At 59.9% G+C, this 114070-nt stretch carries 116 protein-coding genes, 1 tRNA gene and 1 pseudogene (1 of these 118 cut by a window edge); 49 read left to right on the forward strand and 69 right to left on the reverse strand.

Translation table 11 applies throughout. From position 1 onward, the window contains the following. A pseudogene (locus J7394_RS13950) lies at window positions 1-113 on the forward strand (IS5/IS1182 family transposase); the annotation flags it as partial. Window positions 114-144: 31 nt separating this feature from the next. Here J7394_RS13950 and J7394_RS13955 read toward each other — a convergent pair. Continuing rightward, window positions 145-777: a hypothetical protein gene (locus tag J7394_RS13955; RefSeq protein ID WP_209253847.1), complete on the reverse strand. Its 633-nt coding sequence runs from the start codon at window positions 775-777 to the stop codon at window positions 145-147. Between the two features lie 199 nt (window positions 778-976). On the opposite strand from J7394_RS13955, the gene J7394_RS13960 reads away from it, so the two are divergent. Together J7394_RS13960 and J7394_RS13965 are read left to right on the forward strand one after the other, a co-directional pair. Next, a complete protein-coding gene (locus J7394_RS13960; RefSeq protein WP_209253848.1) occupies window positions 977-1732 on the forward strand; it encodes a 3-hydroxyacyl-CoA dehydrogenase in 756 nt (251 codons plus the stop codon). Between the two features lie 10 nt (window positions 1733-1742). Next, on the forward strand, window positions 1743-2297 hold the full coding sequence (locus tag J7394_RS13965; RefSeq protein ID WP_209253849.1) for a sugar O-acetyltransferase: 555 nt from the start codon (window positions 1743-1745) through the stop codon (window positions 2295-2297). A gap of 43 nt (window positions 2298-2340) precedes the next feature. Here the strand turns inward: J7394_RS13965 and J7394_RS13970 are convergent, their stop codons facing one another. The 3 genes from J7394_RS13970 to J7394_RS13980 form a co-directional block, all read right to left on the reverse strand. Next, on the reverse strand, window positions 2341-4149 hold the full coding sequence (locus J7394_RS13970) for an ABC-F family ATP-binding cassette domain-containing protein (protein ID WP_247748228.1): 1809 nt from the start codon (window positions 4147-4149) through the stop codon (window positions 2341-2343). A gap of 68 nt (window positions 4150-4217) precedes the next feature. Beyond that, a complete protein-coding gene (locus tag J7394_RS13975; protein ID WP_209253850.1) occupies window positions 4218-4952 on the reverse strand; it encodes a GNAT family N-acetyltransferase in 735 nt (244 codons plus the stop codon). A gap of 100 nt (window positions 4953-5052) precedes the next feature. Next, entirely contained in the window at window positions 5053-5529 is a 477-nt protein-coding gene (locus J7394_RS13980) for an outer membrane protein assembly factor BamE (RefSeq protein ID WP_209253851.1), read from the reverse strand. 84 nt (window positions 5530-5613) lie between these two features. Between J7394_RS13980 and J7394_RS13985 the strand changes: the two genes are divergently transcribed. The 8 genes from J7394_RS13985 to J7394_RS14020 all read left to right on the forward strand — a co-directional run bounded on the left by J7394_RS13985 (window position 5614) and on the right by J7394_RS14020 (window position 10923). Next, window positions 5614-6150, forward strand: a complete 537-nt coding sequence (locus tag J7394_RS13985) for a DUF177 domain-containing protein (protein WP_209253852.1) — start codon at window positions 5614-5616, stop codon at window positions 6148-6150. A 204-nt stretch (window positions 6151-6354) separates the two neighbouring features. Continuing rightward, on the forward strand, window positions 6355-6561 hold the full coding sequence (gene rpmF / locus J7394_RS13990; protein ID WP_008756996.1) for a 50S ribosomal protein L32: 207 nt from the start codon (window positions 6355-6357) through the stop codon (window positions 6559-6561). A gap of 24 nt (window positions 6562-6585) precedes the next feature. Continuing rightward, on the forward strand, window positions 6586-7674 hold the full coding sequence (gene plsX, locus J7394_RS13995) for a phosphate acyltransferase PlsX (protein ID WP_209253853.1): 1089 nt from the start codon (window positions 6586-6588) through the stop codon (window positions 7672-7674). A gap of 21 nt (window positions 7675-7695) precedes the next feature. Next, window positions 7696-8667, forward strand: coding sequence for a beta-ketoacyl-ACP synthase III (locus J7394_RS14000; protein ID WP_209253854.1), 972 nt, complete (start codon window positions 7696-7698; stop codon window positions 8665-8667). 96 nt (window positions 8668-8763) lie between these two features. Beyond that, the gene (ihfA, locus tag J7394_RS14005; RefSeq protein ID WP_037316145.1) at window positions 8764-9066 is read left to right on the forward strand and encodes an integration host factor subunit alpha; all 303 of its coding nucleotides are present in this window, start codon (window positions 8764-8766) and stop codon (window positions 9064-9066) included. 18 nt (window positions 9067-9084) lie between these two features. Continuing rightward, window positions 9085-9645: a MerR family transcriptional regulator gene (locus J7394_RS14010; RefSeq protein ID WP_209253855.1), complete on the forward strand. Its 561-nt coding sequence runs from the start codon at window positions 9085-9087 to the stop codon at window positions 9643-9645. Window positions 9646-9705: 60 nt separating this feature from the next. Continuing rightward, window positions 9706-9782, forward strand: a tRNA-Pro gene (locus tag J7394_RS14015). Window positions 9783-9843: 61 nt separating this feature from the next. Then, window positions 9844-10923 (forward strand): 2'-deoxycytidine 5'-triphosphate deaminase, encoded by a 1080-nt coding sequence (locus J7394_RS14020; RefSeq protein WP_209253856.1) that lies wholly within the window; start codon window positions 9844-9846, stop codon window positions 10921-10923. On the opposite strand, the gene J7394_RS14025 is transcribed toward J7394_RS14020, so the two are convergent. From J7394_RS14025 to argS, 6 genes are all read right to left on the reverse strand, one after another. After that, window positions 10920-11138 (reverse strand): hypothetical protein, encoded by a 219-nt coding sequence (locus J7394_RS14025; RefSeq protein ID WP_209253857.1) that lies wholly within the window; start codon window positions 11136-11138, stop codon window positions 10920-10922. The genes J7394_RS14020 and J7394_RS14025 overlap by 4 nt on opposite strands. 64 nt (window positions 11139-11202) lie before the next feature. Then, window positions 11203-11853 carry an SMC-Scp complex subunit ScpB gene (gene scpB, locus J7394_RS14030; protein ID WP_209253858.1) on the reverse strand — a complete coding sequence of 217 codons (651 nt, stop codon included), beginning with the start codon at window positions 11851-11853 and terminating at the stop codon, window positions 11203-11205. After that, window positions 11846-12640 carry a ScpA family protein gene (locus tag J7394_RS14035; RefSeq protein WP_209253859.1) on the reverse strand — a complete coding sequence of 265 codons (795 nt, stop codon included), beginning with the start codon at window positions 12638-12640 and terminating at the stop codon, window positions 11846-11848. The genes scpB and J7394_RS14035 overlap by 8 nt, the downstream gene beginning before the upstream one ends. Beyond that, window positions 12630-13637 carry a beta-N-acetylhexosaminidase gene (nagZ, locus tag J7394_RS14040; RefSeq protein ID WP_209253860.1) on the reverse strand — a complete coding sequence of 336 codons (1008 nt, stop codon included), beginning with the start codon at window positions 13635-13637 and terminating at the stop codon, window positions 12630-12632. The genes J7394_RS14035 and nagZ overlap by 11 nt, the downstream gene beginning before the upstream one ends. Further along, window positions 13634-14689, reverse strand: a complete 1056-nt coding sequence (locus J7394_RS14045) for an SPOR domain-containing protein (protein ID WP_209253861.1) — start codon at window positions 14687-14689, stop codon at window positions 13634-13636. The genes nagZ and J7394_RS14045 overlap by 4 nt, the downstream gene beginning before the upstream one ends. Before the next feature lie 87 nt (window positions 14690-14776). Continuing rightward, window positions 14777-16522, reverse strand: coding sequence for an arginine--tRNA ligase (gene argS / locus J7394_RS14050; protein WP_209253862.1), 1746 nt, complete (start codon window positions 16520-16522; stop codon window positions 14777-14779). A gap of 131 nt (window positions 16523-16653) precedes the next feature. On the opposite strand from argS, the gene J7394_RS14055 reads away from it, so the two are divergent. Next, window positions 16654-17199 carry a hypothetical protein gene (locus J7394_RS14055; protein ID WP_209253863.1) on the forward strand — a complete coding sequence of 182 codons (546 nt, stop codon included), beginning with the start codon at window positions 16654-16656 and terminating at the stop codon, window positions 17197-17199. Here J7394_RS14055 and J7394_RS14060 read toward each other — a convergent pair whose 3' ends face one another. Continuing rightward, window positions 17200-18342 carry a deoxyguanosinetriphosphate triphosphohydrolase gene (locus J7394_RS14060; protein ID WP_209253864.1) on the reverse strand — a complete coding sequence of 381 codons (1143 nt, stop codon included), beginning with the start codon at window positions 18340-18342 and terminating at the stop codon, window positions 17200-17202. A 76-nt stretch (window positions 18343-18418) separates the two neighbouring features. Between J7394_RS14060 and J7394_RS14065 the strand changes: the two genes are divergently transcribed. Both J7394_RS14065 and xth read left to right on the forward strand, forming a co-directional pair. Then, the gene (locus J7394_RS14065) at window positions 18419-18742 is read left to right on the forward strand and encodes an iron-sulfur cluster assembly accessory protein (RefSeq protein ID WP_209253865.1); all 324 of its coding nucleotides are present in this window, start codon (window positions 18419-18421) and stop codon (window positions 18740-18742) included. A gap of 281 nt (window positions 18743-19023) precedes the next feature. Further along, a complete protein-coding gene (xth, locus tag J7394_RS14070) occupies window positions 19024-19803 on the forward strand; it encodes an exodeoxyribonuclease III (protein ID WP_209253866.1) in 780 nt (259 codons plus the stop codon). A gap of 2 nt (window positions 19804-19805) precedes the next feature. Here the strand turns inward: xth and J7394_RS14075 are convergent, their stop codons facing one another. After that, window positions 19806-20957: an FAD-dependent monooxygenase gene (locus tag J7394_RS14075; RefSeq protein WP_209253867.1), complete on the reverse strand. Its 1152-nt coding sequence runs from the start codon at window positions 20955-20957 to the stop codon at window positions 19806-19808. A gap of 71 nt (window positions 20958-21028) precedes the next feature. Further along, on the reverse strand, window positions 21029-21451 hold the full coding sequence (gene dksA / locus J7394_RS14080) for an RNA polymerase-binding protein DksA (RefSeq protein WP_170374347.1): 423 nt from the start codon (window positions 21449-21451) through the stop codon (window positions 21029-21031). Window positions 21452-21821: 370 nt separating this feature from the next. On the opposite strand from dksA, the gene J7394_RS14085 reads away from it, so the two are divergent. The 5 genes from J7394_RS14085 (at window position 21822) to J7394_RS14105 (ending at window position 25921) form a co-directional block, all read left to right on the forward strand. Further along, window positions 21822-22667 carry a MoxR family ATPase gene (locus J7394_RS14085; RefSeq protein ID WP_170466382.1) on the forward strand — a complete coding sequence of 282 codons (846 nt, stop codon included), beginning with the start codon at window positions 21822-21824 and terminating at the stop codon, window positions 22665-22667. A gap of 77 nt (window positions 22668-22744) precedes the next feature. Further along, window positions 22745-23194: a GNAT family N-acetyltransferase gene (locus J7394_RS14090; protein ID WP_209253868.1), complete on the forward strand. Its 450-nt coding sequence runs from the start codon at window positions 22745-22747 to the stop codon at window positions 23192-23194. Continuing rightward, window positions 23191-24555 carry a DUF2927 domain-containing protein gene (locus J7394_RS14095; protein WP_209253869.1) on the forward strand — a complete coding sequence of 455 codons (1365 nt, stop codon included), beginning with the start codon at window positions 23191-23193 and terminating at the stop codon, window positions 24553-24555. The genes J7394_RS14090 and J7394_RS14095 overlap by 4 nt, the downstream gene beginning before the upstream one ends. A gap of 7 nt (window positions 24556-24562) precedes the next feature. Continuing rightward, window positions 24563-24733 carry a hypothetical protein gene (locus J7394_RS14100; RefSeq protein WP_209253870.1) on the forward strand — a complete coding sequence of 57 codons (171 nt, stop codon included), beginning with the start codon at window positions 24563-24565 and terminating at the stop codon, window positions 24731-24733. 3 nt (window positions 24734-24736) lie between these two features. After that, window positions 24737-25921: a VWA domain-containing protein gene (locus J7394_RS14105; RefSeq protein ID WP_209253871.1), complete on the forward strand. Its 1185-nt coding sequence runs from the start codon at window positions 24737-24739 to the stop codon at window positions 25919-25921. 23 nt (window positions 25922-25944) lie between these two features. Here J7394_RS14105 and J7394_RS14110 read toward each other — a convergent pair whose 3' ends face one another. After that, complete coding sequence (locus tag J7394_RS14110; RefSeq protein WP_209253872.1) at window positions 25945-26748, reverse strand: methyltransferase domain-containing protein; 804 nt, start codon at window positions 26746-26748, stop codon at window positions 25945-25947. A 149-nt stretch (window positions 26749-26897) separates the two neighbouring features. Here J7394_RS14110 and J7394_RS14115 point away from each other — a divergent pair, with 149 nt between their 5' ends. After that, complete coding sequence (locus J7394_RS14115; protein WP_170458714.1) at window positions 26898-27584, forward strand: M48 family metallopeptidase; 687 nt, start codon at window positions 26898-26900, stop codon at window positions 27582-27584. Between the two features lie 70 nt (window positions 27585-27654). Here the strand turns inward: J7394_RS14115 and J7394_RS14120 are convergent, their stop codons facing one another. From J7394_RS14120 to J7394_RS14140, 5 genes are all read right to left on the reverse strand, one after another. Beyond that, window positions 27655-28197, reverse strand: a complete 543-nt coding sequence (locus J7394_RS14120) for an RSP_2648 family PIN domain-containing protein (protein WP_209253873.1) — start codon at window positions 28195-28197, stop codon at window positions 27655-27657. Continuing rightward, window positions 28194-29396: an RSP_2647 family RNA methyltransferase gene (locus J7394_RS14125; RefSeq protein ID WP_209253875.1), complete on the reverse strand. Its 1203-nt coding sequence runs from the start codon at window positions 29394-29396 to the stop codon at window positions 28194-28196. The genes J7394_RS14120 and J7394_RS14125 overlap by 4 nt, the downstream gene beginning before the upstream one ends. Window positions 29397-29699: 303 nt before the next feature. Beyond that, entirely contained in the window at window positions 29700-29972 is a 273-nt protein-coding gene (locus J7394_RS14130; RefSeq protein ID WP_209253877.1) for a hypothetical protein, read from the reverse strand. A 1-nt stretch (window position 29973) separates the two neighbouring features. After that, window positions 29974-32751 (reverse strand): glutamine-synthetase adenylyltransferase, encoded by a 2778-nt coding sequence (locus J7394_RS14135; RefSeq protein WP_209253879.1) that lies wholly within the window; start codon window positions 32749-32751, stop codon window positions 29974-29976. Between the two features lie 49 nt (window positions 32752-32800). Beyond that, window positions 32801-33187, reverse strand: a complete 387-nt coding sequence (locus J7394_RS14140; protein WP_371812017.1) for a DUF4440 domain-containing protein — start codon at window positions 33185-33187, stop codon at window positions 32801-32803. Between the two features lie 143 nt (window positions 33188-33330). Between J7394_RS14140 and J7394_RS14145 the strand changes: the two genes are divergently transcribed. The 3 genes from J7394_RS14145 to J7394_RS14155 all read left to right on the forward strand — a co-directional run bounded on the left by J7394_RS14145 (window position 33331) and on the right by J7394_RS14155 (window position 35151). Then, window positions 33331-33753 carry a DUF2852 domain-containing protein gene (locus tag J7394_RS14145; protein ID WP_170373967.1) on the forward strand — a complete coding sequence of 141 codons (423 nt, stop codon included), beginning with the start codon at window positions 33331-33333 and terminating at the stop codon, window positions 33751-33753. A gap of 66 nt (window positions 33754-33819) precedes the next feature. Then, entirely contained in the window at window positions 33820-34251 is a 432-nt protein-coding gene (locus tag J7394_RS14150) for an RDD family protein (protein ID WP_170482976.1), read from the forward strand. A gap of 75 nt (window positions 34252-34326) precedes the next feature. After that, entirely contained in the window at window positions 34327-35151 is an 825-nt protein-coding gene (locus tag J7394_RS14155; RefSeq protein ID WP_170707778.1) for an arginyltransferase, read from the forward strand. A gap of 139 nt (window positions 35152-35290) precedes the next feature. Here J7394_RS14155 and J7394_RS14160 read toward each other — a convergent pair whose 3' ends face one another. From J7394_RS14160 to J7394_RS14170, 3 genes are all read right to left on the reverse strand, one after another. Continuing rightward, window positions 35291-37645, reverse strand: coding sequence for a TRAP transporter large permease subunit (locus tag J7394_RS14160; protein WP_209253881.1), 2355 nt, complete (start codon window positions 37643-37645; stop codon window positions 35291-35293). Between the two features lie 17 nt (window positions 37646-37662). Beyond that, window positions 37663-38589 (reverse strand): TRAP transporter small permease subunit, encoded by a 927-nt coding sequence (locus J7394_RS14165; protein WP_209253883.1) that lies wholly within the window; start codon window positions 38587-38589, stop codon window positions 37663-37665. A 120-nt stretch (window positions 38590-38709) separates the two neighbouring features. Continuing rightward, the gene (locus J7394_RS14170) at window positions 38710-39792 is read right to left on the reverse strand and encodes a TRAP transporter substrate-binding protein (protein ID WP_209253885.1); all 1083 of its coding nucleotides are present in this window, start codon (window positions 39790-39792) and stop codon (window positions 38710-38712) included. 248 nt (window positions 39793-40040) lie between these two features. Between J7394_RS14170 and J7394_RS14175 the strand changes: the two genes are divergently transcribed. Together J7394_RS14175 and J7394_RS14180 are read left to right on the forward strand one after the other, a co-directional pair. Further along, window positions 40041-41474, forward strand: coding sequence for a cache domain-containing protein (locus J7394_RS14175; RefSeq protein WP_209253887.1), 1434 nt, complete (start codon window positions 40041-40043; stop codon window positions 41472-41474). Then, window positions 41471-42109, forward strand: coding sequence for a response regulator transcription factor (locus tag J7394_RS14180; protein WP_209253889.1), 639 nt, complete (start codon window positions 41471-41473; stop codon window positions 42107-42109). The genes J7394_RS14175 and J7394_RS14180 overlap by 4 nt, the downstream gene beginning before the upstream one ends. 343 nt (window positions 42110-42452) lie before the next feature. Here the strand turns inward: J7394_RS14180 and J7394_RS14185 are convergent, their stop codons facing one another. Both J7394_RS14185 and J7394_RS14190 read right to left on the reverse strand, forming a co-directional pair. Continuing rightward, entirely contained in the window at window positions 42453-42836 is a 384-nt protein-coding gene (locus tag J7394_RS14185; protein WP_209253891.1) for a VOC family protein, read from the reverse strand. Between the two features lie 46 nt (window positions 42837-42882). Further along, window positions 42883-43728 (reverse strand): hypothetical protein, encoded by an 846-nt coding sequence (locus J7394_RS14190; RefSeq protein WP_209253893.1) that lies wholly within the window; start codon window positions 43726-43728, stop codon window positions 42883-42885. Between the two features lie 425 nt (window positions 43729-44153). On the opposite strand from J7394_RS14190, the gene J7394_RS14195 reads away from it, so the two are divergent. From J7394_RS14195 to J7394_RS14205, 3 genes are all read left to right on the forward strand, one after another. Next, window positions 44154-45905, forward strand: a complete 1752-nt coding sequence (locus J7394_RS14195) for an acetolactate synthase 3 large subunit (RefSeq protein WP_209253895.1) — start codon at window positions 44154-44156, stop codon at window positions 45903-45905. Window positions 45906-45971: 66 nt separating this feature from the next. Next, complete coding sequence (ilvN, locus tag J7394_RS14200) at window positions 45972-46532, forward strand: acetolactate synthase small subunit (RefSeq protein ID WP_170373979.1); 561 nt, start codon at window positions 45972-45974, stop codon at window positions 46530-46532. 280 nt (window positions 46533-46812) lie between these two features. After that, window positions 46813-47514, forward strand: a complete 702-nt coding sequence (locus tag J7394_RS14205; RefSeq protein ID WP_247748229.1) for a helix-turn-helix domain-containing protein — start codon at window positions 46813-46815, stop codon at window positions 47512-47514. Here the strand turns inward: J7394_RS14205 and J7394_RS14210 are convergent. From J7394_RS14210 to J7394_RS14235, 6 genes are all read right to left on the reverse strand, one after another. After that, window positions 47511-48284, reverse strand: coding sequence for a DUF2189 domain-containing protein (locus tag J7394_RS14210; protein ID WP_209253897.1), 774 nt, complete (start codon window positions 48282-48284; stop codon window positions 47511-47513). The genes J7394_RS14205 and J7394_RS14210 overlap by 4 nt on opposite strands. Before the next feature lie 23 nt (window positions 48285-48307). After that, window positions 48308-49708 carry an amidase gene (locus J7394_RS14215; RefSeq protein WP_209254125.1) on the reverse strand — a complete coding sequence of 467 codons (1401 nt, stop codon included), beginning with the start codon at window positions 49706-49708 and terminating at the stop codon, window positions 48308-48310. A gap of 190 nt (window positions 49709-49898) precedes the next feature. Next, the gene (gene prfB / locus J7394_RS14220) at window positions 49899-51023 is read right to left on the reverse strand and encodes a peptide chain release factor 2 (RefSeq protein ID WP_170373982.1); all 1125 of its coding nucleotides are present in this window, start codon (window positions 51021-51023) and stop codon (window positions 49899-49901) included. A gap of 112 nt (window positions 51024-51135) precedes the next feature. Then, a complete protein-coding gene (locus J7394_RS14225) occupies window positions 51136-53625 on the reverse strand; it encodes a PBP1A family penicillin-binding protein (protein WP_209253899.1) in 2490 nt (829 codons plus the stop codon). 106 nt (window positions 53626-53731) lie between these two features. Next, complete coding sequence (locus tag J7394_RS14230) at window positions 53732-54952, reverse strand: N-acetylmuramoyl-L-alanine amidase (protein ID WP_209253901.1); 1221 nt, start codon at window positions 54950-54952, stop codon at window positions 53732-53734. Between the two features lie 66 nt (window positions 54953-55018). Continuing rightward, window positions 55019-56179, reverse strand: coding sequence for a pyridoxal phosphate-dependent aminotransferase (locus J7394_RS14235; RefSeq protein ID WP_209253903.1), 1161 nt, complete (start codon window positions 56177-56179; stop codon window positions 55019-55021). Here J7394_RS14235 and J7394_RS14240 point away from each other — a divergent pair. From J7394_RS14240 to J7394_RS14250, 3 genes are all read left to right on the forward strand, one after another. Continuing rightward, on the forward strand, window positions 56178-57560 hold the full coding sequence (locus J7394_RS14240) for a M48 family metalloprotease (RefSeq protein ID WP_209253905.1): 1383 nt from the start codon (window positions 56178-56180) through the stop codon (window positions 57558-57560). The genes J7394_RS14235 and J7394_RS14240 overlap by 2 nt on opposite strands. Beyond that, the gene (locus J7394_RS14245) at window positions 57557-58315 is read left to right on the forward strand and encodes a DsbA family protein (protein ID WP_209253907.1); all 759 of its coding nucleotides are present in this window, start codon (window positions 57557-57559) and stop codon (window positions 58313-58315) included. Before J7394_RS14240 ends, J7394_RS14245 begins: the two co-directional genes overlap by 4 nt. A 133-nt stretch (window positions 58316-58448) precedes the next feature. Then, the gene (locus J7394_RS14250) at window positions 58449-59105 is read left to right on the forward strand and encodes an HAD family phosphatase (RefSeq protein ID WP_209253908.1); all 657 of its coding nucleotides are present in this window, start codon (window positions 58449-58451) and stop codon (window positions 59103-59105) included. A 77-nt stretch (window positions 59106-59182) separates the two neighbouring features. On the opposite strand, the gene ispG is transcribed toward J7394_RS14250, so the two are convergent. From ispG to hemA, 3 genes are all read right to left on the reverse strand, one after another. Continuing rightward, window positions 59183-60292: a flavodoxin-dependent (E)-4-hydroxy-3-methylbut-2-enyl-diphosphate synthase gene (gene ispG, locus J7394_RS14255; protein ID WP_209253909.1), complete on the reverse strand. Its 1110-nt coding sequence runs from the start codon at window positions 60290-60292 to the stop codon at window positions 59183-59185. Between the two features lie 70 nt (window positions 60293-60362). After that, window positions 60363-61559, reverse strand: a complete 1197-nt coding sequence (locus J7394_RS14260; protein WP_209254127.1) for a helix-turn-helix domain-containing protein — start codon at window positions 61557-61559, stop codon at window positions 60363-60365. Between the two features lie 129 nt (window positions 61560-61688). Next, a complete protein-coding gene (gene hemA, locus J7394_RS14265; RefSeq protein WP_209253910.1) occupies window positions 61689-62912 on the reverse strand; it encodes a 5-aminolevulinate synthase in 1224 nt (407 codons plus the stop codon). Between the two features lie 327 nt (window positions 62913-63239). Between hemA and J7394_RS14270 the strand changes: the two genes are divergently transcribed. Continuing rightward, complete coding sequence (locus J7394_RS14270; RefSeq protein ID WP_209253911.1) at window positions 63240-64625, forward strand: dipeptidase; 1386 nt, start codon at window positions 63240-63242, stop codon at window positions 64623-64625. Between the two features lie 136 nt (window positions 64626-64761). Here the strand turns inward: J7394_RS14270 and lpdA are convergent, their stop codons facing one another. After that, window positions 64762-66156: a dihydrolipoyl dehydrogenase gene (gene lpdA, locus J7394_RS14275; RefSeq protein ID WP_170700396.1), complete on the reverse strand. Its 1395-nt coding sequence runs from the start codon at window positions 66154-66156 to the stop codon at window positions 64762-64764. A 216-nt stretch (window positions 66157-66372) separates the two neighbouring features. Between lpdA and J7394_RS14280 the strand changes: the two genes are divergently transcribed. Beyond that, window positions 66373-66843, forward strand: a complete 471-nt coding sequence (locus tag J7394_RS14280) for a hypothetical protein (protein ID WP_209253912.1) — start codon at window positions 66373-66375, stop codon at window positions 66841-66843. On the opposite strand, the gene J7394_RS14285 is transcribed toward J7394_RS14280, so the two are convergent. The 4 genes from J7394_RS14285 to J7394_RS14300 form a co-directional block, all read right to left on the reverse strand. After that, complete coding sequence (locus tag J7394_RS14285; protein ID WP_209253913.1) at window positions 66804-67382, reverse strand: DUF924 family protein; 579 nt, start codon at window positions 67380-67382, stop codon at window positions 66804-66806. The genes J7394_RS14280 and J7394_RS14285 overlap by 40 nt on opposite strands. A 100-nt stretch (window positions 67383-67482) precedes the next feature. Next, window positions 67483-68763 (reverse strand): MFS transporter, encoded by a 1281-nt coding sequence (locus J7394_RS14290; protein WP_209253914.1) that lies wholly within the window; start codon window positions 68761-68763, stop codon window positions 67483-67485. A 112-nt stretch (window positions 68764-68875) separates the two neighbouring features. Beyond that, on the reverse strand, window positions 68876-69922 hold the full coding sequence (queA, locus tag J7394_RS14295; RefSeq protein ID WP_209253916.1) for a tRNA preQ1(34) S-adenosylmethionine ribosyltransferase-isomerase QueA: 1047 nt from the start codon (window positions 69920-69922) through the stop codon (window positions 68876-68878). Window positions 69923-70067: 145 nt separating this feature from the next. Beyond that, window positions 70068-73451 (reverse strand): DUF3971 domain-containing protein, encoded by a 3384-nt coding sequence (locus tag J7394_RS14300; RefSeq protein WP_371812019.1) that lies wholly within the window; start codon window positions 73449-73451, stop codon window positions 70068-70070. 68 nt (window positions 73452-73519) lie between these two features. On the opposite strand from J7394_RS14300, the gene J7394_RS14305 reads away from it, so the two are divergent. From J7394_RS14305 to aqpZ, 6 genes are all read left to right on the forward strand, one after another. Then, window positions 73520-73981, forward strand: a complete 462-nt coding sequence (locus J7394_RS14305) for a peroxiredoxin (protein ID WP_170707823.1) — start codon at window positions 73520-73522, stop codon at window positions 73979-73981. Window positions 73982-74069: 88 nt separating this feature from the next. Beyond that, complete coding sequence (locus tag J7394_RS14310) at window positions 74070-74888, forward strand: ferritin-like domain-containing protein (RefSeq protein ID WP_247748239.1); 819 nt, start codon at window positions 74070-74072, stop codon at window positions 74886-74888. Between the two features lie 174 nt (window positions 74889-75062). Continuing rightward, window positions 75063-76391: a M23 family metallopeptidase gene (locus tag J7394_RS14315; RefSeq protein ID WP_209253922.1), complete on the forward strand. Its 1329-nt coding sequence runs from the start codon at window positions 75063-75065 to the stop codon at window positions 76389-76391. Further along, the gene (locus J7394_RS14320; protein ID WP_170676405.1) at window positions 76381-76881 is read left to right on the forward strand and encodes a polymer-forming cytoskeletal protein; all 501 of its coding nucleotides are present in this window, start codon (window positions 76381-76383) and stop codon (window positions 76879-76881) included. The genes J7394_RS14315 and J7394_RS14320 overlap by 11 nt, the downstream gene beginning before the upstream one ends. Window positions 76882-77006: 125 nt before the next feature. Continuing rightward, complete coding sequence (locus J7394_RS14325) at window positions 77007-77822, forward strand: zinc-dependent peptidase (protein ID WP_247748230.1); 816 nt, start codon at window positions 77007-77009, stop codon at window positions 77820-77822. A gap of 92 nt (window positions 77823-77914) precedes the next feature. Further along, window positions 77915-78601 (forward strand): aquaporin Z, encoded by a 687-nt coding sequence (gene aqpZ / locus J7394_RS14330; protein ID WP_170458789.1) that lies wholly within the window; start codon window positions 77915-77917, stop codon window positions 78599-78601. Between the two features lie 57 nt (window positions 78602-78658). Here the strand turns inward: aqpZ and J7394_RS14335 are convergent, their stop codons facing one another. Together J7394_RS14335 and J7394_RS14340 are read right to left on the reverse strand one after the other, a co-directional pair. Next, window positions 78659-79213 (reverse strand): peptidylprolyl isomerase, encoded by a 555-nt coding sequence (locus J7394_RS14335; RefSeq protein ID WP_209253926.1) that lies wholly within the window; start codon window positions 79211-79213, stop codon window positions 78659-78661. Then, entirely contained in the window at window positions 79206-79712 is a 507-nt protein-coding gene (locus J7394_RS14340; RefSeq protein ID WP_170374004.1) for a peptidylprolyl isomerase, read from the reverse strand. The genes J7394_RS14335 and J7394_RS14340 overlap by 8 nt, the downstream gene beginning before the upstream one ends. 132 nt (window positions 79713-79844) lie before the next feature. Here J7394_RS14340 and pgk point away from each other — a divergent pair, with 132 nt between their 5' ends. The 7 genes from pgk to J7394_RS14375 all read left to right on the forward strand — a co-directional run bounded on the left by pgk (window position 79845) and on the right by J7394_RS14375 (window position 85958). Then, window positions 79845-81035: a phosphoglycerate kinase gene (gene pgk, locus J7394_RS14345; protein WP_209253928.1), complete on the forward strand. Its 1191-nt coding sequence runs from the start codon at window positions 79845-79847 to the stop codon at window positions 81033-81035. Between the two features lie 161 nt (window positions 81036-81196). Beyond that, a complete protein-coding gene (locus J7394_RS14350; protein ID WP_170458795.1) occupies window positions 81197-81496 on the forward strand; it encodes a septum formation initiator family protein in 300 nt (99 codons plus the stop codon). A gap of 129 nt (window positions 81497-81625) precedes the next feature. Then, window positions 81626-82615 (forward strand): pyruvate dehydrogenase (acetyl-transferring) E1 component subunit alpha, encoded by a 990-nt coding sequence (pdhA, locus tag J7394_RS14355; protein ID WP_209253930.1) that lies wholly within the window; start codon window positions 81626-81628, stop codon window positions 82613-82615. Window positions 82616-82630: 15 nt separating this feature from the next. Next, window positions 82631-84004 carry a pyruvate dehydrogenase complex E1 component subunit beta gene (locus tag J7394_RS14360; RefSeq protein ID WP_209253933.1) on the forward strand — a complete coding sequence of 458 codons (1374 nt, stop codon included), beginning with the start codon at window positions 82631-82633 and terminating at the stop codon, window positions 84002-84004. Next, window positions 84004-84264, forward strand: a complete 261-nt coding sequence (locus J7394_RS14365) for a hypothetical protein (protein ID WP_170374009.1) — start codon at window positions 84004-84006, stop codon at window positions 84262-84264. The genes J7394_RS14360 and J7394_RS14365 overlap by 1 nt, the downstream gene beginning before the upstream one ends. 1 nt (window position 84265) lies before the next feature. Next, window positions 84266-85570 carry a pyruvate dehydrogenase complex dihydrolipoamide acetyltransferase gene (locus J7394_RS14370; protein WP_209253934.1) on the forward strand — a complete coding sequence of 435 codons (1305 nt, stop codon included), beginning with the start codon at window positions 84266-84268 and terminating at the stop codon, window positions 85568-85570. Window positions 85571-85718: 148 nt separating this feature from the next. Next, window positions 85719-85958 carry a hypothetical protein gene (locus J7394_RS14375; protein WP_209253936.1) on the forward strand — a complete coding sequence of 80 codons (240 nt, stop codon included), beginning with the start codon at window positions 85719-85721 and terminating at the stop codon, window positions 85956-85958. A 3-nt stretch (window positions 85959-85961) separates the two neighbouring features. Here the strand turns inward: J7394_RS14375 and cysE are convergent, their stop codons facing one another. The 20 genes from cysE to J7394_RS14475 all read right to left on the reverse strand — a co-directional run bounded on the left by cysE (window position 85962) and on the right by J7394_RS14475 (window position 101936). Next, window positions 85962-86771, reverse strand: coding sequence for a serine O-acetyltransferase (cysE, locus tag J7394_RS14380; RefSeq protein WP_209253938.1), 810 nt, complete (start codon window positions 86769-86771; stop codon window positions 85962-85964). 131 nt (window positions 86772-86902) lie between these two features. Further along, window positions 86903-87199 (reverse strand): hypothetical protein, encoded by a 297-nt coding sequence (locus J7394_RS14385; RefSeq protein WP_209253940.1) that lies wholly within the window; start codon window positions 87197-87199, stop codon window positions 86903-86905. A 5-nt stretch (window positions 87200-87204) separates the two neighbouring features. Continuing rightward, window positions 87205-91146, reverse strand: a complete 3942-nt coding sequence (locus J7394_RS14390; RefSeq protein WP_209253942.1) for a glycoside hydrolase TIM-barrel-like domain-containing protein — start codon at window positions 91144-91146, stop codon at window positions 87205-87207. Further along, window positions 91146-91592, reverse strand: coding sequence for an NlpC/P60 family protein (locus J7394_RS14395; RefSeq protein WP_209253944.1), 447 nt, complete (start codon window positions 91590-91592; stop codon window positions 91146-91148). Before J7394_RS14395 ends, J7394_RS14390 begins: the two co-directional genes overlap by 1 nt. Then, window positions 91589-92476 carry a DUF2163 domain-containing protein gene (locus J7394_RS14400; protein WP_209253946.1) on the reverse strand — a complete coding sequence of 296 codons (888 nt, stop codon included), beginning with the start codon at window positions 92474-92476 and terminating at the stop codon, window positions 91589-91591. Before J7394_RS14400 ends, J7394_RS14395 begins: the two co-directional genes overlap by 4 nt. Further along, window positions 92476-93108, reverse strand: coding sequence for a DUF2460 domain-containing protein (locus J7394_RS14405; RefSeq protein WP_209253948.1), 633 nt, complete (start codon window positions 93106-93108; stop codon window positions 92476-92478). The genes J7394_RS14400 and J7394_RS14405 overlap by 1 nt, the downstream gene beginning before the upstream one ends. Before the next feature lie 12 nt (window positions 93109-93120). Then, window positions 93121-93783, reverse strand: a complete 663-nt coding sequence (locus tag J7394_RS14410) for a phage tail tape measure protein (protein ID WP_170458816.1) — start codon at window positions 93781-93783, stop codon at window positions 93121-93123. Beyond that, window positions 93770-93979 (reverse strand): rcc01693 family protein, encoded by a 210-nt coding sequence (locus J7394_RS14415; RefSeq protein WP_209253950.1) that lies wholly within the window; start codon window positions 93977-93979, stop codon window positions 93770-93772. Before J7394_RS14415 ends, J7394_RS14410 begins: the two co-directional genes overlap by 14 nt. Further along, window positions 93976-94293, reverse strand: a complete 318-nt coding sequence (locus J7394_RS14420; protein WP_209253952.1) for a gene transfer agent family protein — start codon at window positions 94291-94293, stop codon at window positions 93976-93978. The genes J7394_RS14415 and J7394_RS14420 overlap by 4 nt, the downstream gene beginning before the upstream one ends. Beyond that, entirely contained in the window at window positions 94293-94706 is a 414-nt protein-coding gene (locus tag J7394_RS14425; protein ID WP_170374021.1) for a phage major tail protein, TP901-1 family, read from the reverse strand. The genes J7394_RS14420 and J7394_RS14425 overlap by 1 nt, the downstream gene beginning before the upstream one ends. A gap of 20 nt (window positions 94707-94726) precedes the next feature. Next, complete coding sequence (locus J7394_RS14430; RefSeq protein ID WP_170458824.1) at window positions 94727-95140, reverse strand: DUF3168 domain-containing protein; 414 nt, start codon at window positions 95138-95140, stop codon at window positions 94727-94729. After that, window positions 95137-95475 (reverse strand): phage head closure protein, encoded by a 339-nt coding sequence (locus tag J7394_RS14435; RefSeq protein ID WP_209253954.1) that lies wholly within the window; start codon window positions 95473-95475, stop codon window positions 95137-95139. Before J7394_RS14435 ends, J7394_RS14430 begins: the two co-directional genes overlap by 4 nt. Continuing rightward, entirely contained in the window at window positions 95472-96071 is a 600-nt protein-coding gene (locus J7394_RS14440) for a head-tail connector protein (protein ID WP_209253955.1), read from the reverse strand. The genes J7394_RS14435 and J7394_RS14440 overlap by 4 nt, the downstream gene beginning before the upstream one ends. A 171-nt stretch (window positions 96072-96242) precedes the next feature. Further along, entirely contained in the window at window positions 96243-97421 is a 1179-nt protein-coding gene (locus J7394_RS14445) for a phage major capsid protein (protein ID WP_209253956.1), read from the reverse strand. Window positions 97422-97455: 34 nt separating this feature from the next. Continuing rightward, the gene (locus J7394_RS14450; protein WP_209254129.1) at window positions 97456-98013 is read right to left on the reverse strand and encodes an HK97 family phage prohead protease; all 558 of its coding nucleotides are present in this window, start codon (window positions 98011-98013) and stop codon (window positions 97456-97458) included. A 14-nt stretch (window positions 98014-98027) separates the two neighbouring features. Continuing rightward, window positions 98028-98246: a hypothetical protein gene (locus J7394_RS14455; protein WP_170466169.1), complete on the reverse strand. Its 219-nt coding sequence runs from the start codon at window positions 98244-98246 to the stop codon at window positions 98028-98030. After that, a complete protein-coding gene (locus J7394_RS14460; RefSeq protein ID WP_209253957.1) occupies window positions 98239-99399 on the reverse strand; it encodes a phage portal protein in 1161 nt (386 codons plus the stop codon). Before J7394_RS14460 ends, J7394_RS14455 begins: the two co-directional genes overlap by 8 nt. A gap of 155 nt (window positions 99400-99554) precedes the next feature. Continuing rightward, entirely contained in the window at window positions 99555-100208 is a 654-nt protein-coding gene (locus J7394_RS14465; RefSeq protein WP_209253958.1) for a hypothetical protein, read from the reverse strand. Between the two features lie 104 nt (window positions 100209-100312). Then, the gene (locus tag J7394_RS14470; RefSeq protein ID WP_209254131.1) at window positions 100313-101539 is read right to left on the reverse strand and encodes a DNA-packaging protein; all 1227 of its coding nucleotides are present in this window, start codon (window positions 101537-101539) and stop codon (window positions 100313-100315) included. A 52-nt stretch (window positions 101540-101591) separates the two neighbouring features. Next, entirely contained in the window at window positions 101592-101936 is a 345-nt protein-coding gene (locus J7394_RS14475; RefSeq protein WP_209253959.1) for a hypothetical protein, read from the reverse strand. 416 nt (window positions 101937-102352) lie between these two features. Here J7394_RS14475 and J7394_RS14480 point away from each other — a divergent pair, with 416 nt between their 5' ends. Together J7394_RS14480 and J7394_RS14485 are read left to right on the forward strand one after the other, a co-directional pair. Beyond that, complete coding sequence (locus J7394_RS14480; RefSeq protein WP_209253960.1) at window positions 102353-103858, forward strand: peroxidase family protein; 1506 nt, start codon at window positions 102353-102355, stop codon at window positions 103856-103858. A 319-nt stretch (window positions 103859-104177) separates the two neighbouring features. Continuing rightward, window positions 104178-105434, forward strand: a complete 1257-nt coding sequence (locus tag J7394_RS14485; protein ID WP_209253962.1) for a DEAD/DEAH box helicase — start codon at window positions 104178-104180, stop codon at window positions 105432-105434. Between the two features lie 143 nt (window positions 105435-105577). Here J7394_RS14485 and mltG read toward each other — a convergent pair whose 3' ends face one another. The 7 genes from mltG to fabD all read right to left on the reverse strand — a co-directional run bounded on the left by mltG (window position 105578) and on the right by fabD (window position 111900). Continuing rightward, a complete protein-coding gene (mltG, locus tag J7394_RS14490) occupies window positions 105578-106735 on the reverse strand; it encodes an endolytic transglycosylase MltG (RefSeq protein ID WP_209253964.1) in 1158 nt (385 codons plus the stop codon). After that, complete coding sequence (fabF, locus tag J7394_RS14495) at window positions 106736-108001, reverse strand: beta-ketoacyl-ACP synthase II (protein WP_209253966.1); 1266 nt, start codon at window positions 107999-108001, stop codon at window positions 106736-106738. 190 nt (window positions 108002-108191) lie between these two features. Continuing rightward, on the reverse strand, window positions 108192-108935 hold the full coding sequence (locus J7394_RS14500) for a HisA/HisF-related TIM barrel protein (RefSeq protein WP_209253968.1): 744 nt from the start codon (window positions 108933-108935) through the stop codon (window positions 108192-108194). Window positions 108936-109059: 124 nt separating this feature from the next. After that, on the reverse strand, window positions 109060-109599 hold the full coding sequence (locus J7394_RS14505) for a GNAT family N-acetyltransferase (protein ID WP_209253970.1): 540 nt from the start codon (window positions 109597-109599) through the stop codon (window positions 109060-109062). Window positions 109600-109738: 139 nt separating this feature from the next. After that, window positions 109739-109972, reverse strand: a complete 234-nt coding sequence (locus J7394_RS14510) for an acyl carrier protein (RefSeq protein WP_008756330.1) — start codon at window positions 109970-109972, stop codon at window positions 109739-109741. A 209-nt stretch (window positions 109973-110181) separates the two neighbouring features. After that, window positions 110182-110919: a 3-oxoacyl-[acyl-carrier-protein] reductase gene (fabG, locus tag J7394_RS14515; protein WP_170374037.1), complete on the reverse strand. Its 738-nt coding sequence runs from the start codon at window positions 110917-110919 to the stop codon at window positions 110182-110184. 42 nt (window positions 110920-110961) lie between these two features. Then, a complete protein-coding gene (fabD, locus tag J7394_RS14520; RefSeq protein ID WP_209253972.1) occupies window positions 110962-111900 on the reverse strand; it encodes an ACP S-malonyltransferase in 939 nt (312 codons plus the stop codon). Window positions 111901-112074: 174 nt separating this feature from the next. Between fabD and J7394_RS14525 the strand changes: the two genes are divergently transcribed. After that, window positions 112075-113301: a cytochrome b/b6 domain-containing protein gene (locus tag J7394_RS14525; protein ID WP_209253974.1), complete on the forward strand. Its 1227-nt coding sequence runs from the start codon at window positions 112075-112077 to the stop codon at window positions 113299-113301. A 60-nt stretch (window positions 113302-113361) separates the two neighbouring features. Here J7394_RS14525 and J7394_RS14530 read toward each other — a convergent pair whose 3' ends face one another. Beyond that, window positions 113362-113934: a YceI family protein gene (locus tag J7394_RS14530; RefSeq protein ID WP_209253976.1), complete on the reverse strand. Its 573-nt coding sequence runs from the start codon at window positions 113932-113934 to the stop codon at window positions 113362-113364. Window positions 113935-114064: 130 nt separating this feature from the next. Then, window positions 114065-114070, reverse strand: the 3' end of a protein-coding gene (locus tag J7394_RS14535) for a hypothetical protein (RefSeq protein WP_209253978.1). The gene runs 513 nt beyond the window's last position; 6 of the gene's 519 nt are visible here — the last part of the coding sequence; its start codon lies beyond the right edge, outside the window; its stop codon occupies window positions 114065-114067.

The raw sequence follows: 114070 nt of genomic DNA on the forward strand, positions 1-114070 counted from the left end.
TCATGTTCGGCAGGCTCAAGGACTGGAGGCGCGTCGCGACCCGCTATGATCGATGCCCGAAGGTGTTCCTCTCAGCAATCGCCCTCGCTGCTCTCGTTATCTACTGGTTATGAATCCTGACCCTAGGGACTACGTCGCAACGGGCTACTTCTTGCCCTTGTCTCCGCCGTTCTTGCCGCCGCCTTTGCCGCCACCCTTACCGTCGCCGCCTTTGCCGCCACCGCCTTTACCGTCGCCGCCCTTGCCGCCACCGCCTTTGCCATCGCCGCCCTTGCCGCCACCTTTTCCACCGCCCTTACCAGGACCATCACCGCCCTTGCCAGGGCCGTCACCGCCGTCACCAGGACCATCACCGCCATCACCGGGGCCATCGCCGCCATCACCGGGGCCGTCACCGCCACCTGTGTCACCGCCTCCTGCCGAACCACCTCCGCCGCCGTTGCCCGGACCGTCAGACGATCTGTCTTGGCCTTGGTTGGATGCAATCTGCACGCTCGCCGTGGGCAAATCGGTCAGCAACGTGGCCAATCCCGGGCATTGCGCGCCTGTTACGCTGAGGGTGGTTTCGAAATCGGACCGCCTCTGCAGACGCTCCAGAAAGCTCGGCGTAACCTGCGCGCAATCGCACAAACCCGCGTAATCTCCGGCATTGGCGAGATCACGCGCTGTTTTCCAGTTGCAGGTTTCAGGCGCGGCTGCTGCGCTTCCGACCATGAACACCCCGACAAACGGCGCAATCGCAAGCGCGCCAAGTTTTTGCTTTGTACTCTTTACCATTTCAGCACCTCCTGACGAAAAAACACCCGACCGCGTCAGGTTGTTCATTCACGAGTTGGCGATCTTCCGTGAAGTCGATCTGAAGGGTTTCTGAGGATTTCTTCAGAACCCAACGCGGGGTCCAAAGCCAAACCTATAGACAGGACGCAACCAAACTGTTTATTGAACATATGTTCATTAACCCGCGAGGAGGCCCATCATGAACCTGTCCGACACCGCAGCCATCATCACCGGCGGCGCGTCCGGTTTGGGCGAAGCCACCGCCCGGCACTTTGCCGCGCAAGGCGCTCAGGTCACGCTGCTGGATCGCGATGCCGACCGAGGCGCGAAGGTCGCCGCCGAGATCGGAGGATACTTCGTAGAAACCGACGTGACCCAAGAAGCCTCGGTCGCAGCAGCGGTCAGGCTCGCCACGGAGAAAATGGGCAAGATCACCGCCGCCGTGAATTGCGCCGGTATTGCGGATGGTATCAAAACCGTCGGGCGCGACGGCCCGCATCCTTTGGACGCGTTCCAGCGTACCATCGACATCAATCTGGTGGGCAGTTTCAATGTCGCCCGTCTGGCCGCGGCCCAAATGGCCTTGAATGACCCCGATGCAGACGGGGCCCGTGGTGTCATCATCAACACCGCTTCAATCGCGGCGTTTGACGGGCAAAAGGGTCAGGCGGCCTACGCGGCCTCAAAAGGCGGCGTCGTCGGCATGACCCTACCCATGGCGCGCGATTTGGCCTCAACCGGTATCCGAGTGATGACCATCGCACCCGGCATCTTCATGACGCCCATGCTGGCCGGTCTGCCGGAAGAAGTGCAAGCCCAATTGGCTGCCGACGTTCCGAACCCACCCCGCTTGGGGGACCCGAAGGAATACGGACGCCTCGCCGGGTTTATTGTCGAGATGGGCTACCTGAACGGAGAGGTCATCCGCATCGACGGAGCTCTGAGAATGCGCTAACCCTAAGGACATGAGCGAGCGACAGAAAATGGCGGCAGGTGCGTGGTACACCTGCCTCGATCCGGAACTGGAAGACTTGCGCCAGACCGCCCGTCGCGCCGTTTACGCCCACAACACATGTCAACCCGATGATCGCGGCCCTATTGCGCCTGAGCTGCGCGCGCTTTTCGCCGAAACCGGGCACATGTGCTTCATCGAAGCCCCGTTTCATTGCGCCTATGGATTCAACCTCTCTCTGGGCGATCGTGTCTATTTTAATGCGGGCTGTACCATATTGGATACCGCGCCAGTCAGGATCGGTAGCGACACAATGCTGGGCCCTAACGTCCAGATCTACTGCGCCGAACACGCCAAGGACCCCGCCCTGCGCGCAGACGGTCTTGAAATCGCGCATCCGGTCACGATCGGAGAGAATGTTTGGATTGGCGGCGGCGCTATAATCCTGCCTGGTGTCTCAATCGGTGACCGGGCCATTATCGGCGCGGGCAGTGTCGTGACCAAACCGGTCGCACCCGATGAAACGGTCGTTGGCAACCCCGCACGCCCGATCCGGGGACGCGCATAAGACGACCTTGAAAGTCTGAGGAAACTTAGCTTCGGGTCTTTTGCTACCCGCCTTCGGCCTTTTCCTCCAACATCAGCCACTCTTCCTCGGCGGCCGACAGTTTCTCCTGCCTTTCGACCAGCGCTTCGGTGGCTTTTTGGAACTTGACCGGCTCGCGCGTGAACAAATCGGGGTCTGCCATCAGCTCTTCCAACTTGGCAATCTCGGCCTCCAACCGCGCAATCTCGGCCGGGAGCTTCTCTAGCCGGTGCTTTTCCGAGAAGGACAGGCCTGATTTCGGCTTGGCTTCCTGCTTCACCTTTGGCTTGGGAGCTTTTGTTTTCTCATCTTTCTTAGGGGCAAGATCACCTCGCTGAGCGATATAATCCGACCACCCGCCCGCATAGACGGTCGCGCGGCCATTGCCCTCCATCGCGATGGTTGTGGTGGCCACACGGTCCAGAAAGTCCCGGTCGTGGCTGACCAGCAGAACCGTGCCGTCATAGTCGTCCAACAGCTCTTGCAGCAGGTCCAGAGTTTCTACATCCAGATCGTTGGTCGGTTCGTCCAGCACCAGTAGATTCGACGGTTTCGCCATCAGCTTCGCCAACAGCAAACGCGCTTTTTCCCCGCCGGACAGGGACTTAACAGCCGCTCTTGCCTGCCGTTCATCGAACAGAAACTCTTTGAGGTAACCCACAACATGCTTGGGCTGCCCGCCAACCATGACCTGGTCGGCCTTGCCCGACACGCGCATCTCGGGGTCGCCGGTCAGGCTGTCCCACAGGCTCATCTCAGGGTCCAACTGCGCGCGGGTCTGGTCGAACACCGCGATTTCGAGATTGGTACCCAACGTCACGGAGCCTTCATCCGTGGCCTCCTGCCCCAGCAGCATCTTCAACAGAGTGGTTTTGCCCACGCCGTTCGGCCCAACAAAGGCAACCCGATCGCCGCGCTGCGCCAATAGATCAAAGCCGCGCACGATCTGCTTGTCGCCATAGGCTTTCGACAGAGCTTTGGCTTCGATCACCTTGCGCCCGGACTTTGGCCCGGCCTCAAGCGACATTGCCGCCGAGCCTTGACGTTTGATCTGCGCCGCTTTTTCAGCCCTCAAGGCCTGCAACGCGCGCACCCGCCCTTGGTTGCGTTTGCGTCGCGCGCTGATCCCTTCGACCGCCCATTTCGCCTCGGACTTGATCAGGCGATTCAATTTGTGACGCTGCTGATCTTCCTCTTCCCAGACCTTGTCGCGCCATGCCTCGAACACCTCAAACCCCTGCTCCTGCCGCCGCACCATGCCGCGATCAATCCACAGGGTCGCGCGGGTCAACGCCCGCAAGAACGCGCGGTCGTGTGAGATCAGCACATAGGCGGCCCGCGTCGCGCCCAATTCGCGCTCCAGCCAAGCGATGGCTTCGATGTCCAGATGGTTGGTAGGCTCGTCCAGCAACATCAGGTCCGGCGCTTCGGCCATCAGCTTGGCCAAAGCGGCCCGCCGCCGTTCCCCGCCCGAGGCGGTCTCAACGGGGCGTGAGGGATCGAATTTCAGCCCCTCTCCCGCACGCTCGACCTTGTACAGCTCGCCCGGTTCCAACCCGCTTGAGGCATAGTCGCCCAGCGTCGCGAACCCCTCCATCCCCGGGTCCTGCTCCATATAGCCAACGGATTTGCCCGGAGGCACAACGATCTCGCCCTGATCCGCCTCAACCAGCCCCGCCATCACCTTCATCAAGGTGGATTTACCCGAGCCATTGCGCCCCACCAGCGCAACGCGATCACCCGGCTGGACCACCAGATCCAAACCGGAAAACACCGGATCACCCCCGAACGTCAGGGAAATGCCGGACATCTGCAACAAAGGAATTCTCGCCATGCCCGCCAGCTAAACCGGCCAGCCTGATGCGTCAACGCCCCGGCTTCACCTTTTCAAAAATACTCAATTCACCCGGCCACCGCCCGCAGCAACCGTTTGCGGGCTGGGGGAATCGCCCCGATCTCTAACCCGGTGAACACGTGCAACGTGTTCATATGCCGGTCCACCACCGCGTGATCGCTGACCCAGCCACCCATCATCAGATAGGTGCGCAGCAATGGCGGCATCCGCAGCATCGCTTTCTTGACGTCCGGCCTGCGCCGCAGCTTGGACGCAAACCGAAACACATCCGGCGCCTTCACCCGCGGCAGCCAGCGTTTCGGGGCCAAATGACGGTGTTTGAGCATCGCGAACGCGTCCAGATACTCGGCCGTCTCGGTCCCTGCGAATGAGGAGCACCCAAACAGCATCTGGATCCCGTTCCGGTCCACATAGGCCGTCATCGCGCCCCATGCGACGCGCAGGATGTCCGGGTCTGTCCGGTCGGGGTGGATACAAAACCGCCCCATCTCGACCATGCGGCCCGAGAACCCTTCGAGGCTGGACAGATCATAAAACTGCGCCGAGTAGCTACGCCCGATCTCAGCGCCGCTATCCATAGTCAGCATGCGGAAACAACATACCAGAGCGCCCTCGTCCTGCAGGTCTTCGACCAGAACATGGGCGCAAACGGGATCGAACGCGTCCGCATCCAATGCGCCGGTGCCAAACGCCCGCGTTCGGAGCGCCTGCGCCGCCGCCAGATCTTCGTCACTCTGCGCCAGACGCGCCCGAAAGCGCCCTTTGCTCAACAACACAGCCATGACCGCATCCTCCGCCCTTGCCGACCGGAATTCAACCTTGTGGCTCTGCTAGCACAGCAGATGTGACTGCCTTGTGAAGGCGACGCGACAATCCTGTGACTCAGTTCGAAGCGCCCGGAATGTTGGCTGGGCTGAAGTTGCCGATATTACCCAGCAACTGACGCAGGAAGCCGTTGTTCTGGACACTGGATTCGGTCACGCGCCGTTCAAGGGTCACGACGACACCGTCTTCAAGGCCGAACTTCTCGATATTGCTGACGACGCCGCGCTGGTCAAAACTGATGGCAACCAACTCGCGCGAGACGACCTCGGGCCGTTTGGGACCATAAAAGCGCACGCGAGAGGCGACGTAGTAATAGCCCGAATCTTGCACAACGCCGGAAATACCGGGCGCGCCGATCGCTTCGGCCACGGTGTCGCGGGTATCGACGCCCACTTTGATCTCGGCCAGATCTTCGGCAGGCGGAATATAGCCGTGATTCTTGAAGGTCGGCGTACAGGCCGCAATCGCAGCCAGACAGGCAATTAAGACGAGCGATTTCGCTGCTCGTTTCACCTTGTTTGCACCCATCACCATATACACCCTCTTGCCTTGATCCGTAACGGCCCCTATCCGCTTACAGAAACCGATGCCCCGGTTCAACACAGGAAAGGGTCACGAATGAGCAACAAGACATCTCTGCGGGTGGCCGACCTGCCCCAAAACACGCCAACATCTTTTGAGTTGCGCCCAAACGCGACGGAACTGGACGCCATCAAAGCCGAGCTTGACCTGCTGGGTCTGCGCAAGCTCAGCTTTGTCGGCAAGGTTGAGGCCGAAGGGAAAAAGGATTGGATTCTGACCGCCAAACTGGGCGCAACTGTTGTGCAACCCTGCGTCGTGACGCTGGAGCCGGTGACCACACGCATCGACGTCCCCGTCACTCGCACCTTCCTGGCCGAATGGGCGGACCCAGAAGATGAAGAGTTCGAAATACCCGAAGGTGACGAAACCGAGGCCTTGGGCACTGAGATTGACCCCACCCAGGTGATGATCGAGGCGCTGTCACTGGCCCTCCCCCTTTATCCTCGCAAGGAGGGTGCGGAACTGGAGAAGGCCGACTATACAGAGCCGGGTAAACAGGCGATGACGGACGAAGATGCCAAACCCTTCGCCGGGCTGGCAGGTTTGCGCGATGCGCTGAAAAAAGACGAGTGACAGGGCAGAGATTTCCTGTCATAGCAAGCGGTCAGAAAAATCGCTTGAACATGTCGAGAATCGCAGTATTTTCGCGCGCTCATCGGATTTAGGGTTGGACAACGTGGGGCATGTACCCTAAACGCGCGTCAAACCACGATAAACGAAATATGAAACCCGGTCGGCGGCGATTCTGCTGACCCTCAGTAGACAAAGGTTGAGACCATGGCCGTCCAACAGAACAAAGTTTCCAAGTCGCGTCGCAACAACCGCCGCGCACACGACGCTCTGGTTGCTGCAAACCCGAACGAATGCCCGAACTGCGGCGAGCTGAAGCGCCCGCATCACGTTTGCGCATCCTGCGGCCACTATGACGACCGTGAAGTCGTCGCTCAGGCCGACGAAATCGACCTGGACGAAGACGCAGCCTAAGCCTGATCGAGCGCAAGCCTTCGCATGACGGAACAACCCACGCACGCCGGACGGATCATCATTTCCGTTGATGCAATGGGGGGGGACGATGGTCCTGTAACCGTTGTTGCTGGTTTGGCGCAATCGGCGAAGAAGAACCCCGATATCGGGTTTCTGCTGCACGGTCCGGAAGACAAGCTGCGCAAGCTCGTAGCGAAACGGCGCGTCCTTGATGGGCGCGTCGATTTTCGTGATTGTCCTGACGTCGTGACGATGGAGGACAAGCCAAGCCAGGTTGTGCGCAACGGCAAACAGACCTCGATGTGGTCCACGCTTGAGGCCGTGCGTCAGGGTGATGCCCATGGTGCGGTCTCCTGTGGCAACACCGGCGCGCTAATGGCGTTGTCGATGATGCGTCTGCGCAAACTGCCCGGTGTCAACCGCCCGGCGATTGCGATTCTGTGGCCCTCGCGCAACCCTCAGGGGTTCAACGTGATGTTGGATGTCGGTGCCGATGTGCGCGCCGACGCCAAGGATCTGCTACAATATGCGCTGATGGGCGCCTCTTACGCGCGCAACGGCATGGCACTGCAGCGCCCTCGTATCGGGCTTCTGAATGTCGGCACCGAGGAACATAAAGGTCGGGCAGAGCTGAAAGAAGCGCATGCTATGATCACCGACTTCGCCGAATCCGCGAATTTCGATTTCGTGGGCTTTGTCGAAGGCAGCGATATTCCCGGCGACAAGGCAGATGTCATTGTCACCGATGGGTTTACCGGCAATGTCGCGATCAAGACCGGCGAAGGCACGGCCAGCCTGATCGGCGATCTTCTGCGCGAAGCCTTCAAATACACACCCCTCTCACGGCTTGCATCGGTGCTGGCGATCACGTCGCTGAATCGTCTGAAAAAGCGCATCGATCCGCGCCGCGTGAACGGGGGCGTTTTCCTGGGGCTAAATGGAACCGTGGTGAAATCCCACGGCGGCGCGGACGCGACCGGAGTGTCAGCCGCAGTCAAGCTGGCCTTTACACTGGCCCAATCAGGTTTTGCCGAAAAATTGGCAGCACGGGTTGCATCAACGGCCCAGCTTGCACAAGATGCCGCGCATGCCGCGCCGCAGGCGGAAAAATAACAAAAAGGCAGTACCTCAAACATGGCAGGCCGTTCAGTCGTTGTAGGTGTCGGACATTATTTGCCCGAACGTGTTGTCCCGAATTCCGAGTTTGAACAGACTTTGGATACGACGGATGAATGGATCCGAACCCGGTCGGGCATCGAACGCCGCCACTTTGCTGCCGAAGGTGAAACTACCTCGGATTTGGCGACCAATGCCGCAAAAGCCGCCCTTGCAGACGCGGGGTTAGAGGCGGACGACATTGACGCCATCGTTCTTGCGACCTCGACCGCTGATCTGACCTTTCCTTCTGCAGCAACGATGGTTCAGGCCCGCCTTGGCATGACCCGCGGCTTTGCCTTCGATGTGCAGGCCGTCTGCGCCGGATTCGTTTTCGCGCTGAGCAATGCAAACGCGCTGATCCTCTCGGGTCAGGCCAAACGCGTTCTGGTGATCGGGGCCGAGACATTCTCGCGAATCATGGACTGGACCGACCGCTCGACCTGCGTGTTGTTCGGCGACGGCGCAGGTGCCCTGATCCTTGAGGAACAAGACAGCGCCGGTACTTCAAACGATCGGGGCATTCTGGCAACAGATCTGAACTCGGACGGGCGGTATCAGGAATTGCTGTACGTGGACGGTGGCGTGTCAACGCAATCAACCGGTCACTTGCGCATGCAAGGCAATCAGGTCTTCCGCCATGCCGTTGAAAAGCTTGCCAAAACTGCCAACACCGCGCTGGATCGCGCCGGGCTTGCGGCCTCGGACGTGGATTGGATCGTGCCGCATCAGGCCAATATCCGCATCATTCAGGGCACAGCCAAAAAGATGGGCCTGCCGATGGAGAATGTCGTGGTCACCGTACAGGATCACGGTAACACCTCGGCCGCGTCGATCCCTCTGGCCCTGTCGGTTGGCAAACAGCGCGGGCAAATCAAGCAAGGCGATCTGATCGTAACCGAAGCCATCGGCGGCGGGCTGGCTTGGGGCGCGGTTGTTCTGCGCTGGTAACCGGCGCAATTCAGCTTACGCCCCCACCTGCAATTCATTGATATTGACAGTGAATTTGCCCCCGCCCTATGCTTTGACAGCAACAGGGGAAAAGGTATGAGCGACAAAACACTGACCCGAATGGATCTAAGCGAAGCCGTCTTTCGTGAAGTTGGCCTATCACGCAACGAAAGCGCGCAGCTGGTGGAAAGCGTTCTGAACCACATGTCCGACGCGCTGGTGCGCGGTGAGCAGGTGAAGATTTCCTCATTCGGCACGTTCAGCGTTCGGGACAAAACCGCTCGTATCGGTCGCAACCCCAAAACCGGCGAAGAGGTTCCCATTCAACCCCGCCGCGTGCTGACTTTCCGTCCGTCGCACCTGATGAAGGATCGCGTCGCCGCCGGGAATCGCAAGTAACCGTAGGACCTCGCGGACATGAGCAAATCTCCCGACGCATTTCGCACCATAAGTGAAGTTGCGGATTGGCTCGGAGTACAAGCCCATGTCCTGCGCTTTTGGGAAAGCCGGTTTAGCCAGGTCAAGCCTGTGAAACGGGCCGGAGGGCGTAGGTACTACCGCCCTAATGACATGCGTCTGCTGGGCGGTATCAAAAAGCTGCTGCACGAGGATGGGATCACCATCAAGGGCGTACAGCGAATTTTGCGCGAACAGGGCGTTGCCCATGTCGCCGCGCTCTCGCCGTCTCTGGACGAGCCTGCGGTCGAGGAAACGGACAGCACCGTTGTCCCCTTTTCCGCCAAACCTGCCCCTCAGACCGAACAAATCCCGATGGACCTCGACGCACCGCAAGAGGCTGAGGCACCAGAGGAAAGCGCCGAACCAGCCGAGTTGGATGCCGCGCCTTTGGTTGGAGGCATCGCTTCACTGGCATGGAACAGGTCCGAATTCGACGATGAGCTACTCAGCCGTATCGCGCCCTTGGCCAAGGATTTGCGCGCATGGTTGAACCGGGTGGAAACACGGGCGGCAGGATAGAAAAAAGGCAATGTTTTCCTCTTGCCCCTGCCGGGAAAACCGTTATGAACACTCCAACGTCGGGCTATGGCGCAGCCTGGTAGCGCGTCCGTCTGGGGGACGGAAGGTCGCAGGTTCGAGTCCTGCTAGCCCGACCAAATCACACCGACGTTTATGGCAGACAGGCCAGATCCCGCTCTGGCATCAGGGGGGATCGAAATGACAGGTGTATGCCCAAACCAGCAGATCGAAGCGATGATCACACGCGGCGAGATCAGTGCCAGCCCGGATGTGATCCCGGCGCAGGTGCAACCCGCCAGCCTTGATCTTCGTTTGGGAACAGTGGCTTACCGCGTCCGCGCCTCGTTCTTGGCGGGCGAAGGGCGATCGGTCGCCGACCGTCTGGCCGAGTTCGAAATGCACCGGATCGATATCACTGACGGGGCCGTGTTGGAGAAAGGCTGCGTCTATCTCGTGCCGTTGATGGAATCACTCGCCCTACCAGCCGAGACCAGCGCGGTGGCGAATGCCAAAAGCTCAACCGGGCGATTGGACCTGCTGACGCGAACAATCACCGATGGCGGCACCGAGTTCGACCGGGTGCCCGCAGGCTACACCGGCCCGCTTTACGCTGAAATCTGCCCGCGCTCCTTCTCGGTACTTGTACGGCCCGGCATGCGGCTGAACCAGATTCGCTTCCGCCAGGGTCAGGCCGTTCTGACCGATGCGGAATTGACCGCCCTGCACACCGAATCCCCGCTGGTCGATGGGCCTGCCGTTATTCAGGACGGTTTGGGCTTTTCCGTTGACCTGCAATTGCCTGATACCGATCTGGTCGGCTACCGCGCAAAACCGCATACCGGCGTGATTGATCTGGACCGGATCGGCGCATACGACCCGCAGGACTATTGGGAAGAGGTGCGCACGAGCGATGGCTGCATCATCCTCGATCCCGGCGCGTTCTATATCCTCGTCAGCCGGGAGGCGGTGCATATCCCACCCATGTACGCGGCAGAAATGGCCCCCTATCTGGCCATGGTCGGTGAGTTCCGTGTTCACTATGCGGGCTTCTTCGACCCCGGCTTTGGCCACGCGGCCGCAGGGGGTGCTGGATCGCGCGGTGTCCTTGAGGTTCGCTGCCACGAAGCCCCGTTCGTGCTGGAACACGGTCAGGTCGTAGGGCGCTTGGTCTATGAGAAGATGTCCGAAATGCCCACGCAGCTATATGGCGCGGGCATTGCCTCGAACTATCAGGGACAGGGACTGAAACTGTCCAAACACTTCAAGGCGGCTACCTAAAACCGCATGAACCGCCGCATCTGACGGGTCATCTGCTTGGCCTGTTTTATACTCTGCGACTGGGCCGGCCCCGGTTTCCCTTTTGGATGGCTATCGTCCGCATCCGACGAACCGCCCATACGGCTGGCCATATTAAACCCCTTGTCGATGCCTTTGTTGACAAGTCGGCGCATGACCTGGCGAACGATCATGTCGATGATCCGATTTGCATTCATTGCTCAACTCCGTTTCCTGCGCCTCAACATAGGGTATCTATGCGGCGACAAAAGGGCTGTTTGATCACTCTTCCTCGAAGAGTTCGGTCTGATCTTCGTCAACTTCGTCCTCGCGCCCCTCACCCATTGGGATAGCACCCGGGGGTGGGCGGTTTTCCAACAATCCAGCGGCGCGCAATTCCTTGAGGCCCGGCAGGTCGCGGGCGTTTTCCAGCCCGAAATGATCCAAAAACTCGGGTGTGACGACAAAGGTCACCGGGCGGCCCGGCGTCATGCGGCGGCGGCCCAGCCGGATCCACTCCATCTCTAGCAATTGGTCGATTGTCCCACGTGAGACGGAGACCCCGCGAATCTCTTCGATCTCGGCCCGCGTGCAGGGCTGGTGATAGGCCACGATGGCCAGCGTTTCGATCGCCGCACGGCTCAGCTTGCGGGTCTCAACCGTCTCTTTCTGCATCAGAAAGCCAAGGTCAGGGGCAGTCCGGATCGCCCATGCCTCTCCCACCTTGACCACGCGTACACCGCGGCCCTCATAACGTTTCTGAAGCAACTCAACGGCTTGCGCGGCATTGCTACCATGCGGCATCCGCGCCTCAAGATCGGCATTCGTAACCGGTGCGGCGCTGGCAAACAGCACCGCCTCGACCATCCGCTCCTGCTCGGCCAATGGGGGCGCTTCGAACAGGGTGCCGGTTTCTTCGGGGGCGTCAGTCACGGGTCTCGGTCCTCTTGCGCAGATGGATCGGGGCAAAACTGTCGCTTTGCTTGATCTCCATATGTCCTTCTTTCACCAGCTCCAGCGAGGCTGCAAAGGTTGCCGCCGTGGCCGAGCGTCGCCGCACCGGATCACCGTCCCATCCGTCGGGCAGATAGGTCTCCATATCGGTCCAGGCACCGGCAAACCCGATCAGAGGGCGCATACGTTCCAGCGCCTGCTCCATCGTGAACACCGAGTCGCGGTCCATCACAAAGGGGCGGAATTCATCGCGGGTGCGGATGCGCGCGTAGCCCTGCATCAGGTCCAACAACGTAGCCGAATAGGTAACAGTCCGTATGCGGGTGACGTCTTCGGCCTGCCCGCGCTTGAAGAAATCACGCCCTAGCTGGTCCCGCGCCATAAGCCGGGCGGCGGCATCGCGCATCGCCTGCAGTCGCTCAAGCTGAAACGCCAAGTGGGCTGCGAGTTCCTCGCCCGACGGTCCCTCGTCATCCGGGTCAGGCGGCAGCAGGAGGCGGGATTTGAGAAAGGCCAGCCAAGCGGCCATCACCAGATAGTCGGCGGCCAGTTCGATCCGCAGCGCGCGCGCCTTTTCGACAAAAGCCAGATATTGCTGCGCCAGCGCCAAAACCGAGATCTTGCGCAGGTCGACCTTTTGCGTCCGCGATAGGGTCAGGAGCACATCCAACGGGCCCTCGAACCCGTCGACGTCAACGATCAGCGCTTCGGCTGCCAGCCGGTCGGCGACCGAAACCGGATCTTCGCTGAAAAGATTATCGTTCATATACCTGCCCGCCCATTAGGGCAGATAGTTCAGCCTCAGTGGCCTCGATGTCAAGTTCGGCGGGCTTTTTGCGCATGGCCAAGGCCCGATCTGCGCGGGCCCGCGCCGCCTCGGTCATCTGGCCTGCGGCCTGAAGCACATCACGACGCTCGGCGAAGCTGCCGTTGCAGTGCAATACGACATCGCAGCCCGCCTGCAAGGCCTGTACCGCGCGCTCGGGCACCGACCCGCTGAGTGCCTTCATGGTGATATCGTCGGTCATGACTAGCCCGTCAAAGCCGATCACCTCGCGGATGACCTTTATCATCGGGGCCGAGATCGTGGCCGGAGTCGGATCGATCTGTTCGAACACCAGATGAGCGGTCATCGCCATCGGCAGGTCGTTCAGAGCCTTGAACGGGGCGAAATCGGTCTGCGTCAGCTCTTCGAGCGTCAGGTCGACGCGCGGCAGGTCGAAATGTGTGTCCAGCGTGGCCCGACCGTGACCGGGCATGTGCTTAACGACGGGCAATACGCCGCCATCCAGATGCCCCTGCGCAACGGCCCGCCCCAGTTGAGCGATGCTATCTGCATCACTGCCGTAGCAGCGGTTACGTAGAAAGGCGTGGGTTTCCGGGCGCGCGACATCCACCATCGGCGCGCAGTTGCTGTCGATCCCGAGCTCAAAGAGCTCATGCGCAATCAGGCGATAGCGCAGGTACATGGCGTGTTCGGCCTGCTCTCCGGCCCGTTCGGCGTGATCGAGCGGCGGCATCCATTCGCGCGCCAGAGGGGCGCGCAGACGTTGAACACGGCCTCCCTCCTGATCAATCGTGATAGGGCAATTCCGCCCGACGGCCTCGCGAAAGTCATCGCACAAGGCGCGGACCTGATCGGCGCTTTCGATGTTGCGGGCAAACAGGATGAACCCAAACGGGTTCATCTCGCGGAACAGGGCCCTTTCGTCATCGGTTAGCCGCAGCGATTCTGCGTCAGAAATCGCGGCTCCGAACGTCACCTGACGGCCACCGGGATACAGTCGGCCCCTTGCGCAACGAGCGCCGCGCAGAACTGGCGCGAGTCGCTCAGGTCATCAAAGCCAAGCACACGCAACCGGTAGAAGGTGCGACCGCCGCTTGAGGTTTTCTGGATAACGCGCTGTTTTCCATCCATATACTCACCGAACTGACCGTTCAGACGCGCCCATTCGGACTTGGCGACATCCGCGCTCTCAAAAGCGCCAAGCTGCGCCAGACGCGTGCCTTTGCTCAGCGTGTCAGGGTCTACATCCAACCCAACGGCGGATTTGACGGCCGCGTTGATCGCTGCCTCAGACGTATCGGTGACCACCGCGCGGCGGGCCGGACGGGTCTGCGGGCGCAATGAGCGGCGCACACCCGGAAGCTCGGCAATGGCCGGATCCGGCAGGGCCGCGGCGAAATCCGCCGGGTCAATCGCCGGCTCTTCCTCGGGCGTCACCAGAGACGCCAGCTGCACGCCATCCTCAGATTGTTCATCATTGGCACGAGCTGCCTCGCCTGCGAGTTCGGCGACCAGAGCGTCCACTGCGTTCTGCCGCAGGGCCGCGGCCTCTTCGTTCGAGATCGGCTCTTCGACGACATGGACAGCTTTAGTGGGCTTCAATTCACCAGCGGGCAGGTCCTCATCCGTCAGTGAGACCGGACGCGGGGCCAGGATCAGGCGATCCGCAGGGGCCGCAGCCGAGCCTTCGGCAGCAACCGCATTCACGGCCAGACCCTGATGATCTGCGGGGCGTCCGCCCGGATTTTCGGGCTGAATGCGCATCGGGCCTTCGGCGGCGCGGACAACAGGCACGCCGCTGACATCGCGCATCACCAGCTTGTAGCTCCAAATTCCGATCCCGGCGACCAGCGCCAGAGAGGCGACCGCCCCCAGCACGTTCATCGCCTTGCCGACGCCAAAACCGCTGCGCGGCGCGGCATGGTCGGCCATCTCGTCGGGGTAATCATACCCATCATCGGCATAGGATTGATTCGGGTAATGCATCTGCCCGGGGCTTTGATGCCCCGAGTAATCGTAACTCGTCATGTCCGCCTCACCGCCCGATTGCGCCTGAAATTAAGGCGCGCGGGTCATTTCTTGTCTGCCTCAGACCGGCGGTTCGGGCGGTATTGGTTACCGCATCTCCTGCGCCGGAGTAACGCCAAGAATACCCAAGCCTGCTGAAATCACAACAGAAACGGCACGAGCCAAGGCGATTTTCGACTGGCTTGTGGCAACATCGCCATCCTGGATGAAACGCAACTGAGTTTCTTCGTTGCCCTTATTCCACAGAGCGTGAAAATCCCCTGCCAATTCATATAGATAGAACGCGACGCGGTGTGGCTCGTTGGTGCGGGCCGCGATCTCAATCAAGCGTGGCCATTCGGCCAGTTTCTTGGCCACAGCCAGCTCAGAGGTATGGTCGATCTTGCCCAGATCCGCGCCCACAAGGGTCGCATCGTCGGCAGCAATCCCGGCCTCGGCCGCGCGGCGCAGCACGCTCATGACGCGGGCATGGGCGTATTGCACGTAGAACACGGGGTTCTCACGGCTTTGCTCCAGCACCTTGTCGAAATCGAAATCCAACGGCGCGTCGTTCTTGCGGGTCAGCATTACGAAACGGGTCACATCCGGGCCCACCTGATCGACCACATCGCGCAGGGTGACAAAGTTCCCGGCCCGCTTGGACATCTTGAACGGCTCGCCATTTTTCCACAGTTTCACCAGCTGGGTGAGCTTGATATCCAGCGGCACCTTGCCGTCAGACAGCGCCGAAACAGCTGCCTTCATCCGTTTGACATAGCCACCATGATCCGCGCCAAACACGTCAATCAGCGCGTCAAAACCACGGCTGACCTTATCATAGTGATAGGCGATATCCGGGGCGAAATAGGTCCAGGCACCATCCGATTTCTTGACCGGGCGGTCGACGTCATCGCCATGTTCGGTCGATTTGAACAGGGTCTGCTCGCGCGGTTCCCAATCCTCGGGCTTTTTGCCTTTGGGCGGCTCCAGTACGCCTTCATAGATCAGGCCCTTGTCGGTCAGCGACTGCAGCGCAGCCTCGATCCGGCCCGTTCCGTAGAGGGATTTCTCCGAGAAGAACACATCCATCTCAACGCCCAGCGCCTTCAGGTCGGCGCGGATCAGGTCCATCATCGCGTCGGTGGCGAAGTTGCGCAGATCTTCCAGCCATTCGTTCTCGGGCTTGTCGATCAGGCTGTCGCCATATTTCTCTTTCAGCGCCTCGCCGATCGGGATCAGGTAGTCACCGGGATAGAGACCCTCGGCAATCTCGGGGCTCAGACCATTGGCTTCGCGGTAGCGTTCATAGGCCGAGCGCGCCAACACATCCACCTGCGCGCCACCGTCGTTGATGTAATACTCACGCGTCACGTCATGACCCGAATAGGCCAGCAAACTCGCCAGAGCATCCCCGAACACCGCGCCCCGCGTGTGGCCCACATGCAGCGGCCCGGTCGGGTTGGCTGAGACATATTCCACGTTGACCTTCTGCCCCTGCCCCATGGTCGAACGGCCATAGTCCGTGCCCATCTCCAACACGCGTGCCAGAACACCCTGCCAGACCGTTGCGGCCAGACGCAAGTTCAGGAACCCCGGCCCCGCAACCTCGGCGCTGGTGATCCGGTCGTCGGCAGCCAGCTTGACCGCCAAAGCGTCCGCAATGTCGCGCGGCTTCATCTTCGCGGGCTTCGCCAGCACCATCGCCGCATTAGTCGCCATATCGCCATGCGCGGCATCGCGCGGCGGCTCGACCGCGACGTTGTCAAAGCTCAACCCCTCGGGCAGCGCGCCTTCGGACTGCATCTGCGCCAACGCGTCCAGTACAAGACCGCGGATCTCGGAAAACAGGTTCATTTCGGATGTCCTTTTGCTTGCCCGGCGGTTTACCACGCAAAGCGTCAAGGTCAATGGAAGGCATCGGTTTGGGCTTGGATTGTCCACGAACACAGCTAATTTGGGCAGGATTGCAAAACCGGAGACGACCCATGCGCCTAGTCCTGCCCCTTGTTCTTGCCCTAGCGACACCCGTATGGGCCGAGATGCCTGCGCCCAAGGGCCACGTTCTGCTGACATTGGGCGGCGCGGTCTCTGAGACCAACCTGCCAGCACGCGGCGAGAATGACGGCGGTCTGCTTGGGTATCTGGAGGTCACGCATAACGGAGCTGCCGGTTTCGACACCGCGATGCTGGACTCGCTTGATCAGACCGAAATCACAATCCCCTACGGCCCCGAAGGCGACAAACGCGAGATCACGTTCTCTGGCCCTCTTCTGTCGGCCGTGATGTCAATGGCCGGAGCCGAAGGGAAAACCGCCAATCCCATGGCACTGGACGGGTATCAGGCCGAGATTCCTTGGAGCAGTATTGAGGCCCACAATCCGATCGTCGCGACCCATGCGGATGGCAGCCCAATGGGCATCGGTGGCTACGGCCCAACCATGATCGTGTTCCCTCCAACCGACGACGCTGATCTGGCGGCGGAACAGGCCGGTCAACAGGTTTGGGCGCTGGCCTATATAGGGATCGAATAGCTACTTGCCTGTCAGGCGCTTGTGATCCTGCAGCGCAAACCGATCGGTCATGCCCGCTATGTAGTCTGAAACGATCCGTGCCAGCGCGGTCTCATCCTGCGCCGCTTCGATATCATCGTGCCAGCGAGTCGGCATCTGCTTGGGATCATTCAGGTAGATCGGGAACAGGTCTTCGACCACACGAGCCACTTTTTCCCGAACCTCCATCACCCTGGGGGCGCGATACATCCGAGCAAACAGGAAGGCACGGATTTCCTTGAGTTGCGCCCAAAGCCCGTCAGAAAACTGAATGACCGGAGCACCATAGTGCCGGATATCCTCAACCGACTGCGCACCCGATCCAGCTATAAGCTCCAGCGAGGTATCAATCACATCCGAGACCATGACACCAAAAACCCGTCGCAAAGCCTCATGCCGGCGGCGATACGGGTCAAGTCCGGGATAGGCGCGATCAACAGCCGCATAGCACTCTCCAACAATCGGGAGTTGCTGGATTTCATCGTCAGAGAACAAGTTGGCCCGAAGCCCATCCAGCAGATCGTGGTTGTTATAAGCAATATCGTCCGACAGGGCCGCCACCTGCGCCTCGGCGCTGGCGTGGGTGTGCAGTTCCAGATCAAATCCGCCGTTGCATTCGGCCAGAGCCCAAGGCAGCTCTCCGGTCACCGGTCCGTTGTGCTTTGCGATCCCTTCCAGACATTCCCAAGTCAGATTGCAGCCGTCGAACTCGGCATAGTGGCGCTCCAGCTTGGTGACGATGCGGATGGCCTGCGCGTTGTGGTCAAAACCACCATAGGGCGCCATCAACGCATGCAGCGCATCCTCACCCGTGTGACCAAAAGGCGTGTGACCCAAGTCATGCGCAAGCGCGATGGCCTCGGTTAGTTCCGGGTTCAGGTCTAACGCACCCGCAATGGTCCGCGCAACTTGAGCCACCTCGATCGAATGCGTCAGGCGGGTGCGGTAGCTATCGCCTTCATGTTCGACAAAAACCTGCGTCTTGTGCTTAAGCCGCCGGAACGCGCTGGCATGAATGATGCGATCCCGATCACGCTGAAAGCATGACCGGAAACTGCTTTCCTCCTCAGGCACCAACCGCCCCCGTGCGCGGCCTGGATCCGAGGCAAAACCCGCTCTATCCAAAAGTCTGGTCCTTGTCGCCTGTCGATAGGTTTCATATATTGTACGTTGGTTGGGAAATAAACCTTTGGAGTCCGGCATGAATCTGCCTCCGACAGTCACAGAACGCGCGTTTGAACGCCTCGCTGAAATCGGTGCCGCCAATCAGGGTCAGGCCCTGCGTGTCGCCGTTGAAGGCGGCGGATGTTCCGGTTTTCAATACGAAATCGCGTTGGACGAACCGAAACAGGACGACCTTGTGCTGGAAGGCAAAGGCCAAAAGGTGATTGTCGACTCGATCTCCCTGCCATTTCTGGAAAATGCAGTCATTGATTTTACCCAGGAGCTTATCGGCGCGCGGTTCGTGATCGAAAACCCCAACGCGACGTCCTCCTGCGGATGCGGCACATCGTTTTCCATGTAAACCACATGGGGGCTTTGCCCCCACACCCCCAAGGTATTTTCAGCCAGATGAAGCAGGGATCCACTCTCCGACCTGAACGCCGGAGAGCTTCATCTGGCGCAGTCATCGGCGCCTCCGCCTGTACCGCATCTCTTTGCTACGACAAAATTGGTTAAGGATCCGTTTCTTCATCTGGCCAAAAATACCTCGGAGCGCGAGGCAGAACCTCGCAACCCCTTCCACCACCTTGCCGCTGGGATCATTCTGGGCGATAGGTTGCAAACAGCCTCGGAGGATCGCGCATGAAAATCGCCACGTTCAACATCAATGGCATAAAAGCGCGGGCCGAAGCCTTGCCACGTTGGTTGGATGATGCTCAGCCGGATGTGGTTCTATTGCAGGAAATCAAATCCGTCGACGAGAACTTCCCCCGAGGAATCTTCGAAGACCGCGGGTACAATGTCGAAACACATGGTCAGAAGAGCTTCAACGGAGTCGCAATCCTCTCGAAGCTACCCTTGGAGGATGTAACGCGCGGCTTGCCCGGTGACGACGAGGATGAACAAGCGCGTTGGATCGAAGCAACGGTTGTTGGAAAGCAGGCGCTGCGGATCTGTGGCCTTTATCTACCGAACGGAAACCCAACGCCCGGGCCGAAATACTACTACAAACTGGCGTGGATGGAGCGTCTGTACGATCGCGCACGTGACCTTCTGGCCAGCGAAGAGCCTGCGTTGATGGCAGGCGACTACAACATCATTCCCCAAGCAGAAGATGCAAAACGCCCCGATGCATGGCGCGAGGACGCCTTGTTCCGACCCGAAAGCCGGGCCGCGTTCCGCAAGATCCTGAACCTTGGGTTCACTGAGGCGTTCCGTGCCCGCGTGCAAGGTGCAGGCCACTATTCCTTCTGGGACTATCAGGCCGGAGCGTGGAACAAGGATGACGGCATTCGCATCGACCATTTTCTACTGACCCCGCAGGCCGCAGATTTGATGCGGGACTGTCAGATCGACAAAGAAGTGCGTGGGCACGAAAAACCCTCGGACCACGTGCCGGTTTGGGTCGATTTGGACATCTGAGATCAGACGGTCGGGTCGTAGCTGTAAATCCAGTCGTATTTTCGCGTCAGGCGCGGACCAATCGCTGCCAGAACCGCTTGCGCGGCCAGACGCATCGGACCGCGCAGATGGAAGTTACGCGCGTTAGCGGATGCTGCAGCGACCACATGTTGCGCGCGGCGCTGGCGCGCGGATTCGTAGGCTGCAAGAGCCTGCCTCACGCCCGATTGGCTGTCGAAAGAGCGTGCCAGAACCCAGGCGTCCTCAAGCGCCAGACACGCCCCTTGCGCCATGAAGGGCAGTGTCGGATGGGCCGCATCGCCCAATAGGGCCAAGCGTCCGTTCTGCCATCTCTTGGCCACCGGACGCAGGAACAGGGCCCACAGATGCGTTTCCTCGACCTTTGAAAGAATATCCCTCACCGGCCCGCCAAAATCCGCAAACCGCGCGCGCAGATCATCGGGATCGCCCTCTACGCGCCAGCCTTCCCGCTGCCAGTCCGAACGTTCTTCAATCGCGACGATGTTCATAAGGCGCTGGTCGCGCAGCGGATAGGTGACCACATGGCGCCCCGGCCCCATAGTCAGTGAGGCTTGCGGCCTTTCAACTCTATCTTCCCAAGGCACCGTGGCGCGCCAGGCGATCTGGTGTGTAAAGGCAGGAGCCTCGGGGCCATTCAGGATCGGGCGAAGGGCACTGCGGCCTCCATCTGCTGCAATGACACATTCGGCGCGCAGGCGCTGTCCATCATCCAGCAAAATCTCGGCCTCGGACGGGTGTTTGTGAACAGTCTGCACGCGCGCACGAAGGCGTATGTCGACACCTGCGTCCTCTGATGCCTGTCGCAACAGCTCCAGCAAATCGGCGCGGTGATAGTAGAATGTCGGGCCCGCCGCCGGGGCTGGAATACGACTGATCACCCGGCCCTTGCGATAGTCGCGCAGAATAGTTCCGTAAGAAAGTTGCGCGACTTCAGGCTGATCCCCCGCAACCCCCAAGGCGCGAAGCACGCACATCCCGTTGGCGCTGATTTGAAGGCCTGCTCCAACCTCGGTCAGCGCTGGGGCCTGCTCTAGCACGGTCACCTGCGCCCCGCACTGGCGCAGGGCCAACGCCGCCGCAAGGCCGCCAATGCCGCCGCCAACCACGCAAAACTTCAAACCATTGATCTTCATGGCCTTGCCTTAACGCAAAAACGCCGGAGCGACAGGCCCCGGCGTTTGAATTATTCACTTCATCAGGACGATCAATCGTCGCGATGGACCTTTTCGCGACGCTCATGCCGTTCCTGGGCCTCAAGCGTCATGGTCGCGATCGGGCGCGCATCCAGACGCTTCAGCGAGATCGGGTCGCCTGTTTTTTCGCAATACCCGTATTCGCCTTCGTCGATGCGGCGCAGGGCCGAGTCGATCTTCGCCACCAGTTTGCGCTGACGATCCCGTGTGCGCAGTTCAAGCGCGCGGTCGGTTTCCTCACTGGCGCGGTCGGCGACGTCCGGAATGTTGCGGGTGTTGTCCTGCAGCCCTTCGATCGTGTCGCGACTGCCTGCGAGTAGTTCTGTCTTCCAGTCCAGCAGCTTGCGGCGAAAATACTCAAGCTGCAGATCATTCATGAAAGGCTCATCTTCGGCCGGACGGTAATCTTCCGGCAGAAAAACTTCCTGCTTCATATTTGCTCCCTCGGTATGGCCTGTAACGTCGGTCACGGTTGTTTCACCAGACATTTGGCTCTCCCTTCTGCGCAGCGTTTAGCCGACGGGCACTGGAATGTCACTACACAAACGTAGAACGCACGCCCCGTCGCAAGCCTTCATCTAAATATGAGACTTAAAACAACAAATCCTTGTTTTTCTGTGAAAATCGACAGGCAATTTCAGGGCATTGTTCAACCCTCGGAAAAAGCACCTGCCTGCGAATCATGCAAAGCGATTGGACTCGCTGGTAAATTTGAGTCACCGACGCAGCGGCCCGGCTTGTCAAATTCCCCAACGCTCTGTAACCCGGACACCACAGTTTCGCCGGAAACAGCAAGAGGACCCGATGACCGCACGTTTTCAAGGCACAGCCGAATATGTCGCCACCGATGATCTGACCATCGCCGTGAACGCCGCCGTCACGCTGGAACGCCCCTTGCTGGTCAAAGGGGAACCCGGCACTGGCAAGACCGAGTTGGCAAAACAGGTCGCCGGCGCGTTGGGTCTGCGCATGATTGAGTGGAACGTGAAATCCACCACGCGCGCGCAGCAGGGCCTTTACGAATACGACGCCGTCAGCCGGTTGCGGGACAGCCAGCTGGGCGAAGAGCGTGTGCATGACGTCTCGAACTACATCCGCAAGGGCAAGCTCTGGCAGGCGTTTGAGGCCGACGAAAAGGTCGTGCTGCTGATTGATGAGATCGACAAGGCGGATATCGAGTTTCCCAATGACCTGCTGCAGGAACTCGACAAGATGGAGTTCCACGTCTACGAGACCGGCGAGACGATCAAGGCCAAGAACCGCCCGATCGTGATCATCACCTCGAACAACGAAAAAGAGCTGCCCGACGCCTTCCTGCGCCGTTGCTTCTTTCACTATATCCGCTTCCCGGATGAGGCCACGATGCGCCGCATTGTCGAAGTCCATCATCCTGGTATCAAGGACGCGCTGCTGACCACCGCGCTCACGCAATTCTACGAAATTCGCGACACCCAGGGCCTCAAGAAGAAACCCTCAACCTCCGAGGTTCTGGACTGGTTGAAATTGCTGCTGGCCGAGGATCTGAGTGCCGAAGACCTCAAACGCGACGGGGCTAACGCGCTTCCTAAACTGCACGGCGCGCTGCTGAAAAATGAACAAGACGTGCATTTGTTTGAGCGATTGGCCTTCATGGCACGCAGTCGACGTTGAACAGGATGTGAGCGCGGCTTGCTTCTTGGCGGTCCGGGTGTCAGCATCCCAGAAACCATAAAAGCAGGACGCATCGCTTGGCCAAAGACCTCAAAATCCGCCCACTGACCGCCGAGGACAAGGCCCAATGGGCTGAAATGTGGCGTGACTATCTTGCGTTCTATGAAACCACCCTGCCCGACACGATCTACGAGACGACATTCGAACGTCTGCTGGGCGATGACTCGCAGGATTTCTCGGGCTTTGTTGCAGAACAGGACGGCAAGCTGGTCGGATTGACGCATTTCCTGTTTCACCGTCATGGGTGGAAAGTCGAAAATGTCTGTTATCTCCAAGACCTGTTCGCCCGCCCCGAGGCGCGTGGAACCGGCGTCGGGCGCGCCCTGATTCAGGCGGTCTATGATGAGGCTGATCGCCAAGGCGCTCCGTCAGTCTATTGGCTAACGCAGGATTTCAATCACACCGCGCGCCAACTCTATGATCGGATTGGCACCCAAACGCCGTTCATAAAGTACGATCGCGCATGAAGCGGTTTGTTGCCTTCGTTGCAGTGTTGGCGATGTCGGGCTGTTCCACAATCGAACGGATCGAATTGCCGGACAACGTCAAGGTCGTTGAGCAATCCCTGCCTCCCACCAAGTCGTTCTCGGCGTCGCGGCCAACGCCCCCTGCGCGGTCCAATACGAACATTGCCGCCGATTTCCTGGACCTGCATTTTGCGCTGGAAAGCGGTGTGGAACTACCGGTTTTCACTCGGTTCGAAACGCCCGTCACCGTGCGCCTGACCGGTACGCCCACGGCCAGTATGCAGCGCGACCTGACCAGCCTGTTGAACCGCATTCGGCGCGAAGCCAGGATCGACATTCGGCAAATTCCCGAAGGTCCGGCCAACATCACCATTGAGGCCGTCACTCAGCGCGATATTCAACGCATCCTGCCCAATGCAGCCTGTTTCGTTGTGCCCAATTCGTCGAGCCTCGAGGAATACCGCCGCGACCGCCGCAAGCCCAAAAGCAGCTGGACCGAGTTGCAACGGCGCGAGCGTCTGGGCATTTTCATCCCTGCAGATGTCAGTCCGCAGGAAATTCGCGATTGTCTACATGAGGAACTGGCGCAGGCGCTGGGGCCGCTCAACGACCTTTATCATCTGCCCGACTCCGTGTTCAACGATGACAATATCCACACCGTTCTGACCGGGTTCGATATGTTGATCCTGCGGGCGGCCTACTCTCCTGAACTGCGCTCGGGGATGTCCCGTGAACAGGTCGAGGCCGTAATCCCCGGCCTGCTCAGCCGCCTCAACCCGCGCGGCGACCGGCTGCCGGTGCAACCGTTGACCGAAACCCCGCGCGAATGGGTCGACGCGATCAATAAAGCCCTCGGTCCCGGTCCCGGTTCCCCCCGCCAACTGCGCGCCGCGAAACGCGCGGCCGAGATCGGACGGCAACAGGGCTGGACCGACCACCGCCGTGCCTATCCGCACTACCTGATGGGCCGCATGATCCAGTTTCGCGACCCCGCCGCCGCCTTGCAGAACTACCAGATCGCGCTGCAATTCCTGAACACCTCCCCCGGAACCGAGGTTCACCGCGCTCATGTCACGGCCCAAACCGCCTCTTTTGCGCTGGCACAGGACAAAGGGCCTGAGATTCTGCCTGATCTGAACGCAGCAATTGATGTGATAACACGGGCGGAGAATGCCTCACTTCTGGCGACGTTGCTGCTGTTGAAATCCGAGGCTCTAAAACAAGCCGGACAGGAGCAGCAGGCACGTGCGGTCAGGCTGGACAGTATCGGATGGGCGCGATACGGGTTTGGCTCGGATCTGGTGGCCCGGTCTCTGGCAGAGGGCGACGCTGGAACGTCGAGAAACAATACAGGCGGATGACAGACGAATGCTCGTAGTAGTGGGAATGGCTGTTTTGGGTGCGATCCTAGGCGTAATGGCCGCGCGCAAGCGCAACGGCAACCGGGCCGACATGGCGCAATACGCGGCCGGTTACGGCATCGCCTTCGCGCTTTTGGGCTTGATCCTGTCACTGATCCTGGTCCGGTTCGTGGTGTAACCGATGTTCCTGCCCTTTTTCGAAAACCTCAGAAAAGCAGGTATTCCGGTCTCTCTGCGGGAATATCTGACCTTTCTGGAGGGGATGAAAAAGGGCCTGGCCACCTATGATGTCGAGGCGTTCTACTATCTCGCCCGTGTCTCGATGGTGAAGGACGAGCGCAATATCGACAAGTTCGACCGCGCTTTTGCCGCCAGTTTTGAGGGGCTGGGTGAGATCAGTTTTGATCAGGTGCTGGAGGCGGTCGACATCCCCGCGGACTGGCTGGCCAAGATGGCAGAAAAACACCTGTCAGACGAGGAAAAGGCCGAGATCGAAGCCCTTGGTGGCTTTGACAAACTGATGGACACTTTGCGCGAACGTCTGAAAGAACAGCAAGGCCGTCATCAGGGGGGGAACAAGTGGATCGGCACGGCAGGGACCTCTCCGTTCGGGGCCTATGGCTACAACCCCGAAGGCGTGCGGATCGGCCAGAAGGAAAGTCGCCACCAGCGCGCGGTGAAGGTCTGGGACAAGCGCGAATTCAAGAACTTGGACGACACTGTTGAACTGGGCACGCGCAACATCAAGGTCGCCTTGAAGCGTCTGCGCCGCTGGGCTCGCGAGGGCGCGGCAGAGGAACTGGACCTGGACGGCACAATCCGCGCCACTGCCGAACACGGCTATCTCGACGTCAAAACCCGGCCCGAGCGGCACAACGCGGTCAAGGTCCTGCTGTTTCTGGACGTCGGCGGTTCCATGGACCCGCATATCAAGGTGGTTGAAGAGCTGTTCTCGGCCGCGCGGACCGAGTTCAAGCATCTAGAATATTACTACTTCCACAATTGCCTCTATGAAGGCGTCTGGCGCGACAATCACCGCCGTTGGGACCAACAGATCCCAACCCACGAGGTGCTGCGCACCTATGGCGGCGACTACAAATGCATCTTCGTCGGCGACGCCTCGATGAGCCCCTACGAGATCGCCTATCCCGGCGGCGCCAACGAGCACTGGAACCAAGAAGCAGGCCAAGTCTGGCTGCAGCGCGCGCGCGAGCAGTGGACGTCAAACCTGTGGATCAACCCGGTGCCCGAGAAATACTGGGGCTATACCCACTCCATCGGCATGATCCAGGAGATTTTCGAGGACCGCATGGTGCCCATGACGCTAGCCGGGCTGGAACAGGGCATGCGAGAGCTGACGCGCTAGCCTACGTGCCCTTCTGAACCCGCTCAGGTCTTGTATGCGATTTGGCTGACATAGGACATGTAGCCAAAGAATGTGTTGCGCGACACGCGGTCACGCGCCTCTGTCTTCAACGCCTCCGCTGTGGCGGGCTGCAATGTACCCTCTTCGACCATACGGTCCGCCCCGCGGTCTATGACGGTCAGGAAATAGGCCGCTTCTCCTTCAGCAACATAGCCATGCCCCTTGCGTGCGCCTAGAGAGAAGCCGTTTTCGCTAAGCAGCCCTGTAATCTGGCGCATGATCCACAAATTGGTGACGTTCTGATTGATCATGAAGCGCACAAGCTCATCCAGCGGATCGTAGTCGGCAATCCGGGCCGTTGCCGTGCTGTAGTCACCGTCGCAGATCGCCAGCACTCCGCCGGGCTTCAGAAGCCGGTACGCTTCTGTCAACACAGTTTCGGGGCCCGGAACGTGGCACAGCAATGTGTGCATCAGAACAAGGTCATATTCTCCGCTGGGCAACTTCGTGTGCCTTGCATCACCTACCATGAAGCTTAGGTTGGGTTGGCCCGCAAAATGCGCGTTAGCTCTGGCGACCATAACCGGAGAGGGTTCCACCCCCAGTGCCGTCGCAGCACCGGCGATCGCAATCAGATCCTTAGTGACATGCCCTGTGCCGGACCCCAGTTCGATGGCCGAGGCATTCTTGGGCAATTCGAGATCCGCAAGATACGCTTGTCGCATGGCGACTTGCGCGGGGTCCTGACAGCGACTTTCCATCGCGTCAGCTATACGGTTCTGTAAGTCTTCATCCTGAGATGCGAGATCGGCATAAGGGTCGGACACAACACACACTCCAGTTTAACGCAATGAATTGTACCTCGAATCAGGAAAAAACTCATCCCGCGAATCCTGATCTCTTGCTGGTGAGGCTGGCCGTTGCTTGCACAAAGAATTTGGTTGCCGCAGAGACCGAACGATCCCATATCTAAGCCATGCTTCGCTTAACACCGATCCTTCTGGCGATTGCCTATGGCCTTGTGATGTACCGGATTTCCATCTGGCGTACCCATCGTGAGTTGGATCAGAAATCGACCGAACTGGCTGACCCTGCCCTCAAACGGATGACGGACAGGCTGGCCGCCGCGTTAGAGATCGCGCGGGTGCCGGTTTATATCTACGAGATTGACCCGGTGAACGGTTTGGCAGCTCCGGACGGGCGGATATTCATCACGCGCGGGTTTTATCGCAAGTTTCGCAACGGTGAGGTCTCGGCCGAGGAGATGGCGAGCGTGATTGCCCATGAGCTGGGTCATGTGGCCTTGGGGCATGCGAAACGGCGGATGATTGATTTCTCAGGCCAGAACGCAATGCGGACCGCGTTGATCATGGTGTTGAACCGGTTCATTCCCTTCATCGGGGCCATGATTGCGAATGCGTTGACGTCGTTGCTGGCGTCGCGTTTGTCTCGGCAGGATGAGTATGAGGCAGATGAATATGCCGCTGCCTTGCTGACTAAGGCCGGGATTGGGATCGCGCCGCAGAAATCTCTGTTCCACAAATTGGAAGACCTGACGCAGCAGCGTGCAGGGATGGTGCCTGCGTGGCTGATGAGCCATCCAAAGACGGATGAGCGGATTGCGGCATTGGAAGCTTTGGAGCAGCGTTGGGCGCGTGGCTGAGGTGGCGCGGCGAGAGGCCAGCCTCTCGCGCTCTCCGAGGTATTTCTAGCCAAATGAAGGAGGATCCCGCCTAGGTGGTCAGGGCTTTGCCAAGGCGCGGCAGGCGGGCCTTTTTCATGAGCGCGCGCAGGGTCCATTGATCGCCGGACAGGCGGTTAGCTTCGGACAGGACCGCGTTGGCCGCCTCCGTCATGCCTGTGGGGTCGGTTTGCCAGAAGCTGTGGAGCAGACTGTCCGGGTCGCGGCGCTCAAGCCCCTCTTCTGACAGGGTGTTTCTGGGGAAATCCTTGGCGTTGACGGTGACGATGACATCCGCCGAGGCCTCAATGGCCGTAGCCAGCACATGGATGTCGGCCTTGTCGGGCAGCCAGAGACGCTGTTCGATACCCATTGCGACCTTGCGTTCGGCTTTGGGCCATTGCGCTCGGGCTAGAGCGATCTCGGCTCGGGCCTGTGCTTCGCCTTCGGGGCCGAGTTTACGGGCGGCACGGGCCCATTCTTCGAGGATGCGCGCGGACCAGATTGGGGTGAAATGGCCCAGTTTGGCCGCGCCCAGCAGCATCTCTCGCATCACCGTCGGGTAGATGACGCAGGTATCCAGAACCGCCTTCACAGCCGGTAGAATACGGCTTTGAGGTAACCGCTTTCGGCCAGTTGAGGCAGTTGCGGATGATCCGGTCCGGCAAAACCGGTGTGGATCAGTTGCGCTTGCCGCCCGGCCCGTCCGATCCCGCGGGATGAGGCATCGCGGAAGCGGCCCAGATCGGCAGCATGAGAGCAGGAGCAGAGGCCCAAATAGCCACCGGATTTGACCAGTGGGGCTGCGAGGCGGGCGATGCGTTCATAGGCGCGCAGGCCGGCGTCGAGGGCTTGTTTTGACGGCGCAAAGGCGGGCGGGTCGCAGATGACGACGTCGAACTGCGCGCCCTCTTCGCCCAGTTGCGTCAGCACATCGAAGGCGTCGCCTTGGCGGGTCTGGAACCGGTCAGCACATCCGCTTGCTACGGCCCCTTTGGTGGCAAGATCCAACGCGGCGGCAGAGCCATCGACGGATAGTGCCTGCGCCGCCCCACCGGCCAACATGGCGAGGCCGAAGCCGCCCACATGGCTGAACACGTCCAGCACCTGAGCTTCGGGATGCACCAAACACGCCGCAAAAGCGTGGTTGGGACGTTGATCGTAGAACAGGCCGGTTTTCTGACCACCGGTCAGGTCGGCCATGTAGGTCGCACCGTTTATGGGAACAGGCAGAGGCGCGTCAGGCGCGGTTCCGCGCAGGGTTTGGTTGACGTCATCCAACCCCTCCAACCCGCGGGTCCGGCCCGAGGCGTTTTTCAGAACGGTTGTCACGCCGGTCACCTTGACCAGTGCGTCGGTCAGCACCTCCAGATGCGCCTCAGCCCAGGCGGCGTTGGGCTGGATCACGCAGGCATCGCCGAAACGGTCGATGATCACACCGGGAAAGCCATCGGCCTCGGCGTGGATCAGGCGATAGTATGGCGCTTCGAACAGGCGTTGGCGCATCTCAAGCGCGCGGCGCAGGCGGGTCTCGAACCAGTCCGCGTTCAGATCGGCCTCAATATCGCGATCCAGAACGCGACACATGATTTTCGACTCGGGGTTGACCGCGACCAGAGCGATCGGCGCGCGTTTGTCATCCTCAAGCACGGCCAGCGCCCCGGCAGGGATTTTGCGCGTGCGCCGGTCGGTAACGATGTCATTGGAATAGACCCATGGGAACCCATGGCGCAGCCCGCGCGCATTGGCTTTGGGTTTCAGGCGGATACGGGGGCGGTCAGCGGCTTGGGTCATGACCGCCTCATAGTCGCGAACAGCCCGAAGGAAAACCCCTAGGGTCAGGACCCATTCATCTTGCACCACTGGTTTGACTGATTTTGGTTCTGGCAAGGCACCTCCCTGCAGGAATAGTGGGTCTATTTCAAAGGGACGTAACGCAGTTCAGAGCCAAAATCAGCCAAATCCTTCGGACGCGTGAACCGCTGCAAAGCAGCGGCTTTGATCACTTGGAATTGACGCCGCCAGTCCCGGCGCGTTCAAAACCACTGCTTTTTTGCCGTTCACGCGCCAGCGGTGCAAGATGAATGGGTCCTGCCCCTAACGCGGGCGAGAGCGCCAGCCCCCGCGTCGCGTGGGCGCTTGGGCGGCCTGCAGCCCTTCGGTCATCACCTGTGTCATGGGATGATCGGCTTCCTGTGCGGAATAGGCCGCATGCAACTCGGCCAGAGCCTGTTTCTGGTCCACGCCATCGGGCAGGCTGAGCGCCCAGTCCAGAAAGATGCTGCGGCATTCGGGCATGGCGATGCCTTCGATGTTATACGCCTCGCGGATCAGGCCCTTGGGGTCGTTTGGGTCAGTGCTGCGCGCCATCTTAATCCTCTTTGATTACGCTGCCGATGATTTCGGCGGCGGTGGAGTAGCTATCCTGCAACGCGGAGTGCAGCGCTTCGACCTGTTCGAACCGAGTGGCGCGGCACAGGAAGGCCGCTCCGCCCTCGCCGATCTTGTCCGCCTCGATCACCTTGCCCGAAAGCAGCCGCGCCGCGCATTGTACCGACCAGCATAGATCGTAGCTGTCCTTCAATGTTTGTGCCTGCGCGACATCCAACAAACCGGCAGCGACCGCCCCGTCGAGGCCAGACATCACATCCCGGTTTGCGAGGCCTGCCATCAGCGCGCCTGTCTCGGCCATCAACTCGATATCCATCATCCGGCCCGGGCCGTTTTTGGCATCCCAAACGCCCGCCGGAGCCTTGGCCGCCGCCAGACGTGTCCGCATTTCGGCCACTTCGCGCAAAACTTTGTCTGCCTCCCGAGGGCGCGACAGCAGTTCGGTTCGGAAGGTTTCGATGTCCTGCGCCAAGCCCGCGTCTCCGGCGACGACATGCGCGCGGGTCAGGGCGAGATGTTCCCACACCCAGGCCTCCTCCTGTTGGTAGTGCGTGAAACTGGCCCAACTGGTGGCCACAGGCCCCTGATTGCCCGAGGGGCGCAGGCGCATGTCGACCTCATAAAGCCGACCCTGGGACATCGGCGCCGACAGCGCCGTGATCAGCGCCTGCGTGAACCGAGCGTAATAGGTGCGCGTGGCAAGTGGACGAGGACCGTCGGACATGTCCTGATCGAGCGGATCGTAGATCACGATCATATCCAGATCAGATTGCGAGTTGATCCGCCCTGCCCCCAGCGACCCCATGCCCAGAATGGCCGCTCCGCGCCCCGGTGCCGGGCCGTGTTTGCGGGCGAAGGTTTCCGTCACATAAGGTAAGATCGCGGCGATGACGGCTTGCGCAAGCTCGGCATATTGCCGGCCAGCCTGCGCCCCATCGATCAGGCCGCGCAGGTGGTGCACGCCAATGCGGAAATGCCATTCCTTGCACCAGCGCCGCGCCAGATCGAGTTGGGTTTCATAGTCTGTTTCCTGCGCCAGTGCTTCTACCAACTCGGCCTGCAAAGCCTCCAAACCGGGCCAATCGCTGAAGAAACTGCCTCCGATCACCGCGTCAAAAACGGAAGCGTTGCGCGACAGGTGGGACGCCAGCGCGTGCGAGGTGCCAACAATGTCGATCAAAAGGTCGATCAGATGCGGGTTGGCCTCAAAGAGCGAGAACAACTGAACACCCGCTGGCAGGCCCGCCAGAAACCCATCCAGCGCCAACAGCGCCTCATCGGGTTGCGCGGTTTTGGCAAGGCGCGAGAGGAGCTCGGGCTTCAACCGGTCGAAGATGCGCCGCGCGCGCTGGGACCTTAGGGCCGGATATGTGGCCCAGCGGGCGAGGATATTCTGGTCGAACGTCACCTCAGGTGCGGGCGTTGGTGCGGGCCCCGCACCCGGTGCGAAGAAGCCTTCGGTCAGCTCATGCACCTCGGTCAGGCGACGGGTCAGATCCCTGGTCAGATCATCGCTACTAAGCCCCATCAGACAGGCGACCCGTTCGATCCCGTCTTCAGATTGAGGGACCTTGTGGGTCTGAGCGTCGTGGATCATCTGAATGCGATGTTCGACCTCGCGATGCGCGCGGTAGTGATCGGTCAGTTTTTCAGCAACCTCTTCCGGCACCCAGCCCTTTTGCGCCAGAGCCGCCAGCCCGGGCACCGTACCGCGCATGCGCAGATCGGGGTCGCGCCCGCCTGCAATCAATTGCCTGGTCTGGGTGAAAAACTCAATCTCTCGGATACCGCCCTGCCCCAGTTTCATATCATGACCAGGGATCGAGAGGCTACCGCCCGTGCCTTTGTTTTCACGAATGCGCAGACGCATGTCATGAGCGTCCTGAATGGCGGCAAAGTCCAGATGGCGACGCCAGACAAAGGGTTTCAGGGTGTCCAGAAACCGCTCTCCGGCCGCAATATCCCCCGCGCAGGCGCGCGCTTTGATATAGGCGGCCCGCTCCCATGTGCGGCCGAGGCTTTCGTAGTACCGTTCAGCCGCCTCCATCGCCATGCAGACCGGCGTCACCGCCGGATCGGGCCGCAGGCGCAGATCGGTACGGAAGACATAGCCATCCGCGGTTTTGTCGCTGAGCGTGGCGCAGAAATTGCGCGTGGCTCGCACCATTCCGTGACGGGCCTCATAGAAGTCATCCGGGTCAAAGCGCGTCTCATCAAACAGAACGATCAGGTCGATATCCGAGCTGTAGTTCAACTCATGCGCGCCCATCTTGCCCATCGCGAGGATGACCATCCCGGCGGCGGTCTCGACATCATCCTCGGTCATTCCGGGCAGCTTCTCGCGGCGGATCAGGGCAGCAATCTCGGCCTTTGCGGCCACATCCGCCGCCAGCGCGCCAAAATCGGTCAGCGCTGCTGTGACCTTTTCCAGCGGCCAAGCGCCTGCGATATCGGCCAAGGCGGTCAGTACAGCCATCCGCCGCTTGGCCAGCCTTAGACCCGGCTTGAGCTGATCCGGCGCAAGGGTACGCGCGGTCTGCATCACCTCAGCCAAGGCGTTGTCCGGCTGGTGCAAAGCCTGTGGCAACCACTCTCTTTCCTGCTCGATCAGGCCCTTCAGATATGGGCTGGACCCTGCCGTTCCGGCGATCAAATCGCCTTGCTCAGTCGTCAGATCGGCAAGCAAAGCGCGGGTTTCATCGCCCAAGGATTGGTCGAACGCGCGCGGCAGACGGTTGATGGTCAAACTCTCTGTCATAACCGGACCCTGCGCACCGCTGGGCGGCAAGGTCAATGCGGCAAACGCATTATTCCTGTTCGACCGGAGTGTCCTGACTGAAACTGTTGATCCAAGCGCCTGCCCGACGCTCCCAAAGGGAAGATATGAGCATCGCCTCCCACTCCTCCGCGCCCGGTCGCACATAGTCGGCCCGATAGGACAGCAATACGATATTCGGGGTCAAAATCCGCAGGCGCTCTTCGCTCAACTTGAATTCCGCCATTGTCGGAGCCTCAGCGAACTGCCCGACATGATCGTCCCGATTTGCAAAACCCGAGGGGTAGACACCCAAGAAATCAGTGCTCAGAAGCGCCCTGTCAGCGTGGGCGTCGCCTGTTACCAGAGCAGACCATACCTGCTTTTCCAGCTTCACTATCTCTGCGAGTGCTGGTGCGGTTGTGTTCTCAGTCATCATGCCTGCACCCTGCTGTCCGAGACCTGCGCCGTCAACCAAATCTGAAAATGTAAATCTTTTTCACATAGACCCCTTGCAACCCCGCAAGCGCTCCCCATCTAGATCATGTGAAAGGAATTTACATCAACCCCAGGAGAGACCACATGACCGCATTGTCCGAACCCGCCGCACCCGCAAATCCGGGGTGGCTCTATCGTGCCGAGGCTTGGATGGACGACAAAGGCAAAGGCGCCTGGATCGCCGCCATGGTTCTTGGGTTCATCTTCTTCTGGCCCGTGGGCCTCGCCCTTCTGGCCTATATGATCTGGAGCAAACGCATGTTCAGCAAGTCCTGCAGCCGCCGCAAATCCTGGCATAGTCACATGAGCGCAATGAAGCCATCAGGCAACAGCGCCTTTGACGCCTACAAGGCCGACACCTTGGCCCGTCTGGAGCGTGAACAGCAGGATTTCGAAGCCTTCCTGCGCCGCCTGCGCGAAGCCAAAGACAAAGCTGAGTTCGACCAGTTCATGGATGAACGCGCCCGTGAAAACCACGAAGACGATGGCAAAGGCGAACCGGCCTGAATTGACTTGCTCTGTCCCGATCATTCGGGACAGGGTAGCACGACCCTCCCTTTCGGAAACATGACCATGAACCACCTGCCCGATCCCGATACTCAACCCGAGTTCTACCAGTCCGTCGCAACCAAGCGCTTTGTCGCATGGTTGTTCGACATCGCCTTTATCTCACTTCTATGCATCGTACCCGTCTTCCTGACACTTGGGGCCGGGCTGTTCTTCCTGCCGCTGATCTATGCCGTGATCAGCTTTGTCTACCGGGTCATCACGATCTCGAACGGGTCTGCCACGCTTGGCATGCGGTTCATGGGGATCGAGCTGCGCGACGCGTTCGGCGAACGCATGGATATGGGCAAAGCGGTGGCCCACACGGCCGGATACTTCATCAGCATGGCGTTCTTCGTGGTTCAGATCGTGTCTGTCATCATGATGCTGACCAGCGCGCGTTGCCAGGGTCTGACGGATGCCTTCCTTGGCACGGTCATGATCAACCAACGGGCTTGAGCGCTACACACTTGAATCACTTGGCGGCTTGAAAATCCGTTGCTATCATCCGGTCCGAGGCTACATGGGACCTTCATGCGACACACGCTGCCAATTGCGCCACAATTCTATGTGACGGCCCCCCAGCCCTGCCCTTACCTTGAGGGCAGGATGGAGCGCAAACTCTTTACCGCTCTGCAAGGCGCAGGCGCGGATCAGTTGAACAATTCACTGTCTCAACAGGGGTTTCGCCGGTCGCAGAACGTCCTCTATCGTCCGTCCTGCACCGATTGCGCCGCGTGCCTTTCCGCCCGTATCGACGTCTCCGCCTTCCGCCCGACCAAAAGCCAGAAGCGCGCGGCCAAACGCAATGGCTACCTTGAACGCCGCGCAACCTCGCCCTGGGCCACCGACGATCAGTACGAACTGTTCCGCCGCTACCTCGATACCCGCCACGCTGATGGCGGCATGGCCGATATGGACGTGTTCGAATTCGCCGCGATGATCGAGGAAACCCCGATCCGCAGCCGCGTTGTGGAATATGCCGACCCTGAAACCGGAAACCTGATCGCTGTCAGCCTGACCGATGTTCTGGATGACGGCCTCAGCATGGTCTACTCCTTCTACGATCCAAACCAGCCGCAGAATTCCTTGGGCACTTACATGATCCTCGACCATATCGAGATCGCGCGTGAGGCCGGCCTGCCATACATCTACTTGGGCTACTGGGTCCCAGGCAGCCCGAAAATGGGCTACAAAGCCAAGTTTTCGGGACTAGAGGCCTACGTCCAAGGTCAATGGCAGAAAATCTCCAACCCCGAGGCTTTCGCAGATGCCTCGCATCACCCTCTCGCCTCGGCCCCCATAGCCGAGCAAGTGGCAAACATCCAACTGCCCGACCGCCACCCGACCAAACCCTGATCCGCTCTTCATCTGGCCACAAATATCCCGGGGATGAATTGGCCAAAGGCCAAGAAGGGGCTGGCCCCTTAATTCACACCCAATACAGCAAAAGGGGGCCCAAAGGCCCCCTTTTTCTATTCACTTTAAAGCCAACCCATCAATTCGGGATCAGATCCGGCACGATGGTCACGATACTCGGGAAGAACCACAGGATCGCAATACCGACGACCTGTATGATCACGAACGGTACGACGCCGCGATAGATATGGCCGGTCGTCACCTCTTTAGGGGCGACCCCTCGCAGGTAGAACAGCGCGAACCCAAACGGAGGCGTCAGGAACGATGTCTGCAGGTTCACCGCCACCATGATAGTCACCCATTTCGGATCGAACGACCCGCCATAGATCACCGGCCCAACAATGGGGATCACGATGTAGATGATCTCAAGGAAGTCCAGCACAAAGCCCAGAATGAACAGCACCAGCATCACGATCAGGAAGACCGTGAACTCGTTGTCAAAGCTGCGCAGGAACTGCTGGATGTAATGCTCACCCCCGAACGAGATCACCACAAGGTTCAGCAGCTGTGACCCGATCAGGATGGTAAACACCATCGAGGTCACCTTGGCCGTCTCGCGCACCACCGGTGTCAGTACCCCGCTAGAGAACAGGACCCAGCAGCCGAACAACAGACCGAACAGCGCGTAGAGGTATGTCGCGTAGGCCATGATAAACGCGATCCAAGTCTCAACCGGGACATTGCCCTGATTGATCCGCAGATCGAAATTCACGCCCATCAGCAGACAGATGATGACTGCAAAGGTCGACCAGATGATTACACTCCCGGACCGGCCCTGATCCTGCAGCTTGCGGTAAGCAGCCAGCATAATCGCACCACCGGCGCCCAGTGCCGCAGCAGGCGTCGGGTTGGTGACACCGCCAAGGATCGAACCCAGCACCGCGATGATCAGAACCAGCGGTGGGAACACCACTCGGATCAGATCGTTGGTGGCACAGCGCGCGGCGGCCTCTTTACAGCCGTAGATCGCGATGGCGAAGGGAATCGCCAGCAACACGAATGTTGCCCCGGATGAGGTTGTCGGCTGGATGAAGAGAATATCCACCAACAGCATCAACAACAGGCCAATCGCCCCAACGATCAGAGGTTGCGGCGAGCGTGAAGGCGCGATGCCACGACCCAGAACCAAGGTCAGCGCCAGCAGCACCACAACAATCGAAACACCGGTTCCGATAGGAGCCGCATTTGCGATCTTGGCGTCACGGGCGGCGGCGAGTTCTTCCTCGCTCAGGCGCTCAGCGCTGGCAACGCCACCGGCGGCGTCGATTGCCTCTTGCTCGGCCACGGCCTGATCCCAGGCGGATTGGCCATGCAGCTCGATCATTGAAGCCTGACACTCAGCCGAGACATTCGTGCGCAAAGACGCACCCTGCCCCACATCCGAGAAAGCAGAGACCGAGATGTTCTGGCTACCGATCACACCCGCGCTGCCCAGAAGCACCGCACCGACGATGATCGCAACCGGCGCACCCAGCAGCCAGGTCAGTCCCTCAGACCGAGTGATCGTCTCACCGGAGCCGCCCGACATTTCAACCGCCGGAGCCTTGTCCGGATTCAGCAGCGCATAACCAAAGGCATAGAGCGCATAGAGCAGCGCCAGCATGATCCCCGGCAACAAGGCCGCTTGGAACAAGGTTCCGACGGACACAACCGCCGGTTCACCCAGATAGGTCAAAGCGTCGGTACACCCGGCCTCCACCGCGCGCGATTCTTGCGCGGTCGAATACAGGTCACCCGCCAAAGTGCCCAACAGAACGATCACGATCGAGGGTGGGATGATCTGCCCCAGCGTCCCCGAGGCCGCGATCACACCTGTCGCCAACTCAGGCGAGTAGTTGTTTCGCAACATCGTCGGCAGCGCCAGAAGGCCCATGGTCACCACGGTCGCACCAACGATCCCGGTCGAGGCGGCCAGAAACGCGCCCACAACAACAATCGACACGGCCAGACCACCGGGCAACGGTCCAAAGACGCGCGCCATCGTTGTCAGCAGGTCGTTGGCGATCTTGGAACGCTCCAGCGTGATGCCCATCAGAACGAACATCAACACGGCCAGAAGGGTTTCAATCGACTGACCGGCCAGAACCCGTTCGTTCATGCGGTTGACGATGAAGGAAACGTTGCGGTCCAGCGCGGTTTCCCAGCCTGAGGGGAAGACCGGCTCGCCTATCCTTGGTAAGTCCGGGTATCGGAAGACCGAGACTGCATCGGGCTTGACCCCGGAATTCACCAGGTCTCGGTAAGCTTGAGAGCTTGTGTCAATCGCCTGGTGGATCAGCAATCCGGCGCTGTCCAGCGCGGCGATGATCCCGAACGAGATCACACCTGCCCCACCGATGGCGAAGGCCACCGGGAAGCCTGAGAGGATGCCTCCGAAAAGGCAAAAGAATACGATAATGAGGCCTATCTCGACGCCATCAAGTCCGAATAGCATTGTCTTGGTCTCCGTCCTTAATGTGCGCCTTCGTAGGCTTCTTCACCCTCACCAAGGCTATCCTTGTCGAGGTATTTTCCGGCGCTTTCCGGCCCTTCCACGTATTCCAGATACGACCGCCACAGGAAGGCAACCGCGTGCAGGAACACCATGCCCGCAAAGATCACGAGCAGGATTTTGAACAGGAAATACGCGTTGAACCCGTTCGGGCTGAAGCCGATGGTCTCTACGTTCCACCGCAATGCGCGCGACTTCGTCAGCAAACGGTCCAACGCATCACTGGCCGAGGGTTTCGGCACGATCAGGTGCCGCCACATGAAGTACCAGCCATACATCCAGGTCAGCACGGCCATGGGCATCATGAACAGCATCGCGCCGCACATGTCGACCACCCGCTTGGCGCGGTGGCTGATACCGGCATAGATCAGGTCAACCCGCACATGCCCGCCCTGCACGAAGGTGTAGGTGCAGCACAGGCAGACGACCATCGCGTTATAGAGCTTCAGTTCTTCGGCAAACCAGCTGATGTCCTGACTGAACGGAATACCCAGACCGAAGGACATGTCAGGCCGGGCAAAGACACGCTGCATGAACACGATAACGATCTGCTGGATCACCATCAGCAAACCCGCCCAGGCAAAGAAACGCCCGGTCGTGTTGGCGAAGGCCTCCAGCCCGCGCACCATGCCCCACATCACGTTGCGGTAGTAAAGGCCGATGGCCGTCAGCACCAGAAACAGCGTGAAAACCACGAAGAAGAACTCGACCGAGCCCCCGTAGTAGACAAAGCGCATGATGGATTCTTTGTCGGACCAATCCAGCCACAGCTGCGGATGCGTGATCGCATATCCAAAATTATAGAAGGCTTCGGCAATGTTCTGAATGAACCAGATCAGTCCATTCCACAGGGCGCCGAAAAACGAGATACCGTTATCGTCCTGCATGTTGTCCCCGGGTCACGTCAGTTGCACTGCAAATTATAGCGGCATGATGAGGCCGCGCATATGCAACAAGAAAGGCTTCCCCGCGATTGCGGGGAAACCGTTTGGTCAGTTCACTTGGGATTAGCCGCGAACGCGGTCGCGCTGAGCGGTGTAAGCACCCGACGACAGGTTGTTCCAGCCCGACGATGCCGCCATCGACGTCATGGCGCTGTCGTGGATCCGTGCGAACAACTCGTCGCCCATGTTCTCGTCCAGAACCTCTTGCGAAGCCTTGCCAAACGCATCCCAAACGCTGTCCGGGAATTCCATGACCTTCACGCCACCCGACTGCAGACGCTGCAGCGCTGCGCCATTGTTGGCCAGGAACTGCGCCAGGTTCCACTGGTGCGCTTCGGCAGCTGCGATCTCGATGATCTTCTGCTGGGCAGGTGTCAGTTCGTCGAACACGTCGCGGTTGGTTGCCAGCGACAGACCTGCGCCCGGCTCGTGGAAGCCCGCGGTGTAGTAGGTCTTGGTGATTTCCTGGAAACCCGCTTTTTCGTCCGCCCAAGGCCCAATCCACTCGGTGCCGTCAATCGCACCCGAGGACAGCGCCTGATACACTTCCGAGCCCGGGATGTTCTGAACCGATGCGCCCAGTTTGCCCAGCGCCTGGCCACCCAGACCTGGCATACGGAACTTCAGACCCTGGAAATCCTCGGGGCCGTTGATCTCTTTCGAGTACCAGCCACCTGCCTGCGCGCCGGTGTTACCCGCCAGGAAGGATTTCAGGCCGAAGATCGAGCCCAACTCGTCATGCAGCTCCATGCCGCCGTCGTGGTAGTACCAATTCACCAGTTCCTGCGCGGTCATGCCGAACGGAACAGCGGTAAAGAAGGCATATCCCGGGTGCTGACCCACAAAGTAGTAGTCAGCCGCGTGGTACATGTCGGCCTGACCGGACGAAACGGCGTCGAACACTTCGAACGCGCCAACCAGTTCGCCTGCTGCTTTGATTTCAACATTCAGGCTGCCATCGGACATCGCGTTGATGCTGTCGGCGCAACGCTGCGCGCTGTCGAACACGCCGGCCAGACCACGACCCCACGAGGTCACCATGGTCAGGGTCCGCTGACCCTGCGCATAAGCCGGTGCCGCCAGTGCGGTTGCCGCAGCTGCCGAGCCGCCCAGAGCAGATTTCTTTAGAAATGAACGACGATCCATATGAGTGTTCCTCCCCTTCATAAGTCATCACCCGGAGGTGTCCGGGCCTGTCGCTTTCAATGGATCGGAGCCTAGAGGCAGCGATATGAAAGGGAATACCTACTACTGCGTAGAAACCCGAATTTCTGCCCGTTTTTCGCAGATAAATTCGGCAAAAAAGCCAGCCATGCCCCGTTCCCGAGGCCATTTACCCCCAGAAACGCTCAATCTTTTTGCATTTTCGGCGCCGCTTGCGTATCGATTCGACCATGCAAAGACTCCGACATCTGGTTTCGCTGACTTATGCGCAGAAACTGTCTTTGGTTGCGGCCATCCCTCTGGTCGTTGCCGTCGCGGCCATTGCCTTTCTGGTCGCCTATCAGGCCCGTGCAACATCCGAGCGCGAAATACAGGCGCTGGAGCTGCGCCTGATCGAAGCCAAGAAGGAAGAACTGAAGAACTACGTCACACAGGCGCGCAACGGGTTTGCTCATATCTACGGGCGCGCCGAACCTGACGATGATGTCGCCAAGACGCTGGTCACCCAGATCCTTTCAGCGATGATCTACGGGCAGGACGGGTTCTTCTTTGTATATGACTACGACGGCACGAACCTTGTCAGCCCCCGCCAGACCCAGTTCATCAACCGCAATTGGGACGGTCTGACCGACAGCGACGGTACTCCGGTCGTGGATGAGTTCATCCGTTTGGCGCGCCAAGGTGCGGGCTGGCACAGTTTTATGTGGGAAAAGCCCTCGACCGGGGAAGAGGCGCAGATGATTGCCTATGTCGTGGGTCTGCAGGATTGGCGTTGGGCCGTAGGTACAGGTGTCTTCATCGACGACATTTTGGCCACCGTCGCCAATGCCCGCGCCGAGGTCGAGGACCGGGTCCAGCGCACCTTCATGTATATTGGCGCCATCGTTGTGGCCTCGGTTCTGATCGTCTTTGCCTCGGGCATGTTGCTAAACATACGCGAGCGGCGGCTGGCGGATGCCAAGCTGAAAGAGCTGACCCAGAGGGTCTTCGACGCACAGGAAGAAGAACGCGGCCGCGTCGCGCGCGAGCTGCATGACGGGATCAGCCAGATCCTTGTCGGCGTGCGCTATGCGCTAGACAATGCGCGAAGGCGCTTGTCACGAGGCGATGACGCGGGCGCGCAGGCCCCATTGGACAAAGGAATTGATCACCTTGGCACGGCGATCACCGAAGTGCGCCGCATCAGCCGCGATCTGCGCCCTGGTGTGCTGGATGATCTGGGCCTCGGCCCGGCCCTCAAGGCGCTGACCGACGACTTCCGCGAGCGCACCGGGATCGAAACCGAGTTTTCGACCGTTGTCTTCCGCAACCGGCTGGATCAGGACAGCAAGATCGCCCTCTACCGCATCGCTCAAGAAGCTTTGACCAATATTGAGCGCCACGCAGACGCCTCGCATGTTACAATCGACCTGCGCGGGCACAAGAAAGGCGCGACCATGCGGATAACCGATGACGGGCGCGGGCTGCGCTCTGAACCAGATCAGAGCGGCACCGGCATCGGGCTACGCAACATGCAGGAACGGATCGAACAGCTTGACGGCACGCTGCGTATTCTGTCATCACGCGGTCCGCACGGGGGCACGGTGATCGAAGTCAGCCTGCCCCTCAGCCACCTACTGCCGCCGCAGGAAGACGCAACACCGAACCGAAAGGCCGGGACATGACCATCCGAGTCCTTATTGTCGACGATCACCCCATGGTGGCCGAGGGCATCCAGTCGATCCTCGAAAGCTATGACGAGATTGAGGTCGTCGGTACTCTGGGCAGCGGTCAGGCCGCCGTTGATCATGCGGCCGAGTTGACCCCCGACGTGATCCTGATGGACCTCAACATGCCAGGCCTCGGCGGCCTGAGCGCGACCGAACTGATACTCGAACGCCTGCCCGAGACTCGCATTTTAATCCTGTCGATGCATGACAGCCCCGAATATATCTCGACCGCTCTCAGCCACGGGGCCAAAGGCTATGTGCTGAAAGACGTCCCCACGGATGAGATCAAACAGGCGATCGATGCCGTGATGAAGGGCGAGCAATATCTATGCACCGGCGCCAGCGGGTCCTTGAAGCCCAAAGGCGACAGCGCCCGCGAAGCCCTTACCGGGCGCGAACAGACCATCCTTCTGGAACTGGCGCAGGGCAAATCCAACAAGGAAGTCGCCCTGGCACTCGATATCTCGGTCCGGACGGTCGAAACCCACCGCAAAAACATCAAACGCAAACTGGGCATCTCCTCAACAGCGGGCCTGACCCGCTATGCGCTGGAACATGGCGTCTTGCAGGGCACCGGCGTCGGCTTCTAGGGTCAGGACCCATTCATCTTGCACCGCTGGTTTGACTGATTTTGGTTCTGACAAGGCACTTCCCTGCAGGAATAGTGGTTCTATTTCAAAGGGAAGTAACGCAGCTCAGAAGTAAAGTCAGCCAAATCCTTCGGACGCGTGAACCGCCGCAAAGCAGCGGCTTTGATCGCTTGGAATTTACGCCGCCAGTCCCGGCGCGCTCAAAACCACTGCTTTTTTGCCGTTTGCGCGCCAGTGGCGCAAGATGAATGGGTCCTGACCCTAAGCCACCGCAGCGCGGCACGCGCTGCCCGGCCCAACCAGAGGAGGCGCGCCGCAGGCGCTTTGACGATGGTCGGGAGGGTCACCCGCGCGGCCTGATATCCTCGCCGAAAAAAATCAACGTCCCATCCTCGTCAATGACGTGAAATTCGCGCTGCTGATACGGTTGATCAAACGGAGGGCGCACACGTCCATCCGGCAAATCCTCCAAACCCGACCTGAGGCTGTCATACAGCGCATCAACCCCCTCGACATCTATGTAATAGGACTGCTCTTCCCCCAGCAGCTTTCCATCGTCTCGCGGCGGGCATTCCAGCAGCCGAATGGCCACCGGCCCGCGCGACAGAAACGCATAATTTTCCTGCCTAAACCCGCAGCTGAATCCCAAACGGTCGCAATAGAAATCAATCTGGTTCTGCAACGAAGAACACAAAACAAACGGAGTGAGTTGCAATATACGTGCCATGCCAAAGCCCTCTCTGAATGGGCCCTAGCCTATCTGTGTCGGCGACTCAGTCCAACAGTTCATCGGCCCGGCGGCCCTCTCGCGCGTAGTGATGCGGCAGAACCCGACCATAGAGCTGACGTGTCCTCTCAACCCCGCCACACATGCCTTCGGTATCCACAAACGAGAAGATGCCAACATAGCGTTTGCGCGCGCCTTCAACCGGCGCAACGCGGTGCAGGGCATAGCGCCCCATGAAAATTTGCAGATCACCGGGCTGCAAGTCGATACGGTGAACGGCCTGCATATTGCCATCCAGAACAGCCCTTACCGCCGAAAAATTCTCGTCGTCTGAACTGCGCAGGTCCGGGGCATATTCAAACGCACCGCCTGTCTCAGCGTTCTGAATGGCCAGAGTCACGGTGTAATTGTTGGTGTCGAAATGCCAGGGAAACCCCTGCCCCGCTTCCACGACATTGATGATGACATCCGCCAACGGGTCATCATAGCGGAAGAACCGATCCTCAGGCTCATCCAGCGCTTCGCGAATGAAAGGCAGAAAACCGTCGAACTCATAGATGCGCCGCAGTGGACCTGATCCTGGGAAATTGTCCGCAGGTACAAATGCATTCGACCGGTCATAGAACCGACGCACCGGATGACCGATCCCATAGCTGGGGTCATCCTTGGTGAAATAGACATTCGTACGGTTGAAGGACCGGTGAGCCTTGGGCGCGACGGCATCTGCCTCTGCCAGTAACTGCTCCAACCCGGCCTCATGCACAAAGCCCGGCAAAACCGCGCAACCGTCATGCTCAAGCTCTCGGCGCAGATCACCGATCAACTGGCGGTACGCGGTCGAGTCCGGACGATCAATCGGATAGCGCCCCAAATCCACGAGTTCCTGCAGCAAGGCCGACCTCCCTGTTTGCCACTCATACAAGGCAGCCTGCCGCAGCACATGACGCGCTTCTGGTTCATTTCAGACATCGCGTTGGCGGATTTAGACAAGTCGGAAATCCGTCAAAACACCACGCGGCCCCTTCTGTTTTACCGGAAATTCCCGACATGCGGCATTTTGCGCAACAAAATGTCGCAAAATTCATCAATCCGGTCATGAAATTCATACGATTGCCTGTTGACGCTCCGTCGTGCCGAACATAATGTCCCCTGCAAGCTGATAAGGAGCCTCTGGCGATGAACACGCTAGTCGTAATCGTAGGAAACACGCGTATGGGCCGGTAACGGAAAACCACAATCGAACCCATGCGCCTCCGAAAACCTCGGGGGCTTTTTTTTGGCAAACGCAAGACACATGTCGCGAACGGAGCAAAGCAGATGACACGTGAGATGACCGGCGCAAAGATGGTGGTTCAGGCCCTCAAGGACCAGGGCGTGGACACAGTATTCGGATATCCCGGTGGCGCCGTCCTACCGATCTATGATGAGATCTTTCTGCAAAACGACATTCGCCACGTCCTGGTACGGCATGAACAAGGCGCGGTCCACGCGGCCGAAGGCTACGCCCGCTCGACCGGTAAACCCGGCGTTGCGCTGGTGACATCCGGCCCCGGCGCGACCAACGCGGTCACCGGTTTGACGGATGCGCTGCTCGACTCGATCCCGATTGTTGTTCTGACCGGTCAGGTTCCGACCTTCATGATCGGCTCGGATGCGTTCCAAGAGGCCGACACCGTTGGCATCACCCGCCCCTGCACCAAGCATAACTGGCTGGTGAAGGACACGGATTCGCTGGCTGAAACCATGCACGAGGCGTTCCACGTCGCCACCTCAGGCCGTCCGGGTCCGGTGCTGATCGACATCCCCAAGGACGTGCAGTTTGCAACAGGTGACTATACCGGTCCCAAGGCCTCAACCTCGCACTATCAGCCTGTCCTGAAGGGTGATCTTGAAGAGATCACCGAACTGGTCGCCGCGATTGAAACCGCCAAGAAACCCGTGTTCTATACCGGCGGCGGCGTCATCAACTCGGGCCCCGCAGCCAGCCAATTGCTGCGTGAACTGGTGGATGCGACGGGTTTCCCGATCACCTCGACCCTGATGGGCCTTGGCGCTTATCCGGCTTCGGGTGAGAACTGGCTGGGCATGCTGGGGATGCATGGTCTCTACGAGGCCAACTTGGCGATGCATGATTGCGACCTGATGATCAACATCGGCGCGCGGTTCGACGACCGGATCACCGGGCGGATCGACGCGTTCTCGCCGAACTCGAAAAAGGCGCATATCGACATTGATCCGTCCTCGATCAACAAGGTGATCCGCGTCGACATCCCGATCGTCGGCGACGTCGCCCATGTGCTGGAAGATATCCTGAAGGTCTGGAAATCGCGCGGACGTAAGACCGATGCGGCCTCCGTCGCCAAGTGGCAGGAGCAGATTGCCGACTGGCGCAAGGTCAACTGCCTCGCCTACACCAACAGCGAGAAGACGATCAAACCGCAATACGCGCTGCAACGCCTTGAAGAGCTGACGAAAAACCACGATCGCTACATCACGACCGAAGTTGGTCAGCACCAGATGTGGGCGGCGCAGTACCTTGGGTTCGAGGACCCCAACCGCTGGATGACATCGGGCGGTCTGGGCACGATGGGCTATGGCACTCCGGCTTCGATCGGTGTGCAGATGGCGCATCCCGACGCGCTGGTCATCAACGTCGCGGGTGAGGCCTCATGGCTGATGAACATGCAGGAAATGGGCACCGCCGTTCAGTACCGCCTGCCGGTGAAACAGTTCATTCTGAACAACGAACGCCTCGGCATGGTGCGCCAGTGGCAAGAGTTGCTGCATGGGGAGCGCTACTCGCATTCGTGGTCCGAGGCCCTGCCCGATTTCGTCAAACTCGCCGAGGCCTTCGGGGCCAAGGGCATCCTGTGCTCTGACCCAGCCGATCTGGACGACGCGATCATGGAGATGATCAACTACGACGGTCCGGTGATCTTTGATTGCCTTGTTGAAAAGCACGAGAACTGCTTCCCCATGATCCCGTCGGGCAAAGCCCATAACGAGATGCTGCTGGGCGAGGCCGAAACGCAAGGCGTGATCGATTCCAAAGGTTCGGTTCTGGTTTAACAACATTCGTCGGAATTAACCGGGCGTCCGACGCCCGGTTTTCGCAAGATGATGAAAGGGACGTAAATGTCTGCCCTACATATCAAAAAAGGCTCTACCCGCCATTCGGCCTATAACCTACGCCCGACCTTTTCGGACGTGCAGGAGCGCCATACGATTGCGGTTCTGGTCGAGAACGAACCGGGCGTTCTGGCCCGCGTGATCGGCTTGTTTTCGGGCCGTGGCTACAACATCGAAAGCCTGACCGTGGCCGAGGTCGACCATACAGGACACCTCAGCCGCATCACCATCGTGACCACCGGTACCCCGCAGGTGATCGAACAGATCAAAACACAGCTGGGCCGCATCGTGCCGGTTCACGAGGTCCATGACTTGACGGTCGAAGGCCCCTCTGTCGAGCGGGAACTGGCGATCATCAAGGTCGTTGGCGAAGGCGACAAGCGGGTCGAGGCGCTGCGTCTGGCCGATATCTTCCGCGCCAATGTGGTCGACAGCACGTTGAACTCGTTCATATTTGAGATCACGGGCGCGCCCGACAAGATCGATGCTTTTGCTGACCTCATGCGCCCGTTGGGGCTGGTCGAAATCGCCAGAACTGGCGTGGCCGCCCTATTGCGCGGCGACTAACAACTGCAAGGTCCCGGCAGGGCATCCCCGGGACCTTTCGCTTTTTACGGCAAGTATCTATTTGATACTTTGCGCAAAAAAGCCTGCAAATTAACCGTAAAGATCACCCCCAACAGACAAATACCTATTGCCTTTACCCTACGTCCGATTAGCATCTCAAGTGCAACGCGGCGTGGGGAAACGTTGCTTTGGGGTCATCTTTACGATTTCGGTCACACATCCGGTCCGCCGGTCCGCACCGCTGTTTTCACGACTGAAACCGCCGATGCAGGGGGAACCGATGCCAGAGGATACGCGCAGCCCGGACGAACTTCGCGCCATGTTCGGTTCAAACCTCAGACGCTTGGCACGAAACTACCCTTCGATTTCTGCATTGTGCCGCGAACTGGGCATCAACCGAACGCAGTTCAACAGATATCTTGCAGGCGAGAGCTTTCCGCGCGCGGATGTTCTGGACCGGATGTGTCGCTTCTTCGATGTGGATGCCCGTATCGTTCTTACCCCGCTTGACGACATCCCGGATGCCAATACGCATCATGTGAACGCCACTCTGACGCAATTCCTCGGCTCGGGCGCTCAGGCCACCCACGACTGCACCTTTCCGCCAGGGTTTTATGCGGCGACTGACACCCGAACGTCCTTCGTTTTGCACGCCAAACGGCTGCCGCAATGCACGTTGATCCGCGGCTTCACACCGCGCAGCGTCATGCCCGGCAGCCCATCCATGGCACGAGAGGTGCGCGGCATAGCAAGCTGTTCCGGCGATTATGTCTACATGCTGATTTCCGGTCGCAACGGCCAGAACAGCCGGGTTTATGTGATCAGCAAGAAAGATACCCTCTGGCAAGGCACAAGCTACACCCGCCCGGACAAAGACGATGCGCGCCCCGTGACCCTGACCCGATTGGGGCAGGATGCAACAGATGCGCTTGGTGCCGCGCGCAAGCTGATAAGGGCCAACAGGCCCGACGAACGGCGCTAGCTCGGGCCACCCTCGCAGATCAGGCGATACAGGTGCCAGCTTGCATGACCTAAAAGTGGCAGCACCAGCAGCAATCCCAGGAACCACGGCACCATCGCAACAAACGTCAGCACGGCGATGAAAATGCCCCACCCGATCATGACCGGAAAGTTGTCCCTCACGTAGGAGAAACTTTCGATCATTGCCGTCACAAAATCCAGCTCGCGGTCCAACAGCATCGGGATGGACAGCACGGTGATCATGTAGAGGATGGTGGCAAAGACAGCCCCGACGGCCGACCCTACGGCCAGCATCATCAACCCGTTCGCCGTCAGATACACTTCGAGCGACGAGGAAACGTTCGTCAGCGTCGACAGCCCCATGAACAGGGCAAAGATCATATGGCCCAAAAAGAACCAGAACAGAAACATCACCACGATGATCGCGCAGATTGAGGGCAACTGGCGACGGCTCTGCTGCAGCACGACCCCGAATATCGCTTTAAAATCAAGATCCTCCCGGGCCTCCAGACGACGCGATACCTCATACAGCCCGACCGCTGCAAACGGTCCGATCAGAGGGAACCCGATCGCGGCGAGGACCAGCCAATAGCTTGTTCCCGACTGGAGTGTCACCCAGGCGATCGCCCAACCCGCCAGCACATAGAATCCCGCAAATATCAAGCCGAACAGAGGCGCCCTGCGAAGGTCAACCCACGCCCGCCGCATCGCCTGTTTCAGCATCCCACTGTCAACAGGGCGCATCTGAGGCGCTCCGAAAGGTCTTTCCATCTGTTTCTCCTCCCCGTCTGGCCCTATCTCATCGCGGGCCTTTTCTGCGGCCATGTCGTTGCCTCGTGATACGCCGTACCCATGGACAGCAGTCGCGCATCTGACCCTTTGGGCCCAATTAGCTGAAAGCCCATTGGCAGGCCTTCCGCTCCGAACCCGGCAGGCGCAGCCATACAGGGCAAGCCAATTAGGCTGACCGGCACTGTCACCTGCATCCAGCGATGATAGGTATCCATCACTCGCCCCATGATCTCACGCGGATACGGCGTCTCGATATCGAAGGGCCAGACCTGTGCGGCCGGCAGAACCAAAACATCATAGTCCTGAAACAGCCCAGCCGCCCGCCGGAACCACTCCGACCGGGTAACGCTGGCCTCGTGCACCTGCATGGCGGATAGCATCAGGCCACGCTCCAACTCCCACTGTGCGCTGTCCTTCAAGGCCTCTGATTTGCCCTGCAACGGCTGCAATCCCGCCGCCACCGCCCAGGACCGCAGGGTAACCCAACTGCCCCACATCTTTTCGGCATCGAAGGGAGGAGACACATGTTCGACCACTGCGCCTTGTTCTTCGAAAACACCTAGGGCATCGCGGCAAAGATCCAGAATGCTGTCCTCTATCGGAAATGCGCCGCCCCAATCTCCCAACCAACCAATCCGAACCCCGCGAAGATCAGCGGCTTGAACGGGACTCACGTTCCCAGCATCCGCGACCAAAGGCGACCGGGGATCAGCGCCTGATATCACGTCGAGCAATAGCCCCAGATCTTCAGGGCTGCGCGCCATTGGCCCCAAAGTCGACAACTGATGCAGAAACCCATCTCCAGCGGGTTCCGACGGTACCCGCCCCCAGCTAGGGCGAAATCCGTAAACGTTGTTCCACGCGGCCGGGTTGCGCAGACTTCCCATCATGTCCGAGCCATCGGCCAACGCGACCATCCCCGTCGCCAAAGCAACCGCCGCGCCACCGGACGACCCTCCACATGTGCGCGCCCCATCATAAGGGTTCCGGGTTGCTCCATAGACAGGGTTGAACGTGTGCGAGCCAAGCCCAAACTCGGGCGAGTTGGTCTTGCCAATCAAGATCGCCCCCGCCGCGCGCATCCGCGCCGCAATCAGATCGTCCTGTTCGGGCACAAAATCGCGAAACAGCGGCGATCCTTGCGTTGACACTATCCCGGCGACGTTGACCAGATCCTTCACAGCAATCGGCAACCCATGCAATGGCCCCCGATTAGGACCCGCATCCAATGCCGCCGCCTCTGCCATGAGGTCATCCGCGCCGCGCAGTGCCACAATCGCATTGACCGCTCCATTTACGGCCCCAATACGATCCAGCGTCGCAGCCATCACCTCGACCGATGAAACAGCATCAGATGACAGCTGATCGACCAGCGTCTTTGCGGAAAGCTGAGTGACATCCATCCGGGTTTCAATCACCTCGATCTGTTTGGTTCAATTCCAGCCTAGCCGCGCACCCCGACCAATAAAACCCATTGTTTAAATACATCTTTTCCCGAATGGCCAACCGCCACCCGGATCCCCTTCATCTGGCTAAAAATATTTCGGGGGAGTCGCGGCTTGCCGCGGCGGGGGCAGCGCCCCCTGCCCTGCCTTAGTCGCCCTGCGCCTCGGACCGGCTTTTGCCCGCCACGTTCAATGCCAGGGTCGCCGCCATGAACCCATCCAGATCCCCGTCCAACACACCTTTGGTGTCCGAGGTCTCATGATTGGTCCGCAGATCCTTCACCATCTGATAAGGCTGCAAGACGTAAGACCGGATCTGGTTGCCCCAGCCCGCATCCCCTTTGGCTTCATGCGCCGCGTTGATGTCGGCGTTCCGGCGGTCCAGCTCTTGTTGGTAGAGGCGCGATTTCAGCGCCTTCATGGCGATATCGCGGTTCTGGTGCTGCGACTTCTCGGATGAGGTCACAACGATCCCAGTCGGGATATGCGTGATCCGCACGGCCGAGTCCGTGGTGTTCACGTGCTGACCACCCGCACCCGAGGACCGATAGGTATCAATCCGAATATCGGCCGGGTTCACCTCAATCTCTATATTGTCATCGACCACGGGGTAGACCCAGACCGAACTGAACGAGGTATGCCGCTTGGCCGCCGAGTCATAAGGCGAGATTCGTACCAGGCGATGCACGCCGCTTTCCGATTTCAGCCAACCATAGGCATTGTGACCGGAAATCTTATAGGCCGCCGACTTGATCCCGGCTTCTTCACCCGCGGTCTCGGATTGCAGCTCGACCGTATAGCCCTTCTTTTCCGCCCAACGCACATACATCCGCGCCAGCATCGAGGCCCAGTCACAGCTCTCGGTCCCACCCGCGCCCGAGTTGATCTCGAGGAAGGTATCGTTGCTGTCAGCCTCGCCGTCCAGCAGAGCCTCCAGTTCTTTCTTGGCGGCCTTGTCCTTCAGAGACTTGATCGAGGCTTCGGCGTCCTGAACGACCTCTTCATCCTCTTCCATCTCGCCCAGCTCGATCAGCTCGATATTGTCGCTGAGATCGGTTTTGATGGACTCATAGGTCTCGATCGCGTCGACCAGCATCTGCCGTTCGCGCATCAGTTTCTGCGCGTTCTCGGGGCTGTCCCACAGGTTCGGATCCTCGACCCGCGCATTGAATTCCTCAAGCCGATGGGGCGCGGTTTCATAGTCCATACGCTGCGCCAGCAGCTCTAGCGACTTTTCGATTTCCGCCACGATATTCTGGGTTTCGGCGCGCATGGTCTTGCCCCAACTTGGTCAAACAGGACTGCGTGATAGCAAGAGCAGAAGGCCACCACAAGACGGGCCAGACGGGATTACACGCTTGGCCGTCAGAGATTTTACAAAGCGATCAGTAAAGGCCGCCGGTACTCAAATCCCCTTGCGAGGCTTTGGGGCCAACAGTGACGGTGCTACCGGTCGAGGTTTGGACCTGAACGCCTGCGCGTTGCGCCTCTTCGAACAGCGGAAGGTCGGATCCGATGGCAAAGCCGCCGTCGTAGATGCGGTCGATGAAGCCATCCACACCGTCCCGGAAGAACTCGGCCACGACATATTCGCCGGATGCATCCGCAGGCAGGCGCGCGCCGCTGAAACGGTCGATCTTGATGAAGTGACCACCCTCGGGCACCTCGAACGGACCGCCGCCGTATTTCTCAACGGCTTTTTCCATGAAGCTCTGGAAGACCGGCCCGCACATGGTGCCACCATAGGCCCCCCGGCCCATCGGACGCGGGCGGTCATAGCCGATATAGCATCCGGCCACGATGTTCGAGGTGAAGCCGATGAACCACGCATCCTTGGAGTCGTTGGTCGTTCCGGTCTTACCTGCCGTCGGCACCGGCAGGTTGACATAGCGCGACGCCGTCCCGCGATCCACAACACCCTTCATCATCGAGGTCAGCTGATAGGCGGTGATCGCATCCATGACCTGAGAGCGATTGGTTTCAATGGTCGGCGACTCGTTTGGCTCCAACCAGGTCGAGTTACAATCGAGGCACTGACGATCGTCATGGCGATAGATCGTCTTGCCAAAACGGTCCTGAATCCGGTCGACCAGAGTAGGTTCGACCCGCTCACCGCCATTGGCGAACATCGCGTAGGCCGCAACCATTTTATACAGTGTGGTTTCTTCGGACCCGAGCGAGTTGGCCAGAAATGCACCCATTCGGTCATAAACCCCGAACCGTTCCGCATAGCCCGCGACGACGGGCATCGTGACCTCTTGCGCCAGACGAATGGTCATCAGGTTCCGCGACTGTTCGATCCCGGTGCGCAGTGGCGTCGGACCGTAGAATTTGTTCGACGAGTTCTTGGGGCGCCACAGCCCCTGAGGGGTATTCACCTCAATCGGCGCGTCCACAACGATGGTGGCTGGGCTGTAGCCACTGTCGAGCGCAGCCGCGTAAACAAACGGCTTGAACGAGGACCCCGGCTGGCGCTGCGCCTGCGTGGCACGGTTGAACACGGTGTCCTGATACGAGAACCCGCCTTGCATCGCCAGAACGCGGCCCGAGTTCACGTCCATCGCGACAAAGCCGCCCTGCACTTCGGGCACCTGACGGGCGGACCATTGGCCCTCTTCCCCGGCCATGACAAGGATCACATCGCCGCGTTTGAAATTATCAAAGAAGTTGCCCTGCATCCATTTGATGTCAGAGCGTGGGATGGTGCCATCGGCAGGGCCATCCTCAATACCGACGGTCAATTGTTGCTCGGCCACGTCCAGCACAACGGCGGGATACCATTGGGTCGGCAGTACAACGTCACGGGGGATTTCCATCTGCGCCAATGCATCGCGCCATTGGGCTTCATCCGACAGCCGTTCTTCGGCGATCACCTCGCCCGTGCCACGCCATCTACCGCGTGACAGGTCGTATTTCTGCAATGCCTCACGCAGCGCACGCGCGGCTTCGACCTGCATCTCTTCATCGACCGAGGCTCGTACGGTGAAACCACCCGTAAAGAACTCACCCTCACCGAAATCCTCGCTCAGCTGACGGCGGATTTCATCGGTGAAGTAGTCGCGCGGCGGCAGTGCGGTGCGGAAGCTTTCGAAATCCCCGTTCTGGACCGAACGCAGAGGCATTTCGACCTCGGTCTCATAGGTGGCCTGATCAATATAACCGTTCTGGTTCATCTCGCGCAGAACATAGTTGCGGCGAGCCAGCAGGCGTTCCTTTTGGCGGACCGGGTGATAGTCCGACGGTGCCTTGGGCATCGCGGCCAGCATCGCGGCCTCATGCGGGGCCAGTTCCTGCAGGGTCTTGTTGAAATAGGTCTGCGCCGCAGCGGTCACGCCATAGGAGTTCTGACCCAGAAAGATCTCATTCATATAAAGCTCGAGGATCTGTTCCTTGTCGAGCGTATCTTCAAGCCGGGTGGCGAGGATGATTTCCTTGATCTTGCGCTCGGCCCGACGGTCGCCTGACAACAGGAAGTTCTTCATCACCTGCTGTGTGATGGTTGAGGCCCCGCGCACGGTCTCTCCCTTGGTGCGCACAGCTTCGACACCGGCTGCGATAATGCCGCGCGGGTCATAGCCCTGATGGGTGTAGAAATTCTTGTCTTCCGCAGAAATGAAGGCCTGTTTCACCAGATCGGGGATTTCCTCGGACGGGGTGAACAGACGGCGTTCCTGGGCGAATTCGTCGATCAACTGACCCTCACCGGAATAGATACGGCTGATCGTGGGCGGCTTGTACTGGGCCAGCGACTCGTGGCTGGGCAGGTCGCGACCATACATCCAGAAGACCGCGCCGATCACCAGCGCAACCATGAAGATACCCAAAGTCACGAGGCTGAAAACTGCCCCGAAAATCGATAGAATGAACCGGATCACGTCACTGCCTTTTTTTCGCGCTGCCGCCTATATAGGGATGCCAAGCCCAAGGGTCAAAACATGCGTCAAAACCACAAGCGCATTCTAGCCGTTTTGCGCCGTCAGGTCACTGTCCAATCAAGGACCGTCTGATCACATCTTGCTGCCGCCAGTCCTCGAGCCCCTGATAAATCCCCAGCGCCATTTTGGCGCGCCATTCGGGATTTTTGATGTTTTTTAGGTCTCTGGGGCTGGAAAGAAACCCAAGTTCGACCAGAACAGACGGAATATCCGCCGCCTTCAGCACCGAAAACGAGGCCGTGCGCAGCGGTTTGCGATTCATCGGCCCGCCCTGTTGCGCCATGCCATTGGCAATCGCGCCCGCAAGCGAAGTGGTGCGGGGTTTGGTCTCCTGCCGTGCCATGTCCAGCAGCACATCGGTGACCTGATCATCAGCTCCGTTCAGATCGACCCCGGATAAAAGATCGTCGCGATCATGACGCTCAGCCAGTTTGACGCTGGCCACGTCCGAGGCATCCTCGGACAAGGTATAGACCGCCGCGCCGTGGGCCTGACCTTCGGAGAGGGAGTCGGCATGTAGCGAGATGAACACATCCGCACCGGCCCGATGCGCCAGCGCGATACGACGTTCCAGCGAGACGAACTGATCTTCGACCCGCGTCAGCACCACCTCGTAACCACCTGACCTTAATAGCAATTCACGCAATTCACGCGCGAAGGTCAGCATCATGGTTTTCTCGTCAATGCCGCCGAACTCGGCACCCGGATCAATACCGCCATGGCCGGGGTCCAGCATCACCCGCAAGACCTGCGTCGCGTTGCGCGGGGTCTCGGATGTTGTGACGGCAGGTTCGGGAAGGTCCCAGCCGTGGTTCTGCGGTACGCCCGCCGATGCGTTGAACGTGTCAAAATCGGTGCCCACCAATTGCAAGGTCAACAGCGCCGCGCCCGATATCTGATCTATCTTCAGCTCGGCCGTGTCCACCGCCATCGGTGCGCCCAATTCCAGAACCATGCGGGACCAGCCGGGGACATAGGCCCCGAACTGAACGCCGCTGATCCGGTCGGTTTGCAGAAATTCTTCGGCACTGAGGCCGGTCCAGTCGACCTCCTGAAAGTCGAGAACCATGCGGTAGGGATCGCGCAGCGTGAAGATGCGGTAGGGTACACCCTGACTGACGCCAAGATTGACCTGAACCGCGGTGCGACCAGAATCGATGATGCGGCTTTGGTCCGGCTGCACGCGCGCCAAAGCAGTGAAGTCCTGCGCCAATGCGGCACCGGACAGCGCCCAGATCAGCGCGATGCAATAGAAAATCCTGCTCATGGCCTCAAGTTTTCCCGAGATCGTTTGAGCGTGACCCTAGCGCATCCGCCCCCTCTTGTGAACGCTTTACACCGGCTGCAACGCGCCGCGTTCGGCCATGAAGCTGCGCAGGCGCACTAACCCGTCCTGAATATCGGCCGTGGCCCGCGCGTAGGAGAATCGCAGGGTCGTATGTCCGCGCTCAGGATCGAAATCCAAACCGGGTGTGACAGCCACACCGGCCTTTTCCAGAATCTCGGCTGCAAAGGCGCGGCTGTCATCAGTCAGATCAGAGACATCGGCATAGACGTAAAACGCCCCATCAGGTGGCGCGATATTCGTGAAACCAGCTTTTGGCAGCCCTTCGAGCATCAACTCACGGTTGCGACGGTAGACATCGAGATTGGCCTGCAGCTCCTCGTCGCAATCCATCGCGGCCAACGCGGCCACCTGGCTGGCATGGGGAGCGCAGATGAACATGTTCTGAGCGATCCGCTCGACCACGCGGACCTGATCCTCGGGAACGACCATCCAGCCAACACGCCAACCTGTCATCGAGAAATACTTCGAGAAGGAATTGATCACATAGCACTCATCCGTCAGCTCCAACGCAGTGACGGCTTTGGCCTCATATTCCAGCCCATGGTAGATCTCATCACTGATGAAAGAGGCACCCTGCCCCTGCGCCGCGTCGATCAACGCGCCCATCGACGCGCGATCCAACATGGTGCCGGTTGGATTGGCCGGTGACGCGACCATCAGGCCCTGAAGATCAAGCCCGGCAAAATCCGAAGGCACCGGTTGCAGCCGATTCTCGGGCAAGGTCGGCAGGTCGACGGGCACCAGCCCAAGCGCCTTGAGAATCTGGCGGTAGGACGGATAGCCCGGCGCACCGATCCCCACGCGATCCCCGCTGTCGAACAGCGCGGTAAAGGCAAGCAAGAACCCGCCGGAAGACCCCGGCGTCACCACGACCCTTTCGGGGTTCAGATCGACATTGTACCACTCGCCATACATCTGCGCGATCCGCTGTCGCAAGGCGGGCAGCCCAAGCGCGACGGTATAACCCAACGGGCCTTGCTCCATTGCCTTGGCGAGGGCTTCAGTCGCGCCTTTCGGGGCGCCGGTTCCGGGCTGGCCGACCTCCATATGAATGATGTGGCGTCCGGCCACTTCGGCTTTGCGCGCGGCCTCCATCACGTCCATCACAATAAACGGATCGACCCCGGACCGGGTTGAGTTTCTCATGCCCATCTCCCATGTTGCAGCCATGGCTTTTGAACGCGTATCCCGGCTGGCGTCAATCCCGGCCCTGATACTTGCGGCTGTCCTCTGGCTGACGGCGGCAGTGCAGAGCCACGCCCAGGGCCTGATCCGCGATCCCGATATCGAGTACGGCCTGCGCGAACTGGCCTTTCCGGTGTTGCGTGCCGCCGGGCTAAGCTCCAATCTGGTGCACATTCTGGTGGTCAACGACAACACCTTCAACGCCTTCGTGATCGACTATAACGCGATCTACCTGAACTACGGCCTGATCCTGTCGGTTGACAGCCCCGAAATGCTGCAAGCCGTCATTGCTCACGAGGCCGCTCATATCGCCAACGGTCATCTGGCCCGCCGTCACCAAAACCTGCAGGATGCGCAACGCAAGGCGACCCTTGGCACAGCGCTTGCTCTAATCACAGCCGCAGCGGGCGCTCGGGAAGCCGCCGCAGGACTTGCAGTTGGCACGCAAGGCGCGGCCATTCGCAGCTTTCTGGGTCACACGCGGGCTGAGGAAGCCTCAGCCGATCGCAGCGCGGCCAGCTATCTGCGGTGGGCCGGAATCTCACCCAAGGGGATGGTCGCGATCCACCGCAAATTCGCAGGTCAGGAATTGCTGAGTACGGCCAATCAGGACCCCTATATGCGCTCGCACCCCACCAGCAGGGATCGCCTGCGCGCGGCTGAGGCGTTTCTGGACGAGTTCGGCGATCAAACCCAACCCAATGAAACCGCCGACTATTGGTTTGCACGCGTGAAAGGCAAACTCTCGGCCTTTCTGCGCTCTCCGAGCTGGACAATGCGTCGCGCGAAAGAGGAAACGGCGTATGACATCCGAATGATGCGCGAGGCGTCGGCCCATCACCAGAACCGCGATCTGGCACGTGCGCGTGCAGCGATAGATGAAGCCTTGAAAATTCGGCCCGAGGATCCCTTCTACTATGAACTGAAAGGTCAAATCCTTCTGGAAAACAGGCAATTTTCCGAGGCAGTTAATGCGTATGCCCAAGCGGTTGAAATGGCGCCGCACAATGCGTTGATTCTTGCCGGGTACGGACGGGCGCTGCTGCTACAAGGCCAGACCGACACGGCGTTGGAGGCGCTGGAGAAAGCCCGCGCCCGCGACTACCGCAACGCGCGGCTGATGCGGGATTTGGGAGTGGCCTATTCCAAGGTCGGCAATAACGGTATGGCCTCGACCGTCACCGCAGAACGATACGCCTTGCAGGGCCGGTTGGCCGATGCAGGTATTCACGCAAGACGGGCCATCGGGCAACTTCCCGAAGGCTCACCGGGTTGGCAAAGGGCACAAGATGTGTTGATTGCCTCGAAACGCGCAGAGAAAGCGAAAAGGAAACGCAAATGATCCTGAAACATGCAGCCCCCGCCCTTTTGGGGCTTTCCCTGATATCGACTTCGGCGCTGGCGCTGGACCTCAATGCGCTCAGCGATGCCGAAAAGGCCGAGTTCGGAGCACAGGTGCGCGAGTATCTGCTGGAAAACCCCGAAGTGATCATCGAAGCGATCACCATTCTGGAACAGCGCAACGCAGCGTCTCAGGAACAGGCCGACCGCGATCTGGTCGCCTCGAACGCGGATGAGCTGTTCAATGACGGCTATAGCTGGGTGGGCGGCAATCCGGAGGGCGACATCACCTTGGTCGAGTTCATGGACTACCGCTGCGGCTATTGCCGCCGCGCCGTGCCCGAGGTGGCCAGCCTGTTGGCCGAAGACGGCAATATCCGTCTGGTGATCAAAGAGTTCCCGATTCTGGGCGATGCCTCGGTCCTGTCCTCACGCTTTGCTGTTGCGACCAAACATGTCGCCGGCGATGACGCCTATAAACAGGTTCATGACGCCCTACTGGAATTCAGCGGAGAACCCAGCGAAGTGACCCTACGCCGCATCTCGGACGGGCTTGGGCTGGACAGCGACGCCATCATCGCCGCGATGGACAGCAACCAGGTCACCGAAGAGATCACCCGCACCCGAGAACTTGCACAACGGATGCAGATCACCGGCACGCCCTCGTTCGTCCTAGGCACCGAAATGCTGCGCGGCTTCCTGCCCGCGGATCAGATGAAGCAGATCGCAGACGGCGTGCGGGCGGAACAGGGGTAAGTTGTTGGGGCGGCCTTGCCGCCCCATACGAACGGGCGCGCCGTCCAAGAATGCACAATATACCTCAGAACAGTAGCACCGCAGATGTCGGTTTAGGACTCATGGCAGACGCGATGACCAACACGCAATATGGGTGGCGGTGGACGAAGCGAGATCTCTATTGGAAAGCTGCATAATTTTTGATCTCGATGGTACACTCGTTGATAGCGAGACCGCCTGCTTACAGGCCTTGAACGAAGCTATTCCCCAATTGGCTATGTCTATTTCGGAGCTATCGAGCCGGTATCGAGGGAAAAAGCTCGCCACAATTTTTTCCGACATTGAAAACACACTCGGACTACGTCTGCCAATCGACATAGAGCAACGCTATCGCGAGCATGCGTCGATACTAATCGAATCCGATACGCGCCTTTTTTCCGGGGTCGCTGATGCACTTGTCAGACTTCGCCAACAAATGTGTATCGCATCAGGCGGACCAATGCCCAAAATCGAAGTGTTAGTGGATAGTCATGGGCTACGACCCTTCTTTGGAAAAAGGCTGTTCAGTTCCTACGACCTGAAGTCTTGGAAACCATCGCCTGATCTGTTCGTCCACGCAGCTCATCAAATGGGGTTTTCGCCTGAAGATTGCATCGTCGTCGAGGACAGTGAGGTTGGCATCACTGCTGCCAAGGCGGCGGGAATGACACCCTTGCATTTCTGCGAGCAATTCAGTGCACCTCTATCAGAGTACAGCTTTTCAAATTACGCCGAATTGCCAGATATGATCGAGAGGATACAAACTGCTTAGGTGAGCACGTCGCGAACGGAAACAAAACCCACAAAGCAGTCCAATAGAATGTAGTACGTCAGCTATGTATACCCACGCTACTCCGCCGCATCCAATTCAGAGGCCTTTTTCTCGACCTCTTCCACGATATGCTCGATCATCTGATCGTTCGACATCTTGTGGCTGGCCTTGCCCGCCAGATAGACCATGCCCGACCCTGCTCCGCCGCCGGTGAAGCCGACATCGGTCATCAGCGCCTCGCCCGGGCCGTTGACGACGCAACCGATGATCGACAGGGACATCGGCGTTTTGATATGTTCCAGGCGGTGCTCCAGCGTCTCGACGGTTTTGATCACGTCGAACCCCTGACGCGCGCAGGAGGGGCATGAGATGATGTTGACGCCGCGATGGCGCAGGCCCAGCGATTTCAGGATTTCAAAGCCAACCTTAACCTCTTCGACCGGGTCTGCGGACAGGCTGACGCGGATCGTATCTCCGATCCCCATCCACAGCAGGTTGCCGAGACCGATGGCGGATTTGATGGTGCCGCTGACCAGCCCTCCGGCCTCGGTGATACCAAGGTGAATGGGGGCATCGGTGGCCTCGGCAATGCCTTGATAGGCCGCCGCCGATAAAAAGACGTCGCTGGCTTTCACGCTGATCTTGAATTCGTGGAAATCATTGTCCTGCAGTATGCGGATATGTTCCAACCCGCTTTCGACCATCGCCTCGGGACAAGGTTCGCCGTATTTCTCAAGCAGGTGCCGCTCGAGCGAGCCTGCATTCACTCCGATCCGAATCGAGCAGTTATGGTCCCTTGCGGCCTCGATGACCTCCTTCACGCGTTGTTCGTTGCCGATATTGCCCGGGTTGATCCGCAGACAGGCTGCCCCGGCCTCAGCGGCTTCGATGCCGCGACGGTAGTGAAAGTGAATGTCGGCCACGATGGGCACCGGGCTTTCGCGCACAATCTCTTTCAGCGCCTTGGCCGAGTCCTCGTCCGGAACGGAAACCCGCACGATATCGGCACCAGCCTCAGCCGCCGCCTGAACCTGCGCGACCGTTGCCGCCACATCAGTGGTTAGGGTGTTGGTCATGGTTTGGACAGCAATCGGAGCATCGCCTCCGACCGGCACGTTGCCGACCATGATCTGGCGGGATTTACGGCGGTAGATATCGCGCCAGGGACGTACGTGGTTGAGCGACATGAAGAGAGGTCCGCATCTGCCTAGGTTGCCTCATAGATAGTTCGGCAACCGTGGTTGAGCAATGGCAAGACTATTCGGCAGGCTCGCCCGCTGTTTGCGTCTGAAGCTCGGCCACCAATTGCTTGAGGGCGCTGTTCTGCTCCGCCTCGAGATCGGCGACGGCATAGGTCTCAGCCACTGCGTCCTTGGACAGGACGACGCCCTTCGCGACAGTGCCCGGCGCACCGACAGGTCCGAAGTGTTCACCATTCATCGAAAAGAACACAGAACCCGACGCCCCTGCCCGCAACAGCGGGGGTTCTTCGGTCAGAGGCACTTCGAACACGCTGCCCTGTTCAACCGTGCCCAGCGTGCCTTCGAAGATCACGCTACCATCGGCGGCCGTGACACGCATCCACGCAGGGTTCACGGCGACAATTTTCAACGTCGTATCCAGCTGCTCGACCACCTGCGGCAAGGCCGGGCGTTCAACTGTGTGCAATTCGGCCACCTGAACCTCGGGCAGTTCCGGCGGACGGAACGTGCCGACGGTCCGTGGGTCAAGCGTGGAAATCGGAGCATCCCGCGCGACCATCACCGGAACATCCAGCGCTTGCGGGCGATAGAGGCGATCCAGTGCTTCGGTTGAAGCAGTCTCGACAGTTTCTGTGCTACGTGCCGCATCAAGGGGGTCGAGGTCCGACAGAACAACAGGTGCTTGCTCAACCGGGCTGACCTGCACCTGCTGGATCTTGTTCAGCACGGCCCAGCCGCCATAGCCAATACCGCCGATAACGGCCAGCAACACTAGGGATGAGCCAATCGCGCGCGGTTCAACCTGACTGACAAAAGATTCTTTGCCGGGGATATATGGCGTGTTCGGAGACACAAACGGATCCCGACCCATCGGGCCACGGGCCGGAAGATCTCCGGTCGGTTTGCGCACAACCGAGGCCTCGGCGGACATGCCATGCGCAACCTCAAAGCCGCTTTCCTTGCAGAAGGCGGCAAATGTCTCATCCGGGTTCATGCCCAGATACCGGGCGTAAGAACGCACATACCCGGCGATGAAGCCGGGTGTATCGAACGCATCAGGATCGGCGTTTTCGATGGCAGCGATGTAGTTGGCTTTGATCCGCAGCTCGCGCTGAACATCCAGAAGGGATTTGCCCATGGTGGCGCGCTCGCCGCGCATCTGATCACCAAGCCGTACTTCGTAGTCGTCAAAACCCTTTGGTCTGACTTCTACACCTTCTTCGGAATCGCGCTGTGATCTGCGCCCAATCATTCCTGCCGCCCCATTTTGCCCGTCGCGTGTTTCACGCTCATGGCGAATCGTCCCCATAACGATTCGTCCACTTATTTTGTTAGCGTAAGCTTAACACGCGGCAAACACGTTGCACACTTTAGCGTGAGGTTAACCGGCAAGTTCGGCGCGATTTAGCGCACAATGTGACCAAAGTTCGTCCATCGCCTGAACCAGACGGTTCATCTCACCGGGTCCATGGACCGGAGATGGGGTGAAGCGCAGGCGTTCTGTACCACGCGGAACCGTCGGGAAGTTGATCGGTTGCACATAGATACCGTGATCGTCCAGCAACCGGTCGCTCAGGATTTTGGTATGGACTGGGTTACCGACGATAACAGGCACGATGTGGCTGCCATGGTCGATCAGCGGCAGGCCCAAGCCTTTCAGGCGCAGCTTCAGGATTTTGGCCTGTGTCTGATGCTGCTCGCGCAATTCCGGCGTCACTTTCAGATGCGCGACCGAGGCCGCCGCACCAGCCGCAACAGCGGGCGGCAGAGACGTGGTAAAGATGAACCCCGGCGCGTAAGAGCGCACAGCGTCGCACATCTTTTCGCTGGCGGCGATATAGCCCCCCATCACACCATAGGCTTTGGCCAGAGTGCCATTGATGATGTCGATGCGATGCGCCAGACGGTCACGCTCGGTCACACCACCGCCGCGCGGGCCGTACATGCCAACCGCGTGGACCTCGTCGATATAGGTAAGCGCACCGAATTCATCTGCCAGATCGCAAATCTCTTCGATCGGGCCAAAGTCACCATCCATGGAGTAAACCGACTCAAAGGCAATCAGCTTGGGGGCTTTTGGATCGTCTGCTTCGAGCAACTCACGCAGGTGGGCGACGTCATTGTGGCGGAAGATGCGCTTGGCGCCGCCATTGCGCCGCACGCCTTCGATCATCGAGGCATGGTTCAGCGCGTCCGAATAGATGATCAGACCGGGGAACAGTTTCGGCAAGGTCGAAAGCGTCGCGTCATTGGCGATATAGGCGCTGGTGAACAGCAGAGCCGACTCTTTGCCGTGCAGATCGGCCAGCTCAGCCTCAAGGCGCTTGTGATATACAGTCGTGCCCGAGATGTTGCGCGTTCCGCCCGACCCTGCACCGGCCGCATCGACGGCCTCGTGCATGGCGTTCAGAACAACCGGGTGCTGGCCCATGCCAAGATAGTCATTGCCGCACCACACGGTAATATTCTGTTGCGTTCCATCGGGACGGGTCCGAACGGCATGCGGGAAGTGCCCGTTGCGGCGTTCGATATCGATAAAGGTCCGGTAACGTCCTTCTTCATGCAGCCTGGCAATCGCTGAATCGAGCTGAGCAGTATAGTCCAACGGACCCTCCTTGATCGCCTCGGGCAAACCCCTCACCCAAAGCCTGTATTCCGCCATCTGCTGGGTCGAAGCCCTTGGACAGCTTTGTGTTCGCACGTTCGACCTTTCTAATGCCGCTCGTTAGAACCCAACTTTGATTTGCATCAAATATAAGCTTCATAGCCGGGCAGCAAGTAAACTTACGTCTAAAAGACGCGGGGAAACGACGCAGGTACAGAAGCTTAACTTCAGCCACTCACTACGGGGCGGTACTGCGCACTCTGCTCTGGACGGCGGCGCCAACACTGATAGGGTTCGCGCAAATCATTCCCAAGCAGGAGCCCTGTTATGTCGCTAGACGCCGTGCTGAGCCGGATCGACTCTGATCTGCAAACCTCGATCGACCGCCTGATGGAGCTGTTGCGCATCCAATCGATCTCAACCGATCCCGCCTACAAAGCGGATGTCGATAAGGCCGCCGACTGGCTGGTCTCGGACCTGCAGAGCATCGGTATTGCAGCAGAAAAGCGCGAAACACCCGGTCACCCTATGGTCGTGGGTCATGTGGGTGAGGGCAGCGAAGGCCCGCATGTGCTGTTCTATGGGCACTATGATGTACAACCCGTCGACCCACTGAACCTGTGGAACCGCGATCCGTTCGACCCCGCCATCGAAGAGACCGAAAACGGACCTGTCATTCGAGGCCGTGGATCATCCGACGACAAGGGCCAGCTGATGACCTTTGTCGAAGCCTGCCGCGCCTGGAAAGCTGTCCACGGCACCCTGCCCTGCCGCATCACCTTTTTCTTCGAAGGTGAAGAGGAATCAGGCTCGCCGTCGCTGGTGCCGTTCCTCGAAGCGAATAAAGACGAATTGCAGGCCGATCTGGCGCTGGTTTGCGACACCTCGATGGTGTCACGCGGAGTGCCTTCGATTGCCTCGCAGTTGCGCGGCATGCTGAAGGATGAGTTCACCATCGTCGGCCCCCGCATCGACCTGCATTCCGGCCACTACGGCGGCCCCGGTCTGAACCCGCTGCGCGAATTGTCCAAGATCGTGGCTTCTTTCTATGACGATGAGACCGGACGCGTCGCTGTTGAAGGGTTCTACGAAGGTGTTCACGAGGTCCCGGCAGATCAGCTGCGCCAGTGGGAAAACTGCGGTTTCGACGAAGCAGAGTACTTGAACTCGGTGGGATATAGCCAACCGCATGGCGAAAAAGGCTATTCCACACTGGAACAGCAATGGGCACGCCCCACGCTTGAGGTCAACGGCCTTTGGGGCGGCTACAACGGTGCCGGATCAAAAACGGTGATCCCGTCAGAGGCCCATTGCAAAATCACCTGCCGCCTGGTCGGTGACATGGACCCCGACGCGCTGCGCGACAAGATTCGTAAACATGTAGAGGAGCACCTGTCCCCGGACGCCCAAGTTGTTTGGGACAATGACCTCGAAGGGTCCCCAGCCTCGGTCATGAATCTGGATCGCCCTGAATTCGAAGCGGCACGTGCTGCGCTGTCTGACGAATGGGGCCGCGAGGCCGTGTTCACCGGGATGGGCGGCTCAATCCCGGTCGTTGGTTACTTCGACACCGTTCTGGGTCTGGATTCGATGCTGGTCGGTTACGCCAATGACGACGATGCCATCCACTCTCCGAACGAGAAGTACGATGTCAAAAGCTTCCACAAGGGCATCCGCTCTTGGGCCCGTATTCTGGATGCTTTGAATTCGTAGAAGTCTTTTGCGAGGCTCTGCCTCGCGCTCCGGGATATTTTCGGCCAGATGAAGGAGGGATCCCATGCTTCATCTGGCTATAAATATCCCGGGGGAGACGCGGCTTGCCGCGGCGGGGGCAGAGCCCCCTAACCCCTTACATATGGATCACGCGATCATACGCATCCAGAACGCTTTCATGCATCATTTCTGACAGCGTCGGATGTGGGAAGACGGTGTTCATCAGGTCTTCTTCTGTCGTCTCCAATTGACGACCGACCACGTAGCCCTGAATCATCTCGGTCACTTCTGCGCCGATCATATGCGCGCCCAGCAGCTCGCCGGTCTTGGCGTCAAAGATCGTCTTGATCATGCCCTCAGGCTCTCCAAGCGCAATAGCCTTACCGTTCCCGATGAAGGGGAAGCGGCCGACCTTGATGTCGTAGCCAAGCTCTTTGGCCTTGGCTTCGGTATAGCCAACCGAGGCCACTTGCGGGTGACAATAGGTGCAACCTGCGATGCTTTCGGGTTTGACCGGATGCGCGTGTTTGCCTGCGATCAGGTCGGCCACCATGACGCCTTCGTGGCTGGCTTTATGAGCCAACCAAGGCGCGCCGGCGATATCACCAATCGCATAGAGACCATCAACGCCGGTGCGGCAGAACTCGTCTGTCACAACATGCGTGCGGTCGATTTTCACGCCGAGTGCTTCCAGTCCCAGATTCTCGACATTGCCGACAATGCCAACGGCAGAGATTACCGTGTCGAACTCGTGCTTCTCGACCTTACCTTTGACCTCGATATGCGCGGTGACCTTACCCTTGCCGCGATCAAGCTGCTTGACCATCGCTTTTTCCATGATGGTCATGCCCTGCTTGGTGAAAGCTTTCTTAGCGAAGGCGCTTATCTCGGCATCTTCAACCGGAAGCACGCGGTCCATCACTTCAACCACGGTCGTGTCTGCGCCCAGCGTGTTGTAGAAGCTGGCGAATTCGATCCCGATGGCGCCCGAGCCGATGACGAGCAGTTTCTTCGGCATCCGAGGCGGCTGCAGCGCGTGTTTGTAGGTCCAGACCAGATCGCCATCCGCTTCCAGCCCTGGAAGTTCACGCGCACGTGCGCCGGTGGCGAGGACGATGTTCTTGGCGGTCAGCTCTTCAGTGCCCTTCTCGGTTTTCACCGAAACTTTGCCTTTTGCGGTAATCGTCGCCTCGCCCATCACGACACTGACTTTGTTCTTCTTGAGCAAGTGGCCGATCCCACCCGACAACTGGCCGGCAACGCCACGTGAGCGTTTGACCACCGCGTCCAGATCGTAACCGAACTTGTCCGCCGTCAGACCAAAGTCCTTTGCGCGCTCCATCAGGTGGAAGACCTCCGAAGACCGCAGCATAGCCTTGGTGGGAATGCAGCCCCAATTCAGGCAGATGCCGCCCAGATGCTCTCGCTCGACCACGACGGTCTTGAGGCCCAGTTGTGCCGCGCGGATTGCGGCCACATAGCCGCCCGGACCAGCACCGATTACGATCAGATCAAAAGATTTTTCAGCCATGTGTCCCTCTCGGCCCAGGTCGGTTTGAAATTTAGTTTAGCATTAAACTATTTTTCACAGCGCATCAATATAGACATACCGCGACAAAAGCGACGTCGGTATGTTATGGTCGATACGTGCAGTTTTCAGCCTATACCCAAGCTTTTTCAAAGGCTAGAAAAGAACAGCCGGGGCCTCCGCCCGCCTTATATTCACAAAGTATTCGAAAGACTTATCATGGCCAAGACCCTCAAAGACCTTCTCCTTGCACTTCTGAATGCAACGCTGATCCTTGTCGCGCTGTGCCTGTTTTTAGGGTGGAAACTGGCTTCGACGGTGGAGGACGTCACCTCGGGGCTGTCGGAAAAGCTGCAAGTTGTCGCCCCGTTGCGGGACGAGGCGCAGGGTATTCGCGAACAACTTTCAGGGCTGCGCAGTGATTTGGCCCGCATTCAAGAGGACGGTGTGGTGAGCAACACCGCCGTTTCTCTGCGAATGTCCAATACGCTAGACAAGCTGGAAACGATAGAAACCAAATTGCAGACCGTTCAGACCCGGTTTGGAGAGTTGGCAGACTCGCCTGACCAATTGATTGACCATGCAATTGAGACCTCGGCCGACGTGGTCGCCGACCGGATCATTACCATCCGTGGATGCGGGCCTGAAAGCTATCCGGCTGCCTGCAGCTCACGCACAGTGGCACCATAGCCGCCCATGTCGACATAGGCGGTCTCATGCACGGTTGGAGTGCGTGACAGGGCCTCATTACGATAGGGGAAACGTCCGAATTTCCGGATAACCTCACGGTGCGCGCGCGCGTGCAGCAGGTTGCTGGAATCCTCGCTGCTTAGGTTCTGGCACATCAGGCGTACGCAGCGTTCCTGATCACACAGGTTTTCGGAATGCATCATCGGCAGATAAAAGAACTGACGCGCGGGTTCGTCGATTTTGAGATCCCAGCCCTTGTCCACCGCGCATTTCGCAGCGGCCAGAGCCGCGCGATCCGACGAAAAGGCCCGTGCCTCGCCGCGGAACATGTTGCGTGGAAATTGGTCTGTGAGGATGATATAGGCCAACGCCCCGCTGGGATATGTCAACCAGAGCGAAAACTTGCCCTCTGTCGCGGCTTCCCAGGTGCTCAGGAAACGGTCGCGGATCTGCTGATCCAGCGCGTCGTCCTGCATGTACCACCCCTTGGGGCCGACCTCATCCAACCAAAAACTCAATACGTCTTCAGGACCAACCATTGCCCTTATCTCCGTGTGTTGCCCTCCCCAGGGACGTACGGTCATTTAAGGCTGTTTTACAGATTTGTAACAGTAAAATATTACTACATTTCGGACATATTTAGGCGTTAGCGGAAACATCTTGTGCGTCCTCTTCCGCCTCGGCGGCTTCGATGGCCACTTCTTGGGCAACCTCAAGCGCAACCGGGGATGCGGAGGGGTACAGGGGCGACATGGTGCCGGTTTCGTCGACAGGAATCGCCGGGCGCTGTGTCATGCGGTACATCGCATAGCCTGCCATCACGAACAGCAATGCGGCGATGAACAGGAAAAAGCCCGGAGGTCCAAAGATCCCATCCCCCATCAGCCAACCGGTAATGAGCGGGCCTGTAATGGCCCCGAGACCGTTGATAAAAATCAAACCTCCGGAGGCGGCGGCCATATCCTCACGATCCAGAAAATCGTTCGTGTGGGCGATCAGCAGGGAATAGAGCGGGTTGGACATCCCGCCGATGAAGAAGGCTGCGACCAGAAGGATCGGAAAGCTCATCCCGAACAGCATACCGGCCAAGGAACTGGCCCCGCCGATTGCGGCCGCCAACAGGATCAGGAAGCGCCGATCCATCCGGTCCGAGAACCAGCCCAGCGGGTATTGCAGCACGATGGCCCCGATGTAGAAGGCGGCCACGAAGGTCGAGATCTCAAGCAGGCTCAGCCCGGCGCGCGCGCCATAGACTGAGGCCATGCCGAACTGCGCCGAGAACACGCCGCCCAGCAGGAACATGCCCACGCAGCCCAAGGGGGATTTACCCATCAGTTCGCGCAGGGTCATGGGTTTGGTCGTGTCGAACGCGGGTGTCGGAGAAATCGACAGCAAGATCGGCGCGAATGAGACCGAGACGACCACCGAGGCGATCACGAATGTCTCATACCCGGCGGGATCCCCCAGCAGAACCAGACCCTGCGCTGAGATGATCCCCAGCATCTGCACGATCATATAGAGAGACAGCGCCTGCCCCCGGTTCTCATTGCTGGCCGCGTTGTTCAGCCAGCTTTCGGCGGTCACATAAACGCCCGAGAAGCAAAAGCCGATCACGGCCCGCCCCAGGAACCAAGCGATCGGGTCGGTCAGCAGCGGATACATGATCATGACCGCAGAAATGAACGAGGCCAGCGCCGCGAAGACACGCACATGGCCGACCCTGCGGATCATCTCGGGCGCGAGGCGTGATCCGCCCAGAAACCCCATGAAATAGGCTGACATGACAAAGGACATCTCGAGGGTCGAGAACCCTTCGATCTCACCCCGGACACCCAGAACCGTACCTTGCAGGCCGTTGCCGACCATCAGCAGCCCCATACCGAGGAGAAGCGCCCAAGCGGTGGACAGAACCTGAATCATTTGGGCCTCCGGGATGTGCCAAGCTGTATTGCGAGTCGTTATGTGATCAAAACCAAAGCGGATCGCGCCTGTCTACGACATTCCCTGTCGGACAGCGTCGCGGCTGAGGGGTTCATGGGATCAGAAGGGACGAATCCCCATACGAGAAAAACCGATATTTCTGTTCAATCGCATGGGTATAGACGGACCGCATACGCTCCTGCCCCATCAGGGCCGAAACCAGCATCAGCAGGGTCGATTTGGGCAGGTGGAAATTGGTCATCAGCGCATCCGTCACGTGGAACTGAAAACCCGGATAGATGAAGATGTCGGTCTCCCCCTCCCAAGGCGCGATCTGGCCACTGCGCGCGGCGCTTTCGATCAGGCGCAGTGCGGTGGTGCCGACCGGGATCACCCGGCCCCCTGCCGCCTTGGTGGCGCGGATCTCATCAGCGGCCTGCTGGCTGACCCGGCCCCACTCGGCATGCATCTTGTGGGTTGTCACGTCCTCGACCTTGACCGGCAGAAAGGTTCCCGCGCCCACATGCAGGGTCACGTGACTGAATTCCACCCCGCGCTCGGCCAGCGCCGCCATCAGCGCGTCATCGAAATGCAGCGACGCGGTCGGAGCAGCTACAGCGCCCGAGTTGCGCGCCCAGATGGTTTGGTAGTCCGTCTTGTCCTGCTCATCCGCCGGACGTTTGGCGGCTATGTAGGGTGGCAAGGGCATCGCACCGGCCTGTTCAAGGGCAGCGTCAAAATCCTCACCACTAAGGTTAAACTGGAGATAGGCCTGCCCGTCCTCAACCCGGTCCAGCGCCGCGCTGAGATCGTCCGAGAATACGATCTCTTCGCCCGGTTTGACCTTTTTCAGCGGCTTGATCAGCGCGGTCCAGGACCCATCCGCCTGAGGTTCCAGCAACGTCGCCTCGATCGCGGCGGAAACCGGCCCTTGGGCGCTGTCGCGGTGCCGCCGTCCACTGAGCCTTGCCGGGATCACGCGCGTATCGTTCAACACAAGCCGATCGCCGGGGCGCAGCCAGTTGGGCAGATCGAACACATGGCTGTCCGAGATCGCCTCACCCTCGGCCACCAGCAAACGCGCGGATGAGCGCGGGTTGGCGGGCCGGGTCGCAATCAGGTCTTCGGGCAGGTGGAAATCAAAATCGCTGAGTTTCATGGCCGCGCCATACAAGGCCGCAAGAGATTCGGCCATATCCACAAAAGCGTTTCGGGTTTTACCTCAACCGTCAGGTGACACGAACGTCCCGAGAACGCTGAAAGCGTCGCAGGGTATTCGTGCCTCAGGTTTAACCCGAAGCGATCTAGCGTTCGAAATTCGGTGTATCGAACGCACGTTTGGGCTCGTCGGGTTTGCGTTGGACGGCATTCGGACCGTCCGACACCGTCGGGGCCGCAGGGCGCAGCAGGTTGCGCAGGAACAGCGGCGCAAGGCCTGATAGAGGGTTGACCGAGACCTTGGGATCGGCAAACGGCCCCGTAAGCGCATAGTTGAACCCGATGACTCCCTCGCCCTTTTTGGTAAAAACGCTGCCGACCGCATTCAGCAGATAGATCGGAGAAATAGCCCCTCGCAGGTTCAATGTCCCGGCCACCGTATTCACCTTTCCATCGAAAGACAGGCCCATGGACGGGCCAACAGCACTTCCGCTGAGTATCTTGACCTCGGTCGGGGTGATCCGCATCCGGCTGTCGATGGACGAGAAGAAGATGCCCTGACCAGCCATTTCATCCAGCAGCCCGACCAGACTGATCGCATTCAGCAGCGCCGCCATTGTCGGTGCGTCATGAATTCGGGTGCGGACAATTTTGAGGATCACGTCATAGCTGCCAGCGGCCGCGACCGGTTCCAACTGCACGTCCAAGGTTCCGCCCCGCGCCTGTGTCATCAAACCAGTAGAACGCAATACAGCCCCGGCATCCTTCGAAGTCAGAGAAACCGCACTGCGCGCGCCTCGCGGGGTGAGGCGCCCTTGCACGGCAGCCCCTCCGTTGACGCGGGCATTGAAGGTGCCGTTGACCCCTCCGGTCGTTTGAAACGCGCCTTTGAAGCCGGTCAGAGCCACGCTCTCGGTGACTTGAAGACGGTCAAGCGTGACGTCGAGCTTAGGGCCAGCGCCCGACCCGGTGCCGCCCCCCTCGGACCCGCCGAATGTGGCGCGGCCAAGGTTCAGCACCCCGCCCAGAACGCGAATGTCGGGTGCGGCGGTACCCCGCCCGATCAATTCGGCCGGAACAGCCAGCCAGTCGCCCAGATCGAATGAGCTGAAGGAGACACGGTCAAACTCTCCCTCCCGGAAGGTGATCGACGCCGCAGTCCGCAACCCCGCCGCCTGCAGGTTCAGGGCATCAACCTTCAGCCCAGCGCCCAGCGTTGCATCAGCAGTCAGCGTACCGCTGGTCGACGCGGGCTTGCGCCATCCCAGCTCGGGTATGGCCAGCGTAACGCCCACCAGATCGGATGAGGCTGATAGTTGCGGCGGCGCGCCCGCACCAATGCCCAGCGTAAAATCAGCCGCGCCGGACCCGCTGAGGAAACTTTGCGGCAACCCGGCCTTCAATTCAGCCATCAAACGTTGGGACAGTTCGATCTGCCCCGTCACGGTGCTGCGCTGCGCGGTCTTGCCATCAATCGGCTGTTGCCATTTGGCCTGCACAGGCACATCGCCGAACAAGCCCTGCCCCTCGATCTGCACGCCGGTCTGGTCTCCGGACAGCTCCAGCATCGGTGCGCTGACGGAAAATCCCGGTACCAGACGGTCGCTGTTCAGGTCTCCGAGCGTGCCCGCGAAGTGAAACTGCGTATCCTGAAACTTGAGGCCCTTGATCAGCGGCAAGGACAACGTGCCCGTCAGCGCCACGTCCCCCTCGGCCATATCGACCGGCAACCCCGCCTTGCTGAGCAGGCTAAGCGGCGGGCGATCCAGCAGAGACAAAGCGGCGGTGACGCTGCCTTTTGCGCTGATCCGCGCAATCCCCGGTGCGGATTTCTTGATTTCCGTATCGGGAATGATAAAGGACGTCCCAGACGCATCCACCGCCCCGCCCTGATCTGCCATCACCACACCCTGCTGCGCAGTTGCGGTAAAGCGGTCGTCAATCAGGCTGGCCTGCCCCTGCGCGCCTTCGACCGGAGGCAGCGTCTTGGCAAACCGAACAGTTGCATCCTCGAACCCGAAATCCAGATAGATGTCGGGTTTGCTACCGGGCCGCAGACGCAGCGCGAAATCCATATCCGACAGCGCCCCTTTGGAGAGGTTCTTGGTCACCCATTCCCGCGGCTTGGGTGCTAGACGCTCGGGCCAGTAGTTCAGAACCCTGTCTGAGGTCATCTGATCCAGATGCGCATCAAGATCGGCCGACCAGCCATCGGCCAGCCCGACCAGCAGACCCGACGCCCGAACGCGATGGTCGCCGTCCTCGATTGTCATCTGACCGACGCGCAGCCGGAACGGGTCGAATTTCATCTGAACGTCCAGATCGGCCCGCGTCAGGTTCAAAGGCTCAGGGAAAAGATTGGCCGGGTTCACATTGATCCCGGTCAGGCTCCACTGCCCATCCAGACTGTCCAGCGTGCCGTTTTCGACCCCTTCCAGATAGACCTTGCCCGTCGCCTGCACAGATCCCCAGGCGGAGTCGATCGAGACCTCGTTGAAATCCAGCTCCTGCCGGATGGGGTCATAGGTGGAATATGTACTTGCAGATTCGAAGGGGATGGGCCGTGTCTCCGGGTTCGGCTGCAGCGCCCCTGCCCCCAGATTGAGCGTCGCGAAGATGGGGCCAAAAGCGCCAGAGTCATCCACACTACCCCGCATCGCCCCCGAGATCGGCGTTTTGAAAACTTGCAGCCACACCAATGCAGGGCTTTGGCCGTAGATATCCTCGGCCGGGAGGTCGGTGATCGTCACGCCAAAACGCGCCTCGGGCGTGCCCAGAATGCTTGTGTAGTTCGCCTCGATCTGGCTTACGAAATCGCGCCCGGACAGGACCGAGAACCCGGTCGCCAACCGCATTTCATCGTCATTGCGGGTCAGCTGAATGTGACCGCCGTCCAGAATCCAGGACCGCCCCAACCGCAGATCGCGATAGTCCAGCGTGATCGCATCCAACTGCACCGAGGTCAGCGCAGACAGGGCCGGAGACAGGAACACCTCATCCCCGGCCTCGATCAATTCGGCCAGATTCGACGCGCTTTGCACGGGCGCGCTGCCAGTGCCCACTGTCAGGGTCAGCGCGCCGTCCTCCCCTCGGGTCAGGGCGATCTGCGCGCCGCTGAGTATGATCCGCTTGGGCCGCACATGACCGCGCAGCAAGGGCCGCATCGCCAAGCTGGCCCGCATATCTGACACTTGGGCGATCTGTTGTCCGGCCTGATCACTGATGGACACATCCGTCAGACGCAAACGGGGCCGCCAGCCTTCGTGGATGATAAAGCTGACATCGCCAAAGCGGATCTGAAGGCCACCCAGATTTTCCTCCAACCGCGCCTCAACGTGACTGCGCAGCCAAGCTGGGGCATGCATACGCTGGCCCAGCACCATGAACCCCGTGACCACAGCCAGCACGACCAGCAAAATAACGCCGCGCAACGTCCAGATGCCCGCCGTCCGACGGCGCGAGCGGCGACGTTTCGGTTGGCCCGCCTCTTCGCTATTGTCCTGATCCTGCTGCACCAATTTGCGTTCCACGCCTTTCAACCCGTCTGCGTTGCCCTATGATATCGGGCAGCGTTTAAAAACCTTTAGCGGAGTTTCCAATGCCCGACGTTTCAGACATGGCCCCTGATTTCACCCTGCCCCGAGACGGCGGCGGTGAGGTATCCCTCGCGGATCTGCGCGGCAGTGCCGTCGTTTTATTCTTTTATCCTCGCGATGATACGCCGGGCTGCACCAAGGAATCCATCGGTTTCTCGGAGCAGCTTCAGGCCTTTGCCGATGCGGGCGCTCAGGTCTTTGGCATCTCACGCGATAGCGTGGCCAAACATGACAAGTTCGTCGCCAAGCACGACCTGACCACCCCGTTGCTGTCGGATGAAAACTCGACCGTCTGCGAGGACTACGGCGTCTGGGTCGAGAAGAACATGTATGGCCGCAAATCCATGGGCATCGAACGCGCGACCTTCCTGATCGACGCCGAGGGCCGCATCGCACAGGTCTGGCGCAAGGTCAAAGTGCCGGGCCACGTGGATGCGGTGCTTGAGGCCGTTAAGGCGATGTAGCCCCCCCTCGACCCCGCGCGCCATCCGGTCTATCCCCGGCCTCGACACGACAAGGCGGAGCGTACCCGTGCCCAAGACACTGACCCAGATGGCAACCGAGGTTCTGACAACAGCGGACGGGCGGGAGAAAACCGCCCTGTCCAAACGCCATGCCGCCGCTTGGTTCGCATCGCGCAAGGGCGAGGGTGACGCGATTGAAATCGGCACCGACACCCCGCCTTTGACCCCTTCACGCCCTGAAAAGCCCGAGCTGCTCTCGCCCCGCGAAGTGCCAAAGCGCAAACCGGGGTCCGAGGCCGGACGCATCGCGCTCATGCACGCCGTTGCACATATCGAACTCAACGCGGTGGATTTGCACTGGGACATTATTGCCCGCTTCGGTCACATTCCCATGCCGATCGGCTTCTACGATGACTGGGTCAAATGCGCAGAAGAAGAATCGCGCCATTTTGAGATGGTCTGCGACTGCCTTGAACAGATGGGCAGCTTTTACGGCGCCCTGCCCGCCCACGCAGGCATGTGGCGCGCTGCCGAAGACACCGCCGAGGATCTGATGGGCCGCCTTGCGGTGGTTCCCATGGTGCTGGAGGCACGCGGGTTGGATGTTACACCCGGCATGATCGACATCTTTCGCAAGGCAAAGGCCGAACAGGCCATCGCCGCGCTCGAGGTGATCTATGCAGAAGAGGTTGGCCACGTCGCCTATGGCTCCAAGTGGTTTCATTTTCTGTGCGGACGCGAAAACGCCGACCCCAAAGACGTCTTCCACCAATTGGTTCGGCGCTATTTCCACGGTGCCTTGAAACCGCCCTTTAACGAAGAGAAGCGCGCCGAGGCAGGATTGCCGCCGGACTTCTACTGGCCACTCACCGAGGATATGCCCGCGCCGGGCCAGGTCTCAGACTGATCCAAAAGATTAATTTCGGCAGATTTTCGCCGATCTTTAGGGGGAAATCTGCACCTTGGACGGCAAATTGGTCAACAAACTTGCCCGAATGCGGAGACCCTATTAAGCATCTCGCCCAAGGGACGGCTACTGCACCACGACCGGTCCCGATCTTGGGGATGAGAGGTAGGACGCGTGAGAACACGTCTGGCAATTAAGTTTCACTCGCTGCTCGAACGGCATTTCCCGGAGCGCCGGGTTTTTCTGAAATCTGACAAAGACACACGGTACATCCGGCTCAGCTCGGAAACGCAGATTGCTGCAGTGGCCGGTGTGGCCGTCATGGTTGGCTGGACCGCCGTCGCCACTGCGGTTCTGCTGATGGACAGCATCGGGTCGGGCAACTTCCGCGAGCAAGCCAAACGCGATCAGGCCACCTATCAAGAACGTCTCAACATCCTGTCCGCCGAACGTGACGCCCGCGCGCAGGAAGCCTTGGCCGCGCAGGACCGGTTCAACGCTGCACTGGCGCAGGTCTCGGCGATGCAGTCCGAGCTTTTGGCCTCGGAAAACCGTCGGCGCGAGTTGGAGACCGGGATCGAGGTGATCCAGACCACGCTGCGCGCAACGATGAAGCAACGAGAAGAGGCCCGTGGCGAGCTGGCGAAGATGCAACAGGATGCGGATTCAACGGACGCCTATGTCGTGGCCGCCTCGGCCCCGTCGCAGATGGAATTCATGACCAACGCTCTGACCCGCACCGCGGAAGAGCGGGACCAGATCGCAGCCGACGCGCGTGATGCGCTGGACCAGCGCGATGATCTGGAGCTTGAAATCCGGCTGATGCAAGAACGCAGTGACGAGATTTTCCGCCAGCTGGAAGAGGCGATGGTGATCTCGGTCGAGCCTCTGGACAAGATGTTCCGTCAGGCAGGCATGCCCACAGACCGCATCATCGAAGAGGTGCGGCGCGGATATAGCGGTATGGGCGGTCCGCTGACCCCTTTATCCCTGAGCACCCGCGGCGAGAGTGACCTCTCGGCCGACGAGGTGCGCGCAAACCAGCTTCTGCAACAAATGGATCAGTTGAACCTGTATCGCTTAGCGGCGGAAAAAGCGCCCTTTGCGAACCCGGTACATTCCGCTGTGCGGTTTACCAGCGGCTACGGCACCCGCCGCGACCCCAAGACGGGCGGGCGCCGGATGCATAATGGTGTCGATTTCGCGGGTCCCCAGGGCACCGATATCTTTGCAACCGCAGATGGTGTGGTCACTCATGCCGGCTGGCAATCTGGCTTTGGACGCCTCGTGAAGATCAAGCACGCCTTCGGGATTGAGACACTTTACGCTCATAACACCAAGATCCGTGTGAAGGTCGGTCAAAGGGTCTCGCGCGGGGATCATATTGCTGATATGGGTAGCACCGGACGGTCCACCGGCACGCATTTGCACTATGAGGTGCGCGTGAACGGGAAACCTGTAAACCCAATGACTTACATCAAGGCTGCGAGAAATGTTTTCTAAGAGCAAAATCAACGAGCCCGCATCCAAGGAATCTGAGGCGGCAAAACCTGCTGCTCCGGCGACTCCGGCGGCCCCTGCCCCTTCCGAACCCAAGGCCAGCACGGCGCCTAAGCCCAAGCCGCCCGCGTCGGTCCTGTCTTCGGACCTGCACATCACCGGCAACATCAAAACAACCGGTGACATTCAGGTTGAAGGCACTGTCGAAGGCGACATCCGCGCGCATCTGCTGACCATCGGCGAAACCGCGACCATCAAAGGCGAAGTCACTGCAGACGACGTCGTGGTCAACGGCCGCATCGTGGGCCGCGTGCGTGGCCTGAAGGTCCGCCTGACCTCGACCGCACGGGTCGAAGGCGACATCATCCACAAGACAATCGCCATCGAAAGCGGCGCGCATTTCGAAGGTTCGGTTCAGCGTCAGGACGATCCCCTGAACCCTGGCCGTGGCGCAAAACCGGGTGCCAACCCGGCCGCGGAAGTCAAACAGTAAAGCAAATCCAACCCGGATTTTTGAATCGCCGCAGGTCATCCTGCGGCGTTTTCGATTCAACTGCAGGCGTTCCTCTGAATCCAGTTCCAAGCTTGAACTGATACGGCTAAACTCCGCCCATGTGGATGTTTTTTACTCTCGTCGCAGCCGTCGCAGGCGCGTTTCTGTATTGGTCCTGGTCCAAGAAAAAGGCGCGCGCAGCACTTCTGGCCGAGCCGCTCAGCGACGACGACCGGCGTATCATCGCGGCACAGGTCCCCATCCTCCAACGTGTTCCCGCCGACCTGCGTGAGAAACTGGATGGCAAGATCAACCTGTTTTTGGAACAGGTGAGCTTTTACGGTTGCGACGGGCTGGAAGTCACCGATGAGATGCAATTGTCCATCGCCGCGCAAGCCTGTCTGCTCGTGGTGAACACAGACACCTGGTACGACAATCTGACGAGTGTTCTGATCTACCCCAACGCCTTCAAGTCTCGGCAACAAAGGCGCAGCGGCTATGTCGTGACCGAGAAAGAGATCATCCGAACCGGCGAAAGCTGGGACCGTGGTCCGGTGATCCTGTCGTGGGCGCATAGCAAACAGGGCGCGATGAATGACCATGACGGGCACAACGTGGTGTTCCACGAATTCGCGCACCAGATCGACGACCTGTCGGGCGGTACAAATGGCGTTCCGGTCTTGGCAAAGGGACAGAGCTATGCTGAGTGGGAAAAGGTCTTTCTAACGGCCTATTCCGACCATGTCGCGGCAGTAGAGGCTGGGCAACGCACCGTCATCGACCCTTACGGCGCCGAGGGGCATGAGGAGTTCTTTGCCGTCTCGGTCGAGGTGTTTTTTGAGCGCCCTCACGCCCTGCAAAAGGCTGTGCCACAGGTCTACGAACAGCTGTCCGCGCTGTTCAATCTCGATCCCGCGACATGGGGTGACATGCCTAACTGACGCGCAGGCCGTGAAAATTCCCCCAAACGCAAGTTTCACAAATCACGGTTTTTGAATTACTCTGGTCCTCATTGATTTACGGAGGACTTTTCATGTCATCAAAACTCATGGCCGAATTCTTCGGCACGTTCTGGCTGGTTCTGGGGGGCTGCGGCAGCGCGGTTCTGGCGGCAGGGGTCGCTGATGTCGGCATTGGGTGGCTTGGTGTATCCTTCGCCTTCGGCCTGACCGTTCTGACCATGGCTTATACGGTGGGCCATATCTCGGGCGGGCATTTCAACCCCGCGGTCAGCCTCGGCCTGATGATCGGTGGGCGCTTCCCCGCCAAAGACCTACTGCCTTATTGGGTCGCTCAGGTGCTGGGTGCAATTGCGGCAGCGGTGGTACTGTATGTGATCGTCAGCGGCGCGCCCGGTTTTGAAGGCGTGGGCGGATTTGCCTCAAACGGATATGGCGAGGCGTCACCCGAAGGGTATTCCATGATGTCCGCGCTGGTGATCGAGATCGTGTTGACCGCGTTCTTCATCGTGATCATTCTGGGGGCCACCTCCAGCGGAGCGCCTGCGGGCTTTGCCCCGATTGCCATCGGTCTGGCCCTGACCCTGATCCACCTGATCTCGATCCCTGTCACCAACACGTCGGTCAACCCGGCACGGTCCACGGGCGTGGCCCTGTTTGCCGATGGCCCTGCCCTTGCACAGCTGTGGCTGTTCTGGGTCGCTCCGCTGATCGGGGGTGCAATCGGAGCGTTGATCTGGAAAGCAATGGGCGACGACTGATTTCAGTCCCTAGCCCACAAGAAAACCCCGGCGCATGGCCTGCGCCGGGGTTTTTCGTTACTCGGTCACAGTGACCTTTTTCATCGCGTCAGGCTGGCCGACAACGGCGCCGTTCTGACCCGCACCGCGTTTGATCGTATCGACCACGTCCATCCCGTCCGTGACCTGACCGACAACGGTGTACTGGCCATCCAGAAACGGTCCCGGCTCGAACATGATGAAGAATTGCGAGTTCGCGCTGTTGGGGTTCTGAGACCGCGCCATGCCGACCACACCGCGATCAAAGGTGATGTCCGAGAACTCGGCCGGCAGGTCAGGACGGTCCGAGCCGCCACGACCTGCATTGGCAACGTTGAAGCTGTCCTTGGTCTGGTTGCCAAACTGAACGTCTCCGGTCTGGGCCATGAACCCTTCGATCACGCGGTGGAAGACGACCCCGTCATACTCACCTGCGTTGGCCAGCGCGGTTATCTGTTCCACGTGCTTGGGTGCGACATCTTCGAACAGGTCGACGGTGATGGTGCCATTGGCCTCACCCTCAACCTCGATCTGAAGCCCGGTGGCCAGCGCGGGGCTGGCCAGCAGGACAAAAGCGGCGGCGAGCTTATGCATCTGCCGCGACCTTGACGCTGATCATGCGGTCCGGGCTCGCAGGCGGCTCACCCCGTACAATAGCGTCTACATGCTCCATCCCGTCGATCACACGGCCATAAACCGTGTACTGACCGTTCAGGAAGTGGTTGTCCTTGAAGTTGATGAAGAACTGCGAGTTTGCCGAGTCCGGGTTCTGCGAGCGCGCCGCGCCCAAAGTTCCCCGGTCATGCGGCAGTTTCGAGAACTCCGCGGGAACGTTCGGCAGCGACGACCCGCCAGTGCCTGCCATGCGGATGTTGAACCCGTCTTCCATGTCGCCGTGCTGGACGTCGCCGGTCTGGGCCATGAAGCCGTCAATCACACGGTGGAAGGCCACGTTGTCATACTCACCCCCACGGGCCAGCTCTTTCATCCGGGCGCTGTGCAGAGGTGCCACGTCGGGCAGCAGCTCGATGACGACATTGCCGTCTTTCAGCTCGATGATGATTGTGTTTTCGGGATCCTTGATCTCGGCCATCTGGCCCTCCTGTCGTTTGTCTTGCGCAAATACCTATGCGCCAAGCGCCTGAATGCCAAGTGACGCATTGACCTGAGGGCAAAATGCAGGAAAAGAACCGCCCAAAGGGTATCAAAACACGAGGATTGCGCGATGGGCTGGAAAACACTGGACGATATGGACCTGAACGGCAAACGCGTGCTGGTGCGCGTAGATATCAACGTGCCGGTCGTTGACGGTGTTGTGACTGACGCCACCCGTATTCAGCGTATTGTTCCCACCGTGCAGCACATTCTGGCATCCGGTGGCAAACCCATCCTGCTGGCCCATTTCGGCCGTCCCGGCGGTGAGCGACGTGAAAGCCTGTCGCTGAACCAACTTGTCCCGACCTTGGAGTCTGCTTTCGGCGCGAAGGTCCTGTTCGCCGCCGATTGCGTGGGCACTGAGGCTGAACTGGCTGCCGACGCCTTGCAGTCCGGTCAGGTGTTACTGCTGGAAAACACCCGCTTCCATGCGGCTGAGACCAAGAACGATCCCGATCTGGCCGCTGGCATGGCGCGTCTGGGCGATATCTATTGCAATGACGCGTTCTCGGCCGCGCACCGCGCCCATAGCTCGACCGAGGCGCTGGCCCGTTTGCTACCCGCCTGCGCCGGTCGCCTGATGCAGGCCGAGCTTGAAGCGCTGGAGGGCGCTCTGGGCGCACCTAAACGCCCTGTGACAGCCGTTGTTGGTGGCGCGAAAGTATCCACCAAGTTGGAGCTGCTGGGCAACCTGATCGACAAGGTCGACTATCTGGTCATCGGCGGCGGTATGGCGAACACGTTCCTTGTCGCCAAGGGCGTTGATGTCGGGAAATCGCTGGCCGAAACCGCGATGAAAGACACCGCGGCGGAGATTCTGGCCAAGGCCGAAACATCCGGCTGCACTATCTTGCTGCCAGTCGATGTGGTGATCGCCGAGAAATTCGAAGCAAACGCCCCGCATCAGGTTCTGCCCGCCGATCAGTGTCCCGCAGACAGCATGATCCTGGACGCAGGCCCGGAAAGCGTTGCCGCCATCACCGAGATTTTCGGCAAAAGCCAGACCCTGATCTGGAACGGCCCACTCGGCGCGTTCGAGTTGGAGCCGTTTGACGCCGCCACCAACGCCGCCGCCCTGAAAGCCGCGGCGCTGACACGCGCGGGTCAGTTGATCTCGGTCGCAGGTGGCGGGGATACCGTTGCCGCGCTGAATGCATCCGGCGCAGCCAAGGACTTCTCGTATATCTCGACTGCAGGCGGAGCCTTCCTTGAATGGATGGAGGGCAAGACCCTGCCCGGCGTCGCGGCGTTGGACCAGTGATCATCGCGGCGCGCTTCCACGCGTGCCGTAAGACAATCTGACTCAACCACGCAATTTTTGCGAATCAGGGGATTCACATCCCGAATCACCTGTGACATAGTGCAATCAGAGGCCCACAAAGGGCCCGTTATTGAGGCAGACTTCATACGGCGGTCAACAGAGTGTCCCGTTCCCATCGGCCCGGTTTGGGCGCAGTGTTTTTCTTTTCGGTGGCTTTTATGCTGGGTGTGTACTTCACCTTCGCCGCCGTGCAAGGAGACTATGGCCTGTTCCGACGGGTTGAGATTTCGGCGGAACGGGACGCCCTGTCACGCGACCTCGCGGCGCTCAAAGCTGAGATCGCCGAGATGGAAAACCTCACCCGCCGTCTTTCGGACAATTACCTTGATCTCGACCTACTGGATCAACAGGCCCGATCCGTTCTGGGCATGATCCGCGCGGATGAAATCGTCATCCGCTAACCTCTTCCTCCCCCTGCACGAATTGCGCAAAGCTACGCTGCGTCATATTTACGCTCGCCAGATCGCAAGAAATGCTCTAAAAGATAGTTTAACGCTAAACTATCTGTCCGAAAGGGGGAGATCGCCACAATGGCCGCGCGAAAAACCACAAAGAAACCAAACGTTTCTGCGGAAGAGCTGAAAACCTACTACCGCGAAATGCTGTTGATCCGTCGATTCGAAGAAAAGGCGGGGCAACTTTACGGTATGGGTCTGATTGGTGGTTTCTGCCATCTCTACATCGGACAGGAGGCGGTTGTTGTCGGCCTTGAGGCTGCTGCGAAAGAAGGCGACAAACGCATCACTTCCTATCGCGACCACGGCCACATGCTGGCATGCGGCATGGATCCGGGCGGCGTGATGGCCGAATTGACCGGGCGCGAGGGCGGTCTGTCCAAGGGCAAAGGCGGCTCGATGCACATGTTCTCCAAAGAGAAGCATTTCTACGGCGGCCACGGCATTGTTGGCGCTCAGGTCCCACTGGGCGCGGGTCTGGCCTTTGCGGACAAGTACAAAGAGAACGGCGGCGTGACCTTCACCTATTTCGGTGATGGCGCAGCAAACCAGGGTCAGGTCTACGAGACGTTCAACATGGCCGCCCTCTGGGATCTGCCGGTCGTCTTCGTGATCGAGAACAACCAATATGCGATGGGCACGGCGCAGGCTCGCTCGACCTCCTCGCCTGACATCTATGTCCGGGGCGAGGCGTTCGGCATCCCCGGCGAGATCGTCAACGGAATGGATGTGCTGGCCGTCAAAGCCGCCGGCGAAAAGGCTGTCGCACACTGCCGAGCAGGCAAAGGCCCCTACATCCTTGAGGTCAAAACCTACCGCTACCGTGGCCACTCAATGTCCGACCCGGCCAAGTACCGCACCCGCGAAGAGGTTCAGAAGGTACGCGAGCAAAGCGACCCGATCGAACATGTGCGCGAGCTGCTGCTGACCGGCAAACATGCGACCGAGGATGACCTCAAGGCGATCGACAAAGAAATCAAAGAAGTCGTGAACCAAGCCGCCGAATTCTCGAAAGAAAGCCCCGAGCCGTCGCTGGACGAGCTCTGGACAGATATTTACGCCTGAGAGGACGAATAAGACATGGCAACCGAAATTCTCATGCCCGCCCTTTCGCCCACGATGGAAGAGGGCACGCTGGCCAAATGGTTGGTCAAGGAAGGCGACACCGTATCTTCCGGCGACATCATGGCCGAGATCGAAACCGACAAGGCCACGATGGAGTTCGAGGCCGTTGACGAAGGTATCGTCGGCAAAATCCTGATCAGCGAAGGCACTGAAGGGGTCAAGGTCAACACCCCCATCGCGATCCTTGTGGAAGAAGGCGAAGACGCTTCCGCCCTGCCCGCGGCTGCCCCCGCAGCCGCAGCGGTGACCGAGGCCGCCCCTGCGGCGGTTGAGGCCCCCGCTCCTGCAGCTGCCGCCCCGGCCGCTCCGGTTGTGGACCTGTCGCCGGATTGGCCCGCAGATGCCGAGATGAAGTCCGAAACCGTCCGCGAAGCACTACGCGATGCGATGGCAGAAGAAATGCGCGGTGACGAAGATGTTTACCTGATGGGCGAAGAAGTCGCCGAGTATCAGGGCGCCTATAAGATCAGCCAGGGTCTTTTGGACGAGTTCGGCCCCAAACGCGTGATCGATACCCCGATCACAGAGCATGGCTTTGCCGGTATCGCGGTTGGTTCAGCCTTTGGTGGCCTGAAGCCAATCGTCGAATTCATGACCTTCAACTTCGCCATGCAGGCGATTGACCAGATCATCAACTCCGCCGCTAAGACGCTCTATATGTCCGGCGGTCAGATGGGTTGCCCTATCGTGTTCCGTGGCCCCAACGGTGCCGCCGCCCGCGTGGCAGCGCAGCACTCACAGGACTATGCCGCGTGGTACATGCAGATCCCCGGTCTGAAAGTTGTCATGCCCTATTCGGCGGCCGACGCCAAAGGTCTTCTGAAATCGGCGATCCGCGACCCCAACCCAGTGATCTTCCTGGAAAACGAAATCCTCTACGGACGCACTTTCGACGTACCGCAAGTGGATGACCTAGCCATTCCTCTGGGCAAGGCCCGCATCTGGCGCGAAGGCTCGGACGTGACCATCGTCAGCTTCGGCATTGGCATGCAGTATGCCCTCGAAGCCGCCGACAAACTGGCCGAAGAGGGCATCAGCGCCGAGGTCATCGACCTGCGCACCATCCGTCCGATGGACACTGGCGCGATCATCAACTCGGTGATGAAAACCAACCGTCTTGTGACCGTCGAAGAAGGCTGGCCGCAAGGCTCGGTCGGCAGCTACATCAGCTCGGTCGTGATGCAAGAGGCGTTCGACTATCTCGACGCGCCGGTCATCAACTGCACCGGAAAGGATGTTCCGATGCCCTATGCCGCGAACCTCGAAAAGCTGGCCCTGATCACCACGGATGAGGTGATCGCTGCCGTCAAACAGGTGACCTACCGGTAATGGAGATCAGGGGCCGCGATCCAGCAACCGAATGCTACCGTGTCGAGATTGACATCGACAACCGCATCGTACGGGCGCTTGTGCCCGAGCGATTGGCGGCGGATATGCGGTTGATAGGCGCGCGCCCATCGCACCAGACCGCTTATGTCTGGATGGCGGAGAACAAAGAAAAAATCGAGGCTGCGATCGCGACGCTCGCACGCGGCACCGGGCGCCCCAAGGCGCCCTTTGACCAAATTACTCTGATTGAGGAGCGCTGAAATGCCCACCGAAATCCTAATGCCCGCCCTGTCTCCGACCATGGAGGAAGGCACCCTTGCCAAATGGCTGGTCAAAGAGGGCGACACCGTCTCCTCCGGCGATCTGCTGGCCGAGATCGAAACCGACAAGGCCACGATGGAGTTCGAGGCTGTTGACGAAGGCACCATCGGCAAGATTCTGATCCCGGAAGGCTCCGAAGGGGTCAAGGTCAACACTGCCATCGCAGTTCTGCTGGAAGATGGCGAAAGCGCCGATGATATTGGCACAACACCGGCAGCGGCCCCAGCGGCTGCACCTGCAGCCGCCGCGAGTAACGAGGTCGCCGCGCCAGCGGCATCCGAGGCGCCCGCCCCTGCCCCGGCAGCGCCTGCCAAAGCCGATGGTGGTCGTATCTTCGCCTCACCGCTGGCCCGTCGCATCGCGGCGCAAAAGGGCCTCGATCTGGCACAAATCACTGGCTCGGGCCCTCATGGTCGCATCGTCAAAGCGGATGTCGAAAGCGCAACCGCAGCGCCAGCAGCAGCCGCTCCGGCCCCTGCCGCAGCAGCCACGCCCGCAGCGGCGGCACCGGCTGGCCCATCGGCAGATGCCGTGGCCAAGATGTACGAGGGTCGCGACTACGAGGAAATCAAGCTCGACGGCATGCGCAAGACCATTGCCGCGCGCCTGTCCGAGGCCAAGCAGACCATCCCGCATTTCTACCTGCGCCGCGATATCAAACTGGACGCGTTGCTCAAATTCCGCAGCCAGTTGAACAAGCAGCTGGAAGGTCGGGGCGTGAAGCTCAGCGTTAACGACTTCATCATCAAAGCCGTCGCCAACGCGCTACAGCAGGTGCCCGAATGCAACGCAGTCTGGGCGGGCGACCGCGTGCTGCAGTTGAAACCGTCTGATGTGGCCGTTGCGGTTGCGATCGAAGGCGGTCTGTTCACTCCAGTCCTGCAGGATGCCGACACCAAGTCTCTTTCTGCTCTTTCGACCGAGATGAAGGACCTTGCTGGTCGCGCCCGCGAACGCAAGCTGGCTCCGCATGAATATCAAGGCGGCACGTTTGCAGTTTCGAACCTCGGCATGTTCGGCATCGACAATTTCGACGCCATCGTGAACCCGCCGCATGCCGGTATTCTTGCGGTCGGCACAGGCCTGAAAAAGCCCGTTGTCGGCGAAGACGGAGAGCTTACGGTCGCCACCGTGATGTCCGTCACGATGTCGGTGGATCACAGGGTCATCGACGGCGCGCTTGGGGCCCAGTTGCTGCAAGCCATCGTTGAAAACCTTGAAAATCCGATGGTCATGCTGGCCTGATCAAACTCTGCCCGCCGGGGTCCGACCTCGGCGGGTGCTCTCACGATCACGGCCACGATGTGAGCAAGCGTGATCGCCCCATAGGTTGCTTCCGCAACCGCACCCTCCCACCTTTGGATCAGACGGTTTTGAAAACCAAAGGTGGCCCATGCGCTTTTCTGATTTGACCAAGGCTTTGCTTATCGTTGCAGCGACAGCGACTGCGGCGAACACGGCATTCGCAAAACCCAACAGCTATCCGGGTGAGAATTCCAGGTTCAAATCCAGTGATCCCGCCGTGATCGCCCAGCAAAAAGCCGAGCGCCAGAAACGCGTTGACGAGCGCAAGGCACGGCGGGAGCAAAGGCGGCAGGAGCGGTTGAACCGAAAGAACAACCGCTCGAACTGAGCTTTATTGGTCCTTGCCCAGCATGTGGTCCATCGAGATTGAGGGCTGATCGCACCCCGCCTCGCCCACGATTTTGGCCGGGATGCCGGCAACTGTCTTGCAAGCGGGAACCTCTTGCAGCACCACCGATCCTGCGGCGATCCGGCTGCAGTGGCCGACCTCAATGTTGCCAAGAACCTTAGCCCCGGCACCGATCAGAACGCCATCACCGATCTTGGGATGGCGCTGTTCTTCTTCCTTGCCGGTCCCGCCCAGTGTCACGGAATGCAGCATCGAGACATTGTCACCAACCACAGCAGTCTCACCAATCACGATGGAATGAGCGTGGTCGATCATGATCCCTTTGCCCATCTTGGCGGCGGGGTGAATGTCGATGCCGAAAATCTCGGACGAGCGCATCTGGAAGAAATAGGCCAGATCATGTCGACCCTTACGCCACAACCAGTGGGCCACGCGATAGGCCTGCATCGCCTGATAGCCTTTGAAATAGAGGATCGGCTGCAGCAGGCGGTGGCAGGCTGGGTCGCGTTCGTAAACGGCCATCAGGTCCGCGCGCGCGGCCTCAATCAAGCTTGGATCGTCGGCATAGGCCTCGTCCACGATCTCACGCAGGACCATCATCGACATCTCGTTCGAACACAGCTTGGCCGCCACTCGGTACGACAATGCCCGCTCAAGGCTGCGGTGATGCAGAATACAGGCATGCACCAGCCCGCCCATCAGGGGCTCTTGCTCAACGGCGGTATGGGCCTCGGTCGTGATCCGGTTCCAGACCGGGTCGACGGGGGTCACGTGGCTGCGCTTTTCAAACATGGCTTTGATCCTTTGCTGCGCCTAGCATGCCATTTAGTGGCAAAAACGCCAAACGCAAACCCGTGATCTGTAACTTAACCAAAATGAATATGTTCCAGGAGGGGGCTGGCGCCTCTTGGTACTACAAGAGGCTAGCCCAACGCCCGCCGGGTCTGAAATCGTATCAACTGGCGCAAAACCATCTCAAAACACTGGCAATAGGTCGGATCATCAAAGCCCGGTTCATCCGCCAGCACCCGCGTGCGGGCGGCTGTCATCAGGGATCCGTTGCCATATACCGGATGCAGCCGCCCGGTGCGCTGGACATGGCGGTCGGCCAGTTCAGCCTCGGTCACCATCTTGATGCAGAGCGTTCGGCGGCTGCACTGCGGCACGGCCAACAAGGCCCGTGCCGCAGCGCTGACATCTCCGTGGAGGACAGGGCGCACAGGTCTTACGCGACCTGAATACGCGCTGCAGGGCCGGCGCCATATATGGCCGAGATTTGCGCGATCTCGACCGCATATCCACCCGTCAGGCCATCGGCGGACTTCACAGCAGCAGCATATGCCCAGCGCGGTTCAGGCACGATCTCTTCACGAATCAAAGCACCATTGGCCCGCACACGGATAAGGTAGGATTCGCTTTCCTCGCCCAGTGGGACATCCAGACCCGCCCAGTCATCCCCTTCGATCCGCGTGCGCCTGATCCAACTGAACGTATCCTCATCCGACGCGGCCTGCACAGACACATGCACCGGCGCGTAAGGGCGTAGGCCATTCCCGTCGAAAGCCTCGACCAGATACTCGTAAGATGGGTCGTCATACCCGCGCGAGGCCGGACCGATCCGAAAGTGCCGGGCCACACGCCGTTCACTCGGCAACAGGCTGGTCTGCGCCACACGCTCATCCAGCAGGACAAAGGTTGACCCTTCGGGCCAGACGTCTGGCATCAGTGCGTCCGTTCCCAGCTGACCACGTAGGCGACCGGAGAGGGCATAGACGCCCGGCTCTTGCAGGGCGGCATCAGAGAACTGAAATACCTCCCAATTGCCTGGCGTTCCATCGCCGATCGCCGCCAGATTGGCCCCGTTCAGCAAGGAAGTACGCGGACGGGATTCCAGAATGCCATCAATCAGCTTGACCCGCAGGGGGGCGCCCTCATCCCAGATTCCGGCTGAGGCGCGACGCAGCGGCGTTTCCGTAAAGCCCATCACCGCCTGGTCCGAAATGACGTCGCGCAGCGCATAGTCCTCATCCCTGGCCGAGGCATGGACGGCGACGCTACCGGGCCAGGGATCGGCCGAGACAGCGAGATACGGCGCGTGCGGAGCCTCTGTCCCCGTCAACAGCGGCAGGTCCATGAACACCGGCACGACGGGCACAGGGGCGACGAAGTGCCGGATCGCGACCGGATCGTCCTGCAACCCGTTGGCCGTGTAGACGCCACGTTCGATCCGCACCGCCTCGGCCAGCTGCAGGTCGGCTTTTTCCAACCGGTCAATACGGTAGAGCGCGCTGCCGTCCTGTTCAGACAGGCGAACCACGTCTCCGACCCCCAGATGCAACAGAGAGGGAGGCAAGGCAAACCGGGCGGTGTCACGGGACACGCGCGCCTCGCTGAGCCAGCGCTCGGCGGTCTGGCGACCCTCGGCACGGGTCATGGACAGGGGCATCTCGTTGACGGCAACCGCATGGGTCTGCGCGTCGGGAAGAACGGCCTCTTCCGCGACCAGATCGTGATCGGCATCCGATTGAACAAAGCGCAGGCGGACACGTCCGGTCATCTCGGCCTCGGCCTCGCGACGGTATTCCACGGTGCCGTCGAGATCGGAGCTGACAGCCAGATGATCCGGATCCAGCGCCACAGCACCAAACCCATCACGTGTCTGGAACCGCAGAACACCGTCCCGTTCAATCGCATCAAACCCATAGCGCAGCATCAACGGCTGCAACGCCGAACGCGCGTCCGAGACGTCCTCGACCGCGTAGCCCCGGACCACGCCATAGAGCTGCGAGACATCAATATCGGTAACCCCTGCCCCATGGCAGATTTCGGTCACCACCGAGGCCAGCGTGCGCGCGCCGGATCGACCGTTCAGCCAATGCCCTCGGGCGTAGTTTTCGCCATCGTCCCATTGGCTTCGCAGGTTCGGAAAGGTGGGATAAGGGCGCGCGTCCCAGGCCCAGACATAGGCGTTGGAGAGGTCCAACATCGGGCCGTCATAGATCTCGGATACCGGGTTGTTCTGCGGCTCGGACCAGTAGCCCAGCGTTGCCGTCAGATATTGCACCTGAATGAAGTCATCCCTGAGGCCGTTGGAATGCGGTGGCAGGCTCGATTCCGAGGATTTGGGATCGAGAAACTTGTTCGGCTGGTTGGTGCCTTTATCCACGGCCGCGCAGCCCAGCTCCGTGAACCAGATCGGCTTGGACCCCGGCACCCAATCGGTCGGATCATTCTGGCGAGCGCCGCCAATCCGTTCGTGATGCCAGTTCGACCACCAGTTCCGCAGGTCCTTATAGCGCCAGATCCACGGCTCATCATGGGTGCTGTCCTCGATCGGCGTGCGAATCTGCGCCTCGGCCTCTTCGGGCGACGCATAGTACCAGTCATAGCCTTCACCACCTTCGACATTGGCGCGCAGGTAGTCCAGATTATAGATCGACCCGGCATCGGCATCCTGATGATCTTCACCATCGCGCCAATCGGACAGAGGCATGTAGTTATCGATACCGACGAAGTCGATATTTTCATCCGCCCAAAGGGGATCGAGGTGAAAGAACCTGTCTCCTGTCCCCGAGGGTTGATAGCCGAAATATTCGCTCCAATCCGCTGCATAACCGATCTTGGTATCCGGCCCGAGAATTTGGCGCACGTCCGCAGCCAACTGGCGCAGTTGTTCGACGGCAGGAAAGCCGTTTTCTCCGCGAATTTGCGTCAGACCCCGCATTTCGGAACTGATGCAAAAGGAACTTACGCCACCTGCAATCTGGCAGAGGGTGGCATAGTGCAGGATAAAGCGACGCAGCCCCCATTCCTCCGGGCCGGAATAGGTCACCTGCCCTGCACTGATGCCAAAATCGCTGACCTGAGCCGCCCCGAAAAACGCGGCCACCTGCGCGTCGGCGTCGGCTGTCTGGTCCGGCGACCCATCGCGCCCCGGAGCCACGTCCAGCGTGATCCGTCCGCGCCAGGGCAGATGCGGTTGCTCTCCGTCCGACCAGGGGTCGGGCAAGCCGTTCTGCTGCAATTGATCCATCAGAATGAACGGGTAGAACATTACATCCTTGCCGCTCTCCTTCAGATGCTGGATCGCCTGCACAACCGCGCCATCCGCCGGGGTGCCTCCGTAAACGGGTCGGTCATCCTGATGCTGGACCACCTCGGCCGTATGGCGCCGCAGGCCCGACACGACCCACGGCATGTTCACACCATCTATGTCATCGCGCACCACCTTGGGCGTGATCTGACAGTCTCCGCAGCGCAGGTCATTCCCGAACCACGACACAATCAGGGATGTCGCTTCGCAGCCCGGCAGCTCACGCGCCAGCGCTTTGGTCGAGGTGACCAGATCCGGCTCACCCGAGGCCGAGTTGACATTGGCCGCCCAACTGCGCCCACGCCCTTGGGAATAGTTCACCTGCGTGCTGGCCAGAGCATATTCGCCAGTACCCGGCATCAGGGCGACACCCTTGACGATCTGGCCCAGCGCGGACACGTGATCCGGCATTTCGGGCTGTGTGGGGCGCACCACTTCGAACGAGAACTGAGGCACCCGGTTGCCAAAGGACGCCAGCTGGAAATCCTCGATCACCACATAGGCCGTGCCGCGATAGGCCGGGACATTGCCGGTGCCTTCGATGGCCTCGATCAGGGGATCGGGGAGTTGATCCTGCGTCCCGTGATAGACACGGATGTTCAGGCTCGCGCGCTCTTGCTCCTCACCATCGGCCCAGACGCGTGTCACATCGGCGATCTCGCCCGCACCGACCGCAATCGCCAGAGAGATCGAGTAGCTGTAGGTCGTAGTCGTCACCTTGGGCGGTTTCGGCGAACCCTTGCCGCCCCCGCCTGAGGATTGCGTGCTAGTGGTCCGGGTCTCCAGAAAGTCCGAGGCCCAGATCACCTGACCACCTACGCGCATTCGGCCAAAGACCGTGGCCACAGGGGCGCCCTCGGCCGTTTCGGTCAGGCGGAAACGGTCCATGCGGCCGGTCTCGACCACTTCGCTGCCACTGCCCATGACCGATTGGCTCATCAAGCGCTGGTCGATCACGCGGCCCAGCGTGGCCCCAACCGCCCGCCCGACAATGGCAGTGGACAGACCGGCCAAAGTGCCGCCGATCGAGCCGCCCAACGCAGCCCCTGCAGCGGAAAGAAGAATAGTAGCCATCAGCGAGCCTCCAACGGGAATTCAAAACAGGCGACCACCCGGCGGCGCCAGGGGTCGCTCAGGGCGTTTTCGACCACGCCATGTCCGGAATAGGCATGGATGAAGCGCGGCACCTCGCCGATGCTGCTGACGATGCCCAGATGTTTTGCAACGCCGCTGTCCCGCATCCGGAACAGCAGCACATCTCCGGCGGCCATTTCAGCTGAGGGCTTTTCGCTCAGGTGCCTGCGCGCAGCTGCCCACATGCGTTCTTCACCCTGCGGTTCGGACCAGTCCATGCTGTAGATGGGAACCGCCTCGGGTTCGCGCCCGATCACCTCGCGCCACACGCCGCGCAGCAGGCCCAGACAATCCGTTCCCGCCCCGCGAACCGAGGCTTGATGCACATAAGGCGTGCCCAGCCACGCGCGTGCGGTGTCAACGATATTTTGCTTGCGTTTCGTCATCGTCTGCTACCGCCTGTATTCGCATTGCCTTTCTTTGGCACCGCCATCACCCAGTCTTCGCCCGGAAGATCCGGAAAACCCTGAAAGTTCAGAAAATTGTTGAATTTCAACCGGCAAGTCTCCATTCGCTTGTCGCAACCAGCGGTCAGGCGCACCCGGTCTCCAACGGCCAATCCACCACCGATGCTGGCCCACAGGGTGATCTCGCGCCCGTCTTCCGTCCGCCGGTCCTGCTTGATCGACCCCCAAAGCCCATTTGCCGAGCCCGAGGTCACATCCAGCCGCCCCCGTTCGAACCAGGCTTCGTCAGAGGAGGTCCCGCCGAGCAGCCGAAGCGACGTGCCTCCGTCAAAGCCGGAGACCTCAGCCTCGACCTGATAACCGAGCTGGCTTACGGCAAATCGACACGCGGAATCCCCCAAGACGGCTGTGCAGGGCTTTTGATAGATCCGCCCCAGCGGGCGGTTCAGCAGGTCAGTCTGCCCGCGCAGTTCTGCGTGAAAGGCTCCACCTGCCCGGCGCAGCTCACCAATCGAGCCGCGAAACTGCAGCACACGCTGCTCGGGCGCGGCCCAATTGACCAGCCAGGCGCGCACCTCGGCCCCGTCAAAGCGACCGGCCTCAATATCATCCTCACGGACCGAGGCATCGGACAGCGCGCCCATCGCCTCGGAATTATCAATCGACAACCCGGTGGCCTGCTCGATGGCGGCTGCGGTCAGGCCGGTGCTGGCGCGAAAGGTCAGCCCGTCGAACCGCAGCTCCATATCGTGATCGGTGAAGCCAAAGACCTGACCGTCCTTGCGGGTGATCGCCCAGCAGCGGCACGCCGTGGTCAGACCGCTTTGTAGATGGGTCTGAAGTGCCTGAGTATCCCCACCCATCAGACGCGCACCTCGACCACGGGGACATTCGGTACATCCCCGGCCTGAAAGCTGGCCACGCTGGTCTGGATCTTGTCGGTGTCGAAACGCACCGGCACGTCAAACTCGAACCCCGCCGTGATCTCGACTTGCTCGGGCGGAGGGGCCACGAATGTGACCACCCCACGGGCCAGATCGACCTCATAGTCGACGCCTTCGCGCATGGCGTCCTGATCAAGGCCCAGACGCACCGTACCAAGGACGGGTTTGGTGATCGGTCGCACATAGCTGACCCCGCCCGAGCTATAGGTTTTTACCAGTTGAAACTCGGTACGCTCTCCGTCGCCGCGCGCGATGACCTGATCGCCGTGATCGACGTCAGCCGTGGCCGAGCCGGACTTGTAGTCCGACCAGTCCTTCCAGCGGAACCCGTACATCTGGCCCTGACGCGCCTCGAAGAAGGAAATCATCGTTTCGATGTCATCCAGCGACCGCATCCCCAGCCCGGCATCATAGCGCCTGCGCGAATGCGCCCAGGGCGTGTTGCGTTCCTCAAACCCGTTGGCCAGTGTCACGATATCCGTGCGCCGCTCGGGCCCACCAACCGAGCCAAAGCTCAGGCTGGCGGGAAACCTCACCTCGTGGAAATTCATCTTCTGCTCCCCTTATCTGTTGCGATTGCCGCGACCCAAGGCGCGGCTCATCTGCGCCGCGATCTGGCCTTGCGACCGGCGGAACCCTTGCACATCGGGCGTGGAGATATTCATCACCACATTCACGGCACGCCCGCCGCCCTGCGTCCGAACGCCCAGCTTGCCGTCCGCGCCGCGCGCCAGAGGCATGATCGCCTCAGGCCCAGCCTCACCCATGAGGCCGGTGCCTCCGCGCATCGGAAACATCGTCGGGCTGCTGACTACGCCGCCATTTGCGAAGGGCATCACCCGGCCCTGGCTGAAGCTGCCGCCATCCGCAAAAGGCAGAATGCCCTGCACCAGACTGCCAACCCCATTGGCCAGCATGCCGCCAAAATGATCCGTCACCGGCTTGATCGCCGCCGAATAGGCCGTGCGGATCATCGAGTTCTTCAGCACGTCCAGCGCATCTGACAGGTTCATCCCGTCCAGCACCACGCCGTCAAACGCCTTGCGCAAACCGCCGGACAGGCCCCGTTCCAGGGTGGCAACGTCCTTACCGGTTTCTTCAAAGGCGGCTCTGACCCGCTGCAAGTGACCATCAAACGCCGCCGCCATGCTCGCCGCGTCACCCAGCGCGTCGCCCAGCGACTCGCCCCGTTCCTGCAGGTCGTCAAAACCTTCACGATCCGTCATCACGCTCTCCTTGTTCCTTGTCCGGATAGGCCGCCAGCAAAGCGTCGAGGCCCTTCCGGTTCATCGCAGGCATCCCCGCGCCCTGCCCCAGCATCAGCCGCAACTCAGCCGGGGTCAGACGCCAGAACTGATCCGGCGTCAGCCGCAGGCCGAGGATCCCGGCCTGCATCAGCGCGGGCCAGTCGAACCCGCTCACTGCTCCGGCACCATGAAGGCGCGGGCCAGCAATTCCGCAGCCGCTTTGGCACCCACCATCGGTCCACCAGCGATTTCGGCATGCAGCAGGTCATCGCGTGTGACCGGCGCGCCGCCGCCACGCAAACCAGCGACCAACAGCGCCAGCACGTCACCGCTGGAATACGCACCGCCTTCGAACCGCTGCACCAATTCGACCAGAGATCCGGCCCCCAGTTCCTGTTCCAATTCCGCCAAGGCACCCAATGTCAGCTTGAGCACCCGCTGCTCCCCATCGATGGTCAAGGCCACCTCGCCCGTCCACGGATTGGCCATCAGAGCGCCGTGAAACTCAGCGCACCGGCGCTTGCCATGCTCATCTCATAGGTCGCCTCACCGTTGTGCGAGCCCGCATATTCGATGCTGCTGACCTGAAACGGGCCTTCGACAATGCCGAAATCGGGGATGATCACCTGAAAACCGGGCGTCTCGCCGTCAAAGAACAGCTGACGCGCCCGTTCATCCGTGCCTTCGTCCTTGAATACGCCCGAGCCGGAGATCGAGGCCGACTTGACCCCCGCCCCTGACAGCAGCTCGCGCCAGCCACCCTGACTTTCCAGGCTGGTGACATCGACGCTTTCTGCGTTGAAACTGATCCGCGTGGCGCGCAGGCCCGCGATTGTCTCAAACAGGCCCGTGCCGTTCATATCCACTTTGACCAACAGGTCTTTTCCGTTCTGGGCAGCCATATGCTCTCTCCGTTGATTGCTTAGTCGTCTTCCACGCGGGCGCGGAATCTCAGGTCGATCTGGCGGATCGCGCCGCCAGTTCCCGTGCGTCGGGCGCTGGCCCGTTCGAACCACAAGCCCACCAGATGGCCCCGGTCCAAACTCAGCGCTGCACCTTCCAATGCGTCACACACCGCGCCGGCCAGTGTCTTGGCCGCGCCAAAGCCCGCCGCCTCGGACACAACCGAGACCGTGAAGCGATGCACAGCCCCCGCGTTTGCGCGGTCCGAGGCCTCTCGCACCTCTTCCGGGCCCAAAGTCACGTAGGTCTGCGGCATGGTCCCCGCAGGCACCGCGTCGTAAATCGCCCCGCCCGACAGCGTGCTGACCTGCGCGTCGCCTGAAAGCTGTTGAAACACCGCCGCCTGCAAAGCAGCTGATACGCCATAGCTCATGCCGCCACCTCTTCATCTGCAAAACAGGTCAGGTACTGACCGCGCGGGTCCCGCTCGGCGACCGCGCGGATCACGAACCGCCGGGCACCTTCGCGGAACCGCTGATCCGGAGCGGGCCGCATGCTCGACCCCTCAGGCGCGCCCCGCACAACGATCCGGTAGCCAACGCGCGAGACCGAAGCCCCACCAACCGCACGCTCCGCTCCGCTGCGCGCCGTCACCTCGGCCCAGAGCGAGCCCAAAGCGGCCCAGGCTTCGGTGTAGCCTCCAGCACCGTCAGCGGTGCGAACCGGTGCCTCCAGCTCCAGCTTGCGGTTCAGTCGCGGCGCGTTCATTGCATCACCCCAGCGCCGAAGCGCACTGTGCGATAGCGTTGAATCAGGCTGGTCACACCGAATGGCATACACCCCGCACCCAAGGCTGTTTCGTCGCGATATTCGTAGTAATGCGCCGCCAAGAGCAGCACCGCCTGTCCCAGATCGGCTGGCAAACCACCCCAATCTGCGGCCATGCCCGCTGTGAAGGCGATCTTTACCGATCCGCCGGTCTGGATTCTCGGCAAGCAAGACCCCGCCGCCCGCACCCGAGGACGCTGCGCATCCCGCTCCAACCGGTAGGTCGCGCTGTCCGCCACGCTTTCAGCGCCCAGCGCGTCCGTCAGCGTCAACGCACCAACTGAAACCACCGGGGCCACCGGCAGAACTTCGCTTTCGGGATCGCGCCAGCCGTTCAGGCTCCACGAAAACTCCCGCTCGATCAGCACCTTGCCGGTGCGCGCCTCGATCGCTGCAATCGCTGCACGCAGAAAACCGGTCAGAACCTCATCCTGCGTATCACCCTCGGCGAACCCCGTGCCCAGCCGCAGATGCGCCTTGAACTGATCCACCGGCAGCGCCGCATCCGCGATGGCGGTTTCTTCGATCAACATCATCCATTCACTCCGCAATCTCGGACCCCTCCGGGGCCGTATCCTTGAAAATGACGGGCACGCGCCGCCCCACGTTGCTCGGACGGAGGGGAGCAGCTAGACAACGCGGGGGATCTCACCCCGGCCCGCGCCCGCCGCCCGAAGGGCCCTAAGGCCCCCCGGATTCAGCCCGCTTTAGGCGGTGCCGAATTTCACCAGCTTGATCGCAGCAAAGTCGCTTACGTCGCCGCCAACGCGCTTGGTCGCGTAGAACAGAACATGCGGTTTGGCGCTGAACGGATCGCGTAACACGCGCAGATCGGGACGTTCGGCAATGGTGTAACCTGCCTGGAAATCGCCAAAGGCAATCGAGAAGCTGTCGGTCGCCGCATCCGGCATGTCCTCGGCGATCAGCACCGGATAGCCCATCAGACGCGCAGGCTCACCTGCGGCCAGACCATCGGACCACAGGAAGCGTCCGTCGCTGTCCTTGAGCTTGCGGATCAGACCGGCAGTTTTCGAGTTCATCACGAAGGTGCCGTTCACGCGGTACTGCGCGCCCAGCGCATAGACCACATCCACGATCGCGTCCCCATCGACACCACCCGCCGTGCCGGTTGCAACGTAGCCCAGATTGCCCCAGGCCCAGACGTCGTTGTCGACAGCCGGGTGGTCCAGAATACCCTTGGGCTTGTCCGCCCCGTCACCACCGATAAACGCCGCCGCCTCGGCACGGGCGAATTTGTCGGCGATACGGCCAGCCAGCCAACCCTCGACGTCAAAGGCACTGTCATCCAGCAGACGTTGCGAGGCCTTGGGCAGCGCGCTCAGCTCGTGCAGCGGGATGGAAATGCGATCAATCGACGGGGTGCCGCTTTCTGCCGTAGCCGCGTTTTCATCCGCCCAGCCCGCGCCCACATCGGTATGGTCGATCAGCACATCGAACGAGTTCGCCTCGACATTCACCACCGACGCAATCGAGCGGATCGAAGCGGTCGAGTTCAGGACCGACTTGATCGTTTCCGCGGTCTGCGGATCGACCAGATAACCGCCATCGCTGTTCACTGCGCTCGACAGAGATTTCGACTCCATCTCCAGCCCGCGCAGCCCGTCATCCTCGCCCGAACGCACATAAGCGTCGAAGGCCTTCTGATGTGGTGCGCCGTCCTCGATCGAGGCCGCAAGATGCGGGCGTGCCGCGATGGTTGATTTACGATCCAGCATGGTCAGTCGCTCTTCTGTCTGTTGCAGTTGGGTTTTAACTTCAGCCTTGAGGCCCTTGAATTCATTCACGAAGCCAGCCATCGCCTGCTTCACCTCCTGAACCAGGGGCGCACCCTCTCCGGTCAAGGCCGGGGTTTCGGTCTTGCTCATCAGCACTTCCTTTTTGGGTGGGTTTTGAGGCGCGCTAGGTCCGCGCCAGCTCCTGCCGGGCGTCGTGGAACACCTCGGCAATACTGCGCCAGGTGTTCTCGGCCTCAGGCTCCACGCCCTTCGCCGCCACCCGCGCACTGGGCAGCATCGGGAAAGTCACCAAGGACACTTCCCATAGCTCCAGTTCCGTCAGGACCCGCTGGCCCTTGTCATTCGTCACGGCCCGCTTGGTGCGATAACCAATCGAGAGACCATCCATCGCGCCTGCCCGGATCAATTCAGCCGCCTCACGACCCTTTTGCGTGGCCTCCAGCAGACGGCCCTTGACCCACAGGCCCTGGTCATCCTCACGCACCTCATCCCAGACACCGATGGGCTGCGCCGGATCGTGCTGCCACAGCATCTTGACCCGCTGCCCCGCCTTGGACAGCCCGTCGAGAGAGCCGCGATACGCCCCGCGTTGCACCACATCGCTGCCTTGATCGACCTGCCCGAACAGGCTGGCATAGCCTTCGATCACTGCGTCATCGGTGACGGACAACCCGTCTCCGAACCGGGCGAATTTATGCTCTAAATCCATGAACTTCTCCATGTAACTTACTGAACTCATGGCGTTACCACCAAGATGGATTGAAACGCCTGCGCCAGGATCACCGCGACCACGCCATAGACCGTCAGCCACAACCGGCGCTCCAGCCGCTCCATCATCTCTTCGATCTGATCCAGCCGCCTGCACAGATGCGCGTGCTGGATCTCGGCCACCCGCTCATGCGCAGCCAGACGCAGGCCCGGCGCGCATTCGAACGGAGGATACCCTTCAGACATCCGCGCGCTCCGGCAGGCCCAGCAAGGCCCGCTTTTCGGCATCCGTCAGGAAATCGGCCCCGTTGACCCGTGCCCACTGCGCGTCGCGTTCCGCCGACAGCGCGGGCACCTGATCAAGGTCGGGCTTCAGCATCAGATCCTCGCCAGTAAAGCCGACCAGCCATTCCGACACCGCCGCCGCCACTCGCGTCACCAGAGGCAGCACGGTCAGGCGATAAAACGCCCGGTTGGCCTCCTGATAGTTCGAATAGGTCGCGTCGCCTTGTATCCCCAGCAGCATCGGCGGGACTCCAAAGGCCAGCGCGATCTCGCGGGCGGCGGCTTCCTTGGTCTTTTGAAACTCCATATCGGACGGAGAGAACCCCATCGGCTTCCAATCCAGCCCCCCTTCCAGAACCATCGGACGGCCCGCATTGCGCGCCCCGCGATAGTTCTGCTCAATCTCATCCGACAAACGCCGGAATTGATCCTCGGCCATCACCCCATGGCCATCGCCCTTCCACACCAAAGCCCCCGAAGGTCGCGCTGCATTGTCGAGCAACGATTTCGACCAGCGAGACGCACTGTTATGCACATCAATCGCCATCGCCGCCGCCTGCATCGGCGAGAACCCATAGTGATCATCCTGAGGGTGGAACGACTTGATATGACAGATGTTTTCCGCCGCAAATCGGTGCTTCTTGCCACCAACCGCATAGTCATACGCCTTGGGCCATCCATCCGCGCCCGGCACCACGCTCATCCGGTCCGAGCGCAAGACATGCAGTTCAACCGGCAAGCTTTCATCAGTCTGGACAGCCTCAACATAGGCGTTGCCCGACAGCAGCAACTGCCCGAACAGAGCCTCCATCAACTCCGCCCGCCCCTGCGCCGCATTTGGACGGCGCATCAGCGACAGGATCGGGTGCGCGTCATAGCGCTGCGCCTGATCCTGAAGCACCAAAGGCAGGGCCGCCGCCGCCTCGGCAATCAGCTTGACCGAGCGGAACCCCACCGGGTTCCCTGAAAACCCCGTGCGTGTCAGCGACACCGCGTCCCGAGGACTCCACGCCACGCGCCCACTCGTCTGCCACGCCACCACGGGGCCCGCCGCGCTGGCCTTCGCCTCGGGCGCTTCCCCGGCCGCTCCACGACGCAAGAAATCGAATACCATCTGTGCTCCTTTCTTTCGCCGCTGTGTCCGGCTTGTTGAAAGGAGTTATGACGGAAAGAAGTTTAGGGCTTGGGAATGGAGCGTACGGGGGTTGGGCAACGGGATAGGCGTAGCTGAATTGTCATGGGGCTGTACGGCCGAAACAAGCTCAAATCCTATTCTGATGAGGTTCTTGTCGAATCCGCTGTGTCATTCAGGCAAGTTCGGATCATCGAGAGTAGTTTCGTCGCCTCGGGAACATAATCCAACAGAATTGGATAGTATGTCCTGCCAAACAGCACCGGATGGCCGGGATGCGTAAGTCCGAGCCCGAAGGGCTGCACCTGCTGTTCGGAAAGAAGAATACCAACTTCTAGGGATGGATAAGGGCGGCTATCGACTATTGAGTACGGAAACGTCGCTGAGTGCTCAACCGAAACGATATAGAGCCGAACACCAAACCGCCAATTTCTGCCGCGTCGGCAAATGATTACGCGCCTGTCCGTAACAAAATAGGCCAGGTTAAACAGGACGTAGTGCCTTTGAGTCGCGAAGCTAAACGAAAAAGCAACGAAAGCGAAAGTCATTGCACCGTATATCCAATAAGCTTCAAAGCGGCCAAACTCGGCATCGACATCGATGAAAGGAAGAGTTGCCCACATGACGAGTGAAGCGATCAATAGGCAAACATGAACCTTCCGCTCATCTCCGACGGCCTGAATGAACTTGCGCCCATAACCGGGGACACCTGACCAGAGCAGCTTTTCGTCGGCGTCAAGAATATCATTTAAATCAAATCTGTTAGAGCTGGTTACCGTGACGTTTTGCATAGCGTAGTCTTTACATCGTCAATACTCTTGCAACCAGTCGTTAACAGATGATAGCGAAACTTGATTAAAGCTCTGTTGCCGTCATTCCTACGCCATCGCTAAGCTCACAACGCTCTTACCCTGGGCCTCCGATACGCCCCCGCAGGCGCCACAACCAACTCATGCAGTGCCCAGACCAGCGCATCGACGCGGTCGGGCGAGCCCTGCCCCTCGAACCCGCGCGCGGTCATCTGGCACATCTGCTCCTCCAGCGCGTCCAGCCCGGCCACGTGGCTCACTCGTCCCTGTTCGTACAACGCCGCCACAGGCTCGGCCCGCGCGACCTTGCCGCGTGAGGCCCGCACCGCGCGGAACGGGACCAGAGGGTCCACCTGCCGCACAACCTCTTCCACCAACTGCCCGCCCTGATTAACCTCGGCCACCAGCCGTTCGGCCCCGAATTCATCCATCGCGTCAATCGCTGCCTGCGCCCAGCCCGCCGGGCCGACGCCCTGCACCGTCCGGTCGGCCAGCACATAGGCCCGCCACTCCTCGGGCGGGCCTTGCAGCTGAGCGCCCACAACCACGATCCCACAGGCATCCGCATCCGAACCCGCCGTCACCGCGGGATCCAGTGCTACGACCACCCGGTCCAGCTCGGGCAGATGCGCGCACCGCGCCGCCTCAAGCATTGAGCCTGTCCACAGCGCCCCCTCCGCATCCGACAGCAAAACCCCGTCCAACTCCTGCCGTCCCAGCCGCGTGCCTGCATAGCGCGCGCGCACCTCCTCTAGGAAGGATGCGGCCAGATTGGCCCGGTTCGCCTCGGTCGGCGCATGGGTTTGAACGGTGGAGGGCGACGCCAGCAACTCTTTCAGAACCTTCACATTTCGCGGTGTGGTCGTCACACAAACCCGAGGCTGATCCCCCAAACGCAGCGCAAATTGCAACATATCCCAGGTCTCACCGGCTTTCTTCCATTTGGCCAACTCATCTACCCAGGCCGCATCGAACTGAGGACCGCGCAGCCCCTCAGGATCATGTGCCGAAAATGCCTGCGCCTCGGACCCGTTGGGCCAGATCAACTTGCGCTCGGTTGCCTTCCACGTGGGCCGACGATCCGGCGGAGAACATTGCAATATCCCGCTATCGCCAAAGATCATAACATCGCGCACCTGATCAAAGGTCTCACCCACCAGAGCAACACGAGACGCCGCGCCCTTGTCCAAAGGCTTGGACCCTTCGACCACCCGTCGCACCCATTCAGACCCCGCGCGCGTCTTGCCCGCCCCGCGCCCGCCCATGATCACCCAGGACCGCCAGTCGCCTTCGGGAGGCAGCTGATGCGGCAGCGCCCAGAACTCGAAAAGGAAAGGGAGGGCACAAAGCCCCCCCTCCCCGATCTCACCCAGAAATCTGCCCTGCACCGCAACAGGTGCGGAGGCGAGCCAGCCTGCACCCGACCTCAAACCGAGCCCGGTCAAGGTCGAGCGCGTATCCCCCTTGGGCAATTCCGGCTTGTCTGTGATGTTGTTCGACAAAGCTTGTCTCCACTTTCTGGCAACTGCGGATCAACCCCTCTAGCTGGCCGAGTTGCTTGCCTGTTCCGGCAAAGTCTGCATCCTCCCCGGCTCCGATCTGCTGGCGCAGTTCTTCCGCTGCATGGCGCAGATCGCGAATGGATCTCTCGAGCGACTGCAACAAGTCAGCCGTCTGGGAAATCCGCTCTTCCGGGGTAATCAAAGTCATGTTTGCCTGTGACCTCATGCGTGAGTTTTCTCCGCACGAGAGAAATGAAAAAACGGCCGCCGGGTCGCCCCGGGGCCATTGCCCACTTCTTCTAGCATGTCACAACTTATACGAGAATAAGTGCGCAGTGTCAAGTTGAGGCGCAACGGGTCGCAACGCCTAAGCCGTTCTTTATATTAAACCTTTCATAACTCTCCGCAAGCGCTCTCCTGCGCGAACCACCTTATCGGCAAAAAAACCCACAAATACAGCTTGCATACGTAGATTAAACATAGACTTATTCCTCAAATTCGTTTCCATTTTTGGAAAAAAGAAGGAAATTAATCCTCATTTGTGCTATTTTGACCATTATGCTCATCATTTTGTGAGCATGATTCAACCTAGAACAAAGTTTTGTTTATTTTTTTGGAGTAGTTATGTCACGCCAACCCCATGGGCTCAGCCGCTATGAAACACTGGTAAAAGAATGCGCGGATACCCCGCGCCCGCCGCTGCCGGATACGTTTGGACGAATTGGACATCGCAACCCTCTCTCAGGTATCGCCCCAGGCGGTGAGCCTTTTGATACCGCCGATGTCCTCGTCGCATTTGATGCAGCGGTCGACTCGATGAAAGATACAAATGACCCACAAGGGCATGACGTCGCCGCCGGTATGACCTTCTTCGGTCAATTCGTTGACCACGATGTAACGCTGGACGCAAAGTCGGCCATTGGGACAGTTATTGATCCAGCCACCATTCGCAATATTCGCACCCCGACATTGGACCTCGATTGCGTTTACGGCGATGGCCCCGAAGCATCGCCGCACCTCTATCACCCCGACCATCACGGGTTCCTTCTTTTTGGCAACGCTGACAATCATCTCGATCTTGCCCGAACCAAGCAAGGCACGGCGCTGATTGGCGACCCTCGTAACGACGAGAACCAGATCGTATCGCAATTGCAGGGCGCATTCATTTGCTTGCACAACATCGTCATGACAGCGTTGGAGGCAGACAGTGGCATGGCGCGCAAAGCCTTGTCCGGCATTTCAGCGGCAGCCATGCATACCTTCAAGAAAAGCGAGGAGCCTTTCCAGGTTGCGCGCCGAATTTGTCGGCTGCACTATCAGTATCTCGTGGCCCATGATTTGCTTCAGGCATTCGTCGACGCCGACATTCTGAAACATGTGCGCGATCATCTCGAAGGTGGGACACTTCCGAAACCTTTCAAAGATGACTCCCCGGTTATGCCGATAGAGTTCTCCGGCGCTGCTTACCGCTTCGGACACGCCACAGTGCAGTCCAAATACCAGCTCAATCATGACAATCTGGATTTCGACCTGTTCAAGCTAGGACGGCCGGAGTTCTCTTTCCGACCGTCAGACCTGAACATTCACTTCGAGAAACTGTTCGACTATCCCGGTCAAACTGCAGACGCGCGTGCGCGACCCATTGGGCGCAAAATGGCGCAATCCATTTTCGCGCTCCCCTTCATCAGCGGCACGGCCGATATCGGCGGCGCCACAATGACCGAAGATCAGAACCGCAAACTTCCCTTGCGCAACCTGCTGCGCGACCGCCTCACGTTGGAGCTTGCCTCAGGTCAGCAAATGGCGCGCAAGATGCATGTGCCCGAACTTGCCGCTCCGCCTGAGCTGTCAGACCACGGCGTCACCAAAACACCGCTGTGGTATTACTGTCTGCAAGAGGCTGAAGGTCATAGCGGTCGACTTGGGCCGGTGGGCGGCACAATCGTCGCAACGGTGCTGCTACGGCTTCTGTATCTTGACCCGGAAAGCCTGGTCTGCTCGACCCACGACTTTAAGCCTTGGAAAGAACTTGGCGCAGATGATGACGGCACATACTCAATGGGTCATATGCTGAAATTCGTAGAAGACAATCGCGATAACATCGCCCATGCGGGGGATCTTCGCACCTAAACCTACCATGCCCTGATCCGGTAAGTCGGATCAGGGTTTTCACGCGACCAATGAACTATCCCTCACAAGCCTTGACATTTCAGTCGCCACGCATCATGTGCCTCTGACCAGCGCTGACGCGTGAGCCTCGGCGGGCACCATCTGCCCCACAGCGCCACAGATTTTTCCAGTTCCCCATCACGCAGGGTTCTTAACGCGACGACCAGATAGAGCAGGATCCGCCTGCCTGTCCCGAGGTCCCGCTTGACCCTACCGGTCGCGAATGCGGCCCATCACGACTTGCCCGTTGGCGAATACTGCGGGCGGCAAAGGATAAACATTGTTCGACTTCGATATGCTGGGCCTTGCGCCAGCGCTCAACGATGCACTCAAAAGTGCGAATTTCTCACAGCCCACTCCGATCCAGAACCAGGCGATCCCGCTGGCTCTGAATGGGCATGACATTCTGGGGCTGGCGCAGACCGGTACCGGCAAAACGCTTGCCTTTGGCCTGCCTTTGATTGATCACCTTCTGAACCAACCCGGCAAACCCGCGCCCAAAACAGCCAAAGCACTGATCCTTGCGCCCACACGCGAGCTTGTAAACCAGATTGCCGACAGCCTGCGGGTTCTGACCGGCAAGACCAAATTGCGCGTGGCAACTGTTGTGGGTGGTCAGTCCATCAACAAACAGATCGCCTTTCTGGGCCGCGGCACGGATATTCTGGTGGCCACACCGGGGCGTCTGATCGACCTGATGGAGCGGAAGGCCGTCGACCTCGGATCGGTGCGCCACCTTGTTCTCGACGAGGCCGACCAGATGCTGGATCTGGGCTTCATCCACGCGTTGCGCAAAATCGCGCCTGCCTTGGGCACACCGCGTCAGACCATGCTGTTCTCGGCCACGATGCCAAAGCAGATGGAAGAGATCAGCCGGGCTTACCTGACCAATCCGCAGCGGGTGCAAGTCTCGCCTCCAGGTAAAGCGGCGGACAAGATCACGCAATCGGTTCACTTCGTCACCAAACCCGAGAAACCTGGCAAACTGCGTGAGATCCTGTCGCAGGACACCGACGCCCTGACCCTTGTCTTCTCGCGCACCAAGCACGGGGCCGAGAAACTGATGAAGGGGCTTGTCGCCGATGGCTACAACGCCGCCTCGATCCATGGCAACAAAAGCCAGGGGCAGCGTGACCGCGCTATTAAGGCCTTCCGCGCCGGAGAGATCAACGTGCTGGTCGCGACGGACGTAGCCGCGCGTGGGATCGACATTCCCGGTGTGGCCTATGTGATCAACTACGACCTGCCCGAGGTGCCCGACAACTATGTCCACCGCATTGGCCGCACCGCGCGCGCCGGTCGCGAGGGTGAGGCAATTGCGTTCTGCTCGGCGGAAGAGGTCGACCTGCTTCGTCAAATCCAAAGACTGATGAAGATCGACATCCCGGTCGCCAGCGGTACACAGCCAGAACCTGTTGAAGCTGCACGCAGCGGGCGTCGCCAGAACAACCGGCGTTTCAAGCCGAGACCACCAAATGGAAGCGCGAAACCCGCGCACAACAAGCGCCGACGCCCCCGTCGCAAACCCGCAGCCTGATCAAAAAAACAGCGCCGAAAGCGGCGCTGTTTTTCGTTTTGGCTTAGATCGCTTTGCATTTGATTTGAATCGAAATACGCTGCCTCTCCCTGCGGTCGAACGCGCATTTCGACAATCATGCTTCAGACAAAACGCAAAACGCTTTAGTTGCCCGAGTTTCGCTCGGCCTCAATCTCGCGCCATTTAGCGACATTGCGGTTATGCTCCTGCAACGTCTCGGCGAACGCATGACCTCCAGTACCATCCGCAACGAAGAACACATAGTTCGTGTTGTCAGGCGCAACGGCTGCTTCGAGACTCGCCAGACCGGGGTTGGCGATCGGCGTCGGTGGAAGCCCGTCGATCTGATAGGTATTCCAAGGTGTTGGCCGGTTCAGCTCGCTGCGGCGCAAACCTCGGCCCAAGGTGCCCTGCCCCTTGGTGACGCCATAGATAACCGTCGGGTCGGTCTGCAGGCGCATGCCTTGATTCAGACGGTTCACGAAGACGCTGGCAACCTGGCCTCGCTCTCCGGGAACGCCCGTTTCCTTTTCGATGATCGAGGCAAGGATCAGCATTTCCTCGGGGTTTTCCAGCGGCAAACCCTCTTGGCGGTTTTCCCAGGCCGCATTGATGCGCAGCTGTTGCTTGTCCTGCATCGCTTTCAGGATGTCGTTGCGATCCTGACCGGCAGCGACATCGTAGCTGTCTGGCGCAAGCGAGCCTTCTGCGGGAATCTCCGCAATCTCGCCGCTCAGCGCCTCAAAACCCTTCAACGCCTCGACCACCTGCCATGAGGTCACGCCCTCGGCCAGAGACACGCGATAGCGCGTGTCTGCCTCTTGGCGCTTCTCCTGATAGGCCGCCGGGGTGTCTTCCTCGGCCATATCAAACTCGGCGATTTCGTCGAATTCCAGCGTGGCTGGGTTCAACTCACGCACGCGGGTCTGGGCGCGGGTCACACCAATGCGGTATTCGATCTCTGAGCCGCAGGTGCTGGCACCGTTGCTGGTGATCTCGTCGATGATCTGCTCCATCGACGCGCCTTCACGCACCAGAAAGCTGCCTGCCTTCAACTGCTGTGCTCGGTCGGTGTAATCGGCGGCCATGCGGAAGATTGTAGCGTTGGTAATGGCGCCCTGATCCTCAAGCTCGCGGCTGACCCGTGTCATGTTCGAACCGCCTTCAACCCGCAGGCAGATCGCGGTTTCCAGCGGGCCTTCCGACTGATACTGGGTCTGGCCCCAAAGGATCAGACCGCCCACCAGGAACAGGCCGACCACCAGGATGGTCAGCGCGTTCGATGCAATGGCCCGCCACATTTAACTGGCCTTTCCGAAGATCACGCTGGCATTGGTGCCACCAAACCCGAACGAGTTCGAAAGGGCCACGTTGATCTCACGCTCGCGCTTTTCGTTCGGAGCCAGATCAATCGGCGTTTCAACCGCCGGATTGTCGAGGTTGATGGTTGGAGGAGCCACCTGATCGCGGATCGCAAGGATCGAGAAGATCGCCTCAATCGCGCCCGCAGCCCCGAGCAAGTGCCCCGTGGCCGACTTGGTCGAAGTCATGGTGGCATTCGCTGCATGGTCACCCAGCAGACGCTCAACAGCACCCAGTTCGATCGTGTCCGCCATGGTCGAGGTGCCATGCGCGTTGATGTAGTCCAGATCTTTCGGTTCCAGCCCAGCGCTGCGAAGCGCGGCTTGCATCGAACGCTCGGCCCCGTCGCCATCCTCGGACGGTGCGGTGATGTGATAGGCGTCGCCCGACATGCCGTAGCCCAGAACCTCGGCATAAATCTTCGCGCCACGCGCCTTCGCGTGTTCATATTCTTCCAGAATGACGATGCCTGCGCCTTCACCCATGACAAAACCATCGCGGTCAACGTCGTAGGGGCGGCTGGCTTTCTTCGGATCGTCTGCATACTTAGTCGACAACGCCTTACAGGCGTTGAAACCCGCGATGCCAATCTCGCAGATGCAGCCCTCGCCGCCACCAGCCACCATGACATCGGCGTCGCCTGCGCGGATGATGCGGCTTGCATCCCCAATCGCATGGGCGCCTGTCGAGCATGCAGTCACGACCGAGTGGTTCGGACCCTTGAACCCAAACCGGATCGACACCTGACCGGACGCCAGGTTGATCAGTGCGCCGGGAATAAAGAAGGGCGACACGCGGCGCGGGCCTTTGTCACGGATCAGATTGGCCGTATCCGCAATCGAGCCCAGCCCACCAATACCTGAACCGATCAGAACGCCGGTGCGCAGGCGATCTTCCTCGCCCTCAGGGGTCCAGCCCGCATCCTTGCACGCCATTTCCGCTGCGGCGATCGAGTACAGGATGAAGTCTTCGATCTTGCGCTGTTCTTTCGGAGGCATCCAGTCATCGGGGTTGAACGTTCCGTTTGTTCCGTCCCCACGCGGCACCTCGCAGGCATAGGTCGTAGTGACCCCGCTTGCCTCGGCATCGAAATGTGTGATTGGCCCTGCGCCGGACTCTCCGTCCAGCAGACGCGACCAGGTTTCCTCGACTCCGCTGGCCAAAGGAGTGACCAACCCCAGACCGGTTACGACGACTCTGCGCATGAAGTGCCTCTTGCCTGCTTACTGTTATGCGAACCGCTCATACCCCGGCCCGGGGTGCGGGGGCAAGGGCCACGCTCCATTCCCCGTCTGCATCTTGCGGTTTCAGCTTGATTTTGGGCGATCCTGCGCCTGTCGATTTCTCGCGCCCTTCCAAAATTGGAGGGCGCGAGGGTTTTCAATTTTGGTTCCGCTACTGGAACTGCGCTACAGGCTCACGTGCCGCGGCCGCAACGCCCAAAACTTCGGACAGATCGACTGTTTTCCGGAACAAGGCCCGACCGACAATCGCGCCCGCGATGTTCGGGATGTAGGACAGACGCGAGATATCGTCCGCAGTCCGCACCACACCGCTGGCAATGACGGGCGTCCGCGAATGCTGCGCGAGGCCCGAGATCAGGCCCAGCTGCGCCTCGACGTCTTCCATGTCACTGTCGATATCGGTCACAACGATAGCTGCGAAAGGCGTGCCGTCAAAGGCATCAATGAACGCCTCGGCTGTGAACGCGCTTTGGCTGCGCCAGCCGTCGGTCATGACAAACCCCTGCCAGACATCCACCGCAAGAACGATCTGATCCGGGTAGAGCTTCGCCAGCTCCTTCACCAGATTAGGGTCCCGTGCCGCAAGCGTCCCGATCACAACGCGGCCCGCGCCCTTGTCGATCCAGTATTCAACCTGCTCGCGGTTACGCATACCACCGGCCAATTGCACGGGGATCTCGGCCGACCGAATGATCTCTTCCACCAGTTCATGGTTGGTATCACGGCCTTCAACAGCGTCGAAATCTGTCAGATGCATCCACTCGGCCCCGGCCTCGGCCCAACCGCGCGCGGTTTCGACCGGGTTCACATGCCAGATCATCGCGTCCTCCAGACGCCCTTTGTCCAAGGTGACGCAGCGACCGTTCTGAAGTTCCATTGTGGGATAGATTCTCATGAGCTTTCTCCTCCGCCCAATCGCGCTAAAGTCTCAGACTAACATAGCCTGTTACTGCGTTGAGTGCTGCAACCAGGATCGGCATTGTTTGGTCTTTTTGCGGCATCGCAGCACGCTGGCGGAATCACGCCCGTGCCGGAGGGCCGTTGCGACGCAGTAGATGGACCGCTGTGCCGTTGTACTCGGCCTCGCGCATCACGACATAACCCAGCTTTTTCGCCAGCTTCTGTGACGAGGCGTTGGCTGCGTTCACCATCGCCACCAATCGGCCCGGCATAATCCGATCAAACCAGTCATGGGCGGCCTGAGCGGCCTCATATCCCAAACCCAGCCCCTGTGCTTCGGGGGCCAGAACCCAACCGGCCTCGGGATAAGTGTCAAAATCCTCACCCATCGCACGGTTTCCATAGAAGAACCCGGCCTGTCCGATCAGCTTGCGATTCGATTGCTGCAATACGCCCCATTGCCCGAACCCGGCCATCTGCCAATGCCCTGCATTGCGCAGAAACGAGTCCCATGCCTCACCGCGCGACCGCGGGGTTCCACCAATATGACGCGTCACACACGGGTCGCGCCAGATCTCGGCGAACCGTTCAAAATCCTCAGGGCGCATCGCACAGAGTGTCAGACGCGCCGTGTTTATCATTGGGGTGGATCTTATCATGTCCTGCCCACCTTGAATTGTGCCTCAGTGGAAACAGTGCGAATCGAAATCGCCTTGTGCAACCCTGAATTTAATGCAGGCACAAAAAAGCGGCGCCTCCGTTGCCCGGAAGCGCCGCTTTTCTATCAATACGATACGCTTAGGACGCTTCGCTGATGAATTTGACGGCGTCGCCAAAGGTCTGGATGGTCTCGGCTGCGTCATCGGGGATCTCGATGCCGAACTCTTCTTCGAAGGCCATGACCAGTTCAACGGTGTCCAGGCTGTCTGCGCCCAGGTCGTCGATGAACGAAGCGTTTTCCGCTACTTTGTCTTCTTCAACACCCAGGTGTTCAACAACGATCTTCTTCACGCGATCTGCGACGTCGCTCATGTCTATTCCTCATTCTTTCTTCAGGGCGATCCGCCCGGTTCTGCCCTTGCCCGCTCGGGATGGACTTGGTTTGCCCGTTCCGGGCGGTTTGGCTCCCGGCTGTCCGGGAAAGTTGAGGGCCGACCGCAACGACCGACCCCAGCATGGATGCGCCGCCTATAGCATAGTCGACGCACAAGGCAAACGCTTTCGCACCGCCTTGATTGCGGTCACAACATGGCCATGCCGCCGTTCACATGCAAGGTTGTTCCGGTCACGTATCCGGCCTCGGGGCTGGACAGGTACAGAACAGCGGCCGCGATTTCCTCAGGGTCACCCATGCGACCGGCCGGAACTTTCAGCAACAAACCTTTTTTCTGCTCGTCCGTCAGCTTTTCCGTCATCGCCGTAGTGATAAAGCCAGGGGCCACTGCGTTCACCGTAATCCCACGCGTTGCGACCTCATGCGCCAACGCTTTCGAGAACCCGATCATCCCTGCCTTTGAGGCCGCATAGTTCGCTTGCCCCGGATTGCCGATCGCTGCAACCACGGACGAGACATTCACGATCCGGCCCCAGCGCGCCTTCATCATGCCGCGGATCACGCCTTTGCACAGCTTCATGGTCGAGGTCATGTTGACGTCAATGACGCTCTGCCATTCCTCGTCAGACATGCGCATGAACAGGTTGTCACGTGTGATACCCGCGTTGTTGACCAGGATATCGACCGAACCCATCGCCTCAGCTGCCTGTTTCGGCAGGGCTTCGACGGCTTCGGAATCGCTCAGGTTGCACGGCAGCACGTGGGCGCGTTCGCCCAGTTCGTCGGCCAGTTTCTGCAGCGGTTCAACCCGCGTGCCGGACAGACCGACCGAGGCACCCGCGCCGTGCAGAGCCCGTGCGATATCGCCTCCGATACCACCCGAAGCGCCGGTGATAAGCGCGTTCTTACCTGTCAAATCAAACATTCTATTTCCCTCGTGAGGCGCCCCGAAGGCCGCGTTCTATGCTTACGATTCGGCCCGAACGGCCTTTTGAACATCCTCGGGCGTACCAACGGCCTTGCCTGCAATTGCCCGGTCAATTTTGCGGATCATACCCGACAGAGCCTTACCCGCGCCAATTTCCCATGTCTCGGTGACACCCTGCGCCGCCATGTATTGCACGCTTTCCCGCCAGCGGACCGATCCTGTGACCTGCTCGACCAGCAATTGGCGGATCAAATCGGGGTCTGTGACCGCCTCGGCCCGCACATTGGCGATCAGAGGAATGGCCGGTGCCTTGATCTCAACGGCGGCCAGTGCCTCGGCCATCACATCCGCAGCGGGTTGCATCAGCGCGCAATGGAACGGAGCGCTGACTGGCAGCATAACCGCACGCTTTGCGCCCCTTTCTTTGGCAATCTCAGCCGCGCGTTCCACGGCAGCTTTTGCGCCGGACACCACAACCTGAGTCGGGTCGTTGTCATTGGCCGCCTGACAAACCTCACCCTGCGCGGCCTCTTCAGCCACAGAGCGCACGGCATCAAGATCCAGCCCCAAGATCGCAGCCATCGCACCTTCGCCCACCGGCACGGCGCTTTGCATGGCTTGTCCACGGGTCCGCAACAGACGTGCGGTATCGGCCACCGACAACGCACCAGCTGCAGCAAGTGCGGAATACTCACCCAATGAATGCCCGGCCACAAAAGCGGCATCGGTGACCGAGACGCCTTCGGCCTCAAGCGAGCGCATCGCCGCCATCGAGGTCGCCATCAGCGCCGGTTGTGCGTTCTGTGTCAGGGTCAGATCGGCAATATCGCCTTCCCAGATCAGCTGGCTTAGCTTTTCGCCAAGCGCGTCGTCCACCTCGTCAAAAATGGCCTGAGCCGCCGGGTATGCCTCGGCCAGAGCCTTGCCCATGCCGATGGTCTGGGCACCCTGCCCTGGGAAAACGAACGCGCGTGTCATTGCAACCTCTTGGATGACGTTAGGTTGCGGCGGGGTGTAAACCGTGTGAGGACGCGGCACAAGTAGGGCCTGCGCTCTGCATTCGGGCACCATATCTGTGCGCGGGTCGGGCTTGTGCCAAATCCGTCTGGCTTTAGGTTCAAGACAGCCAATCGAATCCGGAGCGTGCAAGAGATGCCCTCGACCAATACCTATTCCACCTATGGCAGCGTGACCAAAACCTTCCACTGGTTGACCGCCCTGCTGATCCTGACCGCCCTGCCCTTGGGCTGGTTTGCCAATGATCTGGCGCATGCCATCTACGACCCGAACATCCCGACCAGCGAATCCGATATCGCGCGGGCCGCAACGTTGTTTTCCCTGCATAAAACGATCGGGGTCACCGTGTTCTTCGTGGCGCTGGCGCGTATCCTTTGGGCGCTGACCCAAACCAAACCCGCCCTGCTGAATGCCGACAATAAACCCGAGGCCTTCGCGGCCGAGACCGTTCACTGGATGCTCTATGCTTCGCTTGTTCTGGTACCCCTGACCGGCTGGATTCACCACGCCGCGACCGAAGGCTTTGCGCCCATCTGGTGGCCCTTCGGCCAAAACCTGCCCTTCGTGCCCAAATCCCTCTATTTGTCCGAGGTGACGGCAAACCTGCATTGGCTGTTCATCTGGGTTCTTGCCGGGTCGCTGGCGCTGCACATCGCGGGCGCGCTGAAACATCATGTCGTGGACAAGGACAGCACCCTGCGGCGGATGCTGCCGGGACACGCTGATGCGTCCGAGCCTCCGGCCCAGCACCACTCACCCGTACCTGCATTTGCAGCTTTGGCCATCTGGGGCGCCGTTCTGGTCGGTGGCTGGTCCATCGGAGTGTTCGAGGATCACGCAAAAGGCGCCGTGGACGCGGCCGAGCTTGGCGATGTGCAATCCGACTGGAACGTCGAAGAGGGCACCCTGTCGATCACCATCTCTCAGTTGGGCAGCCCAGTCACCGGGAGCTTCGGCGAATGGACGGCCGCAATCGCGTTTGAAGAACCCGCCCAACCGGGCCCTGCGGGATCGGTGGATGTGACCATCGCCATCGCTTCGCTCAGCCTCGGGACAGTCACGGACCAAGCCATGGGCGCTGATTTCTTCGACAGCGCGCAATTCCCAACGGCCCAGTTCAAAGCTGACCTGTTCAAAACAGATACAGGCTACGAGGCCCGAGGCCCCCTGACCATCCGAGACAAATCGGTGGACGTCATACTACCCTTCTCACTGCAGCTCGAGGACGATACCGCAACCATGTCCGGCACATTGGAGCTGAACCGCATGGCGTTCGATGTGGGCACATCCCAACCGACCGAAGAGTCTCTGGGCTTCAACGTTACGGTTTCCGTTGACCTGACGGCGAAACGTTCTGAATAAAAAAGAAACCGCCGGGGGTTTTGGCCCCCGGCGGTTGTGATCCAAAGGATCAGCGCAGATTTACTCGGCTTTCTGAGCCTCGACCGAGATCTGCACCTGAACTTCATCACTGACGAAGGGCGCGAACTGGCCAAGGTCGAACTCGCTGCGCACCAGCGTCGTTGTTGCGTCGAAGCCGGCCCAGGGCTTGTTTGCCATCGGGTGGTTGTCAGCCTTGTTCAGCTTGGCATCCAGAACGACCGATTTGGTAACGCCGTTCATGGTCAGGTCACCGGTGATGTTTGCGGTGTTTTCGCCAGTCACTTCGATCGAGGTCGAGGTGAACGTAATCAGGTCCCCTTCGGCGGCGCCAAAGAAATCCTCGGTCATGAAGTGATCTTCACGCGGCTTCCAGCCTGTGAACATCTCTAAAACCGGCATGGAGACCGAAACGCTCGACGCGGCGGGGTCTTCCTGATCGAAAATGATCTCGCCTTCAAAGCCCGAGAACATGCCGTAAGTGGTCGAGAAACCAAGGTGATCGTAGCTGAAAAGCACCTGGCTGTGGCTAGAGTCCAGAACGTATTTTTCGGCGCTGGCGAAAGCAGTGGTTGCCGTAAGGGCAAGCGCGGCAGCAAGGAGGGTGGATTTCATGACTGTCTCCGGGTTTGTGGACTATATGCAAACATAGTGCGTTTGCTCGGAAACAAAAATGTGCTGCCTAAGGGCAGCACACAAGTCTTTTTGATTCACAATTTCTGTGCTTGGTTGAACAGAATAAATCTCAGGC

The sequence above is a fragment of the Ruegeria sp. R13_0 genome (genome assembly GCF_017743995.1).
Lineage (GTDB): Bacteria > Pseudomonadota > Alphaproteobacteria > Rhodobacterales > Rhodobacteraceae > Ruegeria.

Coding starts and splice junctions, on each gene's coding strand:
- J7394_RS13955 (WP_209253847.1), bottom strand. CDS start 777: ATGGTAAAGAGTACAAAGCAAAAACTTGGCGCGCTTGCGATTGCGCCG.
- J7394_RS13960 (WP_209253848.1), top strand. CDS start 977: ATGAACCTGTCCGACACCGCAGCCATCATCACCGGCGGCGCGTCCGGT.
- J7394_RS13965 (WP_209253849.1), top strand. CDS start 1,743: ATGAGCGAGCGACAGAAAATGGCGGCAGGTGCGTGGTACACCTGCCTC.
- J7394_RS13970 (WP_247748228.1), bottom strand. CDS start 4,149: ATGGCGAGAATTCCTTTGTTGCAGATGTCCGGCATTTCCCTGACGTTC.
- J7394_RS13975 (WP_209253850.1), bottom strand. CDS start 4,952: ATGGCTGTGTTGTTGAGCAAAGGGCGCTTTCGGGCGCGTCTGGCGCAG.
- J7394_RS13980 (WP_209253851.1), bottom strand. CDS start 5,529: ATGGTGATGGGTGCAAACAAGGTGAAACGAGCAGCGAAATCGCTCGTC.
- J7394_RS13985 (WP_209253852.1), top strand. CDS start 5,614: ATGAGCAACAAGACATCTCTGCGGGTGGCCGACCTGCCCCAAAACACG.
- rpmF (WP_008756996.1), top strand. CDS start 6,355: ATGGCCGTCCAACAGAACAAAGTTTCCAAGTCGCGTCGCAACAACCGC.
- plsX (WP_209253853.1), top strand. CDS start 6,586: ATGACGGAACAACCCACGCACGCCGGACGGATCATCATTTCCGTTGAT.
- J7394_RS14000 (WP_209253854.1), top strand. CDS start 7,696: ATGGCAGGCCGTTCAGTCGTTGTAGGTGTCGGACATTATTTGCCCGAA.
- ihfA (WP_037316145.1), top strand. CDS start 8,764: ATGAGCGACAAAACACTGACCCGAATGGATCTAAGCGAAGCCGTCTTT.
- J7394_RS14010 (WP_209253855.1), top strand. CDS start 9,085: ATGAGCAAATCTCCCGACGCATTTCGCACCATAAGTGAAGTTGCGGAT.
- J7394_RS14020 (WP_209253856.1), top strand. CDS start 9,844: ATGACAGGTGTATGCCCAAACCAGCAGATCGAAGCGATGATCACACGC.
- J7394_RS14025 (WP_209253857.1), bottom strand. CDS start 11,138: ATGAATGCAAATCGGATCATCGACATGATCGTTCGCCAGGTCATGCGC.
- J7394_RS14035 (WP_209253859.1), bottom strand. CDS start 12,640: ATGAACGATAATCTTTTCAGCGAAGATCCGGTTTCGGTCGCCGACCGG.
- J7394_RS14045 (WP_209253861.1), bottom strand. CDS start 14,689: ATGACGAGTTACGATTACTCGGGGCATCAAAGCCCCGGGCAGATGCAT.
- argS (WP_209253862.1), bottom strand. CDS start 16,522: ATGAACCTGTTTTCCGAGATCCGCGGTCTTGTACTGGACGCGTTGGCG.
- J7394_RS14055 (WP_209253863.1), top strand. CDS start 16,654: ATGCGCCTAGTCCTGCCCCTTGTTCTTGCCCTAGCGACACCCGTATGG.
- J7394_RS14065 (WP_209253865.1), top strand. CDS start 18,419: ATGAATCTGCCTCCGACAGTCACAGAACGCGCGTTTGAACGCCTCGCT.
- xth (WP_209253866.1), top strand. CDS start 19,024: ATGAAAATCGCCACGTTCAACATCAATGGCATAAAAGCGCGGGCCGAA.
- J7394_RS14075 (WP_209253867.1), bottom strand. CDS start 20,957: ATGAAGATCAATGGTTTGAAGTTTTGCGTGGTTGGCGGCGGCATTGGC.
- dksA (WP_170374347.1), bottom strand. CDS start 21,451: ATGAAGCAGGAAGTTTTTCTGCCGGAAGATTACCGTCCGGCCGAAGAT.
- J7394_RS14085 (WP_170466382.1), top strand. CDS start 21,822: ATGACCGCACGTTTTCAAGGCACAGCCGAATATGTCGCCACCGATGAT.
- J7394_RS14095 (WP_209253869.1), top strand. CDS start 23,191: ATGAAGCGGTTTGTTGCCTTCGTTGCAGTGTTGGCGATGTCGGGCTGT.
- J7394_RS14100 (WP_209253870.1), top strand. CDS start 24,563: ATGCTCGTAGTAGTGGGAATGGCTGTTTTGGGTGCGATCCTAGGCGTA.
- J7394_RS14105 (WP_209253871.1), top strand. CDS start 24,737: ATGTTCCTGCCCTTTTTCGAAAACCTCAGAAAAGCAGGTATTCCGGTC.
- J7394_RS14115 (WP_170458714.1), top strand. CDS start 26,898: ATGCTTCGCTTAACACCGATCCTTCTGGCGATTGCCTATGGCCTTGTG.
- J7394_RS14125 (WP_209253875.1), bottom strand. CDS start 29,396: ATGACCCAAGCCGCTGACCGCCCCCGTATCCGCCTGAAACCCAAAGCC.
- J7394_RS14130 (WP_209253877.1), bottom strand. CDS start 29,972: ATGGCGCGCAGCACTGACCCAAACGACCCCAAGGGCCTGATCCGCGAG.
- J7394_RS14135 (WP_209253879.1), bottom strand. CDS start 32,751: ATGACAGAGAGTTTGACCATCAACCGTCTGCCGCGCGCGTTCGACCAA.
- J7394_RS14140 (WP_371812017.1), bottom strand. CDS start 33,187: ATGATGACTGAGAACACAACCGCACCAGCACTCGCAGAGATAGTGAAG.
- J7394_RS14145 (WP_170373967.1), top strand. CDS start 33,331: ATGACCGCATTGTCCGAACCCGCCGCACCCGCAAATCCGGGGTGGCTC.
- J7394_RS14150 (WP_170482976.1), top strand. CDS start 33,820: ATGAACCACCTGCCCGATCCCGATACTCAACCCGAGTTCTACCAGTCC.
- J7394_RS14155 (WP_170707778.1), top strand. CDS start 34,327: ATGCGACACACGCTGCCAATTGCGCCACAATTCTATGTGACGGCCCCC.
- J7394_RS14160 (WP_209253881.1), bottom strand. CDS start 37,645: ATGCTATTCGGACTTGATGGCGTCGAGATAGGCCTCATTATCGTATTC.
- J7394_RS14165 (WP_209253883.1), bottom strand. CDS start 38,589: ATGCAGGACGATAACGGTATCTCGTTTTTCGGCGCCCTGTGGAATGGA.
- J7394_RS14170 (WP_209253885.1), bottom strand. CDS start 39,792: ATGGATCGTCGTTCATTTCTAAAGAAATCTGCTCTGGGCGGCTCGGCA.
- J7394_RS14175 (WP_209253887.1), top strand. CDS start 40,041: ATGCAAAGACTCCGACATCTGGTTTCGCTGACTTATGCGCAGAAACTG.
- J7394_RS14180 (WP_209253889.1), top strand. CDS start 41,471: ATGACCATCCGAGTCCTTATTGTCGACGATCACCCCATGGTGGCCGAG.
- J7394_RS14185 (WP_209253891.1), bottom strand. CDS start 42,836: ATGGCACGTATATTGCAACTCACTCCGTTTGTTTTGTGTTCTTCGTTG.
- J7394_RS14195 (WP_209253895.1), top strand. CDS start 44,154: ATGACACGTGAGATGACCGGCGCAAAGATGGTGGTTCAGGCCCTCAAG.
- ilvN (WP_170373979.1), top strand. CDS start 45,972: ATGTCTGCCCTACATATCAAAAAAGGCTCTACCCGCCATTCGGCCTAT.
- J7394_RS14205 (WP_247748229.1), top strand. CDS start 46,813: ATGCCAGAGGATACGCGCAGCCCGGACGAACTTCGCGCCATGTTCGGT.
- J7394_RS14210 (WP_209253897.1), bottom strand. CDS start 48,284: ATGGAAAGACCTTTCGGAGCGCCTCAGATGCGCCCTGTTGACAGTGGG.
- J7394_RS14215 (WP_209254125.1), bottom strand. CDS start 49,708: ATGGATGTCACTCAGCTTTCCGCAAAGACGCTGGTCGATCAGCTGTCA.
- prfB (WP_170373982.1), bottom strand. CDS start 51,023: ATGCGCGCCGAAACCCAGAATATCGTGGCGGAAATCGAAAAGTCGCTA.
- J7394_RS14230 (WP_209253901.1), bottom strand. CDS start 54,952: ATGAGCAGGATTTTCTATTGCATCGCGCTGATCTGGGCGCTGTCCGGT.
- J7394_RS14240 (WP_209253905.1), top strand. CDS start 56,178: ATGCCCATCTCCCATGTTGCAGCCATGGCTTTTGAACGCGTATCCCGG.
- J7394_RS14235 (WP_209253903.1), bottom strand. CDS start 56,179: ATGAGAAACTCAACCCGGTCCGGGGTCGATCCGTTTATTGTGATGGAC.
- J7394_RS14245 (WP_209253907.1), top strand. CDS start 57,557: ATGATCCTGAAACATGCAGCCCCCGCCCTTTTGGGGCTTTCCCTGATA.
- ispG (WP_209253909.1), bottom strand. CDS start 60,292: ATGTCGCTCAACCACGTACGTCCCTGGCGCGATATCTACCGCCGTAAA.
- J7394_RS14260 (WP_209254127.1), bottom strand. CDS start 61,559: ATGATTGGGCGCAGATCACAGCGCGATTCCGAAGAAGGTGTAGAAGTC.
- J7394_RS14270 (WP_209253911.1), top strand. CDS start 63,240: ATGTCGCTAGACGCCGTGCTGAGCCGGATCGACTCTGATCTGCAAACC.
- lpdA (WP_170700396.1), bottom strand. CDS start 66,156: ATGGCTGAAAAATCTTTTGATCTGATCGTAATCGGTGCTGGTCCGGGC.
- J7394_RS14280 (WP_209253912.1), top strand. CDS start 66,373: ATGGCCAAGACCCTCAAAGACCTTCTCCTTGCACTTCTGAATGCAACG.
- J7394_RS14285 (WP_209253913.1), bottom strand. CDS start 67,382: ATGGTTGGTCCTGAAGACGTATTGAGTTTTTGGTTGGATGAGGTCGGC.
- J7394_RS14290 (WP_209253914.1), bottom strand. CDS start 68,763: ATGATTCAGGTTCTGTCCACCGCTTGGGCGCTTCTCCTCGGTATGGGG.
- queA (WP_209253916.1), bottom strand. CDS start 69,922: ATGAAACTCAGCGATTTTGATTTCCACCTGCCCGAAGACCTGATTGCG.
- J7394_RS14305 (WP_170707823.1), top strand. CDS start 73,520: ATGCCCGACGTTTCAGACATGGCCCCTGATTTCACCCTGCCCCGAGAC.
- J7394_RS14310 (WP_247748239.1), top strand. CDS start 74,070: ATGGCAACCGAGGTTCTGACAACAGCGGACGGGCGGGAGAAAACCGCC.
- J7394_RS14320 (WP_170676405.1), top strand. CDS start 76,381: ATGTTTTCTAAGAGCAAAATCAACGAGCCCGCATCCAAGGAATCTGAG.
- J7394_RS14325 (WP_247748230.1), top strand. CDS start 77,007: ATGTTTTTTACTCTCGTCGCAGCCGTCGCAGGCGCGTTTCTGTATTGG.
- aqpZ (WP_170458789.1), top strand. CDS start 77,915: ATGTCATCAAAACTCATGGCCGAATTCTTCGGCACGTTCTGGCTGGTT.
- J7394_RS14335 (WP_209253926.1), bottom strand. CDS start 79,213: ATGCATAAGCTCGCCGCCGCTTTTGTCCTGCTGGCCAGCCCCGCGCTG.
- J7394_RS14340 (WP_170374004.1), bottom strand. CDS start 79,712: ATGGCCGAGATCAAGGATCCCGAAAACACAATCATCATCGAGCTGAAA.
- pgk (WP_209253928.1), top strand. CDS start 79,845: ATGGGCTGGAAAACACTGGACGATATGGACCTGAACGGCAAACGCGTG.
- pdhA (WP_209253930.1), top strand. CDS start 81,626: ATGGCCGCGCGAAAAACCACAAAGAAACCAAACGTTTCTGCGGAAGAG.
- J7394_RS14360 (WP_209253933.1), top strand. CDS start 82,631: ATGGCAACCGAAATTCTCATGCCCGCCCTTTCGCCCACGATGGAAGAG.
- J7394_RS14365 (WP_170374009.1), top strand. CDS start 84,004: ATGGAGATCAGGGGCCGCGATCCAGCAACCGAATGCTACCGTGTCGAG.
- J7394_RS14370 (WP_209253934.1), top strand. CDS start 84,266: ATGCCCACCGAAATCCTAATGCCCGCCCTGTCTCCGACCATGGAGGAA.
- J7394_RS14375 (WP_209253936.1), top strand. CDS start 85,719: ATGCGCTTTTCTGATTTGACCAAGGCTTTGCTTATCGTTGCAGCGACA.
- cysE (WP_209253938.1), bottom strand. CDS start 86,771: ATGTTTGAAAAGCGCAGCCACGTGACCCCCGTCGACCCGGTCTGGAAC.
- J7394_RS14390 (WP_209253942.1), bottom strand. CDS start 91,146: ATGGCTACTATTCTTCTTTCCGCTGCAGGGGCTGCGTTGGGCGGCTCG.
- J7394_RS14395 (WP_209253944.1), bottom strand. CDS start 91,592: ATGACGAAACGCAAGCAAAATATCGTTGACACCGCACGCGCGTGGCTG.
- J7394_RS14400 (WP_209253946.1), bottom strand. CDS start 92,476: ATGGGTGGGGATACTCAGGCACTTCAGACCCATCTACAAAGCGGTCTG.
- J7394_RS14405 (WP_209253948.1), bottom strand. CDS start 93,108: ATGAATTTCCACGAGGTGAGGTTTCCCGCCAGCCTGAGCTTTGGCTCG.
- J7394_RS14410 (WP_170458816.1), bottom strand. CDS start 93,783: ATGACGGATCGTGAAGGTTTTGACGACCTGCAGGAACGGGGCGAGTCG.
- J7394_RS14420 (WP_209253952.1), bottom strand. CDS start 94,293: ATGGCCAATCCGTGGACGGGCGAGGTGGCCTTGACCATCGATGGGGAG.
- J7394_RS14425 (WP_170374021.1), bottom strand. CDS start 94,706: ATGGCTGCCCAGAACGGAAAAGACCTGTTGGTCAAAGTGGATATGAAC.
- J7394_RS14430 (WP_170458824.1), bottom strand. CDS start 95,140: ATGAGCTATGGCGTATCAGCTGCTTTGCAGGCGGCGGTGTTTCAACAG.
- J7394_RS14435 (WP_209253954.1), bottom strand. CDS start 95,475: ATGAACGCGCCGCGACTGAACCGCAAGCTGGAGCTGGAGGCACCGGTT.
- J7394_RS14440 (WP_209253955.1), bottom strand. CDS start 96,071: ATGATGTTGATCGAAGAAACCGCCATCGCGGATGCGGCGCTGCCGGTG.
- J7394_RS14445 (WP_209253956.1), bottom strand. CDS start 97,421: ATGAGCAAGACCGAAACCCCGGCCTTGACCGGAGAGGGTGCGCCCCTG.
- J7394_RS14450 (WP_209254129.1), bottom strand. CDS start 98,013: ATGGAGAAGTTCATGGATTTAGAGCATAAATTCGCCCGGTTCGGAGAC.
- J7394_RS14455 (WP_170466169.1), bottom strand. CDS start 98,246: ATGTCTGAAGGGTATCCTCCGTTCGAATGCGCGCCGGGCCTGCGTCTG.
- J7394_RS14460 (WP_209253957.1), bottom strand. CDS start 99,399: ATGGTATTCGATTTCTTGCGTCGTGGAGCGGCCGGGGAAGCGCCCGAG.
- J7394_RS14465 (WP_209253958.1), bottom strand. CDS start 100,208: ATGCAAAACGTCACGGTAACCAGCTCTAACAGATTTGATTTAAATGAT.
- J7394_RS14475 (WP_209253959.1), bottom strand. CDS start 101,936: ATGACTTTGATTACCCCGGAAGAGCGGATTTCCCAGACGGCTGACTTG.
- J7394_RS14480 (WP_209253960.1), top strand. CDS start 102,353: ATGTCACGCCAACCCCATGGGCTCAGCCGCTATGAAACACTGGTAAAA.
- mltG (WP_209253964.1), bottom strand. CDS start 106,735: ATGTGGCGGGCCATTGCATCGAACGCGCTGACCATCCTGGTGGTCGGC.
- fabF (WP_209253966.1), bottom strand. CDS start 108,001: ATGCGCAGAGTCGTCGTAACCGGTCTGGGGTTGGTCACTCCTTTGGCC.
- J7394_RS14500 (WP_209253968.1), bottom strand. CDS start 108,935: ATGAGAATCTATCCCACAATGGAACTTCAGAACGGTCGCTGCGTCACC.
- J7394_RS14505 (WP_209253970.1), bottom strand. CDS start 109,599: ATGATAAGATCCACCCCAATGATAAACACGGCGCGTCTGACACTCTGT.
- J7394_RS14510 (WP_008756330.1), bottom strand. CDS start 109,972: ATGAGCGACGTCGCAGATCGCGTGAAGAAGATCGTTGTTGAACACCTG.
- fabG (WP_170374037.1), bottom strand. CDS start 110,919: ATGTTTGATTTGACAGGTAAGAACGCGCTTATCACCGGCGCTTCGGGT.
- fabD (WP_209253972.1), bottom strand. CDS start 111,900: ATGACACGCGCGTTCGTTTTCCCAGGGCAGGGTGCCCAGACCATCGGC.
- J7394_RS14525 (WP_209253974.1), top strand. CDS start 112,075: ATGCCCTCGACCAATACCTATTCCACCTATGGCAGCGTGACCAAAACC.
- J7394_RS14530 (WP_209253976.1), bottom strand. CDS start 113,934: ATGAAATCCACCCTCCTTGCTGCCGCGCTTGCCCTTACGGCAACCACT.